Origin of the sequence: Flavobacterium soli DSM 19725, from assembly GCF_000422705.1 — a bacterium.
GTDB classification, from domain to species: domain Bacteria; phylum Bacteroidota; class Bacteroidia; order Flavobacteriales; family Flavobacteriaceae; genus Flavobacterium; species Flavobacterium soli.
The window spans coordinates 403,701-519,043 of record NZ_AUGO01000002.1 but is presented as its reverse complement, the minus strand read 5'-3'; the positions used below and the strand labels follow the sequence as shown (position 1 = coordinate 519,043).

98 protein-coding genes, 5 tRNA genes and 1 riboswitch (1 of these 104 only partly in view) are annotated in these 115,343 nt (G+C 35.3%); of the genes, 51 read left to right on the top strand and 52 right to left on the bottom strand.

Annotated features, from left to right (window positions below):
- Positions 1-2,732 carry part of the coding region annotated (locus G508_RS19465) for an immunoglobulin domain-containing protein (protein ID WP_211223373.1) on the bottom strand (this coding region is incomplete at its 3' end). 2,081 nt of the annotated region lie to the left of the window's left edge, so 2,732 of the 4,813 annotated nt are shown.
- A 158-nt stretch (positions 2,733-2,890) separates the two neighbouring features.
- Here G508_RS19465 and folE point away from each other — a divergent pair.
- From folE to lgt, 4 genes are all read left to right on the top strand, one after another.
- On the top strand, positions 2,891-3,562 hold the full coding sequence (gene folE, locus G508_RS0105440; RefSeq protein ID WP_026704363.1) for a GTP cyclohydrolase I FolE: 672 nt from the start codon (positions 2,891-2,893) through the stop codon (positions 3,560-3,562).
- A gap of 126 nt (positions 3,563-3,688) precedes the next feature.
- Complete coding sequence (gene cysS, locus G508_RS0105435) at positions 3,689-5,179, top strand: cysteine--tRNA ligase (protein ID WP_026704362.1); 1,491 nt, start codon at positions 3,689-3,691, stop codon at positions 5,177-5,179.
- Between the two features lie 145 nt (positions 5,180-5,324).
- A complete protein-coding gene (gene yidD / locus G508_RS0105430) occupies positions 5,325-5,573 on the top strand; it encodes a membrane protein insertion efficiency factor YidD (protein WP_026704361.1) in 249 nt (82 codons plus the stop codon).
- Positions 5,574-5,640: 67 nt separating this feature from the next.
- Positions 5,641-6,579, top strand: a complete 939-nt coding sequence (gene lgt, locus G508_RS0105425) for a prolipoprotein diacylglyceryl transferase (protein WP_026704360.1) — start codon at positions 5,641-5,643, stop codon at positions 6,577-6,579.
- A gap of 15 nt (positions 6,580-6,594) precedes the next feature.
- Here lgt and xrtN read toward each other — a convergent pair whose 3' ends face one another.
- Entirely contained in the window at positions 6,595-7,848 is a 1,254-nt protein-coding gene (gene xrtN, locus G508_RS0105420; RefSeq protein WP_026704359.1) for an exosortase N, read from the bottom strand.
- On the bottom strand, positions 7,848-10,343 hold the full coding sequence (locus G508_RS0105415) for an XrtN system VIT domain-containing protein (RefSeq protein WP_026704358.1): 2,496 nt from the start codon (positions 10,341-10,343) through the stop codon (positions 7,848-7,850). Before G508_RS0105415 ends, xrtN begins: the two co-directional genes overlap by 1 nt.
- Positions 10,344-10,458: 115 nt before the next feature.
- Between G508_RS0105415 and G508_RS0105410 the strand changes: the two genes are divergently transcribed.
- Positions 10,459-10,644, top strand: a complete 186-nt coding sequence (locus G508_RS0105410; protein WP_026704357.1) for a hypothetical protein — start codon at positions 10,459-10,461, stop codon at positions 10,642-10,644.
- Between the two features lie 94 nt (positions 10,645-10,738).
- Here G508_RS0105410 and typA read toward each other — a convergent pair whose 3' ends face one another.
- Positions 10,739-12,535, bottom strand: a complete 1,797-nt coding sequence (typA, locus tag G508_RS0105405; RefSeq protein WP_026704356.1) for a translational GTPase TypA — start codon at positions 12,533-12,535, stop codon at positions 10,739-10,741.
- Between the two features lie 164 nt (positions 12,536-12,699).
- Between typA and G508_RS0105400 the strand changes: the two genes are divergently transcribed.
- A complete protein-coding gene (locus G508_RS0105400) occupies positions 12,700-14,415 on the top strand; it encodes a PAS domain-containing protein (protein WP_026704355.1) in 1,716 nt (571 codons plus the stop codon).
- Positions 14,415-14,825, top strand: a complete 411-nt coding sequence (locus tag G508_RS0105395) for a response regulator (RefSeq protein ID WP_035694116.1) — start codon at positions 14,415-14,417, stop codon at positions 14,823-14,825. Before G508_RS0105400 ends, G508_RS0105395 begins: the two co-directional genes overlap by 1 nt.
- A 49-nt stretch (positions 14,826-14,874) precedes the next feature.
- Here the strand turns inward: G508_RS0105395 and rpsT are convergent, their stop codons facing one another.
- The 4 genes from rpsT to proS all read right to left on the bottom strand — a co-directional run bounded on the left by rpsT (position 14,875) and on the right by proS (position 17,027).
- Positions 14,875-15,126: a 30S ribosomal protein S20 gene (rpsT, locus tag G508_RS0105390; protein ID WP_026704353.1), complete on the bottom strand. Its 252-nt coding sequence runs from the start codon at positions 15,124-15,126 to the stop codon at positions 14,875-14,877.
- 152 nt (positions 15,127-15,278) lie between these two features.
- Positions 15,279-15,350, bottom strand: a tRNA-Glu gene (locus G508_RS0105385).
- Between the two features lie 49 nt (positions 15,351-15,399).
- A tRNA-Glu gene (locus G508_RS0105380) sits at positions 15,400-15,471 on the bottom strand.
- 77 nt (positions 15,472-15,548) lie between these two features.
- Positions 15,549-17,027, bottom strand: coding sequence for a proline--tRNA ligase (proS, locus tag G508_RS0105375; RefSeq protein ID WP_026704352.1), 1,479 nt, complete (start codon positions 17,025-17,027; stop codon positions 15,549-15,551).
- Between the two features lie 101 nt (positions 17,028-17,128).
- On the opposite strand from proS, the gene G508_RS0105370 reads away from it, so the two are divergent.
- The 3 genes from G508_RS0105370 (at position 17,129) to rimO (ending at position 21,325) form a co-directional block, all read left to right on the top strand.
- Positions 17,129-18,121: a hypothetical protein gene (locus tag G508_RS0105370; protein ID WP_026704351.1), complete on the top strand. Its 993-nt coding sequence runs from the start codon at positions 17,129-17,131 to the stop codon at positions 18,119-18,121.
- A gap of 173 nt (positions 18,122-18,294) precedes the next feature.
- The gene (locus G508_RS0105365; RefSeq protein ID WP_245569849.1) at positions 18,295-19,743 is read left to right on the top strand and encodes an OmpP1/FadL family transporter; all 1,449 of its coding nucleotides are present in this window, start codon (positions 18,295-18,297) and stop codon (positions 19,741-19,743) included.
- A 262-nt stretch (positions 19,744-20,005) separates the two neighbouring features.
- Positions 20,006-21,325, top strand: a complete 1,320-nt coding sequence (gene rimO, locus G508_RS0105360; protein ID WP_026704349.1) for a 30S ribosomal protein S12 methylthiotransferase RimO — start codon at positions 20,006-20,008, stop codon at positions 21,323-21,325.
- Between the two features lie 129 nt (positions 21,326-21,454).
- On the opposite strand, the gene G508_RS0105355 is transcribed toward rimO, so the two are convergent.
- Both G508_RS0105355 and G508_RS0105350 read right to left on the bottom strand, forming a co-directional pair.
- Positions 21,455-22,969 (bottom strand): carboxypeptidase-like regulatory domain-containing protein, encoded by a 1,515-nt coding sequence (locus G508_RS0105355; RefSeq protein ID WP_026704348.1) that lies wholly within the window; start codon positions 22,967-22,969, stop codon positions 21,455-21,457.
- 143 nt (positions 22,970-23,112) lie between these two features.
- Positions 23,113-23,604, bottom strand: coding sequence for a hypothetical protein (locus G508_RS0105350; RefSeq protein WP_157485878.1), 492 nt, complete (start codon positions 23,602-23,604; stop codon positions 23,113-23,115).
- Positions 23,605-23,768: 164 nt separating this feature from the next.
- On the opposite strand from G508_RS0105350, the gene G508_RS0105345 reads away from it, so the two are divergent.
- The 3 genes from G508_RS0105345 (at position 23,769) to G508_RS0105335 (ending at position 26,245) form a co-directional block, all read left to right on the top strand.
- A complete protein-coding gene (locus tag G508_RS0105345; RefSeq protein ID WP_026704346.1) occupies positions 23,769-25,028 on the top strand; it encodes a sensor histidine kinase in 1,260 nt (419 codons plus the stop codon).
- Complete coding sequence (locus G508_RS0105340) at positions 25,025-25,714, top strand: response regulator transcription factor (RefSeq protein WP_026704345.1); 690 nt, start codon at positions 25,025-25,027, stop codon at positions 25,712-25,714. Before G508_RS0105345 ends, G508_RS0105340 begins: the two co-directional genes overlap by 4 nt.
- Before the next feature lie 63 nt (positions 25,715-25,777).
- On the top strand, positions 25,778-26,245 hold the full coding sequence (locus G508_RS0105335; protein WP_026704344.1) for a hypothetical protein: 468 nt from the start codon (positions 25,778-25,780) through the stop codon (positions 26,243-26,245).
- A gap of 1 nt (position 26,246) precedes the next feature.
- Here the strand turns inward: G508_RS0105335 and G508_RS0105330 are convergent, their stop codons facing one another.
- Positions 26,247-28,436: a B12-binding domain-containing radical SAM protein gene (locus G508_RS0105330; protein WP_026704343.1), complete on the bottom strand. Its 2,190-nt coding sequence runs from the start codon at positions 28,434-28,436 to the stop codon at positions 26,247-26,249.
- Positions 28,437-28,646: 210 nt separating this feature from the next.
- On the opposite strand from G508_RS0105330, the gene G508_RS19460 reads away from it, so the two are divergent.
- From G508_RS19460 to G508_RS0105310, 4 genes are all read left to right on the top strand, one after another.
- Positions 28,647-33,158: a T9SS type B sorting domain-containing protein gene (locus tag G508_RS19460; protein WP_084625916.1), complete on the top strand. Its 4,512-nt coding sequence runs from the start codon at positions 28,647-28,649 to the stop codon at positions 33,156-33,158.
- A 77-nt stretch (positions 33,159-33,235) separates the two neighbouring features.
- Entirely contained in the window at positions 33,236-34,825 is a 1,590-nt protein-coding gene (gene bshC, locus G508_RS0105320; protein WP_026704342.1) for a bacillithiol biosynthesis cysteine-adding enzyme BshC, read from the top strand.
- A 149-nt stretch (positions 34,826-34,974) separates the two neighbouring features.
- A complete protein-coding gene (locus G508_RS19455) occupies positions 34,975-36,186 on the top strand; it encodes a T9SS type A sorting domain-containing protein (protein WP_026704341.1) in 1,212 nt (403 codons plus the stop codon).
- A gap of 146 nt (positions 36,187-36,332) precedes the next feature.
- Positions 36,333-36,752, top strand: a complete 420-nt coding sequence (locus G508_RS0105310; protein ID WP_026704340.1) for a nucleoside-diphosphate kinase — start codon at positions 36,333-36,335, stop codon at positions 36,750-36,752.
- Between the two features lie 177 nt (positions 36,753-36,929).
- On the opposite strand, the gene G508_RS0105305 is transcribed toward G508_RS0105310, so the two are convergent.
- The 3 genes from G508_RS0105305 to G508_RS19990 all read right to left on the bottom strand — a co-directional run bounded on the left by G508_RS0105305 (position 36,930) and on the right by G508_RS19990 (position 37,899).
- Entirely contained in the window at positions 36,930-37,226 is a 297-nt protein-coding gene (locus G508_RS0105305) for a DUF721 domain-containing protein (RefSeq protein WP_026704339.1), read from the bottom strand.
- A complete protein-coding gene (locus G508_RS0105300; protein ID WP_245569848.1) occupies positions 37,226-37,648 on the bottom strand; it encodes a lipocalin-like domain-containing protein in 423 nt (140 codons plus the stop codon). Before G508_RS0105300 ends, G508_RS0105305 begins: the two co-directional genes overlap by 1 nt.
- A gap of 113 nt (positions 37,649-37,761) precedes the next feature.
- Complete coding sequence (locus G508_RS19990; RefSeq protein WP_157485877.1) at positions 37,762-37,899, bottom strand: hypothetical protein; 138 nt, start codon at positions 37,897-37,899, stop codon at positions 37,762-37,764.
- A gap of 51 nt (positions 37,900-37,950) precedes the next feature.
- Here G508_RS19990 and G508_RS0105290 point away from each other — a divergent pair, with 51 nt between their 5' ends.
- Entirely contained in the window at positions 37,951-39,033 is a 1,083-nt protein-coding gene (locus tag G508_RS0105290) for a serine hydrolase domain-containing protein (RefSeq protein WP_026704337.1), read from the top strand.
- A gap of 179 nt (positions 39,034-39,212) precedes the next feature.
- Here the strand turns inward: G508_RS0105290 and ftsY are convergent, their stop codons facing one another.
- From ftsY to G508_RS0105220, 14 genes are all read right to left on the bottom strand, one after another.
- Positions 39,213-40,166 (bottom strand): signal recognition particle-docking protein FtsY, encoded by a 954-nt coding sequence (ftsY, locus tag G508_RS0105285; protein ID WP_026704336.1) that lies wholly within the window; start codon positions 40,164-40,166, stop codon positions 39,213-39,215.
- A gap of 282 nt (positions 40,167-40,448) precedes the next feature.
- Positions 40,449-40,601, bottom strand: a complete 153-nt coding sequence (locus G508_RS19755; RefSeq protein ID WP_084625915.1) for a DUF4295 domain-containing protein — start codon at positions 40,599-40,601, stop codon at positions 40,449-40,451.
- 74 nt (positions 40,602-40,675) lie between these two features.
- Complete coding sequence (rpmG, locus tag G508_RS0105275) at positions 40,676-40,858, bottom strand: 50S ribosomal protein L33 (protein ID WP_008253902.1); 183 nt, start codon at positions 40,856-40,858, stop codon at positions 40,676-40,678.
- A 25-nt stretch (positions 40,859-40,883) separates the two neighbouring features.
- The gene (gene rpmB / locus G508_RS0105270; protein WP_026704335.1) at positions 40,884-41,120 is read right to left on the bottom strand and encodes a 50S ribosomal protein L28; all 237 of its coding nucleotides are present in this window, start codon (positions 41,118-41,120) and stop codon (positions 40,884-40,886) included.
- 72 nt (positions 41,121-41,192) lie between these two features.
- Entirely contained in the window at positions 41,193-42,446 is a 1,254-nt protein-coding gene (locus G508_RS0105265) for a competence/damage-inducible protein A (RefSeq protein ID WP_026704334.1), read from the bottom strand.
- A gap of 69 nt (positions 42,447-42,515) precedes the next feature.
- Positions 42,516-42,860, bottom strand: a complete 345-nt coding sequence (locus G508_RS0105260) for an Hpt domain-containing protein (protein WP_026704333.1) — start codon at positions 42,858-42,860, stop codon at positions 42,516-42,518.
- Positions 42,861-43,472, bottom strand: a complete 612-nt coding sequence (locus G508_RS0105255; protein WP_026704332.1) for a fumarylacetoacetate hydrolase family protein — start codon at positions 43,470-43,472, stop codon at positions 42,861-42,863.
- Positions 43,473-43,539: 67 nt separating this feature from the next.
- Positions 43,540-44,310, bottom strand: coding sequence for a 3'-5' exonuclease (locus tag G508_RS0105250; RefSeq protein WP_026704331.1), 771 nt, complete (start codon positions 44,308-44,310; stop codon positions 43,540-43,542).
- Between the two features lie 342 nt (positions 44,311-44,652).
- Positions 44,653-45,963, bottom strand: coding sequence for a DUF389 domain-containing protein (locus G508_RS0105245; protein ID WP_035694113.1), 1,311 nt, complete (start codon positions 45,961-45,963; stop codon positions 44,653-44,655).
- Positions 45,964-46,072: 109 nt separating this feature from the next.
- On the bottom strand, positions 46,073-47,374 hold the full coding sequence (locus G508_RS0105240; RefSeq protein ID WP_026704329.1) for a dihydrolipoamide acetyltransferase family protein: 1,302 nt from the start codon (positions 47,372-47,374) through the stop codon (positions 46,073-46,075).
- Positions 47,375-47,570: 196 nt separating this feature from the next.
- On the bottom strand, positions 47,571-48,731 hold the full coding sequence (locus tag G508_RS0105235) for a glycosyltransferase family 2 protein (protein ID WP_026704328.1): 1,161 nt from the start codon (positions 48,729-48,731) through the stop codon (positions 47,571-47,573).
- Positions 48,732-48,740: 9 nt separating this feature from the next.
- Positions 48,741-49,046 (bottom strand): type II toxin-antitoxin system RelE/ParE family toxin, encoded by a 306-nt coding sequence (locus tag G508_RS0105230; protein ID WP_026704327.1) that lies wholly within the window; start codon positions 49,044-49,046, stop codon positions 48,741-48,743.
- Positions 49,043-49,243, bottom strand: coding sequence for a hypothetical protein (locus G508_RS0105225; protein ID WP_026704326.1), 201 nt, complete (start codon positions 49,241-49,243; stop codon positions 49,043-49,045). The genes G508_RS0105230 and G508_RS0105225 overlap by 4 nt, the downstream gene beginning before the upstream one ends.
- A 110-nt stretch (positions 49,244-49,353) precedes the next feature.
- Positions 49,354-49,788, bottom strand: coding sequence for an Hsp20/alpha crystallin family protein (locus G508_RS0105220; RefSeq protein ID WP_026704325.1), 435 nt, complete (start codon positions 49,786-49,788; stop codon positions 49,354-49,356).
- 419 nt (positions 49,789-50,207) lie between these two features.
- Here G508_RS0105220 and G508_RS0105215 point away from each other — a divergent pair, with 419 nt between their 5' ends.
- Entirely contained in the window at positions 50,208-52,070 is a 1,863-nt protein-coding gene (locus G508_RS0105215; protein WP_026704324.1) for an ABC-F family ATP-binding cassette domain-containing protein, read from the top strand.
- Between the two features lie 263 nt (positions 52,071-52,333).
- Here the strand turns inward: G508_RS0105215 and G508_RS0105210 are convergent, their stop codons facing one another.
- Positions 52,334-53,092, bottom strand: a complete 759-nt coding sequence (locus tag G508_RS0105210) for an oxygenase MpaB family protein (RefSeq protein WP_026704323.1) — start codon at positions 53,090-53,092, stop codon at positions 52,334-52,336.
- 101 nt (positions 53,093-53,193) lie between these two features.
- Between G508_RS0105210 and G508_RS0105205 the strand changes: the two genes are divergently transcribed.
- Positions 53,194-53,478: a hypothetical protein gene (locus tag G508_RS0105205; RefSeq protein WP_026704322.1), complete on the top strand. Its 285-nt coding sequence runs from the start codon at positions 53,194-53,196 to the stop codon at positions 53,476-53,478.
- 73 nt (positions 53,479-53,551) lie between these two features.
- Here the strand turns inward: G508_RS0105205 and G508_RS0105200 are convergent, their stop codons facing one another.
- Complete coding sequence (locus G508_RS0105200; protein WP_407918630.1) at positions 53,552-55,105, bottom strand: SDR family NAD(P)-dependent oxidoreductase; 1,554 nt, start codon at positions 55,103-55,105, stop codon at positions 53,552-53,554.
- Between the two features lie 179 nt (positions 55,106-55,284).
- Here G508_RS0105200 and G508_RS18620 point away from each other — a divergent pair, with 179 nt between their 5' ends.
- Positions 55,285-56,124, top strand: coding sequence for an O-methyltransferase (locus G508_RS18620; RefSeq protein ID WP_051197465.1), 840 nt, complete (start codon positions 55,285-55,287; stop codon positions 56,122-56,124).
- Positions 56,125-56,130: 6 nt separating this feature from the next.
- Here the strand turns inward: G508_RS18620 and G508_RS0105190 are convergent, their stop codons facing one another.
- Both G508_RS0105190 and G508_RS0105185 read right to left on the bottom strand, forming a co-directional pair.
- Positions 56,131-58,377: an inorganic phosphate transporter gene (locus G508_RS0105190; protein WP_026704320.1), complete on the bottom strand. Its 2,247-nt coding sequence runs from the start codon at positions 58,375-58,377 to the stop codon at positions 56,131-56,133.
- Between the two features lie 201 nt (positions 58,378-58,578).
- Positions 58,579-59,241 carry a hypothetical protein gene (locus G508_RS0105185; protein WP_026704319.1) on the bottom strand — a complete coding sequence of 221 codons (663 nt, stop codon included), beginning with the start codon at positions 59,239-59,241 and terminating at the stop codon, positions 58,579-58,581.
- Positions 59,242-59,509: 268 nt separating this feature from the next.
- On the opposite strand from G508_RS0105185, the gene G508_RS0105180 reads away from it, so the two are divergent.
- The 7 genes from G508_RS0105180 to G508_RS0105150 all read left to right on the top strand — a co-directional run bounded on the left by G508_RS0105180 (position 59,510) and on the right by G508_RS0105150 (position 67,542).
- Complete coding sequence (locus tag G508_RS0105180) at positions 59,510-60,082, top strand: cob(I)yrinic acid a,c-diamide adenosyltransferase (protein ID WP_026704318.1); 573 nt, start codon at positions 59,510-59,512, stop codon at positions 60,080-60,082.
- Between the two features lie 175 nt (positions 60,083-60,257).
- Positions 60,258-60,479, top strand: a complete 222-nt coding sequence (locus tag G508_RS0105175) for a DUF2795 domain-containing protein (RefSeq protein ID WP_022828503.1) — start codon at positions 60,258-60,260, stop codon at positions 60,477-60,479.
- A gap of 83 nt (positions 60,480-60,562) precedes the next feature.
- Positions 60,563-63,919 (top strand): preprotein translocase subunit SecA, encoded by a 3,357-nt coding sequence (gene secA / locus G508_RS0105170; protein WP_026704317.1) that lies wholly within the window; start codon positions 60,563-60,565, stop codon positions 63,917-63,919.
- A gap of 86 nt (positions 63,920-64,005) precedes the next feature.
- Positions 64,006-64,926, top strand: coding sequence for an oxidoreductase (locus tag G508_RS0105165; RefSeq protein ID WP_157485876.1), 921 nt, complete (start codon positions 64,006-64,008; stop codon positions 64,924-64,926).
- 51 nt (positions 64,927-64,977) lie between these two features.
- Positions 64,978-65,469 (top strand): hypothetical protein, encoded by a 492-nt coding sequence (locus G508_RS0105160; protein WP_026704315.1) that lies wholly within the window; start codon positions 64,978-64,980, stop codon positions 65,467-65,469.
- A 189-nt stretch (positions 65,470-65,658) separates the two neighbouring features.
- Positions 65,659-66,510, top strand: a complete 852-nt coding sequence (locus tag G508_RS0105155; protein ID WP_026704314.1) for a transketolase — start codon at positions 65,659-65,661, stop codon at positions 66,508-66,510.
- Positions 66,511-66,588: 78 nt separating this feature from the next.
- Positions 66,589-67,542, top strand: coding sequence for a transketolase family protein (locus tag G508_RS0105150; protein WP_026704313.1), 954 nt, complete (start codon positions 66,589-66,591; stop codon positions 67,540-67,542).
- Positions 67,543-67,609: 67 nt separating this feature from the next.
- Here G508_RS0105150 and G508_RS18615 read toward each other — a convergent pair whose 3' ends face one another.
- Positions 67,610-68,593, bottom strand: a complete 984-nt coding sequence (locus G508_RS18615; protein WP_051197461.1) for an FKBP-type peptidyl-prolyl cis-trans isomerase — start codon at positions 68,591-68,593, stop codon at positions 67,610-67,612.
- 80 nt (positions 68,594-68,673) lie between these two features.
- Between G508_RS18615 and G508_RS0105140 the strand changes: the two genes are divergently transcribed.
- Together G508_RS0105140 and G508_RS0105135 are read left to right on the top strand one after the other, a co-directional pair.
- Positions 68,674-69,060 (top strand): RNA-binding S4 domain-containing protein, encoded by a 387-nt coding sequence (locus G508_RS0105140; RefSeq protein WP_026704312.1) that lies wholly within the window; start codon positions 68,674-68,676, stop codon positions 69,058-69,060.
- Between the two features lie 46 nt (positions 69,061-69,106).
- Positions 69,107-69,604 (top strand): phosphoribosyltransferase domain-containing protein, encoded by a 498-nt coding sequence (locus G508_RS0105135; protein ID WP_026704311.1) that lies wholly within the window; start codon positions 69,107-69,109, stop codon positions 69,602-69,604.
- On the opposite strand, the gene G508_RS0105130 is transcribed toward G508_RS0105135, so the two are convergent.
- Positions 69,596-70,114, bottom strand: coding sequence for a shikimate kinase (locus G508_RS0105130; RefSeq protein ID WP_026704310.1), 519 nt, complete (start codon positions 70,112-70,114; stop codon positions 69,596-69,598). The two genes, G508_RS0105135 and G508_RS0105130, sit on opposite strands and share 9 nt — an antisense overlap.
- Positions 70,115-70,241: 127 nt before the next feature.
- On the opposite strand from G508_RS0105130, the gene G508_RS0105125 reads away from it, so the two are divergent.
- From G508_RS0105125 to G508_RS0105110, 4 genes are all read left to right on the top strand, one after another.
- Positions 70,242-70,314, top strand: a tRNA-Lys gene (locus tag G508_RS0105125).
- A 40-nt stretch (positions 70,315-70,354) separates the two neighbouring features.
- Positions 70,355-70,427 (top strand) — tRNA-Lys (locus tag G508_RS0105120).
- Between the two features lie 40 nt (positions 70,428-70,467).
- Positions 70,468-70,550: transfer RNA gene (locus tag G508_RS0105115), tRNA-Leu, on the top strand.
- Positions 70,551-70,675: 125 nt separating this feature from the next.
- Entirely contained in the window at positions 70,676-72,583 is a 1,908-nt protein-coding gene (locus G508_RS0105110) for a metallophosphoesterase family protein (protein ID WP_026704309.1), read from the top strand.
- 70 nt (positions 72,584-72,653) lie between these two features.
- Here G508_RS0105110 and G508_RS0105105 read toward each other — a convergent pair whose 3' ends face one another.
- On the bottom strand, positions 72,654-73,724 hold the full coding sequence (locus G508_RS0105105; RefSeq protein WP_026704308.1) for a phosphatidylinositol-specific phospholipase C1-like protein: 1,071 nt from the start codon (positions 73,722-73,724) through the stop codon (positions 72,654-72,656).
- Between the two features lie 243 nt (positions 73,725-73,967).
- Here G508_RS0105105 and G508_RS0105100 point away from each other — a divergent pair, with 243 nt between their 5' ends.
- From G508_RS0105100 to G508_RS0105085, 4 genes are all read left to right on the top strand, one after another.
- Positions 73,968-74,495 carry an RNA polymerase sigma factor gene (locus G508_RS0105100; protein ID WP_026704307.1) on the top strand — a complete coding sequence of 176 codons (528 nt, stop codon included), beginning with the start codon at positions 73,968-73,970 and terminating at the stop codon, positions 74,493-74,495.
- Between the two features lie 79 nt (positions 74,496-74,574).
- Positions 74,575-75,492, top strand: coding sequence for a FecR family protein (locus tag G508_RS0105095; RefSeq protein WP_245569847.1), 918 nt, complete (start codon positions 74,575-74,577; stop codon positions 75,490-75,492).
- A gap of 68 nt (positions 75,493-75,560) precedes the next feature.
- On the top strand, positions 75,561-78,836 hold the full coding sequence (locus G508_RS0105090; protein WP_026704305.1) for a SusC/RagA family TonB-linked outer membrane protein: 3,276 nt from the start codon (positions 75,561-75,563) through the stop codon (positions 78,834-78,836).
- A 93-nt stretch (positions 78,837-78,929) separates the two neighbouring features.
- Positions 78,930-80,699, top strand: coding sequence for a RagB/SusD family nutrient uptake outer membrane protein (locus G508_RS0105085; RefSeq protein ID WP_026704304.1), 1,770 nt, complete (start codon positions 78,930-78,932; stop codon positions 80,697-80,699).
- A 74-nt stretch (positions 80,700-80,773) separates the two neighbouring features.
- Here the strand turns inward: G508_RS0105085 and G508_RS18610 are convergent, their stop codons facing one another.
- The 7 genes from G508_RS18610 to G508_RS0105050 form a co-directional block, all read right to left on the bottom strand.
- The gene (locus tag G508_RS18610; RefSeq protein ID WP_084625914.1) at positions 80,774-82,276 is read right to left on the bottom strand and encodes an alpha-glucosidase; all 1,503 of its coding nucleotides are present in this window, start codon (positions 82,274-82,276) and stop codon (positions 80,774-80,776) included.
- A gap of 134 nt (positions 82,277-82,410) precedes the next feature.
- Complete coding sequence (locus tag G508_RS0105075) at positions 82,411-84,123, bottom strand: hypothetical protein (protein WP_084625913.1); 1,713 nt, start codon at positions 84,121-84,123, stop codon at positions 82,411-82,413.
- 18 nt (positions 84,124-84,141) lie between these two features.
- The gene (locus tag G508_RS0105070; RefSeq protein WP_026704302.1) at positions 84,142-85,434 is read right to left on the bottom strand and encodes an MFS transporter; all 1,293 of its coding nucleotides are present in this window, start codon (positions 85,432-85,434) and stop codon (positions 84,142-84,144) included.
- A gap of 5 nt (positions 85,435-85,439) precedes the next feature.
- Complete coding sequence (locus G508_RS0105065; protein ID WP_026704301.1) at positions 85,440-86,492, bottom strand: glycoside hydrolase family 130 protein; 1,053 nt, start codon at positions 86,490-86,492, stop codon at positions 85,440-85,442.
- 90 nt (positions 86,493-86,582) lie between these two features.
- Positions 86,583-88,055, bottom strand: a complete 1,473-nt coding sequence (locus G508_RS0105060; protein WP_026704300.1) for a RagB/SusD family nutrient uptake outer membrane protein — start codon at positions 88,053-88,055, stop codon at positions 86,583-86,585.
- A 12-nt stretch (positions 88,056-88,067) separates the two neighbouring features.
- Positions 88,068-91,148, bottom strand: coding sequence for a SusC/RagA family TonB-linked outer membrane protein (locus G508_RS0105055; protein WP_026704299.1), 3,081 nt, complete (start codon positions 91,146-91,148; stop codon positions 88,068-88,070).
- A gap of 185 nt (positions 91,149-91,333) precedes the next feature.
- Positions 91,334-95,542: a hybrid sensor histidine kinase/response regulator transcription factor gene (locus G508_RS0105050; RefSeq protein ID WP_026704298.1), complete on the bottom strand. Its 4,209-nt coding sequence runs from the start codon at positions 95,540-95,542 to the stop codon at positions 91,334-91,336.
- 189 nt (positions 95,543-95,731) lie between these two features.
- Here G508_RS0105050 and G508_RS0105045 point away from each other — a divergent pair, with 189 nt between their 5' ends.
- The 4 genes from G508_RS0105045 to G508_RS0105030 all read left to right on the top strand — a co-directional run bounded on the left by G508_RS0105045 (position 95,732) and on the right by G508_RS0105030 (position 99,569).
- Entirely contained in the window at positions 95,732-96,631 is a 900-nt protein-coding gene (locus tag G508_RS0105045) for a MerR family transcriptional regulator (protein ID WP_026704297.1), read from the top strand.
- 57 nt (positions 96,632-96,688) lie between these two features.
- Positions 96,689-98,149, top strand: coding sequence for a phytoene desaturase family protein (locus G508_RS0105040; RefSeq protein ID WP_026704296.1), 1,461 nt, complete (start codon positions 96,689-96,691; stop codon positions 98,147-98,149).
- Between the two features lie 3 nt (positions 98,150-98,152).
- Positions 98,153-98,992: a phytoene/squalene synthase family protein gene (locus G508_RS0105035; RefSeq protein WP_026704295.1), complete on the top strand. Its 840-nt coding sequence runs from the start codon at positions 98,153-98,155 to the stop codon at positions 98,990-98,992.
- Between the two features lie 133 nt (positions 98,993-99,125).
- A complete protein-coding gene (locus G508_RS0105030; RefSeq protein WP_026704294.1) occupies positions 99,126-99,569 on the top strand; it encodes a sterol desaturase family protein in 444 nt (147 codons plus the stop codon).
- A 241-nt stretch (positions 99,570-99,810) separates the two neighbouring features.
- Here G508_RS0105030 and G508_RS0105020 read toward each other — a convergent pair whose 3' ends face one another.
- The 5 genes from G508_RS0105020 to G508_RS0105000 are packed head-to-tail and all read right to left on the bottom strand — an operon-like array spanning position 99,811 to position 102,362.
- Entirely contained in the window at positions 99,811-100,350 is a 540-nt protein-coding gene (locus G508_RS0105020; protein ID WP_026704293.1) for a DUF4252 domain-containing protein, read from the bottom strand.
- A gap of 3 nt (positions 100,351-100,353) precedes the next feature.
- Positions 100,354-100,881: a DUF4252 domain-containing protein gene (locus tag G508_RS0105015; protein WP_026704292.1), complete on the bottom strand. Its 528-nt coding sequence runs from the start codon at positions 100,879-100,881 to the stop codon at positions 100,354-100,356.
- Between the two features lie 18 nt (positions 100,882-100,899).
- Complete coding sequence (locus G508_RS0105010; RefSeq protein WP_026704291.1) at positions 100,900-101,367, bottom strand: DUF4252 domain-containing protein; 468 nt, start codon at positions 101,365-101,367, stop codon at positions 100,900-100,902.
- A 43-nt stretch (positions 101,368-101,410) separates the two neighbouring features.
- Positions 101,411-101,866 carry a hypothetical protein gene (locus tag G508_RS0105005; protein ID WP_026704290.1) on the bottom strand — a complete coding sequence of 152 codons (456 nt, stop codon included), beginning with the start codon at positions 101,864-101,866 and terminating at the stop codon, positions 101,411-101,413.
- Entirely contained in the window at positions 101,853-102,362 is a 510-nt protein-coding gene (locus tag G508_RS0105000; RefSeq protein WP_026704289.1) for an RNA polymerase sigma factor, read from the bottom strand. The genes G508_RS0105005 and G508_RS0105000 overlap by 14 nt, the downstream gene beginning before the upstream one ends.
- A gap of 120 nt (positions 102,363-102,482) precedes the next feature.
- On the opposite strand from G508_RS0105000, the gene G508_RS0104995 reads away from it, so the two are divergent.
- Together G508_RS0104995 and G508_RS18605 are read left to right on the top strand one after the other, a co-directional pair.
- On the top strand, positions 102,483-103,949 hold the full coding sequence (locus G508_RS0104995; RefSeq protein ID WP_035694110.1) for a S41 family peptidase: 1,467 nt from the start codon (positions 102,483-102,485) through the stop codon (positions 103,947-103,949).
- Between the two features lie 58 nt (positions 103,950-104,007).
- Positions 104,008-104,628: an N-acetylmuramoyl-L-alanine amidase family protein gene (locus G508_RS18605; protein WP_051197459.1), complete on the top strand. Its 621-nt coding sequence runs from the start codon at positions 104,008-104,010 to the stop codon at positions 104,626-104,628.
- Positions 104,629-104,714: 86 nt separating this feature from the next.
- Here G508_RS18605 and G508_RS0104985 read toward each other — a convergent pair whose 3' ends face one another.
- Together G508_RS0104985 and G508_RS0104980 are read right to left on the bottom strand one after the other, a co-directional pair.
- Entirely contained in the window at positions 104,715-105,758 is a 1,044-nt protein-coding gene (locus G508_RS0104985; RefSeq protein ID WP_026704287.1) for a YncE family protein, read from the bottom strand.
- Positions 105,759-105,762: 4 nt separating this feature from the next.
- The gene (locus G508_RS0104980) at positions 105,763-107,598 is read right to left on the bottom strand and encodes a TonB-dependent receptor plug domain-containing protein (protein ID WP_026704286.1); all 1,836 of its coding nucleotides are present in this window, start codon (positions 107,596-107,598) and stop codon (positions 105,763-105,765) included.
- A 31-nt stretch (positions 107,599-107,629) separates the two neighbouring features.
- Positions 107,630-107,885: riboswitch (cobalamin riboswitch) on the bottom strand.
- 64 nt (positions 107,886-107,949) lie between these two features.
- Here G508_RS0104980 and G508_RS0104975 point away from each other — a divergent pair.
- From G508_RS0104975 to G508_RS0104950, 6 genes are all read left to right on the top strand, one after another.
- On the top strand, positions 107,950-108,165 hold the full coding sequence (locus G508_RS0104975) for a DUF2683 family protein (protein WP_026704285.1): 216 nt from the start codon (positions 107,950-107,952) through the stop codon (positions 108,163-108,165).
- On the top strand, positions 108,156-108,419 hold the full coding sequence (locus G508_RS0104970) for a Txe/YoeB family addiction module toxin (RefSeq protein ID WP_026704284.1): 264 nt from the start codon (positions 108,156-108,158) through the stop codon (positions 108,417-108,419). Before G508_RS0104975 ends, G508_RS0104970 begins: the two co-directional genes overlap by 10 nt.
- 92 nt (positions 108,420-108,511) lie before the next feature.
- Positions 108,512-109,654: an ABC transporter substrate-binding protein gene (locus G508_RS0104965; RefSeq protein ID WP_026704283.1), complete on the top strand. Its 1,143-nt coding sequence runs from the start codon at positions 108,512-108,514 to the stop codon at positions 109,652-109,654.
- A 4-nt stretch (positions 109,655-109,658) separates the two neighbouring features.
- The gene (locus G508_RS0104960; protein ID WP_026704282.1) at positions 109,659-110,687 is read left to right on the top strand and encodes an iron ABC transporter permease; all 1,029 of its coding nucleotides are present in this window, start codon (positions 109,659-109,661) and stop codon (positions 110,685-110,687) included.
- A complete protein-coding gene (locus G508_RS0104955) occupies positions 110,687-111,475 on the top strand; it encodes an ABC transporter ATP-binding protein (protein WP_026704281.1) in 789 nt (262 codons plus the stop codon). The genes G508_RS0104960 and G508_RS0104955 overlap by 1 nt, the downstream gene beginning before the upstream one ends.
- A 46-nt stretch (positions 111,476-111,521) precedes the next feature.
- Positions 111,522-112,016 (top strand): hypothetical protein, encoded by a 495-nt coding sequence (locus tag G508_RS0104950; RefSeq protein WP_026704280.1) that lies wholly within the window; start codon positions 111,522-111,524, stop codon positions 112,014-112,016.
- Here G508_RS0104950 and G508_RS0104945 read toward each other — a convergent pair whose 3' ends face one another.
- Genes G508_RS0104945 through G508_RS0104935 form a run of 3 tightly spaced genes read right to left on the bottom strand, consistent with a single transcriptional unit; the run spans position 112,017 to position 114,720 of the window.
- Positions 112,017-113,624 (bottom strand): class I SAM-dependent methyltransferase, encoded by a 1,608-nt coding sequence (locus G508_RS0104945; protein WP_026704279.1) that lies wholly within the window; start codon positions 113,622-113,624, stop codon positions 112,017-112,019.
- Between the two features lie 39 nt (positions 113,625-113,663).
- Positions 113,664-114,113 carry a tRNA (cytidine(34)-2'-O)-methyltransferase gene (locus G508_RS0104940; RefSeq protein ID WP_026704278.1) on the bottom strand — a complete coding sequence of 150 codons (450 nt, stop codon included), beginning with the start codon at positions 114,111-114,113 and terminating at the stop codon, positions 113,664-113,666.
- A 40-nt stretch (positions 114,114-114,153) separates the two neighbouring features.
- A complete protein-coding gene (locus G508_RS0104935) occupies positions 114,154-114,720 on the bottom strand; it encodes a pseudouridine synthase (RefSeq protein WP_026704277.1) in 567 nt (188 codons plus the stop codon).
- A 119-nt stretch (positions 114,721-114,839) separates the two neighbouring features.
- On the opposite strand from G508_RS0104935, the gene G508_RS0104930 reads away from it, so the two are divergent.
- A complete protein-coding gene (locus tag G508_RS0104930) occupies positions 114,840-115,181 on the top strand; it encodes a hypothetical protein (protein ID WP_026704276.1) in 342 nt (113 codons plus the stop codon).
- The last annotated feature ends 162 nt before the right edge of the window (positions 115,182-115,343 follow it).

Genomic DNA, 115,343 nt, shown 5'->3' with positions numbered 1-115,343 from the left:
ACAAATACCGGATCGTCATCAACCTCGATAGTCAATGATCCTGTCAGGTCTGCAGAACAGGTAACTCCTGACAAGGTTTGCTCTACCGATACTAACGTAAAAGTATAGGACAGGGTCGGATCTGGAAGGTTTGGCGTTGTCAATTCAAAGTTTCCTAATGCATCAAGTGTAACTGTATCATCAGCACCTCCAAAATTATAGGTAACTATAGCACCTGGTGTTCCAGTAAACTGGATTGTAGCTGGTGTATCCTGACAAACCGTTGGCGTTGTCGTTGCAAACGTAGCTGTCGGAAGGGCATTTACCGTAAGAGTAGCCGTCTCTCCCGTTAGCATGTTCGAACAGCCATCAGGACCAGGGGTTGTGATTTCTGTAAGTTCGTAGGTGAAAACTCCAGCTATATCTTGAATAGGTGTTTCAACTGGCAATTCTCCCGTAGCCGGCAATACAACCGTTTCAGGATCATTTCCATCAACAGTATAGGTTACCGTGGCTCCTGGTGTTCCTTGGATTGTGAAGGTTCCTGTTGTTCCTAAACAGATTACTGGATCGGTGAAACCAACCATGGTGGCTGTTGGAAGGCCTACGGAAACTGTTAAAACAGAACCCGGTGCTCCAGTTGGAACCATAAAGCTACAAACCGGAATTGTATTACTTTCTACTTGCGTGATTGTATAAATTGTTTCAGCAGTTAAAGGATCTGTAGTAAATAGTCCGCTACCTCCTGCATCCAATACAACTGTATTGTTAGTCGATCCATCATTTATGGTTACAGTAGCTCCAGGTGTTCCTGAAAGCGGTAAATAAGTAAATTCATTTGTACAAATTGTTGTAGCAGCAAAGCTAAATTCAGCAGTTGGTAAAGGATAAACCGTTAGGATTACCTCTTCGGTTGGAGAATCAACACCACTAATTGTAGCAAATACACTATAAGTATAGTCGCCAGCTGCTACCGGAACGCTTACTCCTGTAGGGTTTTGGTCATTTGAAAAGACAGTTCCACTGTCATCTGTCCAAGTATAAGTTGCTCCCGGACCAGCATCTGAGGTTGCTAAATCGAATGTTGGTGTTCCTTCACAAACTGGTGCTGGATCTACGGGATTAGTACTAACACAACCCTCTAATATAACGGTTGCTTGTGTAGTATATTCTGGACATGCACCTGGAACTTCTGGAATTGTATAAGTTACAGTATAGGTTGCTGGTGCAGCTCCCGTTAAATCTAAAACTCCAGTATCTGGATCGATTAGCAAACCTGTTGTTGGTTCAACTGTATAAGTACCCCCTGGAGTCAATTCATCTAAAACTGGCACCATTGCAGTAATAGAACTTGGCACACAAAATCCTGGATTTCCACCGTCATCAGGATATGAAAATGTCCCTGAAGGATTACCACCCTGAATAGTGAAAGGTCTAACATTATGACAACTACTTCCCGAAGTTTCTATAATTAAGGCATAAATCGTTACAGGATTTTGGTCAGGCACTGAGAAATTAGCCAATTGGGCTGGTGTTAGAGCCTGAGAAGTTTGTAAGTTATTAGCTGCCGTTTCATTCGTAAAATAGTAAATATCATAATCATAGTCAGGAGCACCATTTAAAATATGGATATTTTGATTAATTTGAAAATTATTAAAAGGATATGGTCCTGGATCAGAAGTACACAGTGTAAGATCAAGGGGGTCTAATACTGGTAAAGGAGGGGCTACACTTAAAATAATTTCATCTGTAGCAGTTGCTGTTACTGTACCGTTTATATAAGTAACCTCTGCTGTAATCGTTTCCGGAACGTTTTCATCTTCCACACAAACATTAAGCGGATTTCCCGTACCAAGAATAGTTCCCGCTTCATCTTTCCAAGTCAAAGTTACTAAATCTGGACCTACCCCACTTGGTACAAAACGCCATCCTTCATTCTGAACAGGCCCCCATGCACCTGTGTTTCTACCCGGAGGTGTATCTCCAGCGGTACCTGCTTGATTTTGAACACCAATTACACCATTTCCACCATTCCAAGTAGCACATGTTGATCTCTTTCTAACAAAAACATCAATAATATTTGTTGTTTCATAGATTACAATTTGACTCGTCTGCAATCCTATATCTTGATCTACTGTAGCACCCAAAGTACCATTACATTGAAACTGTGGCAATCTATTAAAGTTGGCTACAAAATATCGATTTGGAGCCGTTCCTCCAACATAATAATTGACATTCTGAATAAGAGGATCCTGTATTGGCGGAGTTGCCATGTTAGTATCTTGATAAACACCATAAATTGAGTTTGTTACTGGAAAACCTGTATTTGGCACTTGTTGATTATAAGCCCATGCACATCCTCCTCCAGGAACTTCACTTCCTCCAGGAACAACACCTGCAATATCAAAAGTAATTACTCCATTTGAACCAACTAAAAGTTGAGTATAGTTTTGTCCATAAAAATTGAAACTAAATGGTAACTGGAAAATTGGCGACCAAACATCATCAGTAGTTACAACCAAAACTGTTCCTCCAGTATATGAATATAAATTTTGGTAAATTATCTCTTCGACATCATAATCGGTGGTAGGCTTTGTAACAAAATACGTTGCAGTTAAGTCCACACAACCACCCTCAACACAAATTGGTGCAGGTTCATCAATACTTACTTCCACTATAGGTGCTTGCTGGGCAAACATAGTAACACTACCTACTAGGAATAAGCAGATGATTAATAGGTTTTTAATTTTCATTTTTAAAATTTTTTAGGCAGCGAAATTTACAAAAAAATAACATATAATTATGACAAACTTTAAATTATTTGAAAAATTAACACGTTTAGAAGTACTTTGAATTTTATTATTTATCTTTGTAGCTTTAGTGTTTATACGAAATATAATAATAAATTTTAATGATAAATAGCGACGATTTTCAAGACGAAATTGGAAACAATCATATAGCTACAAGTGCCGAAAACCCTATTAGAAAGGATGCATTCGAACTTACTGATGATCAAAAGATTGAATTAATTAAAAAAGATGTTCAAAGTATCCTTTTGACACTCGGAATGGACCTGAACGACGACAGCATGAAAGGCACGCCTAATCGTGTTGCCAAAATGTTTGTAAAAGAAATTTTTGGAGGCTTAAATCCATCAAAAAAACCAGGTGCTTCTACCTTTGATAACAACTATAAGTATGGTGAAATGCTGGTGGAAAAAAACATCACGCTTTATTCTACCTGTGAACATCATTTGCTACCTATTATAGGCAGAGCTCATATTGCCTATATATCTAGCGGAAGAGTTGTTGGATTATCTAAAATGAACCGAATTGTAGATTATTACGCAAAAAGACCTCAAGTGCAAGAACGTTTGACGATGCAGATTGTCCAGGAATTGCAAAAAGTTTTAGGAACTGAAGATGTTGCTTGTGTGATTGATGCAAAGCATTTATGTGTGAATTCAAGAGGTATTCGTGATATTGAAAGTAGCACAGTAACTTCTGAATTTTGTGGTAAATTTAAAGAAGAATCTACCAGAAGAGAATTTCTTGATTATATAAAATTGGAAACGAAATTCTAAAAACAAATTTTCCTTTATTGCAGATACCCCCTAGCCCTGATAGAAGTGGAAATCCTTTTATTTTTTTACTGCCAAAAAAATAAAAGATTGCAACAGATAGCAGGATTAGCTCCTAAAAAAACAAATATGCCAGTATATAAAAATCATCCGTTGAAGATTTATAATTCCCTTTCGGGAGAAAAGGAAACGTTTACACCCATCCATGAAGGAGCGATTGGAATGTATGTTTGTGGTCCTACAGTTTACAGCAATGTGCATTTGGGAAATGTGAGAACCTTCATGTCTTTTGATGTGATCTATAGGTATTTGATGCATATCGGATATAAAGTTCGCTATGTCCGAAATATTACGGATGCTGGGCATTTGACGGATGATGGTGATGTTGAAAACGACCGTTTTGTAAAGCAATCCAAGTTGGAAAAACTAGAACCAATGGAAATCGTTCAGAAATATTCGGTTGATTTTCATAAGGTTTTGGACAATTTTAATTTTCTTCCTCCAACGATTGAACCTACTGCAACGGGACATATTATTGAACAAATCGAGCTTACACAAAAATTAATCGACCTTGGTTTTGCTTATGAAAGTAATGGTTCGGTTTATTTTGATGTGATGGCTTATAACGAAAAAGGCTTGAATTATGGCGAATTGAGCAATAGAAATATTGAGGAACTCATGGCCAACACAAGAGACCTTGATGGACAAAGCGAAAAGAAAAATCCGCAGGATTTTGCATTGTGGAAAAGTGCTTCTCCAGCTCATATCATGCGATGGAATTCTCCTTGGGGTGATGGTTTTCCAGGTTGGCATTTGGAATGTACCGCAATGAGTACTAAATATTTAGGAGAAACATTTGACATTCACGGAGGTGGAATGGATTTGAAATTTCCGCACCACGAATGTGAAATTGCTCAAGGAAAAGCATGTAACGGTACTTCGCCTGTAAATTATTGGATGCACACCAATATGTTGACGATGAATGGCTTGAGAATGAGCAAATCGACTGGAAATTATATCTTGCCGATGGAATTGGTTTCGGGTGAAAATACTTTTTTCGAAAAACCCTTCAGCCCAAATATTGTTCGCTTTTGCTTTTTGCAAGCTCACTACAGAAGTGTTTTGGATATTTCCAATGACGCTATGGTGGCAAGCGAAAAAGGTTGCAACCGATTATTGGAATCCTATAAATTGATTGATTCGTTAAAAGCATCTGCTACTTCTACCTTAGATATTGCATCTTGGAGAAAAAGCTGCTATGATGCCATGGATGATGATTTTAATACTCCTATATTAATTGCACAATTATTCGAAGGTGCCCGTTTCATTAATGTCGTGAATGATGGAAAAGAAACGTTGACTGCAGAAGATATCGAACTTTTGAAAACTACAATTTCGAGTTTCTTGTTTGAAGTTTTAGGAATCAACAACGAAACCTCTTCAAACGGAGTAGCTATTATTTCTGAAAAATTAAAAGGAACTGTCGAAATGCTGATTGAGATGCGAAACATTGCCAGAGCCAATAGAGATTTTGCACTATCTGACCAAATTCGCGATCAGTTGATTTCTCTGGGAATTCAGTTGAAAGACGGAAAAGAGGGAACTAGTTTTAATTTTTAAGGTTTAAGGTTTAAGGTTTAAGGTTTAAGGTTTAAGGTTTAAAATTAATAGTTTTTCAATTGAATATATGTTTTCGCAAACAAAACACATTTTTTTAGACAAAGAGTATAATTCCTAAATCCAAATTCTTAAATCCTTAATCAAGATGTTTAAAAAAATAATTCTTTTTCCTTTTATCTTTTTAATTCGATTTTATCAAACGGTAATTTCGCCTATTTTGCCTTCGGCTTGCAGATTTCAGCCTACTTGTTCTCAATATATGCTGGAAGCTTTACAAATTCACGGATTGTTTAAAGGTGGCTATTTAGGAACAAGACGCATCTTGAGTTGTCATCCTTGGGGAAGAACAGGTTATGATCCCGTTCCTCAAAAAAAATGTTCTCATAAACATTAACGGCAATTTTTGAAAAAAGTTAAACACAAATCTTTATTTTTACACACCATAACTTCATAAAACAACTATGACACATACATTAGGGATTGTTTGGAATCCATCAGAAGGAATCGATTTAGGCTTTTTTGTAGTTCGCTATTATAGCTTGATGTGGGTGGTTGCCTTCGGTTTGGGTTGGTACATCACCAAAAAGATTTTTGACAGAGAAAACGAACCAGTCGAAAAACTGGATTCTTTGTTTATTTGGACGATTATTGCTACTTTAATTGGAGCACGTTTAGGTCATGTTTTCTTTTATCAGTCAGAACTTATTTTCCAAGATCCTTTGAGTGTTTTATTGCCAATTAGAACTGTTCCTGAGTTTAAATTTACGGGTTTCAGCGGATTGGCAAGTCATGGTGCAGCAATTGCTATTATCATTGCAATGTTCTACTTCAGCCGAAAAGTAATGAAACGTTCAATGCTTTGGATTTTAGATCGCATAGTGGTTCCTGTTGCAAGTGGTGCCATTTTCGTTAGACTTGGAAACTTTTTTAATTCAGAAATTTATGGTCACGAAACTTCTGGTGATGCATTTTATGCTGTGAAGTTTATTCGTGAAGAAGAATTTTGGGAAAGAAAAGATGTGCAGGATTTGACACAAGCTGCTACTGAAAATGAAGGATATAAAATGATTCAGAATGATTCGCAATTTTCGGATATCTTGTCGCAAATTCCTTTTAGACACCCTTCACAATTATATGAAGCATTTGGTTATGTTTTTGTTTTCCTTATCTTATTTTATGCCTATTGGAAAACCGATGCCAAAGAGAAACAAGGACTTTTGTTTGGATTGTTCTTGGTAATGCTGTTCACGGTTCGATTTATTGTTGAATTTGTGAAGCAAAGCCAAGGTGGTTTTGAAGAAGAACTTGGCTTGCTTTCCACCGGACAATGGTTGAGTATTCCTTTTGTATTGATTGGATTGTATTTTGTTTTTACCGCTAAAAAGAAAGCGACAGTATAAATTTAAAAACCGAAGTTAACCTTCGGTTTTTTTTATGCTTTTAAATTCCATGGTTTCATTGATTAACCGAATTGGTTTTCCATAAATCAGCTTCATCAACATTACTTCTACGAACGAAGTATATTTTTTTCCGTCGCATTCATACCACCAAAGAGAAACATATTGATTATTATTTTTCTCCATTTTGCTGAACCAAATCTTCTCCTTTTCAACCAGAATCTCTTTTGATTCAGTAATTTTATAGCCATTTCCTGTCCAACAAATCAAGGGTTTGTGTGATGCCGTTTTGATGTAAACTAACTTTTCTGGAGATTGAATTTTGAAAACTTCCTCATCAACCCACTCCCCTTTTTTAATATCATATTTTGGATTCAAATCCGTAAGCAAATCAAGATTCATTTTACTTTTCATTTCTATGCTTGTTACTATTACGATGAAAAATGAAAATGCTACTGGAATAAAATTATTTTGTTTTTCAGTGACTACAATTTCTTCTTTTTTGGGTTTAAAATAACGAATGATAAAAATCATCGGAAGTACTTGATACAACAGAAAACAAATTAATCCGATTGTATGATGTAGTATATTTTCTTCAGTACAATTCAATAAAATCAATGTAATAATTCTAAAATAGTTCGAAACTATATTGAGCAAAATGATTATCAAACAAAAACCAACAATCTGCAAAACTGAAAAATGAAGCTTTTGCTTTCTCTCTTCTAAAGTCAATAAAATGGCTCCCGTCAATAATCCAGTTTTAAACATTGACAATCCCATACAAGCTGTATCGATGGTAACTTTACCTCCGTTGATATAGAAATTTACACCTTCAATTTTATCAATCGAAATAAAATTTTTCAATACGAAATAAACATTTTCGCACAAGGCTTGCTTAATTTCTGTTGTAAGATGTTCGAAAAATTTATTAAAAATGGTAGAAAATAAAAGAATACAGATTACAGCTATGAATGAAAATTTCCTTGTGAAATAATAACATACTGAGCAAACCAACAACATCAAGGAAAGAAAATGCAACGATTTTGTATGCAATCGAAAGCTTACAAACTCAAAAATCAGGATCAATCCAATTAAAAGATAATTGACCTTGAAATTGGTTTTTCTTCCTCCGATAAAAAACAATATAACGGAAAATAATATCCCAAAAAAGTCGCTATTAAGCCCGAATGTGATAGTATCATAATTGAATGCCAAGAGCAATGCCAAGATAAGAATCACGAATAGCTTTTTATTTTGGGATAAGAATTTCATTATACTTTTTGCCTTTTATATTTTTTATAATAGAAAAACAATAATGATAATCCGACGATAATCATCAGCCATTCGTGTGGTTCTGGAACCGCTCCGTCATTATTTATGGAAGCATTTCCTAAGGTATTTACATTTTTTTCTATTCCGTTTTTCTCATAGTCAGCATCGGTTTCCAAGACTATTAAGGATGAAATCGGAGTTACAATGTTGGCGTCTTTGGCTAAAGAAACATATTGGTTTACAGCCAATGAATCTTGTTGAATCTTCACTTGTTCTTCTAAAACTTTTCCAAAAGCATACATTCTGTAAATATGATTTGAACCACTCGAAGATGAAGTCGCACTTGGTTTTTCTTCAATAGAAATATTGGAAGGCTCTATGTTTACCGTATTCTTATCAGTTGGAAATGAAATAAATTGATTTTTATTAATTAACTCAATACAATTTTTCAGATCTGTTTTTAAATATTCTACATATTTCTGCTCTTTAACCGTCTGCCAGAAAGGATTAATTTCTTCTGAAATATTGATGACTTTTATATTTTTATCTTTCGTTCCTTTTTTGAGTTTCGTCAAATAGTTTGAATCCTGAAGTTCTTCGAAATTAGCAGAAAATATTCCTGATTTTGTAACAACCAAACTATTTTCATGCAATTTAAAAAGAGGCAATAATGAATATTGGAGCTTTTCGAATTGCGAAAAAACCTCTTCATAATTTGACGAATTGATTTCCAACTTCTGCTGATTTGCAAATACAAAATACTTTTTGTTTTTTAGATTAACGATTTCTCTCAATTCGTCCAAATTCCAATTATTATCCAAATCCAAAATAATTTCACTTGGTATAAAAGCGGAAGTTTCTTTAGCAATTGGCTTGATTTCATAAATTTTGTCTTTCCAGTAAAAAGAAGTTGCATAGGTTTCATTGCTTAAAGGCATCATCGCTTCCCATCTATCTAAACCTTTAGATTCATTGATGTAAAAATTATTTTTTAATTCAAAATCCTTATTAGCTTTGAACTTTCCATTACCTACGATTTGAATTCTTGATACCGTTTCTGCATTTGAAATATTTGGCCCTTTTATATTTAGACTTTGGTATTTCATTTCTTTTCCTTCCACTTTTAAAGGTGTCGTAAAACCACATTTGAATGTTCTTGGCAAATCGTAAGCGATTGGAAAAACTCTTACAACGACTTTATTTCCTTCTTTCCATTGCATTAAGGATGGGTCACGCGCTTCTACTCCAACAATTTGTTTGTATGCTTTTTCAGCTTTTTCTTTTGTCGTCAAAACACCTTTTCTTTCGATTCCGTTTACCCAAAGGGAAAGTGATGTTGCAACGGAACCTTCTGGCAATTGAAAGGAATAAATGGCTTCTTTTTGTGCCCAAGTTTCTTTTTCGGAAGCAATATCCATTGTAATTTCTGTGTAGGCTAATCTTTCCTTAGTATAGATTTTTATGTCTTCTTTAATATTTTTTGTAACCAGATCTCTTCCGCTCCAAAGTTGCTCTTCAGTTTCCAATCGTTTATCAAAATTTGATTTCAAGATATTGATTCTATCATCGGCACTCAAATCTAAATCTTCAGTAAACAAGTAGGCAATATTGATAAATGGATTATGCGTTTTCCTTTCATTATATTGTTTGTTGCCGAAAGTATTAAAACTTCTGAATTCAAAAAAATTCTCAGTACTGATGTAAACGATGTCTTTTTTAAGTAGAATTTCGTTGAAAAAATTAGGTTTAAGATTTTGAGAAATGGTAATGTACGTTGGTAAATCCTCGTTGCTAACAAATGACTTTGTAACTGAATTGGTTCCAATGCTTTTACTTTCTGTCGTAAGCATTGTTATAAAAAATAACATCCCAATAAAAACAGAAAGCATTCCGCTTCCGAAGAAAACCAGTTTTTTTTTATTATCGTGCAAAACTTTTACCAGAGTTACTGAATGACTTATTAATACAATCATGGGAACCAATCCGTAGAAACCCAGACCAAGAGCCAAGATTCCAAATAGTGAAATTAGTGCAATTGGAATAAGATAAATAGCATAATAGACAATTAACAAGAAAGAAATTCCATTGACAAAATATGAAATTGGCGTGATTACTTTTTGCTTGAAATTGCTGTAGATGAAAAAATTAGAAATACAAAACAGGAAAGTAACCACATACACCCAAACTGGAAGATTTTCGAACACATTGACCAAAACGTTCGTACAAAAACATCCGATAAACCAATTGAGGAAAAGAAAAGGAATGAGATGATTGTATTTTTCGTTATTCCTCAAAATCTTAAACGAAAGCACTACACCATAAATAAATTCAACAATAAGGCTAAAAAAACAAAGTGACTCTAAAGCGTCGTTGTCAAACTCGATCCCTAAAAGTGCTATAATGAGCATTGAGATACTAAAAAGTGTCACACCAAGACTTATTTTTACTCCAATTTGATTTACATAATTTTTAAAGAATGCTGGATTTACTCTCATGTTTTGAATTTATTAATTAAAAGTACTTTGAATAACAAAGTTATTCAAATAATTGAATCACAATCAGTTTCTTGATTTATTTTTTTTGAAATATAATATACTGATAATCTTAAAGATGCTATTTATTAAGAGTGATAATGATAGAATTGGAGACAATCATAATCGGCAAACTGCATCACTAGCCCTGATTGAAGTGGAAATCCTTGCTTTTGAAAATGTATTTTTTCCTGACAGAAAAGAGCGACTGGTGGAAGCTCCTTTTGTGTCTTGGAAAAAAACATTTTCAAGAGCAAGATTGTAACGAAAAGCAGGAATAGCTTCTAATAATAAAAAAAGCCACTCTTTTCAGAATGGCTTTTAGTTCCTTCGCAAAGCTCAGGATGACAATATTTTGATTAAACTTTAAATCTTTTTCTATCAGTTTCTGTCAAATAGATTTTTCTCAAACGAATAGATTTTGGTGTAACCTCTACATATTCATCTTTTTGAATGTACTCTAAAGCTTCTTCAAGAGAGAAAATGATTGGCGGAATGATTCTCGCTTTCTCATCGTTTCCAGAAGAACGAACGTTTGATTGCTTTTTCTCTTTTGTTACGTTTACAGACATATCATCTGCACGAGAGTTTTCTCCAATTACCTGACCTTCATAAATATCGGAATTTGGCTCAATGAAGAATTTACCACGATCTTGCAATTTATCGATAGAATATGGAATTGCTTTTCCTTTTTCCATAGAAATCAACGAACCTTTGTTTCGTCCTGCAATTTCTCCTTTGAAAGGCTCATATCCAATGAAACGGTGTGCCATGATAGCCTCACCAGCTGTAGCAGTAAGCAGTTGGTTACGCAATCCAATAATTCCACGTGATGGAATGTTGAATTTGATAATCATACGTTCCCCTTTAGTTTCCATGCTCAACATTTCACCTTTTCTAACGGTTACAAATTCTACCGCTCTTCCTGAAAGTGTTTCTGGCAAATCGATTGTCAATTCCTCAATTGGCTCACATTTTTTACCATCAATTTCTTTGATGATAACCTGTGGTTGACCAATTTGCAACTCATATCCTTCTCTTCTCATGGTTTCGATAAGAACTGACAAGTGCAATACTCCACGGCCAAATACCATGAATTTATCAGCAGAATCAGTTTCACCTAGCTTCATCGCTAAGTTTTTCTCTAATTCTTTTGTAAGTCTTTCTCTAATGTGACGAGAAGTAACGAATTTACCTTCTTTACCAAAGAAAGGCGAATCGTTGATTGTGAACAACATACTCATTGTTGGCTCATCGATGGCGATTGTTTGCAGACCTTCTGGGTTTTCATGATCAGCAATTGTATCACCAATTTCAAAACCTTCTACACCCACAACAGCACAAATATCTCCAGCAATTACTTCAGATACTTTTTTACGACCAAGACCTTCAAAAGTATGTAATTCTTTGATTCTAGATTTTGTTACAGTGCCATCTCTTTTTACCAAAGAAATCGGCATTCCTTCTTTCAAAACACCTCTCTCTAAACGACCAATTGCAATACGACCTGTAAATGCAGAGAAATCCAAAGAAGTGATTAACATTTGTGGTGTTCCTTCTGAAACTTTAGGAGCTGGTACATTTTCGATAACCATATCCAATAATGCTTCCACATTATCAGTTACATTTTCCCAGTGGTCAGACATCCAGTTGTTTTTTGCAGAACCATAAACCGTTGGAAAATCCAATTGCTCTTCAGTTGCTCCAAGTTCGAACATCAAGTCGAAAACTTTTTCATGCACTTCTTCTGGAGTACAGTTTTCTTTATCTACTTTATTGATTACAACGCAAGGTTTCAAACCTAAGTCGATCGCTTTTTGCAAAACGAAACGCGTTTGTGGCATTGGTCCTTCGAAAGCATCCACCAAAAGGCAAACACCATCGGCCATGTTCAATACACGCTCTACTTCTCCACCGAAATCCGCGTGACCAGGAGTATCGATAATGTTGATTTTTGTTCCTTTATATTGAACTGAAACGTTTTTAGAAGTAATGGTAATACCTCTTTCACGCTCTAGATCGTTATTGTCAAGAATAAGGTCTCCCGTGTTTTCGTTGTCACGAAAAAGTTGACAGTGATACATAATTTTATCAACCAAAGTAGTTTTACCGTGATCGACGTGGGCAATAATTGCAATGTTTCTTATAGATTCCATTCGATTTTTTTAGAATGTGCAAAGGTACACTTTATTTTGATATAAAAAATGAAAATATTAAGCGTTAAACATTTAATAACTACTACAATATAAATGATTTACCTTTTTGGAATAGTTTTCGGGTAAAATATAAAAGATAATTATAATTTATTATATTTGAGGTAATGAAAAATAAAGCAAATAAAATTACCTATATCTTCATTCTTGTTGCTACGGTTTTTGCTATTGCCAGTATTTTGTTGTTTGAAAAAAAAAGCAATTCACATAATATTCTCACGCTTCACATCATTAAAGATTTCATTTTTATTGTTTTTACTGGATTGATTCTCAGATATTTTATCACTAAAAACAATAAAGGAAACTCCAGCCGTATAGAAAAACAGAACATCGACAATGCCGAAATTCACGAAGCCAAGGAACGGTATGATATTGTTGCAAAAGCAACCAGCGACACAGTTTGGGACTGGAAAATCGTAGACAATGAATTTAGTTGGAATAAAGGAATCCAAAATGTTTACGGCTATGATAAAGATGATATTGAAAACACATCAAAATGGTGGTTTGACAGGATTCATCCGGAAGACAGCATCCGAATGTCGGTCAAATTGTATTCATTTTTGGAACAAAAAACTCAAAAATGGCAGGACGAATATCGCTTTAAATGCAAAGACGGAAGCTATAAATATGTTCTTGATAGAGGTTTTTTAGTAATTGACGAAAATGGAACTCCTACCCGAATGATTGGAGCCATGCAAGATATTACCAAGAAAAAAGAAGAAGAAGAACGACTTAAACTTTTGGAAACTGTAATTACCAATACAAAAGATGCTGTAGTGATTACAGATTCTGATATTTCAGAATTCGAAATCCCAAAGATTGTTTTTACCAATCAAGCCTTTACAAGAATGTCGGGATTTGAATATGACGATGTAGTGGGTAAATCTTTGAAATCTTTTATTGGAGTAGAATCCAATGATACCGAATTTCAAAAATTTACTGCCTCTATAAAAGCAAAACAGGAATGCGAGATCGAAACCATCAGTCATAAAAAAAATAATGACGAATACTGGGTCCGTTTTTCAATGGTTCCTGTTTTTAATAGTGAGAATGAACATACCCATTGGATCTCAATTCAACGTGACGTAACCGAACAAAAAAAACAGGAGAAAGAAAAAGAGCAACTCATCAATGAACTTACTCAGAACAACAAGGATTTACGACAATTTTCCTATATTACTTCCCATAACCTAAGAGCCCCTTTATCGAATTTAATGGGTCTTCTAAGTCTTACTGAAGATATTGAAATACCAAATGAAGAATTGAAACTGATTATTGATGGCTTTTCTAAATCTACTTATTTATTAAATGAAACGATATCTGATTTAGGCAGAGTTGTAATCATTCGAGACAACCCTTCTATCGAAAAACAACACATTTTGATAGAGGAATCTTTTAAAAATGTTATTGAACAAATCAACATCCTAGTCGAAAACAACAATCCTAAAATTACCATTAAGAACGACCAAAACCTTTCGATTTATTCCAATAAGGCCTATTTTGAAAGCATCCTATTGAACCTACTAACAAATTCTATAAAATACAAATCAACCGAGAGAGAACCCGCCATTACCATCTCTGTATTTAATCATCCTAATTTCACCGAACTCGTTTTTGAGGACAATGGAATTGGAATTGATGTTGAAAAATACAAGGAAAAGCTTTTTGGATTGTACCAAAGATTCCACAATTATCCCGATAGCAAAGGATTAGGATTGTATTTGGTGAAATCGCAAATTGAAAGCATGGGAGGCGAAATCAAGATTGAAAGTGAAGTAAACAAAGGCACCAAATTTATTATTAACTTTAAGAAAGAAAACTAATGCTCCAAAAAGTAATCTGTGTAGATGATGACCCCATTGCCTTGTTGTTATCCAAATTGGTAATTTCTAAGGCAAGTTTTGCATCTCAAATCGTAACCTGCGTGAATGGCGAAGAAGCCATCAAATACCTAGAAAAACCTGAAACCATTGAAGAAAATTCAAATTCTGAACAACCGTTATTAATCCTTTTGGACCTAAACATGCCAGTAATGGACGGTTGGGAGTTTCTGGAACAGTTTAGCAACAAACTACAAGAAGTGTATGCTAAGACGAAAATCATTTTGCTTTCGTCCTCTATCGACCCCAATGATATTCAGAAATCAAAAAACTTTTCGATGGTGGTGGACTTCCTACCTAAGCCACTTACAAAAGAAATGCTTGCTTTAATTTCTGAAAAAATCAAGACATAAAAAAAGCTCTCAAATTGAGAGCTTTTTTTTATAATAAGTTGTAACTTAATTACAATTTAGCAACGTGTTTTGTTAACTTAGATTTCAAGTTAGAAGCTTTATTATCATGAATGATATTTTTCTTAGCTAACTTATCAACCATAGAAATAACAGCTGATAATTTAGAAGTAGCATCTGCTTTATCTGTAGCTAATCTTAAAGCTTTGATAGCATTACGAGTAGTTTTATGTTGGTATCTGTTTAATACTCTTTTCTTTTCGTTACTTCTGATTCTCTTTAGAGCTGACTTATGATTTGCCATTTTTTTTTAATTTTAGATGTAATAATTTATAAATACTAGTTAAAAAAGAAAAACCTCCCACATTCGCCTCGGCAAACACTTTGGTTTTAACTAATAAAATAAAAACCGAGACACCAATTTTTATTTTATAAAACTAATTTACAACTAATTTGTAGTCCGTAGGGGAATCGAACCCCTGTTACCAGGATGAAAACCTGGCGTCCTAACCCCTAGACGAACGGACCCTTATAATCCTTCTAGTTAGATACTAATTCAGCATAGTACTAGAACTTGTAGCCCGTGGGGGAATCGAACCCCCCTTACCAGGATGAAAACCTGGCGTCCTAACCGATAGACGAACGGGCCTTGCTTCTCTAATGCGGATGCAAAAATACAACTATTTTTTATTCACACAATAGCTATGCAATATTTTTTTTATTTTTTTAATATGCTTTCGCAAAAAGCACTCTTCCTTTCGAAGGATTACCAGTAAGAACACAGCTTCCCGCCTCTTCTACTCGATCTAAGGCGATACAACGAATGGTAGCTTTGGTTAAATCTTTGATTTTTTCTTCGGTAGCTGCTGTTCCATCCCAATGTGCTGAAATAAAGCCTGTTTTATTTTCCAAAACCTCTTTAAATTCTTCAAATGAGTTCACTTCAGTAATATGTTCGTTTCTATAGTTTAACGCTTTATTAAATAAATCAGCTTGAATTTGTTCCAATAAATCGCTCACATAATTCACGATTCCATCTTTCAGCACCACTTCTTTCGTTAAAGTATCTCTTCTCGCAACCTCAAAAGTTCCGTTTTCAATATCTTTTGGTCCAATAGCAATTCGAACCGGAACACCTTTCAATTCCCATTCGGCAAACTTGAATCCCGGCTTTTGAGTTGTTCTATCATCAAATTTTACAGAAATTCTTAGTTTCTTGAATTGGGTTACCAAAGTTTGAGCTGCTTCAGAAACCGCTGCAAATTCTTCATCGGTTTTATAGATTGGAACAATTACAATTTGAATTGGAGCTAAATTTGGAGGCAAAACCAATCCGTTATCATCCGAATGCGTCATGACTAAAGCACCCATCAAACGTGTTGAAACTCCCCATGATGTTCCCCAAACGTATTCCTGCTTTCCTTCGGCTGTTGCAAATTTTACATCAAATGCTTTCGCAAAATTTTGCCCTAAGAAATGAGAAGTTCCCGCCTGTAACGCTTTTCCATCTTGCATCAAAGCTTCGATACAATAGGTTTCATCGGCTCCAGCAAAACGTTCCGTTTCGGTTTTTAATCCTTTTATAACTGGAATTGCCATGAAATCTTGAACGAAATCTGCATACACATTCATCATTTGCTCAGATTCTGCAATTGCTTCTGCTTTTGTAGCATGAGCCGTATGACCTTCTTGCCACAAAAATTCGGCAGTTCTCAAGAATAATCTAGTTCTCATTTCCCAACGAACCACATTTGCCCATTGGTTAATTAGCAATGGCAAATCTCTATAAGACTGAACCCAACCTTTATAAGTTGACCAAATGATCGCTTCACTTGTTGGGCGAACAATTAATTCTTCTTCTAGTTTTGCATTTGGATCCACCATTAATTTCCCAGGTTTATCCGGATCGTTTTTTAGCCTATAATGTGTTACAATAGCACATTCTTTTGCAAATCCTTCAGCATTTTTTTCTTCGGCCTCAAACATACTCTTGGGAACGAACAATGGAAAATAGGCATTTTGATGTCCAGTTTCTTTGAACATTCTATCAAGTTCTGCTTGCATTTTTTCCCAAATTGCATAGCCATATGGCTTGATCACCATACAGCCTCTAACGCCTGAATTTTCGGCTAAATCTGCCTTGACAACCAGCTCGTTATACCACTTTGAATAATCTTCTGATCGTGTTGTTAAGTTCTTACCCATATTGAATAGTTTGGCACAAATATTGTTTAACTTATTTTAACTAAATAGTTCAGCAAAACTAACTATTTTTGTATTGTCCAACAATAAAAATACCCACAGATATGAAAACTAATTATATTTCACGAAAATCATTTTCCGCATTTTCACTAATCGGATTGGTTGGCCTTCTAGTTACGTCTTGCGGTTCTTATCAAAATACTTCTTATTATGACAGGGATGGCATCTACACAAGCTCAAACAGAAACTACGATAATCAAGTTACAAACAATAACAACAATCAACAATATAAAGACTATTTTGATTCTCGAATAGAGATTGAAAATGATTCTACAGAAGTTTTTACTGATGTTGAAAATTATTCCTCCAACTATCAAAATGAAGCAGATTACAACAATGGTTATGCTGCCTGGGGAAGCGATTCTCAAAATGTTGTTGTAAACGTTTATGATAACAATTGGGGATGGAACAACTGGAACAACTGGGGTTGGGCTGGATGGTACGGACCGGGTTGGGGATTAGGCTGGAATAATTGGTATGGTCCTGGCTGGGGAATGGGCTGGGGCGGTTGGTATGGAAACGGCTGGGGTTGGAATGGATGGTATGGTAATGGCTGGTACGGCAACAATTGGGGATGGAACAACCACTACTACTATAACAATTATGCCTACAGCAATGGACGAAGAGGAGATTCTTACTACAACAATGGAGGAAGAAATTATCTAGGTCGTTCAGAAAACGGCACAAGAGGATCAAGGAATTACAATAACGGGACCTCTATAAGAAGAAATGCAAACGGAACCAATTATAGAAATACTTTTACAACAAGAAACAGCAATACTCGTAACAACTATTTCAATTCAACAAGAAATACTACTCGAAATTCTAATGTAGTTCCGTCAAGAAATACAACAAGAAACAACTCTAACTTAGCACCAAGTAGAAGCAACAATACAAACGTTGCTCCAACAAGAAGCTCAGCTCCAACGAGAAGCTACTCTCCTGCTCCATCGAGATCTTCAGGATCTATGGGTGGCGGAAGAAGCGGTGGTTCATCTGGCGGTGGTGGCGGAAGATCTGGTGGTGGAAGAAGATAATCCAAACTAAAAATTTAATTTACCTATGTTTTGACTGAGATGTTATGAGCATAGGTATTTTTTTGAATCCCAAATTATAAAAAACAATGAAAGCAACAATCCTCAAATTTCGTAAAAGAAAATTTTCTATTATAAATAAGAAGTTTTTGTCTTTTTCAATCCTATTACTTTGTTTGAATTCTTTACAGGCACAAGATTTTTCCGATGCTTTACGATTCTCACAAACCGACCTAAATGGTACGGCCCGATTTAGATCTATGGGTGGAGCTTTTGGAGCTCTTGGAGGAGATTTTTCGGCCATTTCTGTAAATCCAGCTGGATCTGCTGTTTTTGCAAATAATGCCGCAGCTATCACGGTAAGTAACTTTAGTTCTAAAAACAACTCGAACTATTTTGGAACTACAACTACTGAGAAAGATAATACTTTCGATTTGAATCAGCTAGGTGCTGTTTGGGTTTTCAAAGATTATGAAAATACAAGCAAATGGAAAAAACTAACATTGGCTCTCACTTATGAAAACACAAACAATCTAAACAACACAATTTATTCGCAAGGTATTAATCCTAACAATTCTGTAGCGGATTATTTTATTAGTTATGCTAACGGAATTTCCGAAGGTACTATAACAAATAATTCTTTTACTCAATTAGATTATGCTGAACAACAAGCCTACTTGGGTTATGAAGGCTTTTTTATTAATCCAACTGTTGCCGGCGGAAACCAATATGTTTCAGCATTGACCGGAACTGGAGATTTTTACCAAGAAAACTATATTTCATCTAACGGCTATAATGGAAAACTATCCTTTAATGCTGCTGCAGAATATGACGAGCGGTTTTATTTTGGTCTGAATCTGAACAGTCATTTCGTGGATTACAACCAAAGAACAAGCTTTTATGAAGATTATTTAGATGCACCTAACCATGATCCAAATACTGGTGTTCAAGCTTCAAGATTCACGAACGAATTATATACTTATGGAACTGGATTTTCCTTCCAATTGGGAACTATTGCAAAAGTAACCAATGAATTTCGTGTTGGTCTTGCATATGAATCACCAACTTGGTACAGTCTCAACGACGAACTTAGACAAACCCTTTTGGTAGATTGTGTAGATTGTTTTGAAGACACTACCAGTTTTTATGCAGACCCAAATTTAGTTGTAGTTTATCCAACATACAGATTGAGAACGCCTGGAAAATGGACCGGAAGTTTAGCATACGTTTTTGGAACACAAGGATTATTAAGCTTCGATTATACCCTAAAAGATTACAGCAATACTGAGTTCAGACATTCTACTGATGTCAACGATCAGCTTTCTAGTCTTTTAGATACTTCAAACGAATTTAGGGTTGGTGGAGAATATAGAATCAAGGCTTGGAGCTTGAGAGCGGGTTACCGTTTTGAGGAAAGTCCATACAAAAATGGCAATACTATGGGAGATTTGACCAGCTATTCTGGAGGATTTGGTTATAATTTTGGAGATGTGAAACTTGACATGTCGTATACATTTGCCCAAAGAGATTTCCAGCAAGCATTTTTTGCTCAGGGATTGGTTGACACTGCCACAATAAACCGAAAAAACAACAATATTTCCTTGACCGTTTTATTTGAATTATAAAAACAGCTCTTCGGAATATCGGAGTATTGAAAATAGCAAATCCATTCGCAAAATCGAATGGATTTTTTTGTGATTATTTAAAGAAATTACGATTGCCTCTAGCCCCGATTGAAAGGGAAATCTTTTTTCTCGCTTCTTTAGCGAGGAAAAAGATTGTACTGGAAAGCGGGACCAAGCGATTATAAAAATTCCCAAATGATTCCGCTCCTAAAAAATAAAAGCGTAATTTTGCACGCTCTAAAAATATTTAGACCTTACTACTATGAGAACCAAATCGTTAAAAAAGAACAAAATCAACGTTATTACTTTAGGCTGCTCGAAAAATGTGTATGACAGCGAAGTGCTGATGGGACAACTTCGTGCTAGCGGAAAAGACGTTGAACATGAAGCTCCTGCGGAAAGAGAAGGCAACATTATCGTAATCAATACTTGCGGTTTTATTGACAACGCTAAGGCAGAATCGGTAAATATGATTTTGGAATATGCCGACAAGAAAGAACGTGGTTTGGTAGATAAGGTTTTTGTAACCGGATGCTTGTCTGAACGTTACCGTCCAGATTTGGAAAAAGAAATCCCGAATGTGGACCAATATTTTGGAACTACAGAGCTTCCTGGCTTATTGAAAGCTTTGGGTGCTGATTATAAGCATGAATTGTTAGGCGAACGTTTGACGACAACTCCAAAAAACTATGCTTACTTGAAAATTGCCGAAGGTTGTGACCGACCATGCAGTTTTTGTGCGATTCCGCTGATGAGAGGAAAACACGTTTCGCAACCTATTGAAAAATTGGTTAAGGAAGCCGAAGGCTTGGCGAGAGATGGCGTGAAGGAATTGATTTTGATTGCCCAAGATTTGACCTATTATGGTTTGGATTTATACAAAAAACGTAATCTTGGCGAATTGCTTGAGGCTTTAGTAAAAGTAGAAGGCATCGAGTGGATCCGTTTGCATTATGCCTTTCCATCTGGTTTCCCGATGGATGTTTTGGAGATCATGAAGCGTGAACCAAAGATTTGCAATTATATCGATATTCCGTTGCAGCATATTTCGGATAACATCTTGAAATCGATGCGTCGTGGAACTACTCAGGAGAAGACTACGAAATTGCTGAAAGAGTTCCGAGAAGCTGTTCCGGGAATTGCCATCAGAACGACTTTGATCGTTGGTTATCCTGGCGAAACTCAGGAAGACTTCAGCATTTTGAAAGATTGGGTTCAGGAAATGAAGTTTGACAGGATGGGTTGTTTTGCCTATTCTCACGAAGAAAACACGCATGCTTATTTGCTAGAAGATGATGTTCCAGCCGAAGTAAAACAGGCTCGTGCCAACGAAATAATGGAATTGCAATCACAGATTTCTTGGGATTTGAATCAGGAAAAAGTGGGTAAAGTTTTTAGATGTATCATTGACAGAAAAGAAGGTGGTCATTTCGTTGGAAGAACCGAATTTGACAGTCCGGATGTAGACAATGAAGTGTTGATTGATGCTTCAAAACAATACCTAAAAACAGGTGAATTTGTTGATATTAAAATTATAGAAGCTACCGAGTTTGACCTTTATGGGGAAGCTGTTGTAGCATAATCATAAATTAAAAAGAGCTTCGTTTGAAGCTCTTTTTTTTTGTAAAACCATTAAGATTAATTAAGTAAGCATAAAACTTAATGACTCTTAATGTCTTAAATCTATTTTAGAATTAAATATTTTAAAATCCTACTCTTCCACCACCTTAAATTGCTTCATCTCCTCCAAAGGCTCAATCGCAGTATAATCCTTCCAGATTTTTGGATCATAACGCTTCAAACGCGTGAAATTAAAATCCTCTTCCTTCATTTTTTCTAGCTCTCCCGAAGCGATTTCCTCCTGTGCAATATTCAAAAATTCAACTTTATTAAAGGAGTTGCCCTCTACTTTCAAGTCCAACGCCACAACATCCTTGTCCTCATCTGTCAATTCTATGAATTTCAAAGGTCGGTTTAGGTAGATGTATTGACCTGTTTCTACCGAGGCATATTGTACAAAATAGATACCGTCCTTATTCTGCTTGTAAGTTACCGTTCCGCGACCCAAATTTTCGGAAGCTTTTACACCTAACAACAATTTTAGATTGATACCTCCCAAGGTTTTCCCTTTTGCCAAATTATATTCGGCACGAACCACGGCAAAATCAGCTTCAGACACATAAAGCTTGCCCGTGTAGTTGGCCTTGCTCTTTCTAGGCTTGAAATTGATCACATATACAAATTCATTCTTGTTAGAATACATAGCTCCTTCATACGAATACTCATAGATTTCAGTATTGTTTATAAACTCCATCTTCTTGCCATTCAAAACATTGATTCCAGCCAAAAAACCGCTGATATCATTCTTGGCAACATCCAATTCGCTTGTTTTTTCCTTTTTCTTTTTCTTCTTATTAAAATCTTTTCTAAAAGAAATTGTATCCCTAGAGCCTATCCATCCACTTTTAAACCTATAATATTTTGTAGTATCTAGGTGTTTCAGGAAAATATTAGCCGCCAGTTTCTCCATATCTTCAATCGCAACCGAGCGGGTTTCATCTTTTAGTTTCGTAGCTTTCACGACATCCAGCTTGGTCATAAAAACCGGCTTTTCCTTTCCATCAATTTTTCCAGTATAGTACTTGCAGAGCATATCCGTGAATTCCAGTGGCGGATTAGACACCAATCTCGACGTAAATTTAGTCACATCGTCATTAGCTTCTTTTAATTTACTCTTGGTAAATCCTGTCGACTTTGTGATCTCGATATCCAATTTCTTTGGTTTAAAAGTACTTAATTCACGCATGAACAATGTCGTCTTTAACGTCTTGTTATCATTGCCATAATTCTTTTTCAGATTCTTTTTCACCTCCGCCATGATGCTATTGGCATCCATCTTCACCTTCGAAACATCCACATCGCTCAATTCAAAAACTCCAGGCTGTAGCTTGATCGTGTTTTGCTGCTTTTTCAATTCGCCAATCGACAATTGCTGGCTCACATAGCCCAAATAGGAAACTGCAAATTGAATGTTATCATTGTGTTTGTCGGATAGGGTGAAAACACCTTCCTCATTGGTAATCAGGTTTTCAGCACCCGAAATAGAAATATTGGCATATGGGATGCTCTCGCCCGTTGTGGCATCAAGAATTTTTCCAGTAGTGTTTTGAGAGAACCCAATAATTTGAAATAGGAGAATGGATACGACTAGTAGTGCTTTGTTCATTGTATTTAGTCTTTTATGTTATTTTGTTAATAGACGAGTTGTAGGATAAAAAGGTTGTATCTGAAAAAAAATATTTTTGTAACTAATGTATTACTCATCCCAAAAAATTCAAGCTTGTCGATATCGCAGGTACATAATACCAATTAAAAGCTAATCTGGATTGGGTTTTCGAATATGAAACTAGCTTTTCCTTCGGTAATAATTATTTCCTGATTATTAAGTGTGAATTTCCCTGAAAAAACTGCATAAAGGCAGGTGTTACTATTGGTAATTACTTCACTTTCAAAATCCTCATTTAGCAAATTTATTTCAATATAAGATCCATTGAGATAGGTCCTAAATACAAATGTTTCGAAGACATTTTTTCCTTTCAATTTATGGGGAACTGAATAGGAAATAGTTGATTCCCCTAACGAACTACTACTATAATAAAAACTTTGATCTAATATATGTTTTTGACGTGACCAGTCCCAATCTATTCCTGTACCAGATACATTATATTCTACTGGTTCTCCGTTGATGATCATTGACATACTAGTGGGTATGCAAATAGCCGATTCATTATCATCATTACCCGAACAAGATGCCAAAATAAACATGAACAATAGCAATAGGATTCTAAACTTTATTTTCATTCAAAAAGTATTTAGGGATAAATATAAGAAAAAACGTATTTGCAAATAGTCCCTTATTTCTTTTTTTTTAGTTGAGACAAACCTCATTAACGTTGTTAACTAGTTGTTAATGCAAAAATCATAGCTTATTTTTGATTAATATTACATTCTAAAAAAATACTATCTTGAAATTCAATCGGCTTAATACTATAATACTCTTGGGGCTTGTGGCGATCATTGGGATCTTGATTGCACAATTGCTTTGGACCAAAAAAGCATTCACACTCGAGGAAAAGAAGTTTAGCCAAAGTGCCCATATCGCCTTGCTAGAAGTGGTGAAGAACCTATATCTAGGAACGAGCCACGAGCTGCCTTCTAAAAACCCAATCGAGAAGATCTCGAACGACTATTATATTGTGAATGTCGAGAATGATTTTGAACCAGAAATCTTGGAATTCTACCTGAAATCGGAGTTTGAAAAGATGGGCATCACGACTGATTTTGAATATGCGATGTATAACTGCCAGAGCGACGAGATGGTGTATGGCAATTTTGTTTCCCTATCGGATAAAACCAAGAGCAAGGCTACGGTCTATTTCCCGAAGCATAAAAACTTGGTCTATTATTTTGCGGTTCGGTTTCCCAAGGAAACGAGCTATATCCTTAGTTCGCTACAGTTTTGGTTTGTGCTTTCGTTTGCCTTGATTATTATTTTATTGATCTATGTGTATTCTATTTTCACCATTTTGCAACAAAAAAAGTACTCAGAACTGCAACGGGATTTCATCAACAACATGACCCATGAGTTCAAAACGCCATTGTCTTCGATATTGATTGCCTCGAACTACCTCATCCGACAGGAAAAGATTAAAACCGATGACAAGTTGGAAAAATATACGGATATCATCATCAACCAAAGTAACAAGCTCAACCATCATATCGAAAAAATATTAAACATAGCCAAATCGGATAATTCGCCTATGGACCTTGACCTGACAGATGTTTCGGTGGAGCAAACAATTGCCAATGTGGTCGAAAATATTCGCTTGAAATATGAAAATGCTGTTGTAGAAATAAATAACTTGAAGGATTATAGCATCAAAGCCGATGAATTTCATTTCACGAACATCATCTATAACTTGATTGACAATTCTATAAAATACTGCGAAAAACAACCCAAAATTGTAATTACGCTTTCGGAAGAAAATAAAAACCTAAAGCTGGAATTCAAGGATAATGGTATCGGGATTTCTAAAAAGAATCTTTCGTTTATTTTTGATAAATTCTACCGGATTCCGAGTGCAAAGAGCAACGAGGTGAATGGTTTTGGACTGGGGTTGTATTATGTAAAGAAAATTTGCACCTTGCATCATTGGAAAATTAACGCAAAGAACAACCTCGAAAACGGAATCACAGTAACACTATTAATACCTCGAAAATCATGAGTTCCTATAAGATTCTCTATGCAGAAGATGATGAAACATTGGCGTTCCTGACCAAAGATAATTTGGAACAGAACGGCTATGATGTCGTGCATTGCCTGGATGGAAACCTGTGTATGGAAGCATTCAAGAAGGAAAAATTCGATATTTGCATCTTGGACATCATGCTGCCCAAAAAGGATGGTTTTGAAATTGCAGCAGACATCAGGAAAATTAATAATAATGTGCCTATTATTTTCCTTTCGGCAAAAACCTTAAAGGAAGACAGGATCAAGGGGTTGAAACTTGGAGCCGATGATTATCTGGTGAAACCCTTTAGCATCGAAGAACTTGCCCTGAAGATCGAGATTTTCCTGAAGCGTTCGCAAAAGAATGCCATTTCGGAAAAAGTGAGTTATAGAGTGGGTAAATATAACTTTGACACCCAAAATTATCTTCTCACATTCGACCAAGAGAAAATCACCCTGACCCAGAGAGAATCTGAACTGTTGAAATTGTTTTTGGACAACAAGAATACTGTCCTGAAAAGGGAACAGATCCTCACCTCACTATGGGGAGACGACGATTACTTCATGGGACGAAGCCTGGATGTATTCATATCAAGATTACGCAAGATTCTATCTACTGAGCAACATATTTCGATTGAAAACCTGCATGGAATTGGATTTAGATTTAACATCCAAGATTGAGGCACTGTTTTTGTTTTAGAATTATAAAGCCTAAATTTGTATCATCTAATTAAATAAAATTATATGAAAACCACGATATTCTCTTTTTTTATTCTTTTTTTATTGCTTCTTTCAAATAGTTCCAATGCCCAATATGGCAACAATAATGGCTTAGACAGAAGAATAATGTCCGGACAAGGTCAAAATCCTCATCCTAAAAAACAAAAACCAATTGATCAAGTTCAAGCATCTATAGACATCTTAACAAAGGAACTTAACCTTGATGGATTTCAAAGTGCCATTTTAAAAAATATAATTGAGGATTATCAAACCGCTTCAATTTCTATTACTTCTCAAGAAATTCCTCAAGAAGCAAAGTATGAGAAATTAAAAATAGCTAATAAAAAAATGGAATCTCAGATTTTAGAAATCCTCAATGAAGAACAAAAGACTAAATTTGAAGAATTAAAAAACAAGACTGAGAAAAAAAAGAAAAAGAAAAAGAAAAAAGGAAAAAAGGACGAAGAAAAAGTCGAAGAAACTCCAGAATAATCTAAAGGACTAGTAATCCAAAATCCCTTAAAACATAAACAGGTTTTGAATACCAAAAGAGTTCAAAATCTTCCAATAGGATTTCAAAGTCGGTTTTTAGCTCATTAAAACTATACGTTTTAGAGTTAGAAACCGATATTTTTTGTAGCATATCTACCAGCCATTCGCCTTCATTTTTATTGGTTTGAATGGTAAAACTTTCCTTTTTATCATGAAAGGTCAAACCCATCATTTCCCACGAATTTCCTTTTTTAGATTTTGTAAAGTATTCGACCAAAGGCTTTCCTCCAAGCCACACTATTTTTGCTGTAGGTTTTATTTTAAAATCCTCTTCTTGATGCAAAGCTTCATATATAAAGTCTTCGGGAATCTTGGTCTTTGGAATTTTAAACTCGAACCAATCCTGAAGCGGATAATCAAAACAGATCCCGTGCATGAAATTGAAAAGCGATTTCTTGAGTCCGAAACTAAATTGATCATGGTTGATCCCTGTAGCATCGGTATAGTTGATGTCATTATTGGCAAAGGTTCCGATGCTTTCAGTTTCCTTTAGCACACCAAATTTCTCTGGATACATTCCTACTGGACTGTGGGCCGTCATGGCAAATTGATGCCAAAAACCCGATTGTAAAACTCCTGCTTCGAACAATTGACGTACCATTTCTAGACTGTCAATCGTTTCCTGAATGGTTTGTGTAGGATAGCCATACATCAAATAGGCATGGACCATAATCCCTGATTCGGTGAAATTGCGAGTTACTTTTGCCACTTGTTCTACAGTAACGCCTTTGTCAATTAGTTGTAGCAAACGATCGGAAGCTACTTCTAATCCACCCGAAACGGCAATGCAACCAGAAGCTTTTAGCAAAACACATAAATCTTTCGAAAAGCTTTTCTCAAAACGGATGTTCGTCCACCACGTTACGACAAGCTTTCTCTTTAGAATCTCTAACGCCAAAGACCTCATCAAAGCGGGTGGAGCGGCTTCGTCAACAAAATGAAACCCATTTTGACCGGTTTGTTGCATAAGTCCTTCCATTCTATCACAAAGCAAACTGGCAGCTACGGGTTCATAAATCTTGATGTAATCGAGTGAGATGTCGCAGAAGGTACATTTTCCCCAATAACAACCATGAGCCATGGTAAGTTTGTTCCATCGTCCGTCACTCCACATTCGATGCATCGGATTTACGATTTCGATAACCGAAATGTAACGATCCAAAGGCAAATCGGAATAATCCGGAGTTCCTACTTGTGATTGTTTGTAATCAGGTTTAGCCGAATTATTTTTATACACCACTACTCCATCTTGCAATACAAAAGTACGCTTGAAAGAATTATAGTTTGGATTTTCTAAGTTTAAAATGAGTTCTTCAATTGGAGTTTCGCCATCGTCGAGCGTTATATAATCGAAGAATTCGAAAACTCTTTTGTCCGATAATGATCGTAATTCCGTATTCGGGAAACCGCCACCCATCGAGATTTTGATGTGGGGAAAATGTTGTTTGACAAATTGAGCCGATCGGAAAGCTGCGTATAAATTACCTGGAAAGGGAACTGAAATTAGGAATAAAGTGGGATTCACTTCGGTGATTCTCTCCTTTAAAATTTCTAAAAGAATCTTGTCTATATAAGTATGTTCTTGCTGAAGGCTTTCGTATAATTCGTCGAAGGAATTGGCAGATCTTCCTAGTCGTTCGGCATATCGGCTGAAACCAAAGTTTTCGTCAACACATTCTACGATTAAATCAGAAATATCTTCGAGATATAAAGTTGCGAGGTGTTTTGCTTTATCCTGAGTTCCCATGCTTCCAAATGCCCAATCGAGTTCTTCGAGTTGAGCAAAACGAGAAGCTTCGGGTAGAAAATCTTCTTGACAAATAGGTAGTGCCAAGGTTGGATTCTTTCCTTGGAGAAACAAAATTACGGCATCGATTGTTGCAATATAGTGGTCTTGAAGGGCAATGATTCGGAGGATATTTTGATTATCAGAAGCGGGTTGCTGGTTGACAATAGTGAAGATATCGGTTAATCCTTGCTTTGAAAAAATCTTGAGGATGACTTCGATTCCCAAATCGGCTTGAGTAGAAGCGATATTCTTTGTGTTCAAAAATCCTTTGATGTAAGCCGTTGCTGGATAGGGCGTGTTTAACTGCGTAAAAGGTGGCGTTATGAGGAACAGTTTTGTCATAGGATTTTCAAGAACGGCAAAATTAGTTGATATTTTTGAGGATGATGTGGATTTGAATGGATTTTTTCTTTGAAAAGATAGCATCCAAGAAGGTTATTTGAAATATTAACACCATAGTTATCAGTATTTAATTAAATTTACTTCAAGTTTTTAACGCTCAAGAGAAGGATATATATCTTGAAGTAGGCCTAATACTTTTAACCTGAACCCATGATTCTAACTTTACGCAATTGCATCGCGTTGTTTCTTTTGCTTTTTTCTGTTGGCCTGAATGCCCAAGAAAATTGCAACAACGGTATTGACGATGATGGCGATGGCTTGATTGATTTGAATGATCCGGAATGTGTTTGTAGTTTTGGCCCAGTTCCTGAGCCTGTTCCTTCTATAATTCCAAATCCCTCATTTGAAGATTATTCTGAGTGTCCTACCGGATCGGCTGACCTTGATTTTGCCATTCCGTGGATACAAGCTACAAAAGGAACATCAGATTATTTTAATTGTGGTTTTATTTATAGTGGTATTGCTGAAGCTAATCTGGATACTTTTCCCGATGGTACCGGAATGGTTGGTGCTGCATTTACTCCCGGACAAAAAGAATATATCGGAACTCCCGTCAATACTTTACTTGCTGGAGAAAATTATCAATTTACTTTTCAAGTTGCAACGGTAAACCTTCAAAATAGTGGGGTGAGTTGTGGCAGTGGTATTAGTTTTCTAGAACCTGTAAACATTACTCTTTTCGGCTGTGGAAATGGTGCAAATATGCCTTTAAACACATTCCTTAGTCCTTCTTTGTTTGACCCGACATGGATTGAAATTGGCCAAGTATCCTATGTTCCGCAATCGGAATGGCAGGAAATCACCATTACTTTTAGTCCTACTATTGACATTAATGCAATCATGATTGGCCCCCCGGCGGTTTTACCAGCATCTTTTTATAATGTTAATCATAATGGTGTGGCCTGTTTCCCCTTTATGCTTTTTGATAGTTTAGTTTTAAATGATGCAGCAGCTTTTGAAGTAAATATTATTCCATCAGGAAATTTTTGTGACGGAACGCTTGTTTTGACAGCAAACCTCACAGATCCCGATATTATAAATCCAACTTATCAATGGTATTTGGATGGAGTTGCATTAGTTGGAGCTACCAATTTAACTTATAATGTTCCTGTTGGCGAAGAACATCTGGGAGCCTATAGCGTAAAAGTCACAAACGATTTGGGCTGTGCCATTAGCAGTGATCACATTGTGTACAATATATTACAACAACCTGTTGCTACCGTTGTTCAACCTGATTGCACCACCTATACCGGCAGCATCACCATCACAACACCTGGAATATCTTATACTGTAAATGGCGGAACAACTTGGCAGGATGAAGCTTTTTTTGATCTTCTCCCAGTTGGAGATTATTATATAGCTGTAAAAAGCAGTGGAGGCTGTATCACGACTGCCAAAAAAATATCAATTGTTTATCCTCCTTCTAGTATTTATCCAGAACTTGATATAACAAATGTAAACTGTGGTACATTGGGAAGTATAATGATTCTTACGTCTGGAAGTTCCTATAGCTTTGATGATGGAGTCACTTGGACGAGTAATCCCTTAGCAACAGGGCTTTCGATGGGGATTTATACTATCAGAATTAAAGATGCTAACGGATGTATTTCCAATGCTTCTGATGCAGAAATTATTGAAGATTATGTAGGCGAAACAACTGCTACATCTACCAATCCGAGTTGTTCTAGTTTGGGGAGTATCACAGTTACATCTCCAACCGTACTTTACAGTTTTGATGGAGGTGAAACTTGGACTAATAACGCTTTTGCGGAAAATTTAGAAGCTGGCGATTATATTGTTTTAACAAGAACTGTGAATGACTGTCTTACGAACCCGTTACTCATAACGTTGACCGAAATATTACTTCCTGAACCCGAGTTTACTTTTGTTTTACCAAGTTGTGGTACTTTGGGAAGTATTACAATCACCACTCCTGCAACCTCCTATAGTTTTGATGGAGGTCTAACATGGACAAGCAACCCAGTGGCTACAAATTTAGAAAGTGGCGATTATTCGGTTGTGATACAAAATGATTTGGGATGCCTCTCCTATCCTGCTTTAGTAAACCTAAACGAAAACTATCTTCCTCCACCAACCTTTACTTTTTTAAATCCACAATGTCCAGCATTTGGTAGTATTACCATCACGACTTCTGCACCTTCTTATAGTTTTGATGATGGAACTACTTGGACCACCGAACCTACAATAACTGGTCTTGGCCCTGGAGTTTATTTCATCCGAATCAAGGACAACCAAGGCTGCGAATCAATTCCTGTTGCCGTCACTTTAAACGAAATATTACTGCCTCAGCCACAATATACCTTGTTCAAACCCGATTGTCCTTCTGAAACCGGAACAGGCATCACCGTTACTATCACAACTCCGGCTGCGGAATATAGTTTTGACAATGGCGTGACTTGGACTACCAATCCCGTAAAAACAAATCTCAACGCCAATACTTATTATTTTATCCGAATAAAAAACAGTCAAGGCTGTATTTCTAAAATTTCATATGTTCAAACCGGATCCCAAACGGCTCCGCCTCCTGCTCCTCAGTATACCGCATTTCAACCTACAGATTGTTCGACCTCTACAGGAACTATCACTATAACAACACCAGCATTGGAGTACAGTTTTGATAATGGAATCACTTGGGTAACTACTAATACCGCTGCCAATTTATCCTCAGGAATCTATCATTTGAAAATAAAAGTTGCGGCAACAGGTTGTCCTTCGTTGCCTTCAACTGTAGAAATTCAAGCTCCACCTCAAGCTCCTGATGCTCCAACGGTTCAACTAACACACCCAGCCAGTTGCACCAATCCTTTTGGATTTATTACCGTTACGAGTTTAGCAGACCAATACAGTTTTGATAATGGAATGACCTATTCTACAAATCCTATTTCCGAAATGCTACCGCCAGGAACCTATTACATACGGGTAAAAAACGCTAGCAATTGTGAGTCGGTGGCAACAGTTACAAGCTTAAATCCCATCACCGATTACCCAGATGCTCCATCTGTATCACTCGCTCAGCCCGACTGTAATCAAGCCTTCGGTAGCATTACAATTGACAGTCCGGCTTCAGAATTCAGCTTTGATGATGGTGCAACATGGACGACAAATGCAGTTCTAAACAATGCGGTTCCTTCGACTTATTTGATAAAAATTAAAAATGCAATTGGGTGTGTTTCCAATGCCACTACAGCGATTATAATTCCTTTTACCGGTGCCACTCCTTTGCCATCGGCTACAGCCCAAACATTTTGCATTCAGGACAATGCAACTTTGGCTGATGTAGTGGTTAATGGACAAAACATACAATGGTATGATACCTTGACAGGCGGAACTCTTTTGGTGACAACCACACCTCTGAATAATGGAATTTATTATGCTTCCCAAACTATTGATAGCTGCGAAAGTGATAGGATTCCCGTTACCATCATCATAGAAAATACGCCAGCTCCAACAGGTTTGTCACCTCAACTATTTTGTGCTAGTGAAAATGCAACCTTGAACGATCTTGTCGTGACAGGCACTTCTATTCAATTTTATGATAGCATGAATAATGGAACCGTTTTGCCAAACTCAACTTTGCTTCAAGATGGCATCACCTATTATGCTTCGCAAACTGTAAATGGTTGCGAAAGTTTCCAACGATTCCCTATAAATGTTTTGATCTTGAATACTTTACCAGCCAATAATTTTCAAGATTCGCTTTGTGATAACTTAAACGACGGTCAAGAAAATGTTGATCTAACTGTGTATCAAGAAGACATAATTACTAATTCAGCCGATTATACTTTTACCTATTATACTAGTTTTTCGGGTGCCGAAAATGAATTGGCGACAGCATTGATTACCAATCAAGATGATTACAACTTGACTTTAGGTGCGAATTTAATTTTTGTTAGAGTTGAATTTAATAACCAATGCCATAAAGTTATAGAGTTGCAACTTACGGTAATTTCTTCACCTTACATTAATATGAAAGACACCTATTATGTATGTGAAAATGGATTTGTCAACATCACAGCCGATGCTGGTTTTGATAGCTACACTTGGTCAACTGGAGCAACAACTCGCTCTATAACGGTCATCCAGCCTGGAAATTATTCGGTTACAGTTACTGAAAATCACGGAAACTTAATTTGTTCTTCTACCAAAACTATTTTTGTAGATGTATCAGATAAAGCGACAATTACTTCGATTGAAACCGTAGATTGGACTTCTTATAACAATATGATTACCATTATCGTTAGTGGTTCCGGTGATTATGAATATTCACTGGACGGGATTCATTTTCAAAGTAGCAATCAGTTTTTTGGTTTGCCAAATGGAGAATATACGGTATATGTGAACGATATTAACGGCTGTGGTGTTGCCGAAGAAGACGTTTATTTGTTAATGTATCCAAAATATTTTACACCGAATGGGGATGGCTATAATGATTTTTGGGGAATCAAGTTTCATGAAAATGAACCCAATTTGGAAGTACATATTTTTGATCGTTATGGAAAATTCATCAAGCAACTCAACGAAATAGAACCTTTTTGGGACGGAACTTACAATGGCGAAACTTTGCCTTCTACCGATTACTGGTTTGTTGTAATCCGTGAAAACGGAAAAGAACATAGAGGCCATTTTACACTCAAACGATAAAATGCCAACCATTTGTTAAACCAAAAATTATCACCTTATTTTTAATTATTTTTACAAAAAATATAGCCCCTCTACTTATGCCAACCGACTGTATCAGCTATCAAAATTCCGGATATTTCACTCCCTTGATGAATGATTATTTAGACCAAAAAGAAAACTTACAGTCACTTTACCATCGGTTTCCAAGCTTAGCAAACTTTAAGGAACAAATTCTTGAAAAACAAAATAATTTTCCATCCGAAAATCGAAATATTATTGTTTCTGTCTTAGAAGAACAGTATCAAAATATAGCGGCTTCTCAGTTGACCCTTCAAAACATCCAAGCGTTAAAAGAGGAAAATACGTTTACAATCACGACAGGACATCAGCTTAATTTATTTACTGGACCGCTCTATTTTCTTTACAAAATTATCTCTGCCGTTAATTTATCAAAAGAATTAAAAGCAAAATATCCCGAATATAATTTTGTTCCTATCTATTGGATGGCTACAGAAGACCATGATTTCGAAGAAATTAATTATTTTAATTTCAAAGGGAAGAAATTTCGCTGGAGCAAAGAAAGTACAGGACCAGTTGGCCGACTTTCTACTGAAGGTTTGCAAGAAGTTTTTGAAGTTTTTAGTACAGAATTAGGCCAAGGCCAAGATGCCGAAACCCTAAAGAAATTGTTTGAAGGAGCCTATTTGCAACACGATAATCTTGCAGATGCAACCCGATTTCTAGCCGATTCATTGTTTAGCGAATATGGTTTGGTGATTTTAGATGCAGACGATAAAAACCTGAAAAAGTTGTTTATTCCTTTTGTAAAAGAAGAATTGCTAGAACAAACTTCCAGCAAAAAAGTACTAGAAGCTACTGAAAAGCTCAAAGATTACAATATTCAGGTGAATCCCAGAGATATCAATTTATTTTATATTGAAGATGAACTGCGGGAACGAATTATTTTGCAAAACGAAACCTATTATATAAACAACACGGATATCAAGTTTTCCGAAAAAGAAATAATCGAGACGTTGGAAAATCATCCTGAAAAATTCAGTCCGAATGTCATCATGAGACCTTTGTATCAGGAAGTAATTTTACCCAATTTGTGTTACATCGGTGGTGGTGGTGAATTGGCATATTGGCTAGAACTAAAATCCTATTTTGATGCCGTAAATATTACTTTTCCAGTTTTGCTCTTGCGAAATTCCGTACTATTGGCAACCGAAAAACAAGCCAAAAAAGCCGACAAGCTAAACCTTTCCTGGCACGATTTGTTTGAAAAACAAACAGATTTGGCAAACAAAAAAATAAAAAGCCTATCAGCATTTACATTAGATTTTTCAGAACAAAAAACATTTCTAAAACAGCAATTCGAAAACCTTCATGCTATTGCTTCCAAAACTGACAAATCATTTTCAGGAGCCGTTAAAGCACAGGAAGCGAAACAATTAAAAGGCTTGGAGAATCTTGAAAAACGTCTATTGAAAGCTGAAAAAAGAAAGCATGCAGAAGAATTGGAACGCATATTTGATTTGCAAAACGAACTATTTCCTAACAAAAGTCTACAAGAAAGGCTGACAAATTTTTCTGAATTTTACATTACTGTAGGTGATGCATTGATTCCGAAATTAATGGAAGAACTAAAACCTCTTGAAAACAAATTCGACGTCATAGTTTTCTAAAATTTTTCAGTATCTCTTATTTTTATAACTCCCCCAACAAAAAGTTATCAATACGAAAACGTTTTCGTTTATGATATTCTTGCCGGTCTATTTTTTATCTTGATTTTTTACATAATTTTATAATAATCAAAACATTAAATAGATTTTATATGAAAAAAACTTTACTTTTTTTAGTAGCATTTTTTGCACTATTGGTTTCTAATTCAACAGCTACCGCCCAAACAGTTTCTATTGTTGGACAAGCCGTTGGAGGTTGGCCTGATAATGATCCGTTAACTCCAGATACCCATATTTTGAGTACAACAGACAACATCACTTACACCATTACTGGTTTAGTAGTTCTTGATGCAGCACAAAATGCCGATGGTGGTGCAAAATTCAGACAAGATGGTGCTTGGACAATTAACTGGGGAAATGCAAATTTTCCAAGTGGAGTTGCAACTCAAAATGGAAGCAATATCCTAACAGTTGCTGGAACTTATGACGTTACGTTTAACCGAATTACGGGTGCATACAGTTTTACAAATGTGGTAAGTTTCCCTTTAATTGGTATTCTTGGTGATGCCGTTTCTGCCAATGGATTTGATGGACCAGATGTTGACATGTTTACAAGCGACGGAATCAACTATACCCTAAACAATTATACTTTTACAACTGGTGATGCAAAATTCAGAGAAAATGACCAATGGACAAACAGTTGGGGAAGTTCAGCATTTCCAAGTGGCACAGCTCTTTTGAACGATCCAAACAGTAATATTCCAGTGGTTGGAGGCACTTATAACGTGACGTTTAACAAAACAACTCTTGCCTATAATTTCGGATACCAAAGTGTAGGTTTTCTAGGAACGGTTCTAGGTCCAACTGGTTTTGAAGGAGGAGATATAGACCTGATTACAACTGATGGAGTTAATTATAGCATTACAAATTATGCCCTTTTAGCAGGAGAAATAAAATTTAGATTAGAAAATTCTTGGGATACAAACTGGGGATCTAGCGATACCCCAGGAGTTTTAGCACTAAACGGTCCGAACATTGTAGTGGAAACCGCTGGAAATTATGACATCAGTTTTAACAGAAACACATTAGCCTATACCATTACCGCTTCAGCCCTAAACACTTCTGAATTTGCAATCAAATCGTTAAAAGTATATCCAAATCCTTCAAATAGTATCTGGAACTTTACAACTGATGGAACCATTTCTGCTATCGAAATTATGGATGTGGTTGGAAAAATAATTCTAACAAAAAATTCTGCTTCAAATAGTATTGCTGTTGACGCATCAGCTTTACCACAAGGAATATACTTTGCAAAAGTAACTTGTGACCAAGCAATCAAAACCATAAAAGTCATTAAGAATTAGTTTTAGGCAATTATATTGAAATTAATCCCTTGTCAAGAAATCGGCAAGGGATTTTTATTTTCTCAAAAATTTAATCTCTTCAATACCAATTAGATTTTAATATATCACTTTAAAAGGCTACTTTTGCCAAAAATTTAAAAATTACAATGGCAACAAATAGAACATTTACAATGATTAAGCCAGATGCTGTCGCTAACGGACACATCGGAAACATTTTAGCAATGATTACAAACGGTGGTTTCAAAATCGTTTCTTTGAAATTAACGCAATTGACTGTAGCTGATGCTCAAGCATTTTATGCAGTTCACAGTGCAAGACCTTTTTACGGAGAATTAGTAGAATTCATGTCAAGAGGACCAATCGTTGCCGCTATCTTGGAAAAAGAAAATGCAGTAGAAGATTTCAGAACTTTAATTGGTGCTACAAACCCAGCTGAAGCTGCTGAAGGAACAATCAGAAAAGCATATGCAACTTCAATCGGAGAAAATGCAGTTCACGGTTCTGATAGCGATGAAAATGCAGCTATCGAAAGTGCTTTCCACTTCGCTGGAAGAGAACAGTTCTAGTATTCAGTGGTCAGCATTCAGTGATCAGTATTCAGTGGTCAGTCGCTGTAAACACTAACTATCTTAAAATATAAAAGTCCAATTTCTAAATTAGAAATTGGACTTTTATATTTTACACTATATTCAACAATGATCTCTGAACACCGAAAACTACAACTGATCACTGAATACTGAACATTACCTCAGAACCACATCCTTCACAAGATCTCTCCTGAATTCCTCATTGATCATCTTGATAATTTTATCCTTACCATAGCTCAATTCCTCCCGCAAAACCGCCGAAGTTAGCTCCACATACAACGTATTACCTTTCAACACCACATTTTTAGTATAACTGTTCACGCCATTCCCCATCAAAGAAACCCAAGCTTCTTTAACCGAAACCTGATCAATTCCCGCTTGTAGCTTATTGTCCTGAATAATTACTTTCAAGACATCACTTATAGAACTTTCGTTATTGAGTCGTTTTGCCATTATTTTACACTAAAAGGAGTTGGCCGTTTATATTCATATTCCATTTCCGCGGCATTTTTCAATACCAATTTTTCATCCGAAACTTCCAGGACTTCCTCTTTCCATTTCGAATATTCAGTGGTATATTCCAATACGACTTTTTCGCCTTCCATCATCACTTTTACCTTTTCATATTCATCATTCACCAAATATTTCCCATCAAATTGTGGCGTCACTTTCTTCCTGAAACCCGAATCATTTTTCACTTCAAAATAATCGATCGTCTCGTTAATCTTGTAGTTTTTTTCATTTCCGTCAGGCAAACTCACCTTTTCGATTTCCCAATATCCATTGATTTTTGCAACATCTTCCCGCTTCACTTTTTCCTGGCAAGACATCAAACCCACCAAAACCAATACAATCAAAACTGCTTTTCTCATCATAATTTAAAAAAGTAAAAATACAGCTAAAAATCCTCACATAAAAACCAACAACGTTAATTGTTTGTAGCCCATCTCGCCATTCTCTTCAAGCTTTTTCAAATCCAGCTTTTTTTCTAATGCCTTTGCAGGAGCTTCCGTTGGTCGCTCTGCAAAGTCAAGAAAAAATAGCTGTCTTTTTCAAAAGGCTTTCCGTTGCTGTCAAGGCTGGCTTCGCCATCCGAAACTTTAGGCCAAGAATAAATTTTGGTCAACCCATTAAACTATTTTCTATCTTTAAAGTCTAACTCTAAAACCGAAAAAACATGAAAAAATTTTACTTCATCTCCCTGATTTTCATCTCGTTTTTAGGATGCAGCTCTTCCGATGAAAGCCCAAACACCAATCCAGATCCAGAACAAACACTATACTTCCCTCCACTTCAAGGCACAACTTGGGAAACCAAAACCGTTTCTGAATTAGGTTGGAACGAAAACGCAGTTGCACCACTGCTCACCTTTTTGGAACAAAAACACACCAAAGGATTCATCATTTTAGTGGATGGAAAAATAGTACTCGAAAACTACTTCAACGGACATACAGCCACCACAAATTGGTATTGGGCAAGTGCCGGAAAAACCCTGACTGCAACCATGACAGGAATTGCCGAACAGGAAAACCTACTCAATATCAACGACAAAGTTTCGGATTATTTGGGAATGGGATGGACAAGTCTGACTCCAGAAAAAGAAAATCTCATTACCAACAAGCACTTACTTACCATGACCTCTGGAATTGACGATCAAGAAAACGAAGATTGCGTCACTCCAGAATGTTTGACTTATAAAGCTGATGCTGGAACGCGTTGGGCTTATCACAATGTCTACGTGAAACTTCAAGATGTCATTGCCGAAGCAAGCGGACAAACCTACAATAGTTATTTCAATTCAAAATTACGCGACAAAATTGGAATGAATGGTAATTGGGTCAACCTCGGAAACAACAGCGTTTACACTAGTACAACAAGAAGTATGGCACGTTTTGGCCTGCTGATACTCAACAAAGGAAAATGGGAAAACGAAGTCATTTTGAATGAAAATTATTTTACGGCTTCCACCACAACTTCTCAAAATATAAATGAAGCTTACGGTTATTTATGGTGGTTGAATGGAAAATCAAGTTATCATTTACCACAAACCCAATTTGAATTTCAAGGAACTCTAATTTCGTCTGGACCAAATGACATGTTTATGGCATTAGGAAAAAACGATCAAAAAATTTATGTAATTCCAAGTAAAAAAATGGTCGTGATCCGAATGGGAGATGTTGCTAATCCAGATAATCCAACCTTTGCACTTTCTGGTTTTGACGAAGAATTATGGCAAAAAATAAATGCGTTATATCAATAACGCATTTATTCTTATTTCTTAAAGTATTTTTTTAAAGCTAAAAAGAAAAACACAAATCCTATAACTACTAAAATATAATAAAGTAAAGGAAGTTTATTTTCAAAACACCTTGCAATAATTATTATGACTATAAAAATCAAGTAAAGATGTAAAGGTTTCAATTGCTTCATTTGTAACTATTATTTGAAAAAAGAATCTACAAATTCAAATTTATTAAATACTTGCAAATCTTCTATTCCTTCACCTACTCCGATGTATTTAACAGGAATCTGGAATTGATCTGAAATTCCAATAACAACTCCACCTTTTGCGGTTCCATCTAGTTTTGTAACCGCTAATGAGGTTACTTCGGTTGCAGCTGTAAATTGTTTTGCTTGTTCAAAAGCATTCTGACCAGTAGAACCATCCAAAACCAACATCACATCGTGTGGAGCGTCTTCTACTACTTTTTGCATCACTCGCTTCACTTTCGTCAGCTCGTTCATCAAGTTAACCTTGTTGTGCAAACGTCCTGCAGTATCAATAATCACCACATCTGCATTTTGGGTTAAAGCAGATTTTAAAGTATCAAAAGCTACAGAAGCTGGATCACTTCCCATTTGCTGTTTCACGATTGGGATTCCAACCCTGTCTGCCCAAATTTGCAATTGGTCGATTGCAGCTGCACGAAAAGTATCGGCTGCACCAAGAACTACTTTATAGCCGGCTTTATTGAATTGATAAGCAAGCTTACCGATAGTCGTGGTTTTTCCAACTCCGTTTACACCAACCACCATAATCACATAAGGCTTTTTATCTTTTGGAATTTCAAATTCTGAATCGTTTCCAGTATTGGTTTCCGATAATAAAGCAGCTATTTCCTCACGAAGAATTTGATTGAGCTCGTCGGTTCCGAGGTATTTATCTTCGGAAACACGTTTTTCAATTCGCTTGATAATTTTTAAAGTGGTATCCACCCCAACATCTGAGGCAACTAGGATTTCCTCCAGATTATCGAGTACTTCGTCGTCAACTTTTGATTTTCCTGCTACAGCTTTGGTTAGCTTAGAAAAGAAAGTTGTTTTTGTCTTTTCAAGTCCTTTGTCGAGACTTTCCTTTTTTTCGGATGAAAATATTCTTTTAAAAAAACTCATTTTTTACTTTAGATTTAGTCCCGATCCCGAAATTTCGGGACGGGATAAGGATTTAGGATTTTTTTCCTAAAGTTAAAAGAATGCCTTTTGTCTTCATTTTAGCCCCGATTGCAATGGAAATCCTTTTTGTTCTGGGGTTCAGAACAATAAGATTGTAATGGAAAGCGGGAACTACGATTAAAAAATGTCTTTTGCCTTGCTCCTTAAAATTTTACGACAAATATAAAAATAAAAAAGCTACTTCCGAGTTGAAAGTAGCTTTTGTATATACTGTATTTTGAATTATTTCTTTTTCAAGAATTCATCAACAAGTTCTGGAGACATGATAGATTCTACGAATGTATATGCACCTGTTTTTGGAGATTTCACCATTTTGATGGCTTTTGATAATCTCTTAGAAGCTGTCTGTAATGTTGCTACGGTTTTCTTTGCCATGGTTACAAATGTTTTTATATTTTAATACAATCCTTAAATGTGAACATTTGAAATTGCATCAAAATCTCTAATTATTATTTAATTTCTTTGTGAACAGTTACACGTTTCAAGATTGGATTAAATTTTTTAATCTCTAATCTATCTGGAGTATTTTTTTTGTTCTTTGTTGTGATGTATCTTGAAGTCCCTGGAACACCAGAAGTCTTGTGCTCAGTACATTCTAAAATTACCTGGATTCTATTACCTTTCTTTGCCATCTTGCTATATATTTATTGGGAAGGATTATTTAATAAATCCGTTAGCTTTAGCTTGTTTCAAAACTGCAGCGATTCCATTTTTGTTGATTGTTTTTACTGTAGATGCAGCTACTCTAAGAGTAATCCATCTATCTTCTTCAGGAAGATAAAAACGTTTTTTAACTAAGTTTACAGAAAATTTTCTCTTAGTCTTGTTCATCGCGTGAGAAACATTATTTCCTACCATCGCTCTTTTACCTGTAAGGTCACAAACTCTTGACATTATGCTTATCTTTTATCGTTATTCAAAATCAGGGTGCAAAGAAAAGAAAAATAAACCTTATATGCAAAATAATTAAAGTACATTTTTTAAAATTTCTTTTTGTAGCATTTCTAAACTTTTATTTACAGCTCTATCTATCACTTTCTCACGTGGTTGGCCGAAATTAAACTTTTCTACGATTACGTTTTCGGGTGTTGCCAAAGCGATAAAAACGGTCCCAATTTCTTCATCGGTATCATCCTTAGCTGGTCCCGCATTTCCTGTTACGGAAATTGCATAATCTGTAGCCATCATATTTTGAATAGAAAGCGCCATCTCTTTTGCAACCTCTTCACTTACAACGGAATGTTTTTTTATGGTTTCTTCGGAAACTTTCAAGACATTGATTTTAGTTTCTTTTGCATAGCTCACGACACTTCCCTTGAAATAGGCCGACGAACCCGGAATGGAAGTTAAAACCTGTGCTATCTTCCCTCCTGTGCAACTTTCGGCGGTTGAAATGGTCTTTTTTTGCTGGGTTAGAATTCTGCCTAAAACTACTTCTATGGTTTCACTATCATCAAAACCAACGATGATGTCACCAATGATTTTGGCGAGTGAAGTTACATTTTCAGCAATTGATTTTTTCAATTTTTCCTCATCAGTTCCTCTTGCTGAAAGTCGGAGGCGAACTCTTCCCGGACTTGGCAAATAGGCTAATTTTATAAATTCTGGAAGGTTGTTTTCCCACTCTTCAATTCGTTCTGCAACAAGACTTTCACCTTGACCATACGTCAAAATCGTTTGATGCAATATATAAGGACGTTTGTATTCCTTGATGATTTTAGGAACAATCTCATTCTCAACTAGACCTTTCATTTCGTAAGGAACGCCAGGTAAGGAAATAAAAACAGTGTCTTCCTTTTTCATCCACATTCCTGGAGCAGTCCCGAATTTGTTGAACAAAACCATGCATTTTGAAGGCACCAAAGCTTGGTCTTTGTTCAGTTGCGAGATGGGCCGTTTGTAAATTCCTTCTATAAGTTGGGTAACGTGAGCTAAAACTTCTGGATTCACCACTAATTCATCTTCAAAATAATCGCAGAAGGTTTTCTTGGTGATATCGTCTTTTGTTGGTCCTAGTCCTCCGGTAATCAAAACCAGATCTACCTTATTTTGCAACTTAGAAAACGTTTCCAAAATATGGTTCTTGTCATCCGAAATAGAAATCATTTCATTGATTTCTATTCCAATTTTATCTAGTGATTTTGCAATGAACCCCGAATTTGTATCGACAATTTGACCTATAAGTATTTCGTCGCCAATGGTAACAATTGTTGCTTTCATGTTTTGATTTTGGGATTTAGCCCCAAACCCCCAAGGAGGCTTTCCAATCTTTGGGCTTACTCTTGCTTTTTATATATTAAAATCTTTTCGAATCTCCTTTACCGCTTTTTCGATACGGTTTTCGATGCTTTTATAGGTTTCAATTATTTCACGCTTTTTGCCTTCTTTTCTCGACCAATCTTCGATAAAAATAATTTCCTCATGGGCTACAGTCATTCCTAACAAGTCCAGAGTTGGCTTTATTTTATGGGCATAGCTATAAGCTTTCTGATGCTCTTTTTCTTTGATGGCATTCTTCATTTCAAGCAAATCTTGTGGAACATCGACCACAAAGAGTGTAACGATATCCATCACAAAATCAGTATCATTTTCTGAAATTGCATAAACCTTTGCTAAATTATAGTGTAAAGCCATCTATTTTACCTGTATTCTAAATAGTTTTTTTCCTTCTATAAAACCCTCCAAAACATCTTCGGTTTTCACTTGAGCAACTCCTTCTGGTGTTCCAGTAAAAATAATATCGCCAATTTTTAATGTAAAATACTGAGAAACGTATGAAATCAGTTCGTCAATTTTCCAGAGCATGTGCGATGTATTTCCTGCCTGAACCGTTTCTCCGTTATTCTTCAACTCAAAGCTAATGTTTTCAAGCGAATTAAAACTTGATTTTGGCAAAAATTCTCCAATCACTGCCGATCCATCAAATGCTTTTGCTTTTTCCCACGGAAGCCCTTTTTCTTTCAATTTCGATTGAACATCTCGAGCCGTAAAATCAATTCCAAGACCAATCTCCTCATAATATTTATGAGCAAATTTTGGATCGATATGCTTTCCAACTCGGTTAATCTTTACCAAAATCTCCACTTCATGATGGATATCACTGCTAAAATCAGGAATGAAAAACGGAAAATTCTTTGGCAAAATTGCCGTATCGGGTTTCAAGAAAATCACAGGTTCCGTTGGTCTTTCGTTCTGCAATTCCTCAATATGCTTAGTATAATTCCTACCGATGCAAATTATCTTCATTTTATAAAGTGTTCAGTTATCAGTGTTCAGTCATCAGTACTGCCTACTGAAAACTGAACACTGAACACTATTTCGTATTTAATTTTCTCAACTTAATTGCCGTCAAAACCTTCTTAGTATACAAAGGGAAATCAGCATTTTGGATCCAGCCAAAATAACCCGGCTCGGTTTCCAAAACCTTATCTACTTTTGCACCTTTGTGTTTCCCAAAAGTAAAAACCTCTTCATTATCTTTATCCAAAGCGATAAAACCTGCAAAATCCACTGATTTTTTTCTAGTAGTATATTCTGAAAGTGATTTCATGTCATGAGGCAAATCGTCATATCGCTCGAGCTGTGCCTTCAAAATTTCATAAGTTGCCATCGTATCAGCTTCTGCGGAATGGGCATTTTCAAGACTTTCATTGCAATAAAATTTATAAGCTGCACTCAAAGTTCGTTCTTCTTTTTTATGAAAAATCGTCTGAATATCAACCGAAACGCTATTTTTCATATCAAAATCAACACCGGCTCTCAATAATTCCTCGGCCAAAAGCGGAATATCAAACCGGTCAGAATTAAACCCTGCAAGGTCAGAATCCTTAATCATATTGTATACCGTCGTAGCTAGTTCTTTAAAAGTGGGTTCATTAGCTACTTTTTCATTCGTAATTCCATGAACTGCAGTCGATTCTGCCGGAATTGGAATTGTTGGGTTTACAAGCCAAGTCCTGCTTTCCTTGTTTCCATTCGGAAAAACTTTAAAAATTGCTATTTCAACAATCCTGTCTTTCGTAATATCTATTCCTGTGGTTTCGAGGTCAAAAAAGCAGATGGGCTTTGTTAATTTTAATTCCATTTCGTGGGTTTTGTTTGGATGGCAAAGATAAAAGTTTTTAAGGTCAATTCGTTTACAAAACAGCACTTTTATACCCAACAAAAACAAAGAATCCTTTTAAGCTATATGTTTTTTTAAGACCAAATCAAAAGACCTTTTTCAATCATGTTCCCGCTGCAGCAACTCTCTTTAAACCTGTTGGTCAAAGGTTTAAGAGCTCAAATCCCGAAACTTCGGGACAGCATCGGGGGTAGATTAAAAACTTTAGGCACTCTTTTAACTTTTCGACCAAGATTGTCGAATTCCAATACAGACAAAGTTTTGATTCCAGCAAGAGCCACACACTCAAGCCACTAAAAAAATTTACTCAAAAAAAGTTTTAACCTTTTCCGTTTCCAACCTCTTTTTCAACCAGCTATTAATTCTATTGCGTGACTCAGTAGTCAAACCTTTCTTGGTAGTTTCCAGCACTACAATTTTTATGGCATCAGTTTTTGTACTATCACCAAAAGAAACTGTTTCAGCATACGAACAGGCTTTTATCTCAGGAAAAAGTGTTTTGATTTCCATCAATAGCTGCTTCCCTATTTTGGGTTTAGATATTATACTGTCCGTGTCTTTTTTATTCTCTTTCAAAGCTAGATTCAATCGGTTAACTTCGGTTTTAAGCTTATCTATTTGGTTCACATTTTCCTTTCCTTCATTAAATGAAAACCCTTGCTTGAAAATTAATGTCGCATCGGTCAACACATAAGCTGTAGCCCTTTTTGTAATTTCCTGTTTATCTGTTTTTGACAGATCATTTCCACCATAAATCAAACTGATTGTCCTGTTCCTCGCATCGATATCATTCTTTAGCAAATAACTGCCTTGATAAACACTAACTTCTGCAATAAATTTATTGGCTCTTTCCGTAAAACGTTCGGCTTGCACCAAAAGATATCCAAAATAAATACTTGGAATTAAGGTAATTGCAATAACGAATGAAGTCCATCGTACCACCTTTGCCTTTTGACCTTCTTTGACCAGACTTGTAATTGGAAATTTCAAAAAGCGTGATATCAAAACGGAAGAAATCCCGATAAAAACGGTGTTGATTGTAAAAAGATAAAAAGCACCAAGAAAAAAGGTCATATCTCCATTCGCCAAACCATATCCAGCCGTACAAAGCGGTGGCATTAAAGCGGTTGCAATAGCTACACCAGGAATAACATTGCCTTTTTGACGACTGCTGATGGCTACAATTCCTGCCAATCCTCCAAAAAGAGCAATCAAAACATCATAGATCGTAGGACTTGTTCGTGCCAATAGTTCAGAATGAGCGGTTGAAACAGGGCTTAGCAGAAAATAAACAGTTGAAGCAAACAAACTGGCAATAACAGCAAAAGCAAAATTCTTGAGTGCCTTCCTAAACAAGGCAAAATTATAGGTTGCAATGCTGTAACCCATTCCGTTTATGGGTCCCATCAAAGGTGAAATTAACATCGCACCAATGATTACGGCAGTCGAATTCATATTCAAGCCAATCGATGCAATAAAAATCGCGAACACCAAAATCCAAAGATTGGTTCCCTTAAAAATAATATCCTTTTGAATAGATTCATGGATCACGTCATAATCATCCATTTCAGAATGAAGATTCGTATAAGTCAAAAATTTCCTAAGCAAACTCATCTTGTTGTTTTTGTTTTAAATATACTCTAAATTTAACAAATGCAAAAGTCTTAAAATAAAAAAAACTCCCAAAATTGCTTTTGGGAGTCTCCTAATCTATGTTTTTTTTTTAATAATCTCTATTAATGTCAAACGCTTCAAGATACTCTGCAACGCGTTTCACAAAGCTTCCACCCAATGCACCATCTACAACCCTGTGGTCATACGAATGCGAAAGGAACATTTTTTGACGGATTCCGATGAAATCGCCTTCTGGAGTTTCGATAACGGCTGGTACTTTTCTGATGGCACCAAGAGCTAGAATTCCTACTTGTGGCTGGTTGATGATTGGCGTCCCGAAAACACTTCCAAAAGTTCCAACGTTTGTCACAGTATAAGTTCCGCCTTGTGTATCGTCTGGTTTTAGTTTTCCTGCTTTTGCACGGTTCCCTAAATCGTTAACTGCTTTTGCCATACCAACAATATTCAACTGATCAGCATTTTTGATAACCGGAACAATAAGGTTTCCGTTTGGCAATGCAGCCGCCATTCCAAGGTTGATGTTTTTTCTTTTGATGATGAAATCTCCATCGACAGAAATGTTCATTCCTGGGAAATCTTTTAATGCTTTTGCAACAGCTTCCATAAAGATTGGTGTGAAAGTCAATTTTTCACCTTCTCTTTTTTCGAATGCTGTTTTTACCTTATCTCTCCATTTCACGATGTTTGTCACATCTACTTCGATAAACGACTGAACGTGAGCCGATGTTTGAACTGAAGCGACCATATAGCCTGAAATCAGTTTTCGCATACGGTCCATTTCTACAATTTCGTCGCCACCGTTTACAGAAACTGGAGCAGATTTTGGTGCTTCAGCAACTTTAGCTGGAGTAACATTTGCAGAAGGTTGTGCAACTGCCGGAGCTGGCTGACTTCCTCTATTTTTAATGTGATTTAATATATCGTCTTTGGTAACTCGCCCATCTTTTCCAGAACCATTGATGGCTTCTAATTCTGCAACTGAAACCCCTTCTTCTTTGGCAATATTTTTTACTAAAGGAGAAAAGAATTTTTCAGAATTAGAGAAATCTTGTGGTGTGGCAACAGCTTCTTTTGCACTTTCAACCGTTTTTTCGATTGTGGCTACAGATGCTGGAGCTTCCTCTTTTGGAGCTTCAACTGCTACTCCTCCAGAAACTTCAATATAGGCGATTGTTTGTCCTACTTTTACAACATCATCAACGTTGAAAAGGATTTCAGACAAGACTCCTGAAACTTCTGACGGCACTTCTGAATCTACTTTATCAGTAGCAATTTCAAGAACCGCTTCATCGGCTTCGATTGGGTCACCTACTTTTTTTAACCAATTGGTAATGGTTGCTTCTGCAACGCTTTCTCCCATTTTTGGAAGTTTCAATTCAAATTTTGCCATATTGCTAACCTAATGGTGAATTTTTAATTTCTTGATGCAAAATTAGTGATAATTTTTAGGTTAAACTACGAATTATATAATTTTACAGGAATGTTATCTTAATTACTGAATGCACAAATTTAATGTAATTTTAAACCATTAAGAAATTAAGAATCATTAAGTTTTTACTAAAATTCTTAAATCCGAAAATTATAGTTTAAAGAACAATTATCTCGCCTCTATCATTACTGCTGTTACTTCCAATGATAAAATTGGAAGTAATTGGCACTATTTTAAAGGTTAGATTCTTTTGTTTTTGTGTATCCAAAATATGAATGCTTTCTTTGAACGTGAGGTAATTTGCATCTAAAATTACCTCTGTTGGTTTTGCTTTCGAAAACGTTTGCGAAAATACTGCTTTTTGGTTTTCTATTGTTGCAATTTGTATATTTTTTTTTAGATTTTGTTGTAATTTTTCCTTTAAGGCAGGATTATCAGATATTAAAATATAGGATCCAGGGGCAGCTGAAGGTCTTGATTTTCCTTGAAACATTTTGATAAAAGAGAAAATTAGCGTTCCGAGTTTCATAAAAGCAGAAAAGAAAATAGATGGTTTTAAATTCTTATCATAAAATAAATCCATACCTTCTTGAAAGCGTTTCATATAAGTATTATCCTTTACTGTACTCTCTCCTTTATAATGTATAACCGTTGTTTCATGGAAATAATGGTTGAGTTTACCTGATTTTAAAGCACTAAAAGATAAATCAATATCTTCACCATACATAAAATATCTTTCATCAAAACCGCCCAATTCTTCGTATAAATCTTTTTCCATGAGCATAAAAGCTCCAACTAGGATATCGACTTTTCCGGTTTGATCTGGGGTCAGATGTGACGCATAATATTTACCAAAGGATTTGATGCCTGGAAAGATTTTGTATAATCCGAAAATTTTAGTGAAAGCCACAAATGGTGTAGGAATGCCACGTTTTGATTCGGGCAAAAAGTTACCGGTTCCGTCTATTAATTTGCATCCGATGATTCCGAGATTTTCTTGTTTTTTGGCGAAAGCCAATGTTTTTTCAAAAGTATCTTCAGCAACAACGGTATCAGGGTTTAGAATGCAGATGTATTTTCCGCTTGCAATTTTTGCTCCAATGTTATTGCCTTTTGGGAAGCCCAAATTTTCTTTATTCTCGATGAGAATAACATCTGGGAAACGCTCTTTTATCATCTGGCAACTGTCGTCGGGAGAATTATTATCGACTACAATTATCTCGGCATTGAAGTTTTGAGTGGCTTTTTGAACACTCAAGACACATTGCTCCAAAAAATAGCGGACGTTATAATTGAGGATGACGACTGATAATTGCATGTTGCGAATTTAAAGCAACTTATTTAATTCTTCAGGATTTTTTTGATTATTGAAAAAAAAGTGAAGTTCTATTGTTTTCATATCTGAATTAAAACTGTAATATAATGTGGTTTGTTTAGAAATAATTAAACTATAGAATTTTAAAGTAGTATTAAAAACGCCTATTTCAGGGTTTATTGATAGTCTTCTCAAATTCTCTTCAACTAAATCATTGAACTTTTTAACCTCCTTGAAATTCCACTTGAACAAAATATAATTGAATTCTTCTTCAAGAGTTATTTGAGCTTTTACATCCCAAATTATATCATACATCATTTTAAAAAAGGATATTTTTCTTTTAAATTTCTCATTACAACTTCATGTGGAATACCTTTTCCTTCTTTCAAATCTTTTTTAGATTTTTCTATTACTTTAGCAAATAGTGGATGGTTTTCAATATTTACATCAATTTTTGAAGAAGTTTCATAGACTTCAGAAGGCTCTTTGGCGATATCTTTTCGTTTTGAATCCATGGCTATTAGTTTTGAATTTCAAATATACGAAATCTTTGTGTGACTATATATTGCCAATTGGACATAAAAAAAGCGTCTTGAAAGACGCTTTCTATCTAAACTATTAAAATTTAAAAAATCTCAATAGTACGTTTTGGTTTTGGCAACGCTTCTTCTTTTTTAGGCAAGGTAATTTTCAAGATTCCATCTTCATAGGTTGCCTTGATATCGTCATCCTTTACCGTTTCTGGCAATGTGAACGAACGTTGGAATGCTGAAAAAGAGAATTCTCTTCTAGTATATTTACCTACTTCTTCGGTCTTGTTTTCTGAAAACTGAGAAGAAATGGTGAGCAAATCATTTTCGACATTGATATTGAAATCTTCCTTTTTGTTTCCAGGTGCTGAAAGTTCTACTTCATAAGCGTTGTCGGTTTCTCTAATGTTTACTGGCGGAACGCTTCTGTTTGTGGTTAAGTTTTGGCCTCCTGCCCAATCTGGTCTGAATAATTCTTCCATCAACGATGGAAATAAGCCATTGCTGCTGTTTCTTTTTACTAGTTCCATTTGATATAGATTTTAGGTTAAACTTTATTTCTGTTTTTAGAATTAACAAGTTATGTGCCAGTGGATTTGGGATGAAAAATTGTCGTTTTCAGAAAGACATTTTGACATTTTTTTGTTAAGGATTTTTTAATTTTAGGAAATTTTGACGTTAGAATCCTAACAGTCCCGAAGCTTCGGGACTATTAGGATGTCGACAAAGATGAGTCGGGAAGATTCCAAAAATTCAAATAGATTTTTAACTAACCCCGACTGGAGGGAAAATCCTTTTTATTTTTTTTCTTTAAAAAAATAAAAAGATTTGGAAGGAAGGCGGGAACATGGATAGCAAATAGAGACCAAACCTTTCGTTTCTAAATAAACTTGAAACTTTGAACATTAAACTTGAAACAAAAGGCTATTTTTGCAAAAAAATTACCATAGTGAATTATTTATCAGTAGAAAATATATCGAAATCGTTTGGCGAAAGAACGCTTTTCAAGGACATTTCGTTTGGAATCAATAAGGACCAGAAGATTGCTTTTATCGCCAAGAATGGCTCGGGAAAGACGTCGATCATGAAAATTATTAATGGCGAGGACGAGAGTGATACGGGACAAGTTGTGGTGCGAAAAGATATCAAAATGTCGTTTTTGTCGCAGGATAATAATTTGCAAGAGGAACTGACGATTGAGGAAAGTATTTTTGCGAGTGATAATGAGACGCTGAGGGTGATTCAGGAATATGAAAAGGCATTGGAAAACCCTGAGGATGAGGAAGCTTACCAAAGGGCTTTTGACCGAATGGACCAACATAATGCGTGGGATTTTGAAACGCAGTTTAAGCAGATTTTGTTTAAATTGAAGCTGGAGGATTTTAAATTGAAGGTAAAAAATCTTTCGGGTGGACAGAAAAAAAGGCTTTCATTGGCGATTATTTTGATTAACCGACCAGACTTACTGATTTTGGATGAGCCTACGAATCACTTGGATTTGGAGATGATTGAGTGGCTGGAAAGTTATTTTGCGAAGGAGAATATTACGTTGTTTATGGTGACGCACGACCGTTTCTTCTTGGAGCGTGTTTGTAACGAAATCATAGAGTTGGACAACGGAAAATTATACCAATATAAAGGAAACTATTCTTATTACTTGGAGAAAAAGGAAGAGCGAATTGCTTCGAAAAATTCGAGTATTGACAAGGCTCAGAACCTTTTCAAGAAGGAATTGGAATGGATGCGAAGACAACCTAAGGCGAGAACGACCAAATCGAAATCACGTCAGGATGATTTTTACGTCATCAAGGAAAAAGCGGAAAGCCGACGAAAAGAAAATAAAGTCGAACTGGAAATCAATATGGAGCGAATGGGTAGCAAAATCATTGAGCTTCATAAGATTTCGAAGAAGTTTGATGATAAAGTTATCTTGGATAATTTCAGTTTTGATTTTCAACGTGGCGAAAGAATCGGAATTATCGGGAAGAATGGAACGGGAAAATCTTCATTTTTGAATTTATTGACAGGAACGATTCCGTTGGATTCTGGAAAAGTGGTTGTTGGTGAGACGATCAAAATTGGATATTATACACAAAGCGGGATTAATCCGAAACCTGGACAGCGTGTTATTGATATTATTAAGGAGTACGGCGAATATATTCCACTAACGAAAGGGAAGATTATTTCGGCTTCGCAATTGCTGGAGCGTTTTCTTTTTGATAGCAAGAAGCAATACGATTACGTAGAGAAATTAAGCGGAGGCGAATTAAAAAGGTTGTATTTGTGTACGGTTTTGATTCAGAATCCAAACTTTTTGATTTTGGATGAGCCCACGAATGATTTGGATATCGTGACATTGAATGTCTTGGAGAGTTTTTTATTGGATTATCCGGGATGTTTGTTGGTGGTTTCGCACGACCGTTATTTTATGGACAAGATTGTCGATTTGCTTTTTGTGTTTAGAGGCGATGGCGTGATTGAGAATTTCCCTGGGAATTATTCGGATTTCAGAGCGTATGAAGACAGTGCCGATGTACAACAAAAAGAAGACAATAAAACGGAGAAAAAGGCTTGGAAGCAAAATAATCCTACTGGGAATTTGACTTTTAATGAACAAAAGGAATTTCAGAAAATTGAGCGTGAGATTAAGGACTTAGAATTTGAAAAATCTAAAATTGAATTGTTGTTTTCTGAAGGAAAAGTTGCTGATTCGGAAATTGAGAAAAGAGCGAATGAGTTACAGGTGATTATTAAAAAGATGGAGGATAAAGAGGAAAGATGGTTTGAGTTATCTGCTAAAATGGAGGGATAAACACAGATTTTCACAGATTTTTGAAACATTAAGAAATTAAGGCTTATTGAGATATGGGAAACCGTGACAATTATTTTGTTGCGGTTTTTTGTTTGGATTAAGAAAATCTTTTATAATCTTTTAATCTGTGGCATAAAGTTTTTTTTTAGCCACAGATTTCTCGGATTAGCACAGATTTTTGAAACATTAAGAAATTAAGGCTCATTGAGATATGGGAAACCGTGACAATTATTTTGTTGCGGTTTTTTGTTTGGATTGTGTTTCTATTGGATGTCGATTTCCTTGATTTGACTTTTATATTCTGACGGAAGTAAGAGTTCTTTTATGACTGAATCCATTTTTAGTACTTTACTTATTTTGTAAATTTTGACGATTGGTTTTAAGAGTGAGAAATTGTTTTTGAAAAGCTTGTCTTTGGCAATTTTTGGTACAATTAATTTCTGAACCCCTACTAATAAATTGAACCGAATTGTTCCAAGATGCTTTTTATATTGCTTGAATAAATCGATGGTGAAATTGCTTTTTTCTAAATTTTCTTTTAAATGTGCATCCCGAACAGGCAACCAATCCATGTAATTTATAGGTAATTCTTTCAAACCCATTCGTAATCCAACTCTATAAAAAACATTATATACTTCTTCTTTTTCTAAATCGGTCAGTTTTCTTTCAAGCAATTCATACGAAGCAATTGAAAAATAAATGAGCATAAAAAGTACATCGCGATAAGCCCAATCAGGAATTGCTATTCCCCTACTCTTTTCTACCGAATTATGAATATGGGCTATGAAATCTATGGATTCATTAGCTTGTTCCGCTGAGGAGAAAACAATTTTTCTTGCATAACTTACTGTTGAAAATAATCTTCCCAACGGGTCTGAAGGTAGTTTTCCTGTGTAGTACAACCAATCGACAGCTTTGTTTAATGCAAATTCTGCTGAAGCTCCAGCAAAAATAAAAAGCACCGTGTCGCTCTTTCCCCATATCTTCCGAACAATTGAATCTTGTGCTACAAATAATTCCATACCAATTTATTTTTTTTCAAAAGTATAAAATATTTTTAATTTAAAAGTACTTTGTATTTCAAAGTTTATTATATTTGTTAAGAATTTAAACTTGAAACGTTATGGAAAATAAAAGATTAATGGATATTTTTATAGCTGTAGCAGTACTTTTATGCATTCCTCTAGTGGCAATGCAATTCACAAATGAGGTCGTTTGGACCGTATCCGACTTTATAATTGCCGGAATCCTTTTGTTAGGAACCGGAATCGTGATTGAGGTTATAGCTAGAAATGTAAAAGAAAAAAGAGCCAGAATCGGAATGGTATTAGGAACTTTAGTTGTTCTGTTCCTAGTTTGGGCTGAACTTGCAGTAGGTGTTTTTGGAACCTCTTTTGCAGGTTCTTAAATTTATTCTTAGAAATGAAAAAGCCACAACATTATACATTCTGTTGTGGCTTTTTCATTTGTATAAATCTAGCTTACCAAGCTATCGGATTATAATCTTTCAAAAATTTACCGCACCAATGTTTTCCTGTATTGATGCCGTCGAATAAAGGATCCATCACTCTTGCCGCACCATCTACAATATCCAATGGTGGTTGAAAATCTTTTTCTTCTTGTTTCTTTTTGGCCAATTCGGCTGGATCTTCATCCGTTACCCAACCGGTGTCAACGGCGTTCATAAAAATACCGTCTTTTGCCAAAGTTCCTGCTGCTGTATGTGTCAACATATTCAAAGCGGCTTTCGCCATATTGGTATGTGGATGGCGGTCCTCCTTGAAATCTCGGTAAAACTTGCCTTCCATCGCCGAAACGTTTATAATGTGTTTTTTTCCCGTTTTGTCTTTCTTCATCACTTCCGAAAGTCGGTTGCACAAAACGAATGGTGCTACAGAATTAACCAATTGCACTTCGATCATTTCAGTGGTTTCAATTTGACCCAACTTTAAACGCCAGCTGTTGGTTTTTCTTAAATCAACTTGTTGCAAGTCGGCATCCAATTCTCCTTCAGGGAAAACTTCTTGTGCCACCAACGTATTGTCAAACGAATAAGGAATCTGCGATAATTTGGCGGAAGCCCTCAAACCAATTCCAGGTTCAGGTCCGTGCCAAGTTACCGGCATATTTTGGTTGGAAGAAGCACCGATTGTCAGTATTTTTAATTCTTCTAGACAGTTCAAATGGTCGTTCAACAAGCTTTGAACATCTGGATGAAAAGACGAAATGGGTTTTTCTTCATTTTCCATCATATGTGCATAAAAACCAGAAGGTCTTCTCACGGTTTGTGCCGCATTATTAATCAAAATATCCAATCGTCCGTATTTTTGCTCGATGAAATTGCAGAAAATCTCCACGCTTGGAATATGTCGCAAATCCAATCCGTGAATTTTTAAACGATGTCCCCAATCTTTGAAATCTTCTTCTTTCGCAAAGCGAATGGCAGAATCTACTGGAAAACGAGTTGTAGCAATTACTGTCGCTCCACCTCTCAACAACATCAAAGTTATATGATAGCCAATTTTTAAACGAGAACCTGTGATAACGGCAATTTGTCCGTTTACATCGGCGGTTTGAAAACGTTTTGCATAATTGAAATCGCCACAATCTGTACACATCGTATCATAAAAATGGTGCATCTTCGTGAATTTTGTTTTGCAGATGTAGCAGGTTTTTGGGATTTTAAGTTCTGGTATTTCTTTATTCAGAAGTTCATTTGAAGCCAATAATTTTGGGGCAACAAAAACGCTTGCCTCACGAGCCGAACGAATCCCGGTTTCTTTTCTCGCAGTTCTATCCCTGGTTTCTTCTCTTTTTTTGGCTAAAGCCTTTGCATCTTTTTTTCTTTTTGAAAACTCTTCCCGATCGGGTCTTGAGAACTTTCCGGCCGCTTTGATTAAAGCGGTTCTTTGCTCTTTTGGAATTTCAAAAATTTGGGAAGTTTCTGCATTTAATTGTTCTAAAACTGCGATACAGCGGTCGATATCTTCTGCAGAAAGTATATTTTGTGTTTCTATTTCTTCGTTCATTATCATTCAGTAGAATTGCTTTTGCGAATTCATCGGATGCAAAGATAGGTTTTATTTTTTGCCACAGATTATACAGATTAGCACGGATTTTTTCTGTAAAATTTTAAAATCATTTAAATTCTCCAAATCTGTGGCAAATTTTCTGATTGCAATTCTATTTGTATCTTCGCTCCACTTTATAAATTATGCAACATATTTTCAAATCATATTTAAAATTCCTGTGGAAATCGACTAATGCTCACGGAGTGCATTCGCCGTTTGTTTTTGATTTGGTTTGGAAATGTTTTTATGACAAGAAAAATTATGAAGCCTATAAAATTTTGGATGACTATCGAAATTCGCTTTTGCAAAACAAAAACACAATCGAAGTCACTGATTTTGGAGCGGGTTCGAGGGTTTTTAAATCAAACACAAGGTCAATAAACCAAATTGCAAAAAATGCCGGTATTTCTTCAAAAGATGCACAGCTTTTGTTTCGATTGGTAAATTATTTTCAACCCGAAAAAATTTTAGAAATCGGAACTTCTCTGGGTTTAGCAACTTCTGCTTTAGCTCAAAATAATTTTGCTGAAATTACCACTTTAGAAGGTTGTCTAAATACAATCACAATTGCTAAAAATCAATTACAATTATTACCAATTAAAAATAAAATCAATTTTGTTGTAACTGAATTTGAAAGCTACCTGCAAACCTTAAACCTTAAACCTCAAACCTTAAACCTTATCTACTTCGACGGAAATCATTCTAAACAAGCAACCTTAAATTATTTCGAACTTTTATTGCCAACTATTTCCAACGAAACCGTTTGGATTTTCGACGACATCCATTGGTCTGTAGGAATGGAAGAAGCTTGGGAAATTATAAAAAAACACCCCAAAGTAACGGTCACAATCGACACATTTCAATGGGGTTTTGTCTTTTTTAGGAAAGAACAGGTGAAGGAAGATTTTATCATCCGAACTTCAAAATCACTTTTTTTTGATACTATTCTAGGAATAAAAAACCTTTGGGGATTACTCCATTAATTCTTTTTATTTCTTATTGAGTTCATTGAACTCCTTAAACAATTCCAATAAATTCATAATTGACTTCACTAAATCATTAGTTTCCAGCAACAAAGAAAAATATAATTTGCTGTTTTTCGGGCTGGTTTCAGTAGTCCTGATCCTTCTAATTTGCTTTGAAATTAATTCAGAAACTGTATCCAAAACAACTTGTTTGTCCTTTAAAATGAGGTCGATTTTTGAGAAATCTTCTGTTTTAAAACTATCTTCTAAAACTTGTAATAAGTTTTGCAATTGACCATCTATGGTTTTCAAATCACGAATTTGATTGAATTTTAATTGCTTGTGATTATTATTTACATGCGAATAACTGTTTGAAGTAATAAAATCGATAGATTGAACCATATCTTGCAAATAACCCAGGATAAGAATATAAAATTTACTAGCTTCAACTGAGTTATCATCCAGATTTTTGATGAAATAAAACACATTGCTCTTTAATTCGTCTATTTCCTTTTCTAGCTTCTTTTGATCTTTTTTATTTTCTTTTAATTTGGCTAAATCTTGTAAACTCAGGTTATCGATCAAATTAGAATATAAAGCACTTGTTTTTCTAAACACTTTTGAAATTTGGGCCGAACTTTCTGTGATCATTTCAGTAACGTTACCTATGTCTTCCTTTCGCAAACTCTTTATTTCGTCCTCATTTTTAACTTTTTGTTTGTGTTTTCTAGCACTTCTATACAACAAAATCCCAAGCAAAAGCAATAAAGCTACAAAGGCAAAAACTTCACCTACTTTTAGAATATAAGCCAATATAAAAGCCAGTAAAAAAGCAACGATTGCGGTAAAGAACCAACCTCCAATTACTTTAAAAACTCCAGCAATCCTATAAACTGCACTTTCTCTGTCCCAAGCTCGATCAGCAAATGAGGTTCCCATTGCCACCATAAAGGTCACATAAGTAGTAGAAAGTGGTAATTTTAAAGAAGTTCCAATAGAAATCAAAATACTAGCAACCATAAGGTTTACAGAAGCTCTAACCATATCGAAAGCTGGTTCGTCATCGGTCATTTTAGTAGTTCTTTCTACATTTTTAAATCTGTTATCGATTTTTATTTGTAGTTTTTTTGGCAAAAAATAATTAATACCCTCGCCAATAGCGACACCAAATCTAACAATCCCTCTCGAAGCCGTATTGGGTGTGAATTTTTCAATCCCCTCACCTTGACGTGAAAGGTTTACTCCAGTTTCGATGACACTCTTTGCCTTTTTTGAGGTCCAAAGTGTAACAACCATCACAATACCTGCAAATAATAAAAAATAAAATGGGGCTACAATGTTATCATCAGCCAAAGCTCCCATCATGAAAGTATCACCTGATATACCACTACCATTAAAAATTTCATAGGAATTGAATGCAGCGATTGGCACCCCAATAAAGTTTACCAAATCATTTCCAGCAAATGCCAATGCTAATGCAAAGGTTCCAATAATAATAATAACTTTTAAGATATTGGTTTTAAAATAACTAATAAGTATTTGGGAAAGTACAAAAAAGAAAACAAAATTTATCCCTAAAATAAGCAATTGGTTATCTTTAATCCACCCAAATTGTTCTTTGGATATGAATGAAACACCTTTTAAACCTTTGATTAAAATAAAGAAAGTAATGGCTGTTATAGCAACTCCACCAAAGATAGCTCCAAAATATTTTAATTTTTTTTCATAGTGGAAAGTAAAAATTAATCGGGAAGCATATTGCACAAAACTACCTATAGAAAAAGATAAAACTACCGAAAGTAATATACTATAAACAATCTCGGAAGCTTTTTTGGTGTTAATATACATTCCTAAATTATCAAAAGTATCATCAGTAGTATATATTTTATAAAGTGCTAAACAAACCGCAGCTCCCAATAACTCAAAAATAATAGAAACTGTTGTTGAAGTTGGTAATCCTAAAGAATTAAAGACATCCAGTAAAAAAATATCGGCTATCATCACAGCCAAGAAAATAAACATCACATCATTAAAACTAAACATGCTTGGCACAAAAATACCACTTCGGGCAATTTCCATCATTCCGCTTGAAAACAAAGCTCCAACTAAAACTCCAGCACTTGCCACGATCATAGTCGTTTTGAATGATACTGCTTTTGAGCCAATTGCAGAATTTAAGAAGTTCACAGCATCATTACTAACACCAACAACTAAGTCTATAATTGCCAAAACACCTAAAGCAATTAACATGATCACATAAACTTGTTCCATCTTGTTCTATAAATTTTCCGCAAAAATCCTTTAAGTATTTGGCACTAATGTTAACTTAATGTTATTAAAATAAAGAAGCGGCTACTATTTTATAAAGATAATTAAAATGCATGAGTAACGGATAGCTTTTTATTTACAAAAAAAAAGCTGTACAAAATTGTACAGCTTTTATCCTTTTTTTATTTTTATATAAATAAGAGATTAATCTTTAGCATCAGCATTTTCATTTGCTTTAGCCCCCATTCTTTCCCATTTGAATTTTGGAGCAAATTTAAGTTTTAATTCTGCAATCTTAGCATTATCGCTAGAAGACAAACCTTCTTTTTCTACTGTGTTTTTATGAGCATCCAAAGCTTCATACATCGCTTTTATTTCATCAAAATCTTCTCTTGAATAAGAATCCTTGTTTTCCTCGAATTCATTGTAAAAATCATTATAAACTTTCAAGATGTTATCTTTATTTACCCAAGCAAAGCTCATGTCTTCACCAATTGTTCCAGCTCCAAAATAAGCATCTCTTAAAGCTTGTTTTCTATCGGCTGGAGCATTTGCAGCAGCTTCGGCTTCCATTTTTGCTTTCAGCTCAGCATATTTTGCTTTTGCTTTCTCAACTCTGTTTTCTGCATTTGTTTTGTCTGCTGCATCTACAAGTGCCGCTTCTGCATTAGAAGTTTGCTCATTGTAAGTTGCGTCAATCGATTCCCAATTTGCTTGTGCATCTGCAACAGCAATGTTGTTAACTGAATCTACATATTTTTCATATCTGTCAAAAGTTACTTCAGCATTTTTTTCTGCCTCGCTTTTGCAAGATGTAAAACTTACGGCAACAACTGCCGCTCCTAATAATAAATTGATCTTTTTCATAATAATTTAGTTTTTGATTTTATTTCAAACAAATGTAGGCTAAAATCAAATACAACCTTAATTTAAGTTAATATTTTATGAATAATTTAATATTTTATCTGTTTTTCAGTAAAAATATATAAATTATATAACTTTTAAATAAAATCATATAAAGCTATATGTTTTAAATAGTAGTATTGTTTTGGATAAAAACCTTGCAAATTAAATTTGTCAATTAAGAAGTAAATTTCAAAAAACTTTTAACCTTTGCAAAACAAGCATAAAAATTATGAAAGTATATACAAAAACCGGAGATAAGGGAACAACAGCACTTTTTGGAGGCGACAGGGTTCCGAAACACCATATTCGAATTGAAAGTTACGGAACTGTCGATGAATTAAATTCACATATCGGATTGATACGCGACCAAGAAATGAACACTCATTATAAAGAAATTTTGATTGAAATTCAAGATAGGCTCTTTACCGTTGGTGCCATATTGGCTACTCCGCCCGCAAAAGAACTTTTAAAAAATGGAAAAGAGCGATTGAATATTCCAAAAATCATTGAAGGAGACATTCAATTACTTGAAAATGAAATTGATGAAATGGAAAATAGTCTTCCTCAGATGACACATTTTGTTTTACCAGGTGGCCACACAACCGTGTCATATTGTCACATTGCACGTTGTGTTTGCCGTCGAGCGGAAAGATTAGCGGTGCATTTAAACGAACTAGAACCTACCGATGACTACGTTATCAAGTACCTAAACCGACTTTCTGACTACCTTTTTGTATTGGCACGGAAGTTGTCCTCAGACCTTCAAGCAGAAGAAGTAAAATGGATTCCGACTAAATTATAGTTTCAATATATTTTGTGTTAATCTTTTGTAAATATTTAGATCTAAAATGCAGTGTTTACAGCCATTGGACCCTAATTATTGCAAACACGTTCTTAACTTTCTGAAAATAAACTAAATTTTACTTGACTATTTCAGTAAAAAATTTATTTTTGCATAAACTAAAAATCGATAGCAGATGTATTGGACATTAGAATTAGCATCCTATTTAAGCGATGCACCGTGGCCAGCAACCAAAGACGAACTAATCGACTACGCTATTAGAGCGGGAGCTCCACTTGAAGTGGTTGAAAACCTACAATCTATAGAAGACGAAGGCGAGATTTACGAATCAATGGAAGAAATTTGGCCTGATTATCCAACCGACGAAGATTATCTTTGGAACGAGGATGAATATTAAAAAATAAACCAATGAAAAAGTCTCGATTGAGGCTTTTTTTTTGGTTAAATTTGCACACCTTTATTTAATAGAAATATATTATTATGAGTTTCATAAACAGCATACTTAAAGCTTTTGTAGGCGACAAATCAGAAAAAGATGTAAAATCTTTACAACCTTACTTAACAAAAATCAAGGCACTCGAAAGTGGGCTTGCTTCTTTATCACATGATGAATTAAGAGCCAAAACAGTTGAGTTCAAAGAAAAGATTAAACAAGCTCGATTGGAAAAAGACAACAAAATCGAGTCTTTGAAAGCAGAAGTTGAAAAAACGCAAGATATTGACGCAAGGGAAGATATCTATGCATCAATTGATGCCTTAGATAAAGAAGCCTACGATATCTCCGAAAAAACGTTGATGGATTTACTTCCTGAAGCTTTTGCTGTTGTAAAAGAAACTGCTAGAAGATTTAAAGAAAATACTCAAATCAGAGTTAAAGCTACTCCAAAAGACCTAGAACTTTCTGCTACAAAAGGGTACATCACGATTGAAGGTGACGATGCAGTTTGGGCAAATTCTTGGAACGCTGCTGGAAAAGAAATCACTTGGGACATGATCCATTATGATGTTCAGTTGATTGGTGGTATGGTGTTGCATCAAGGAAAAGTAGCTGAGATGCAAACTGGTGAAGGAAAAACACTTGTGGCAACTTTGCCTCTTTACCTGAATGCCTTGACTGGAAATGGAGTACACTTGGTAACAGTGAATGATTATCTTGCAAAACGTGATAGCACTTGGAAAGCACCTCTTTTTGAATTCCACGGAATCACAGTTGATTGTATCGACAACCACCAGCCAAACTCTGATGCAAGAAGAAAAGCTTATGAAGCTGATATTACTTATGGAACAAATAACGAATTCGGTTTTGATTATTTGAGAGACAATATGGCACATTCGCCAGCGGATTTGGTGCAAAGAAAACACAACTATGCAATTGTCGATGAGGTCGATTCTGTATTGATTGATGATGCTAGAACACCTTTGATTATTTCAGGACCAGTACCACAAGGAGATCGTCACGAGTTTAACGAATTGAAACCAAAAGTTGAAAATCTAGTGAGCCTTCAAAGACAGTTGGCCAATGGATTTTTGGCAGAAGCCAAAAAATTAATCAAAGAAGGAAACACCAAAGATGGTGGTTTCGTTTTGCTGAGAGCTTACAGAGCTTTACCAAAAAACAAAGCATTGATTAAATTTTTGAGTGAAGAAGGAATCAAACAATTGCTTCAAAAAACCGAAAATCAATACATGCAGGACAACAACCGTGAAATGCACAAGGTTGATGAAGCGTTGTATTTTGTAATTGAAGAAAAAAATAACCAGGTAGAATTGACGGATAACGGAATCAAATTCCTTTCGGGAGATACCGATAGCGATTTCTTCCTTCTTCCAGATATCGGAACGGAAATTGCAAGAATCGAAAAGCTAAAATTAGAAAAAGATGCTGAAGCGGAAGAAAAAGAAAAACTTTTCCAAGATTTCAGTATCAAAAGCGAAAGAATCCACACACTAACGCAATTGCTTAAAGCATATTCATTATTTGAAAAAGATGTTGAATATGTGATCATGGACAACAAGATCATGATTGTTGATGAGCAAACAGGTCGTATCATGGACGGTCGTCGTTATTCTGACGGATTACACCAAGCAATTGAAGCGAAGGAAAATGTAAAAATCGAAGCTGCAACACAAACTTTTGCAACGGTTACTTTACAGAATTACTTTAGAATGTACAAAAAACTGGGCGGTATGACAGGAACAGCAGTTACTGAAGCCGGCGAGTTATGGGAAATATACAAATTAGACGTTGTTGAAATTCCAACCAACCGTCCGATGGCAAGAAAAGACAAGGAAGATTTGATCTACAAAACTACCCGTGAAAAATTCAATGCGGTAATTGAGGATGTAACCCAACTTTCGGCAGCAGGAAGACCAGTATTGATTGGTACAACTTCTGTTGAAATCTCAGAATTATTAAGCCGTATGCTTAAGATGAGAGGTGTTACCCACAACGTCTTGAATGCAAAAATGCACAAGCAGGAAGCACAAATCGTTGAAGAAGCAGGAAAACCAGGTGTTGTAACCATTGCAACAAACATGGCCGGTCGTGGTACCGATATTAAATTGACTGCCGAAGTGAAAGCGGCAGGTGGTTTGGCCATTATAGGTACAGAGCGTCACGATTCGCGTCGTGTTGACCGTCAGTTGAGAGGTCGTGCAGGACGTCAAGGAGACGTTGGTAGTTCTCAATTCTATGTTTCGTTGGAAGACAACCTAATGCGTCTTTTTGGCTCTGAAAGAGTAGCAAAAGTGATGGACAGAATGGGATTGAAAGAAGGAGAAGTAATCCAGCATTCAATGATGACCAAGTCGATCGAAAGAGCTCAGAAAAAAGTAGAAGAAAACAACTTTGGAGTTCGTAAACGTCTTTTGGAATATGATGACGTTATGAATGCTCAACGTGAAGTGGTTTACAAACGTCGTCGTCACGCTTTGCACGGTGAACGTTTGAAAGTGGATATTGCCAATATGATTTACGATACTTGCGAACTTATCGCTTCTTCAAACAAAGAAGTAAATGATTTCAAGAATTTCGAATTTGAATTGATTCGTTATTTCTCCATCACATCTCCAGTTTCTGAAAGCGATTTCAATAAATTATCAGCTAATGAATTGGCTGGAAAAGTATACAAAACTACTTTAGAATACTATACTGAAAAAACAGAAAGAAGTGCGAGAGAAGCTCTGCCTATCATCAAAAATGTATTTGAAAACGAAGGCAACCAATTTGAAAGAATCGTAGTTCCTTTTACCGACGGAATCAAGACTTTGAATGTGGTTACCGATTTGAAAAAAGCATACGAAACCGAAGGAAGACAATTGCTTGCTGATTTCGAAAAGAACATCACGCTTGCCATTGTAGATGAAGCCTGGAAGAAACACTTGCGTAAAATGGATGAATTGAAACAATCGGTTCAATTGGCAGTTCACGAACAAAAAGATCCATTGCTAATTTATAAATTCGAAGCGTTCAAATTATTCAGTAATATGTTGAATGGGGTGAATAAAGAAGTGGTTTCATTCTTGTTTAAAGGGGATTTGCCACAACAAAACGCTCCAGCAATTCAAGAAGCAAAAGAAGTGGTTCGTCCAAAAGAAAACTTGACGATTTCTAAAGATGAAATTAAAAATATCGATGAAGCTGCTGCAGTAAACCGCGAAGCTAGTCAAACCCAAAGACCTCAAGTTACTGAAACTATCACGCGTGAAATGCCAAAAATCAACCGTAACGACAATGTTACCGTGAAGCACATTATGAGTGGTAAAACGGAAACAATGAAATATAAGAAAGCCGAAACGCTTCTTGCAAATGGAGAATGGGTTATCGTTAACGAATAATCTAGTCTAAAGCAAATACCAAATCCTCAATTGCAATTTGTAATTGGGGATTTTTTATATTTGAGAGAAATTCAAACCTTGCACCAATGAAAATATTTCCCCAGATATTATTCTGCTTGATGTTATTCGGTTCTACAATTTATGCACAAGAAATTATATTGTTCAACATTTCAGATTCTAATGATAAAACAATTTTCATATCACTTTCTGACATTTACCCTTTGAGCGAACACCCTGATTCACTTGCTCTTCCTGAAGAAAGTATTGATGAACATTTTATACTGAATCCAAAATATAGAAAAAGGTTTTTATCAAACACAAAAATTGCCGAATCCGACAAAGTTTTTCTATATGATTATGTCCAAAACAAACTACTATCATTTACAGTAAAAAATCTGGATGTCGTTGCAAATATTAGCCCTTATGAAAGTGGTGGTGAAACACCCCATTCCCAATACGACTATATGATTGGTTTTGAAATAGATAAAAAATTGACACAGGTTTTTGGCGATTATGCCAATGAAATTTTGGTGGCGGTTGGTAAAAAAAATCCATTTGCCGAAAAACAACTGACGGCGATTGCTTGGAAGAAAATCAATTCAAAAGAATTCCCTCCAAAAAAAATAGTAGATGAATTTGGAGTGCTTGAGCAAAAATACACTATTGGTGAATCTTACCTTTTTAAATATGAAAATTTAGACTACTTCATTCAAGATTTTATACGTGACGAATCTATTTTTGCAAGAAGATTGTTAGTTGTCGATTCAAAAACCAAAGCTGTACTTTATGAAGAATTATTCAGCGAAGGCGAAAGTGATTCTCTAGCTCCATTAAATTTTATAGGTGAAACGGAAACAAATGTAATAAATCAGTGGACAGGCAAACTCTTCAGGAATAATGAAAATGTAATTTTTGGATTTGAATACCATTCATTTGGTTGTCCTTACATAACGGTTTTAAGTAAAAAACCAGCTCAAATTGAAATCAATTGTGATAATAGGCACTAAATTATTGGTGCTTCGAGTTAAAGGAAAAATAAATTTTAAGATAAAAATAAAATGGACAAAATAAAAGAACTTATACATCTTCTTCTTGCTGATTTCGAATTGGAAAATGAAGAAGAAATTTTTACAAACTTGACATTAGCACAGGAAAATCCGAAAGAATACCTGAAAGAAAATGATGCAGAATGGCTGGAAGAATTCGCCCCAGAAGATGCCTTGCAATTTGCCATTACCAATGAAATTTATGATTTTATAATTGTTGGCGATAAGATTGACGAAATCCACGAATTGATTGTGGATGAATTTGAAGGTGATTTTCCTGAATATCCTTATGAATTGAAACTGAATACACAAGAGTACTTAGAATGGGTTTCGAAGGAAATTGACGAAAGCTATCCTGATTTAGAACTCATTGAATTTGGAGATAGCTTTGGCGATTCGATCCAATTAATGCTGGTTTTGAAAAAGGATGTTGCCCGAATTAAAGAGTTGGCTTCAGAGTTTAACATTCGTTGCAACAGGACAGATGAAATTTTAAAACTATAAATTGTAAGTGAAATAAATTTCATCAATTTAATATAATCATCTAATTAAAATCCTCAAATTAAGATTATTGTTTGAGGATTTTTCATTTACTAACAAAGCCTAACAACTTCTTGAAAATCTAAAAACTACGTTGGTTAAAAACCGAAATATCTGATTATCTTTGCGACAGTTTAAACTTTAATTCATAAAATGAAGCCTAACACACAACAACTAAACAATTTAAGCATTCAAGTAAGAAGAGACATTCTTAGAATGGTTCATGCCGTAAATTCAGGTCACCCAGGAGGTTCTTTGGGTTGTACGGAATTTTTGGTAGCTCTTTATCAAAATCTAATGGACCGAAAGGAAGGTTTTGATATGGACGGTATTGGGGAAGATTTATTTTTCCTTTCAAACGGACATATTTCACCAGTATTCTATAGCGTTTTAGCTAGAAGCGGTTATTTTCCAGTTTCAGAATTGGCAACTTTTCGTCACATCAATTCGCGTCTTCAAGGACATCCAACAACGCACGAAGGTTTGCCTGGAATTAGAGTTGCCTCTGGTTCATTAGGACAAGGAATGTCAGTTGCTATTGGTGCTGCTCAAGCTAAAAAATTGAATAACGACAATCATTTGATTTATGCACTTCTTGGTGATGGAGAGTTGCAAGAAGGGCAAAACTGGGAAGCGATCATGTATGCTTCTGCAAAAAAAGTAGACAACCTTATTGCTACAATCGACCTTAACGGAAAACAAATTGATGGAACTACAGATGACGTTTTAAATATGGGCAGTGTTCGTGCCAAATTTGAAGCTTTTGATTGGGATGTTATTGACATCAAAGAAGGAAACAACATCGAGGCTATCATCGCTGGAATGACAGAAGCAAAATCTAAAACTGGAAAAGGAAAACCAGTTTGTGTGTTGCTTCACACTGAAATGGGTAATGGTGTAGATTATATGATGTACAGCCACGCTTGGCACGGAAAAGCTCCAAACGATGAGCAATTGGCCAATGCCTTATCTCAAAACTATTGTGAAGGCGAAAGCGACTATTAATAATGAGTTATGAATTGTAAGTTATGAGTAAATTTCATAATCTTTTAATTCTTAAATCCTTCAATTTTTAAATTCAACATGAAAAAATATACAAATACAGGAAGTAAAGATACCCGTTCAGGTTTTGGTGCGGGAATGACCGAATTAGGTCAAAAAAATGAAAATGTTGTGGCACTTTGTGCAGATTTAATTGGATCATTAAAATTTGATGAGTTCAAAAAAAATCATCCAGAGCGTTTTTTCCAAATCGGAATTGCAGAAGCAAACATGATTGGTATTGCTGCAGGTTTGACAATTGGTGGGAAAATTCCGTTTACAGGAACTTTTGCTAACTTTTCTACAGGAAGAGTTTACGATCAAATCCGTCAATCAGTAGCTTATTCTGACAAAAACGTAAAAATTTGTGCTTCGCATGCAGGTCTTACTTTGGGTGAAGATGGAGCAACTCACCAAATTCTTGAAGATATTGGCTTGATGAAAATGTTGCCAGGAATGACTGTAATCAACACTTGCGATTATAACCAAACTAAAGCAGCTACACTTGCATTAGCAGATCATCATGGTCCAGCTTATTTGCGTTTTGGACGTCCTGTAGTTCCTAATTTTATGCCAGCTGACGAACCATTTGTTATTGGTAAAGCAATTTTATTAAACGAAGGTTCGGATGTAACTATCGTTGCAACTGGACATTTGGTTTGGGAAGCATTGGTTGCTGCTGAAGCTTTGGAAGAAAAAGGAATTTCTGCAGAGGTAATCAACATCCACACTATCAAACCATTGGACGAAGAAGCAATTTTGAAATCATTAGCTAAAACAAAATGTATCGTTACTGCTGAAGAACACAATATCTTGGGAGGTTTAGGCGAAAGTGTTGCTAGAGTTTTATCGGCAAACAGCCCTGCTCCACAAGAGTTTGTAGCAGTAAATGACAGCTTTGGAGAATCTGGAACACCTGAGCAATTAATGGAGAAATACAAGCTGAACAACCAAGCTATTGTTGAAGCGGTTGAAAGAGTGATGAAGAGAAAATAATCTTATTCATCAAAACAACTATAAACAAAAACGTCCTGAAAATTCAGGACGTTTTTTTATGCTTTAATTATTCTTCCTCTTCTATAATAACATGACAATTTGGATCTAAATATAATTTAAGACTACCGCCCGGACAAGTTGGAATTTCTTCATAAGGAAGTCTGTTTCCATCAGCATCTCTAATCTCAATTCTAGTTAGATAATCATCATCATCATCATCTACATCAAGAAAATCTGGAAGTCCGTCTCCATCTGTGTCATCGTTAAAAGGATCTCCATCTCCATTTAAATCTTCATACTTGGTCATGACTCCATCACGATCGTGATCACGTTCTCGAATTGTATGTAATCTTATTGTAAATCCTAAAGGAGCATATGAGGGAATGGTTCCCGAAGGCCTATTAAAGTACGCTATACCTGAAGGAATAAACACTACACCAGCTCCATAACCTGTATAAGTTATTTCCCCTGTTTCCTGATTCAAATCGGCAGTACCTGCTTTTAGCAGTGAAGTAAATAATCGAACACCAGATATAAATTGATTCTCACCTTCCGTTATACTAGGAAAGGTGAACCAGGCAGGTACATTACTAATATCAAACTGACTATTATCTGCAAGAGTCCATCCCCTATAGCTTACAAAAGTAGAATCAGTTGTTGTAGCCTGCTGTCCAATACCCTCTTGCAACATCAAATAATATACTTTATAATCTACAGGATCTTCTATTCTACCATCTACAAGGCTAGAATTTCTTAAATCACTTTTAAAGATTTTTGATTGCAAAGGAAATTCTGTGTTGTCCCAAATGGAAACAAAACCTTCTGGATTTGGGCTTGGAATTGGTTTAATTATAACATCAAGCCTATTATCCACCTCAACAGGTTCTAAATAATGTGTCTTTAAATATTTCTCAATCGAATCGATATCGGCTGTATATTGTTCTGTATAATCTCTTGGAGGAACACTCGAAGATTTGTCATCGTCTTTATTACAAGAAAATAAAACGACAGACGTTAAAAGTAAAATAAAATATAACCTAAATTTGTTCATTATTATTGGAATTTTTGTGCCGCAAGATACAATATTGATTTATTTTTGAACAAATAATTAACTACGATTTTAGAAAAGATATGCGAATCGATAAATATTTATGGTGCGTTAGATATTACAAGACCAGAAACATGGTTACGGAAGCTTGCAAGAAGAATCATGTAACGGTTAACGGTCAAGTTGCCAAACCCTCAAAAGAAGTTTTTCCTACTGATAAAATCACGTTCAGGAAAGATCAGATTACCCAAATCATAACGGTTTTGGACATACCACCAAATCGCGTTGGAGCAAAATTAGTTGATATCTATCGGAAAGATGAAACTCCACCAGAAGTTTTTGCTCATTTAGAATTACTAAAGCTATCAAAAGAACATTATCGAAAAACAGGCGAAGGAAGACCTACCAAAAAAGACCGACGTGATCTTGAAGATTACAGCACCGATTTTTTGGACGATGATGAGGAATAAAACAATTTAAAAAGCTAATTTTACAACACTTTCAAAAAACAATATAATGAGCCAAAACATCATACTGAATAACCTAGAAATAGAACACAAAATCACACGAATCGCCTACCAGATTTATGAAACTTTTGTGGATGAAGAAGTGATTGTGATTGCAGGAATTGCCAATAACGGTTTTGTTTTTGCAAAAAAAATAGCAACTGCCTTAGAAAAAATTTCGACCCTAAAAGTATCGCTTTGCGAAGTTTTTATTGATAAGCAAAATCCAACTTCTCCCATTACCACTTCGCTAAAAAAGGAAGAATATCAAAATAAAGGTTTAGTTTTGGTTGATGATGTTTTGAATTCAGGAACAACATTGGTGTATGGTGTCAGACATTTTCTAGACGTTCCGCTAACGAAATTTAAAACGGCAGTTTTAGTCGATCGAAATCATAAGAAATACCCAGTAAAAGCTGATTTTAAAGGAATTTCTCTTTCAACTTCATTATTGGAGCATGTTCAAGTAAATTTTGAAGATGGTAAAAATGTAGCTTTTTTAAGCTAGTACATCTTCAATCTCACGAACTATAGTTGCAGTATCTTTTCCATCAACAGCTAATTTAAATGTAGCTTGATTGTAGTAAAAGCTCCTGTCGAAAAGGTGTTTTGCTATAAACTCTTGCATTTCCTCTTGTTCCATGGCTGCTAGAAGAGGCCTTTCTGACGTTGCCTTTGACAAACGCTCACAAAGTGTTGCAATGGAAGCCTTAAGGTAAATGGAGGTCACTCCTTCTCCATTTAACAATAAATGATTTCCAGCATAACAGGGTGTTCCTCCACCAAGACTCAAAATCATACTTTCATCTCCCGACATCAATTCTGAAAAAATTTGGTGTTCTATCTTTCTAAAATAAATTTCTCCCTTGGTTTCAAAAATAGTTTTCACCGATAAATTCAATCGTTCCTCGATGATTTTATCCAAATCTAAAACCTTTAATTTTATTTTTTCGGACAATAATTTTGCAATTGTAGTCTTGCCCGAACCCATATAGCCCAATATTATTATTTTTTGCATCTGAATAAAACCTTATAAATTAAGGCATTAAGAGTAAATATTAAAAAAAGACAAATTTAAAGGAAAATTGCTTTGAAAAATAAATAATAACGCCTTATATTTGCACCCGCATTCAAGAAAAGAAAATGACTCGATAGCTCAGTCGGTAGAGCACATCACTTTTAATGATGGGGTCCTGGGTTCGAGCCCCAGTCGGGTCACAAAAATGACCAGTCATTTACAAAATTTCTTGAAAGCATTGACTCGATAGCTCAGTCGGTAGAGCACATCACTTTTAATGATGGGGTCCTGGGTTCGAGCCCCAGTCGGGTCACAAAAGTTATTCGCCTCGGTGAGTAACTTTTTTTGTTTTAGGCCAAGTGGAGAAACGGTAGACTCGCCATCTTGAGGGGGTGGTGCTCGTAAGGGCGTGAGGGTTCAAATCCCTCCTTGGTCACAGAAATCCTAAATTACTTCTTTTAGTAGTTTAGGATTTTTTATTTTCATTGCATTCTACTTTCAACGATCACTTTCATTTAACCTTAACTTAAATTTGGTTCCTCATTTTTGTAAAAAAATAAAATGAACCGATTTTTCCCACTACTTCTTCTACTATTCACCTATTTTTCATATTCTCAAAAAAAACAAAATCCAATTGACGGTGTTCAAATCGCTTTTCTGGCCGATGTTCATCTGCAAGATTTGTATGGAAGTTTTGAAGACAATAATTACAACGGAATTCCAAATCCAAAAAATGGAAAGTTCACGCTTGCTCGAACAATGGAATCCCAATTGCATTCGACCAGAATCTTCAACGAAAACTATTTTGCCTTTCTTGCAGCTTTGGACGACATTGCAAATAGAGGCATCAAATATGTGGCTTTACCAGGCGATTATAGTGATGACGGCCAACCTATACACATTCGGGGTTTGCAGAAAATATTGAATCAATACACCGAAAAACACAACATTTCTTTTTTTATAACTACAGGAAACCATGATCCTGTAGGTCCATTTGCTCAAGAGGCTGGGAAAAATGATTTCTTGGGAGAAGGTGGAAAACCTCAACCCATATTTAGTGCCGAAAATTTATATAAAACTGATCCAGAAAAAGAACTTCCAGTGGTTGTAACAAAAGATATTGCCAAAATGGGCTATTTGGAAATTACACATCACTTGAAAGATTTTGGTTTTTTCCCAAAAGAAAACTACTTGTTTTGGACTTCTCCATTTGCAACTTATTCATCTGAAAATTATAAGTATCCAAAAGCTGTACAGGAAGCCAAATTAGAAAACAGGAACTACGAAGTAGCAAAAGGGTTTTCTGTTCCAGATGCAAGCTATTTGGTAGAACCTGTTGAAGGTTTATGGCTTTTGGCAATCGACGGAAATGTCTATATACCGAAAGAAATAAATGACGGAAATCCTCAAAATTCTAAGAATTACAAAGGAGCTGACATTGGTTACAACAATGTGTTTTCTCATAAAAAACATCTTATAGATTGGATCAAAAAAATTACACTTGAAGCGAAAGCCAAAAACAAGACACTTATTGCCTTCAGCCATTACCCGATGGTTGAGTTTAACGATGATGCTTCCACAGAAATCAAAGCGTTGATGGGCAATGGAAAATGGCAACTGAATCGTGTTCCCGAAGAAGAAGTAGCCCAAACTCTTGCCAATGCGGGATTGAAAATTCATTTTGGAGGCCACATGCACATTAACGATACCGGATTACGAACAACAGCTAATGGAAATTTCTTGGTCAACATTCAAACGCCTTCTTTGGCAGCTTACATTCCAGCTTATAAATTGCTAACAATTCAATCTCCAGAAAAAGTAACTGTAGAAACCATTACAATCAATGAAGTTCCTCGATTTGACGAACTTTTTGAACTTTATAAAATGGAATATGCTTTTTTGAAGCAACAAAATCCTGAAAATATTTGGGATTCTGAAATTCTGAAAACAAAAAACTACCACGACTTTACCGATTTCCATCTAAAGGAATTAGTTCGACTGCGATTCTTGCCCGAAGATTGGCCGGAATCATTTAAAAATTTCATGCTGAATGTTTCAGGAGAAGATTTGCTTCTTTTGAGCAATATGGAAACAAATGCATCATTTGGGACTATTCTAAAAAATAAAAAAGATTTCCAAAGCGAATTCAAAAAAGCAAAACAGAAAATCAAGAACCAAAATTTAAACCTAAACGAATTTAAAAGTTGGTCGGGATTTGATATCATTTTAGATTTTTATAGAATCAGAAGTGCCGATGAGGTTGCCATTCCAGACATTGGAAAAGAAAGAATCCAGCAATATCAACAGCTTTATGAATCTTTTACAAACAATACTAAAAATAATAAAGATCAAAATCGAGTACATCTCGGTTTGTTTCTATCCATCCTAAATAAGTTTTTAAATGGAGTTCCAGCCGATTATTTCAGTATCGATTTGAAAACTGGTGCTATTGAAAATTTAAAAAAATAAATCGATTCAAAAACAAAGACCTAACTGGTTTTCAAAACCAGTTAGGTCTACTAAAAGAATAACAACATTCTTATTTCTTTTTTCCGTTAATCGGATTTATTTTTTCGTATTTCCCACCCTCAAATTGCACCTTATAAGTCGATTCAAAAAGGGAACTTGCTTGATAATAATCTGTTGAAATGATTTGAGCTCCTGATTTTTGTGCCAATTCAAAATGCTTGTAATCGTTATTTCGAGCTTGTTCCGTACTATTGTCGGCTCTTGTTCGGATGATGTAACCTTTCTTAACTAAATCTAAAATGGTTGCATCTTCAGGATCGTTTCTAAATAGTACAGCTGCTTCTGGCGTTCCTGGGTCAGCATTTACAAAAACGATTCTGTCTTTCAATGACGGATGATTTTTCATGTACATCTCTTTCTTTTTCTTACTGTCGTCCAAGACAAATAAAAATCTTCCTTTAGCTTTTTCCAAAGTCGGCCAATTGTTTTTCAAAACAGCTTCTTCCAGCGTTTTGTAGTTCCCCCTAACCATATCTGGAGTGATTAATTTATCAGAACCCAAACCTTTCTTAATTTCTTCATCTAATGCATCAAATAATTTTGGTGTAAATGCCTCTGGTGTAGTTCCAAATCTATTGGTTTCACCATCTTTTGGTTCCAATGTAATAAAAATTGGCGTGTGATTTGGATGAGCATCCGACCAGTTTTTTATTTCCTTCAAGCAATCCTGAAACGTCAAAGTCGAACTTCTAAAATCAATATCCAAAACATGAAAGACCTTAAAACCTGGCTGCTTCATCTTTCCTTCTGGATCATAAGGAATATTTGATGGAACCAAATCCAAACCTTTCGGATGGGCATATTGTCCTCCTTTTGTATCGGCATAAACATCAATTTCAAGATTTCGAAGACCCAGATTCAATTGATCGGTAATTGAAATATGTTCGTATTGAAGGCTTTTCATGCCATTTGATGAATCTTTGCTTTGCAAAAAATCGAACAATTGAGGTTCAATCGCCATTTTATAACTGTTGTGGGAACCAATTACTTGAAGCTGATTAAGACGTAAATTATCTTGGGCATTTGCCTGAAAAAATAATGCGGTTGATAGCAAAAATGCCATCTTTAGATTTGATTTCATATTAAAAATTTTATTTGACAAGATTTTGGGGATTTTTAGAATCGTGAAATCAAGAAATCTCACAAATGCAAAATTAGATTCCCAAGGTTAAGGACAGGTTAGCACAAAACGAATAAATAGAATACTTTCTATTATTTTTTTGATCCATCTGATATCATAAATTAATTAAAAAATAACCTTCAGGAAAAATACAATAAGGATACATTTCATTATTTCGCACCTTACCCTACCCCGATTTCTGAAATGGAAAACACTGAAAATTTCGAAAAGATATATGCTGAATATTGGGAAAAACTAAATGCCTTTTCATTTAAAATAACCCAAGACCAACATCTTGCACAAAATGTAGTGCAGGACGTGTTTATCGACCTTTGGGAACGACGAAAAAAAATTGACATTTCATCGGTAGAAAATTATCTTTTTAGAGCTGTAAAAAATCAAATCTTCAAAAATTACCGGGACGAGAAATTTGACAAGACCGTTTTGGAAGATCATTTTGAGCATTATCTGATTGACAACTTTTCGGGTTTTGATACTGAGATATCCGACAAGCTTCACATCCTTTTGAATTCACTTCCAGAAAAAAGAAGAGAAATTATCCTGATGCACAAAATTCAGGAAATGAATATTGACGAGATTGCATTAGAACTTTCTATCTCAAAACAAACCGTAAAAAACCAAATCTCTATGGGTTTGAAGCAGTTACGAATCGGACTCAAAACCCTAGACTGGATGCTGATTTTATTGCTGTTCTTGAGTATTTTTTTATAATAACTTTCGGTTAACAATCTCATAATAATTCCAGATAGTACGATTTTGAAATCTTGGTACTTATAGTTGAACAATAAGTATGATGGTAAAAAAATTGAAATACAATCTGGAAAGTCTCCTTGAAAAAAGTGAGCAAAAGAAAACCTCGAATTCCGAAGAGCAACTGCTCAATGATTTTATGCAATCGACCTACGAGAAATCGGAATGGGTTGAAGCAATGGGAGAAAAAAATCTGGCTTCGGAGAAAATATACAATGTGGTGCAAAATCACATCAACAAGAAAAAAGTATTGCCGCTTTACATTAGATATGCTGTTGCAGCAAGTATTGCAGTACTTTTTGGTTTAGGCTATTTTTTTAACAATGAAACTCCCGAGATGGTTACTTTTAAAACAGCCCAATTATCTGATGCAATCCAACTCGAAGATGGGTCGGTAATTTACCTGGCTGCCAATTCGGTTTTTGAATATCCGGAAACTTTTAGCGGAAGCGAAAGAACGGTAAAACTCTTGAAAGGAAATGCCTTTTTTGAAGTTGCAAAAGATCCCGAACATCCTTTTATGATTACATCTGGTGCGATAAAAACAAAAGTCTTGGGAACTTCTTTTCATATCCAGTTATCTAAAAATAAATGTAATGTGATGGTAGTAAGTGGAAAAGTAAATGTGTCTTCCAAAAACCAAAGCATCGATTTGCTTCCCAATGAAGAAGTGTCTTTAATAGCTGGAAGCTTATTCAAGGAAAAACATGAAAACACAGCAATTTCGAACTTTTACAAAGAAAATACCGAACTGAATAATGTTTCCCTAAAAGAAGTCTTTACGCTTTTAGAATACAAATATGGCATCTCAGTGAAAGTAAAAAACAAGCTTGTTCTTGACACCCGACTTACGCTTTTTATTGAAAAGAAAGCTTCATTGGAAAGTATTTTAAACCAAATAAATTATATCACCAACTTAAAATTCAAACTATATGAGGATACCGTAACCGTGAATTAAAAAAGCCGCAGTTGCTACGAACAACTACGGCCGAAAATTAAGCATCGTATAAATCAATAACTTAAATTATGAATTTAAAATTTACATCGTTCCAACTAAAAAATGCCTTGTTTTTAGTTGCAACATTAATGTCCATCAACACCGCTTTTTCAAAAGAAATTGCAAATGATTCTCCAAAAGTAAAAATTATTTCAGAAAAAGCAACTTTAGTGCATATTTTTTCAGAATTAAGCAAACAAACACATTACAAATTCAGTTATGGAGAAGCTGTAATAAAGGATCAAACCAATTATTCGATCAACTACAACAACAGCCAATTAGATCAGGTGTTGCACGATTTGTCTCAAATAGCACATTTTAGCTACAGCATCAACAATAGACTGGTCTTGATCAAGAAAATGGAGACTGTAAAAACTACAACTCTACTTCAACAAACCATCAAAGGAAAAGTGGTTGATGAAAATGGAGTTCCGCTTCCTGGAGCTTCTATTGTGGAAAAGGGAACTACCAATGCAGTAATTTCTAACATTGATGGAGAATTTACGATTACTGTAGCCCAAGGAAAAACTTTGGAAATTTCCTATATGGGATATAAAACCAAAACGCTCGTTGTGGAAGGCAACAATTTCAACATTCAGTTAGAATCTGATGCATCTGAGTTGAGCGAAGTTATGGTGGTGGGATATGGAAAACAATCCAAGTCGGATGTTACAGGTGCCGTAACTCAAATTGGAGAAGCAAATTTCAGACAAGGAGTTAACATTTCTGCCGATAATTTACTGCAAGGAAAAGTTGCCGGTGTTCGTGTTGTTAGTGCAAGCGGAGAACCTGGAGCTGGAGTGAATGTAACAATTCGTGGAGTTGGGTCTATCCGAAGCGGAAGTACACCATTGTTTGTTGTAGATGGTGTTCCGTTGTCGAATGATGGTGTAAGTCCTGGAGGTACAAATGTTGGATTTGGTTCTTCGACTGCAAAAAACCCATTGAACTTTCTAAACACAAGCGATATCGAATCGATTACGGTTTTAAAAGATGCATCTGCTTCAGCGATTTATGGAGCCAGAGGTTCGAATGGAGTTGTAATCATTACCACTAAAAAAGGATCTAAAGGTGATGCAACTTTTACAATTGATAGTTATTTGGGATTCTCAAACGTTACCAAAAAATTAGACATTCTTTCGGCAAGCCAATACAGGAATGCTATTTCGGATCCTGCTTTCGACCACGGTGGAAATACGGATTGGCAAGATGTGATTTTTAGAACAGCCGTAACCAAAAATAATTCGATATCATTTGCCAAGCAAACCGACTCTGGAAATTATTATGTTTCCTTGGCCAATATGGAACAAGAAGGTATCGTGAACCAAAGTAATTTTTCGCGTACTTCAGGTAGAATTAATGCTGCCGAATCGTTCCTCGACAACAAACGCTTGAAAGTGAAAGTGAATTTAACAGCAAGTGAAACCATCGATAACGGAGTTCCTACAAGTGATGACGGAGGTTCAAACGGACAATTGATCATCCATACTTTGATGGCAAATCCAACGCGTTCGGTTTTTGATGAAAATGGTGATTATACCAACTTCAACATGAATGCCCATTACAATCCAGCTTATCTGTTGAGCATTTTTGAAGATGAAACGAGAACTATCAGGGTTTTAGGAAATCTGGAAACTTCGTTCAGGATTGTGGATGGATTGGAATATAAGTTAAACTTTGGATATGACCGATCGATGGCCGAAAGAAACACGACTATTTATCCAAACCTTACCGATTTGAATCCGCTTGGAAAGTATGTTCAGAACAATATGGAATCTAAAAATTCACTTATCGAACATTATCTGACTTATAATTTATTTGCCGAAAGGCACAAACTGGAAGTGCTTGGTGGTTTCTCTTATCAAAAATTTGAAAGATCGGGGACCAACTTCAGCATTGATGGAATTGATGACCAAGAAACTGGAATCTCCCCTGGAAACAATCCTGGATTTTCAGGACGTCAATCGGGCGTTTTTGGCTTTGCCCAAGAAAATGAGTTGCAGTCTTATTTTGGAAGAGTAAATTATACTTTCGACGGAAAATATCTTTTAACCGCTTCGATGAGAGCCGATGGTTCGACACGTTTTGGAGAAAACAACAAATATGGTTATTTCCCATCATTTGCTTTAGGCTGGAACCTATCTGAAGAAGGATTTTTAAAAGAATCTAAAGCGGTTCAGAGTTTAAAGCTAAGAACAAGCTGGGGACAGACGGGTAATCAGGAAGTCGAAAACAAGATCACAAAAGCGAGTTATGCTCTTGCTGGTGCAGATGGTTATTATTTGTATGATGATTTGGAATTGGTAAACGGAATTTCGGTAGCGAGAACGCCAAATCCTGATTTGAAATGGGAGGTGGTGACGCAATACAACATCGGTTTGGATTTCAGTTTATGGAACGATAAATTCTTTGGAACACTAGATTACTTCAACAAAACCACAACGGATGCCATCTTGAACATTCCGTCTCAGGTTTTGAGTCCGACCAACACGGTTTGGGTAAACATTGATGGCGAAATCGTAAACAAAGGTTTCGAATTTATGTTGGGATCAAAAATCATCAACGCACAGGATTTTTCTTGGACAGTTGATGTGAATGGAGCAACTTTAGACAATGAAATCAAGAATCTTCCCGTATCCGAAATTTTATCGGGAACTATTTCTGGACCTGGACAATCTGGCGTTTTGGCTAACATCTACAAAAGTGGATATGCCGCAGGATCTTTTTATTTGCTGGAACACATCGGATTTGACGAAGAAGGTGCCAATATTTTTAAGGACAACAACGGAGATGGCGTGATTAGCAGTAGCGACCGTAAAATTATCGAAGGTGCTTTGCCAAAATTCACGTATGGTATCAACAGCCAGATGAACTATAAAAACTTTGATTTCTCGTTCTCAATCATTGGGCAGTCTGGAGGTTATTTGGTAAACAATACCGGACTTAATGCCTTAAACATCAACAACCTTGCTTCGGACAGAAACGTAGCATCAGATTATTACAACTCAGGAGCTAATCCTGCAAATGCACCTCAATTGTCAACACTTTTCTTGGAAAAATCAGATTTTATTAGATTGAACAGTGTTCGTTTAGGGTATAATTTCAAAACCGATAAGTTGAAATGGGTGAAAGGATTGACGCTTTTTGTAACAGGTCAGAACCTTCTAACAATTACTGATTATTCAGGTTTCGATCCTTTAATCAACAGTCCTAAATCGAGCGGTGGAAATCAATCATTAGGAATTGATTATTCGAGTTATCCAACATCAAAAACCTTTCTTTTTGGTGCAACTTTAAAATTGTAAAATAGGTAAATCGCTTGGAAAAATTTGGCTTTAAGCCAATAAAAACAAGGAAGATGTCATTCTAAAAATAAAAAATAAATAAATTTCTTTATTATGAAACTAACAAAATTATTCAATACTAAAAATGTAGCCGTTGCATTTCTAGCTCTTTTTTCGATCAGTTGCACTGATTTGGATGAAGTTGTTCTGGATGAAGTACTTGGAGATGATGCTTCAAATCCTGCTGGAGCTCTAGCTGCCGCTTATGATCGATTGGGCGACAGAACTTTTGTAGATCACGGAGCTGTTTTTGCCTTGCAAGAATATACAACCGATGTTGCCTTGTTGCCAACAAGAGGAAGTGACTGGGGAGATGGCGGTAAATGGCGTTCCATGCACGAATTTTCTTGGAGTCCGAACAATGCTATTGTAACCGACAACTGGAACTTGCTAACGAACGGAATCACGAGATCACTTACTGCAATTAAATCGATTAATGATAGCGATATTCCAGAAAAAGATCTTTTTTTGGCTGAAGCCAAAGGACTCTTAGCCTTTTACACCTATACAACTTTGGATTTGTATGGACAAGCTCCTTATCGTGATCCATTGAACTTGAGTGCTCCACTGGAAATTCTTCAAGCAGATACAGCAATTGACAATTTGATTTTGGATGTAGAAGCATTATTGCCTCAACTAGCAGAATTGGGTCAACAATCTACTCATACGGGTCGTTTTACAAGAGAAGCTGCTTATGGATTGTTGAGTACTATGTATTTGAATCGAGCGGTTTTCAAAGACCGTTACAATCCAACTTCAAACTTTAATTTTACAGAAGCTGCCGTTAGTGGTTCGGGTAGCGACATGGATCGCGTTATTTATTATACTTCTCTTTTGATCAACTCTGGGAAGTTTAGCTTGGAAAGCAATTATTTCAAAAATTTCTCTCTTGATAATTCTGGAAGTTCAGAAATGATTTTTGCCGTAGTTCAAAAAATCGATTACATCCGAAATGGAGATAATGATTTTGCCTATGTATCGATGGAACGTAACCAGAGGGTTTCGCCAGCCAATAGAGGAACGAATGCATCTTGTATCTCACCAGAATTTTACGCAAGTTGGGACGGAAATCATGACGATCCAAGATTTCACAGATATGTGCAATACAGCGATGGAACTTGGTTCATGAACGATGCAACTACAACAAGCGTTCCTGCAACTGATATTGTTCCAGGAAGTTCAGGATTGCCTTGGTTTCATTTCAATTACGGTATCATGGCTGGGCCACAATACGGTCCAAGACTCACATCTTCGGGAGCTTTTGAAATGACTGAAGATAATAGAATTAAGGTTTTCCCTTTGGTTATGGAGAAAAGCACGACAACTCCAATGGATTTCACACCAGAATTAAACTTTGACAATCCAACAGTTGCCGTATTTGCCCAAAATCAAATCAACAGAGGTGCTCGTGTTTTCAAATATGAATTTGATCCAGAAGAAGGAAATGGTTCTAGTAATGTAGATATTCCGTTATTCAGATTAGGTGGAATTTACACCATGAGAGCCGAAGCCTATTTCCGTAAAGGCGATATTGGTCTTGCTCTTGCAGATGTAAACGCCTTGAGAACCAACCGAACCAGAGAGGCATTATTTAACAATGTTCCTGGAACACCAATCGCCTCTTTGGATGCCGAAACATTATACAAAGAATTAGGTTTTGAGATGTATTGGGAAATGTACCGTCGTCCTCAAATGATTCGTTTTGGGAAATTTGATTTGCCTTTTTCTGCAAAACCAGTTTCACAACCTTACAGAAGAATATTTCCTATTCCGCAGGAAACAATGGATGTGACTAAATCGTTTACTCAGAATGAAGGTTACTAAAAACAGTAAATGTTCTAAAACTAAAATCCTAACGAGAGTTAGGATTTTTTTTTAATTTATAGGATTCTAAAAATTTATCTTTTATAAATAATAAAGCCGTTGGTTGTGAGTTCTGCATTGCCTAAAAGTACCTTAGCATTTTTTGGAAGCTTGATTCTTACGGCACTTCCAAAATTAATAATTACTGTGATACTTTCATTTCCAAAACTTCTAGTATAAAGAATTTGATCGTCTTCGTATTCCAATCTATCGTAAGTTCCATACTGCAACACTTTTTCCTTATTTCGTAATGCAATTAATTCTTTATACTTATAAAAGATTGAATTTTTATCTTTTTTGAGATGTTCTACATTGTTAACCGTGTAATCTGGATTGATTTTTATCCACGTTTTTTCAGTGGAAAACCCAGCAAAATTACTGTCATCCCATTGCATCGGACTACGGGATTTGTCGCGGTTGTTTTTATTGCCTTCCAAAAGTGCTTCATGAGGAGTTTTTCCTTTGGCTAAAGCCAATTGATAATGGGTTTTCCCTTGGATATCTTTCATCTCTTCAAGATTTTCTGCTAAGATGTTGTGCATTCCAATTTCTTCTCCATAATAGACAAACGGAACTCCTTTTGCAGTAAAAATAAGAGCTGCCAAAGCTGAAGCTTTTTCAGGATTACCATCTGCTAATCTGTCTATCATTCTCGGCATGTCATGACTTCCAAAAAATAATGTGGGATAACTGCTCATCTCTTTTTCCATGCTTTGCAATTCATTAAAGATTCTTTCGGCAGAAAATGTTGGTATGCTTCCGAAATTAAAATTAAAAACCACATCCAGTAATTCTTCTGATTGGTATTGCTTTAAAACTTCAATCTTGTCACTACCAATTTCGCCTACGATAAAACGATTTTCAAAAGCATTGACCGTCGTTTTTATCATTTTCATTGCTTCTTTCACGCCTTCTTGGTCGATGTCGTATAAGTGCTGTTGACTTCCGTCCTTTATCGGATTATCAGCAAGAATTCCATCTGTAGTAAGAAAATTGATGACATCGAGTCGGAAACCGTCAATTCCAGCATCCAACCAAAATTTTAATATTTTTTGAACCTCATCAACGACTTTTGGATTCGACCAATTGAGGTCGGCCATTCTGATATCAAATTTGTGATAATAATATTGATTTGTTGTAGTATCCATTTCCCAGGCTGTTCCGCCAAAAAAAGATTCCCAATTATTGGGCTTGTCTTTCCAAATGTAATAATCGCGATACGGATTATCTTTTGATTTTTTTGCCTCTTGGAACCATTTGCAATCGGTGGAAGTATGGTTTAAAACCAAATCCATAATCACTTTTATATTTCGTTTATGTGCTTCCTTTAGGAAATTGTCGAAATCCGTTTTGGTTCCATAAGTTGGATCAATTTGGTAGTAATCGGCGACATCATATCCATTATCAACTTTCGGAGATTTCAAAAAAGGCGTGAGCCAAATTCCCTTGATTCCTAAATCCTGCAAATAATCTAATTTGCTTGTGATGCCTTTAAAATCGCCATAACCATCGCCATTGCTATCTGCATAACTTGGCATATATATTTGATAAAAAACGGTTTCCTTCCACCACTTTTTTGAGTTTTCGGCATTTTGTGCAGTTGCGAAAAAACAAAAAGTTAAGCAGAAATAAACCGTTATAATTTTAAACAATCTAGTCAGAAGATTTATTTTTAAGGTTGAAGGTTATAATCCACCACGATATTATCTACAAGCATTTTATGGCCTGAATGCGTCACTTTTCCTTTGGAAGGTACCATCACGATTACAGCTGAAGTTTTTCCATCCAATTTTATTTTTGATGAAGAAGAAACATTTTTCGCCAAGAATTTTCCCGAAACCGTGTCGTATAAATCAACTTTTTTCCCGCTTTCAACATTTACTGTAATCGTCTTGTTTTCGTTATATGGATTATAGTATAAATAAGAAGGATACGCTTTGTCGTTGAAGAAATCGGTTGCCAATAAATCCAATTGCAGAATTCCCTCAACATTTGTTTTTTTAATGATGCTTCCAAAAATCCCCACGTGACCACTTCCGTAAACACTTAATTGGGATTCCTTTGGATTTTGTCCGGGAACCCAAAGTGGCCCATCGCCTTGGGCAACTGGAGCTGAAATAGATTCATTTTCAGGATAAAGTGATTTTTTGATAATACCTTCATAACCAATAACTCCTTTTCCAACGTGTGCCAATTCTGGAATCGTTTCGTGTTCGTCTGGCATGTGTTCTGGATAGAAAAATTTAGAAGCATTTGCGGCATTCAACATCCATTTTCCGATGGCATCTGCATACGATTGATCATAACGAACCATTGGAACTAAAGGCCAAGCGGCATCATAGGTATTCATCAAAAAACCATAACCTCCGTTATGAACCGTACTCCCAACCGTTCCCGAAATGTCAAATCCGTTCCAATTTCCAACTAAAAACCCCCAACCTTCACGGCAAATAGCCGTTCCGTCGAAGGTCCAATCTAACATTTTGGCGGTGTCGTATTTTTTTCCTTCTTCGGCATTGATTCTGGCAGATAAGTAAGCTCCAAAAGGCATCAATAATTCATAAGTTGGATTTATAGGTTGGCTTTCTAAAGCTGAAAGTGCAGAAAGAGCTCCGTCCAAATATTTTTGATCTCCGAATTTTTTATAAGCCGAATACAAAATCCAAGCGTGGCCCGCTGCAGCATCGGGTTGAGCACAAATGTTGTTTTTCATCGGTGTCATTTTTCCATAATCAAAATAGGAATAATCATAATTTCCGTTCAAGATAACATCCGCTTCATAGAATTTATCGGCAATTTTTCGAGCTATTTCCTCAAATCCTGGTTCATTTGGATACAAATCATAAACAGCATAAAATAACAAATTTGGATACACATCATACCACCAATCACGTCCATAACCTCCACCAAGCAAGGCCACTTCGGGACACGTGTTATTCATCATAATGTCCCAACCTGTTTCGCTGTTGAAATAATTTTTCAGCATTGCCACATAATTCAGCTTGTCCTGATTGGTTTTGTCAATTCCTACCAAACTCGCACCTAAAGTAGCTCCCATTGTTGCCAAAGCTTCATGAAACATTCCTTTATTGGCTTTGCCTTGACGGACATCTCCCATTGCTGTATATAACCCGACAACATCCTGTGGAAAATTCTTCTGACTCTTATCAATCCAAACCAATGGCCAGAGTTTTCCTTTTGCATCAAAATCAAAAACGGTTGCATCAAAATCTTTAGCAAGTTGGTTGTAATCGATAATTCCGAAAGGTTGTGGCACATCGGCCATCTTATCAACTCGCGGAATCGATTGCTGTTTTACTTGTGCAAAAAGGGACAAGTTCGCCAATAAAAAATATATTGTTGGGGCTTTAAAAAAAGTATTCATTCGTATTGATTTTAATTTTTAGACGATGTTTGTGGCTGTTTCTTCGAGTGCTTTTGGATCAATATTTTCCTCTTCCTCAGGAGCTAATTTATTTCCTTGAGCAATAATTTTTTTGCTGATGAAAATCGAACACAATTGAAGTAAAGCAATTATTCCAATAGCATATCGCAAAGCAAAATCCTCTGAAACAGCATAATACAACACTAAAAATGTTCCAGCTCCAAGAAGTCGTCCAAGATACAAACCTGCTTCGTGATTTAAAATATAAGTGAATTCGCCTCTTTTTTCAATTCTGGAAACAATGTCGATTACTTTCAATTGAATCGGAAAATAGGCTAGATCCATCAACGGTTTTGCAATTAAAAGTAATAATAAAAAGATGATTACTCCGGTTTGGCTGTATAAAAATCCATTCAAGCAAGCTCCAACTGCAAAAAGAATTAATCCTACGGAAAAGGTTTTGATTCGATCTTCAGGTTTAGAAAAACGGCCAATAAAATAGATGATGATTGCTGCTAGAATTGCTCCAATAGATTGTGCTTTTCCGAGAGCTCCTTCTTCTCCTAAAAGTTTAAAAATTAACATGGCTGGAGCGGTTACTAAAAATCCTTGTGCCAAACCTTTGAACATGGCCAATGATAATAACTTGTTCCAGAGGGGATGGAATTTAAAGAAGATGTACTTTTTTTGTACCGGATTTTCAAAATTTCCTCTGAAACAAACGATCGAAGCGACAATTGTGATTAGAAAAACGATTCCTGTAATAATTAAATAGGCCGTATGCTTTTCTGTTTCACCTACTTTTGATTGAATAAACCAACCAATCGTGGCGGGAACAGCAATGGCAATTATGGTATAGATAAAAGTTTCCAAACCATAATAATAATTTCGGTTTTCGTCGTTGGTTATGGATAAAGCCAAATAATCTCGGTTGGACCAATACAATCCGAAAGAAAGCCCCATCGTGATTCCTGCAATTGCAATTCCGGTTAAATCGAGTGTTTTGAGCGACATCATAATAATCATCGAAACACCACTCAACATCATTCCAGTAGAATATAATTTTCGGATATTAAAATGCTTGAGCAAAAATCCATTCAATAAAAAAGTAAGCGGAATTCCAGTATAAATCGCCAACTGATAAATTACAACTTTCGAAGTGTCATTTGAATTTCTCATGATATAAGCCGCGACAAAAATATCAATCACAGGCAAAACTAGAGCATACACCAAATTGGTAAACACCAAGATGCGAAAATTATGGGTTTGACTTTTAAAATGATCCACTTCGGAGGCAAGTTTCTTTAGCATTGCATTTATTTTAAAAGTGAAAGGATTTCTTTGATTGAAAATGTAGCTCCACAAACAAATTCATCTGAAGCTCCATAATAAACCGTTACCGTGTCGCCATCAGGTTCAACGATGTGACCGTTTGTAAACACTACATTTCCAAAGAAACCGCTTAATTCATATTCGGTTGTTGGAACCATAATCGGCTCTTCGGTTCTAGATAAAACTTTTGTTGGATCATTTAAATCCAATAAAAAAGCACCCAAACAATATTGATGATTTTCGTTGGCTCCGTGGTAAATTTCCAACCATCCTTTTTCAGTTTTGATTGGAGCGGCTCCAGCACCAACGCGTTTTGAATCCCACATCGCCTTTCTAGTTCGGACGATGCAATGGTGATTTCCCCAATGGATTCCATCTGGAGATGAAGCAATCCAAATGTAATTTCCACCAATATCTACACTACTTGGTCGATGCAAGGCATAGAAAAGTCCGTTTATTTTTTCTTCAAAAATGGCACAGTCTTTATTATGAGCTGGAAAAATCATTCCATGTTTTTCGAAATTTTTCCAATCGGTTGTAGTTCGTAATCCCACTCCTACTCCATTATCGGATACCGAAGTGAAGGTCAAATAATATTTTCCTTCAATTGTAGCCACTCTGCAATCTTCAATTCCAAAAGTTTCCAAAATTCCTTCACCAACCAAAGATGGATAATCTTCAGGTTCATAAAATTCAACGCCATCGTCACTGCATAACAATCGAAGATGAGATAACGTAGTTAAATAATCGGTGCCTTTATAATTGATAACCCTAGCATCTGTGGCAACCAATTCTGGATCGTCTTTTTTGATTTCTATGATGGTTATGCTTCCTGTTTCGGTTAAAATAGGAAACGAGATTATATTTTCTTTTTGTTTTGGACGTTCGGCAACCCTCACGATTAACCATGTTTTCCCTTGAAACAGGAAAGCTCCCGGGTTGAGAAGACAGGTAATTTCCAAACCTTCTGTACTGGCAGGAATATCGTTGGGAGATAATAATGGATTCTCTACAAAGCGTTTTGCAATGTCTTTCATATGCTGTAGGTTATTGTCTATAAAAATAAAGGTTGACCCGGAACTAACTAACTCAAAACTAACTCTGAGCCAACCTTTTTCTCTAAAATTTTAGTAATCATTTTGGGTCAAAGTTCCAGCGGATGCATCAATTTCCGATTGTGGAATAGGATACAACATGTGTTTGTCTAGGAAATTTTTTCCATGAGCGGTCATAACTTGTTTAGCAATTCCCCATCTTTTCAAGTCAAGCAATCTTTGGTTTTCAAAACCGAGTTCGACTCTTCTTTCTGAAATCAACCATCCTTTAACTGTTGCAGGATCGGTTGAAGCAGGACGGTCTGGCAATGTTCCTGCTGGTGGAAGATTTCCATCGGCATCTGTTGATGTTCTTGCTCGAGTTCTAATTTGATTGATAATACTAATGGCACCAGCATAATCACCGGTTTCAAGAAGTGCTTCGGCTTTCCAAAGAAGAACATCTGCAAAACGGATGTATACTTTATTATTTGGTGCGTCATCATTACCCTTGTTAGCTCCGTTTAGACTTCCTAACATTTTGTTTACGTTTTGATCTTCAACATTAACAGTAAGTGATTTTCTTGGATCATTTGGTTCAAAAGCATTCAAGAAATCTTCGCTTGGAGCGAAAAATCCCCAACCCAGTGGTGCACAAATACCATTTCCTCTTCTTGGAGTGGCATTGGTTTGATGATCGAACGAAAAAATAACTTCGTTATCATTATACTCGGCAGTAAAGTTTTGAAAATAATGGGCATTCAAGCTAAATCCTAATACTGCAATTTGATCTACCAACGGTGGAACTGCACTCCAATTTTCATTATACAAATGTGATTTTGCCAGAAGAGCAAGAGCGGCTCCTTTTGAAGCTCTCCATTTTTCTGTTTCAGAAGAATATTTAGCATTTGGTAATAAATCAATTGCTAAAAGTAAATCGGCTTGAATTTGTTCCCATACTAGATTTTTATCAACTCTTACAGCCACTTCAAAAGCTTCTTCGAATGATTTTACAGGTCGAAGAATCAATGGAACATCACCAAAATTGGTTACTAATGAAAAATAGTAATAGCTTCTGATAAAATAATTTTCAGCAAGCAATTGATTTTTTCTTGCTTCAGAAATACCTGTAATGGTTTCTATTTCTGGATTTGTGAGATGTTCAATTGCAGTGTTGGCTCTTTTTATTCCTTCATAATTGTATTTCCATAATCCATTTGGACCACCATTTTCAGAAGTAAAGGTGAAATTATTGATTTCATCAATCCACGGCTGATCTCCGTCTGGAGACCATTTTTTCTCCATATCATCCGAAGCAATATCTTGCATGATGTAATCATTTTGGAAAACTAAACCGCCATTCCAATTCCATTCGCCTAGAATATTCAGTCGACTAGACAATAATTCATACGAAGAACGAGTAATGTTCTCCATTATCGTAATTGTTGGAGTGTTGTCTGCTTGATCTTGAGGAACTGCACCAACCGGTGTTAAGTCAAGTTCATCTTCACAGGCTACGAAGGAAAGTACTCCAAACAAAAGCGCTATTTTAAAATATTTTTTCATAATTATTTTTTTTTAAAGTTTTATTCTTGCTCCAAACATTACTGCTGCAGCTTGTGGATAAGTTCCTTGATCTTTCAGGTTAGTCGATTCAGGATCTAAACCACTATAATCGGTCCATGTCAATAAATTTTGTCCTGAAACATATACACGAAGATTTGAAATTCCAGCAACCATATTATTGTCAAACGTGTATCCAATTTCGATGTTTTTCAATCTCAAATAGGATGCATCTTCCACAAATATGCTTGAAATTCTACTTCCCCCATTGTCGTTTTGTGTTACTCTTGGAATCGTGTTGCTTGTTCCTTCTCCGTTCCAGCTGTTTAAAACTGCTGTTGTAGAATTAAAGGGACGTCCGTCATAATCTAGAATTTGTTTTAAATCGTTGTAACGATCTACATCTTCCACACCTTGGAACAAAAATGACAAATCGAAACGTTTGTAGGAAGCATTAAATGCCAAACCATATGTCATTTTTGGAATAGGATTACCAATAAAGGTTCTGTCATCAGCATTTATTTCTCCATCTCCGTTAAGATCTTTAAATCTGATGTCTCCTGGTTGAGTAGTTCCTGGAGCTGAGTATAAATGAGAATTGATTTCGGCTGTATTTTGATAAATTCCGTCAAATTGGAATCCATAATAAGAATTAATTGGCTGACCTGCTACAGTTCTAGTATTTGCAAATGTATTCTCCAAAAGTCTTACATTAGAATGAAGACCAGTTACTTCATTAGTTAATGTTGCCAAATTAGCATTAAAACCATATTTGAATTCGTTGTCATTGTTTTGAAAGTTTAATGCAAATTCAAAACCTTCATTTGTAACCGAGCCAGCATTTATGTAAGTCGCTTGTATGTTTCCTACCGAAACTCCTGGCAAACCTAAAGTCAACAATATATCTTCGGTTTCTTTTTTGAAATAATCTACAGAGAATGAAAGTTTGTTACTCAAAATTCCCATATCAATACCAAAATTGGTTTGAGCTGTTGATTCCCATTTCAAATCAGGATTTCCGTATCGAATCACTTCTGTTCCGTTTGCATTTGTGGTAACAAAAGTCTGATAGGCATTATTAGGAATTTCTTGATTTCCGTTTACACCCCAACTTGCACGAAATTTTAAGTTTGAAAGCCAATTTACATTTGACATAAACTCTTCATTGGTAATGATCCAGTTTCCAGAAATTGAAGGAAAATACCCCCATTTATTATTAGGTCCAAATCTTGAAGAAGCATCAGCTCGAAGTGTAGCCGTTGCAAAGTAGCGATCTTTATAACCATAGGTTCCTGAACCGAAGAAAGAAAACAAACTCCATCTATCTTCTCTACCTGAACTATAGGGATAAGGTAAACTCGCACTTCCTAATCCACCAAAATCAAGGTAACGATATGGATCTGATGTAATATCAAAATTTGACCTAGCACCACCAATAGCAGATTCTTTATTTTTGATCAACTCTGTCCCGACTAGGAAATTTAGATTGTGATCATCATTAATTGTTTTTACATAATTCAATGTGTTCGACCATGTAAAGGTTATGTTTTCGCCTCTACTTTCATTCAAACTATTTGGGCGATTGTTTCTACCTAAACCATAATATACATCACTTGTATTACCAATGTTAGGATCTCCATAGTTTTCTGAAAAAACTTTTCCATGCAAAAACTTGATATCAGCTCCTAAATTACTTCTAAATTTTAAGGATTTGTCGCTTAGTACGGCATATTCCGCAAACACATTTCCAAAAGCTTGAAATGTATTCCTTTTATCATCTGTAAAGTGAACAATTGCTAAAGGGTTTGAGCTAAATTCATAGTCTTGACTCCATCCATTGTCTGGTCCAGTGTAGAAAGGTAAATCGGTATAAGGATCATTTGCTGAATAAGTTGGATCATTCACATCTTTATAAATTCCTAAAACTGGCGGACGAATTAAAGCATGACGAATAACCCCTGGAGCATCTCCGCTTGACGACAAACGATCCTGAGTGATGTAGTTCAATTGCAAATTTGTTCCTACAGAAAATCGTTCCGTAACGTTCGAGTTGATATTGGTTCTAAAATTCACACGTTTGTAACGGTCATTTTTTTCAGTCACAATTCCATCAATTCCGTAATAACCTCCAGAGATCATGTACTGAGTTTTATCGGTTCCGCCACTTGCTGAAATCTGAATATTATTTGATAAACCTGTGGTAAACAATTCGTCTAACCAGTTTGTATCAGCAAAGATTCTTTCGCCTCGATCACGTGTATAAGGATTTGTGGCTCCTGGAATATTTTTTGTACTATTGTTCCAAGCTCTTTCCTCCATGTCCAAATATTGAGCTGCATTAAGCATTTTTGGAAGGTTTACAGCAAAATGAACGCCTGTAAAAACATCAACATCCAAGCTAGATTTACCTTCAGCACCTTTATTTGTAGTAATCAAAACAACACCTCCTGCTGCACGAGAACCATAAATTGAAGCAGATGCTGCATCTTTTAAAACGGTCATTGTTTTGATATCCGATGGGCTAAGGAACGTGATGTCACGTGTTGGAACTCCATCAACTACATATAAAGCATTGTTATTTCCTAAAGTTCCTTCTCCTCGAATTCTCAATTGGATTCCATCTCCTGGAGCTCCCGTACTTGCAGCAACGAAAACACCGGCAACTTGTCCTTGAAGAGCTTGCGACACATCGGCAACTCTAGTTTTGGAAAAATTTTCCATATTTACTTCTGAAACGGCTCCCGAAATCGAGTTTCTTCGTTGTCCAACATATCCCGTGATTACTACTTCTTCCAATTGTTGAGAATCTTCCGTCAAAACAACTGTTATAGTCGTATCGGCAGCGGCTATAACTTCTTTGGTTACATATCCTATATAACTGAATACTAAAACTGGATTTGCTCCCGTATTGTTAAGGGTAAAATTTCCATCAAAATCAGTTGCAGTTCCGTTTGTGGTTCCTTTTACACTGACGTTTACCATCGGTAATGGTCCGTTTGCATCAGAAACCGTTCCTGATACAGTTTGTGCATACATAACGCTTCCAGTCAATATTGTCCATATCAGAACAAGATTGTAAATAATTTTGTTTTTCATATCAATAATGCTGATTTGTTAATAATGTGTACTTTTTTTTTCATGTTAATAAAAATTAGTTTGAGTTTAGTGTGATATTCATTTTTTTGGTGCCTTTTTATGATGTCATAAATTTAGGTTAACCCCACAACAAAGCCTGTACACTATTTCTTCAAAAGTGTACACTATAACGATGTAGTTGATTTTCAGTTATTTGAAAAGGAAGAGTTTTTGGTTTTGTATTGTAACTGATAATTTTTTGGAGTCGTATTGTATACCTTTTTAAACTCTCTATAAAAGTAGGATCGGTTGTTAAATCCCGATGCATAGCATACTTCTGAAACCGTCAATTGGTTTTTACGTAAGAGTTCAGCTGAATGTTTCAAGCGAATCGTTCGAATCAGATCTCCTGGAGAAAGTCCGAAAATTTCTTTTGTTTTGCGATACAATTGCGAAGTACTGATGCCTAAAGTTTTCTCAATAAATGCCCCTTGAAGGTTTTCGTTGTCGATATTCTTTCGAATCAGGTCAATAACTTGCTTGATGAAAGCCTTCTCTTCATTGTTAATTGGAATATCCGACAACGTTCCAACAACGACATCTTGAGTAAAATGTTGCAAAATCAGTTCCTTTTCTTCCAAAAGTTTTTGAATTCTAACCAATAAATGATCTGGATAAAACGGTTTTGGAATATAGGAATTTGCTCCACTCTCCAAACCTTCAATCCTATGAATAACCGAATCTTTGGCAGTTAACATAATAAACGGAATATGGCAGGTTCTCAAATCGGTTTTTACTTTCTTACAAAGTTCAACACCATCCATTAGTGGCATCATAACGTCACTAATGATGATATCCGGAAGTTCGTTTTCGATACTTTCCAAAGCTTCAATACCATTATAAGCTGTGATGATCTTGTATTTATCGGCCAATAAATCGTTTAGAAACAAATGTATTTCTTTCTCATCTTCAACAATCAATATCTTTTTATGGTTGTTTTCTACTACATCCAAAGCCGATATTTTATCGGGGATATCATCTGATTTTTCATTAATTTCTTCCAAAATATTTCGAAGATGATGCGAAATCAATACGGGCGATTTTTCCATGTCGATTTCCTTTTCTGTAAAAGCTTCTTTTTGACAAGGAATCAAAATGGTAAACGTAGTTTGTTCATTTGCAATACTCGAAACTTCAATTTCCCCTCTTAAAACCGTTACCAATTTTTTGATGTAGGCCAATCCAATTCCGGTTCTAAACATTTCAGTATCCGAAGTATGATTGGTATCTGACAGGAAAAAACGGTCAAACAAAGATTCTAGTTTTTCCTTCGGAATGCCCTTTCCTGAATTGGTAATCGTGATGTTTAATGTTTTGAAATTCTTATCCTCTATTTTAAATTTTAGATGAATAGTTCCATTTGAAGGAGTATATTTAAAAGCATTTGACATTAAATTGAATATAATTTTTTCCAATTTATCCTTATCAAACCAACCTAGTAAAGTATAAGGTACTTCAACATCATACTGGATATTTTTTTCCAAAGCCCAATCATCAAATAATTCTGCTATTTGCTCTACAAGGTGTACTAAATCGAATTTTTTTACCGTATTTTCCAAATAATCATACTCGGCTTTTCTAAATTCAAGTAATTGCTGGGTTAGAAATAATAATCGAGAAGTATTTCGCTGAATCATGTGAATGAATTTCTGATTCTTCTCGTTTAGATTTGTGGTTTCTGATAATTTTTGAATCGGCCCGACGATTAAAGTCAACGGCGTCAAAAATTCGTGTGCAATATTGGTAAAGAAAGTCAATCTGTTTTCATGCAAGACTTCTTCATTTTGACGGATCAGAATATTTTGCTTGAGCGATTGACGTTTTAAATAATAACTTCTGACAAACAGCAAAAACGAAATAAGCAGAATCGCATACACCAAAAGTGCCACATTAGACTGCCAAAAAACAGGCTTTACTCGAATATCAATTGCTTGAACGGGTTCGCTCCAAACACCATCACTATTGCTCCATTTGAGCCATAACGAATAATTTCCTCGAGGAACGTTTGTAAAAGATATGATTTTCCTGTTGTCAATATTATTCCAATCCTGATCAAAACCTTTTAACTGATAGGCATATCTGCATTTTTCACTATTAATATAGGTCAAAGCTGCCAGTTGAATATCAAAAAAATTCTGGTTATGCTTTAAAACAATCGATGGATAAGTTTTAGAATTTGGCGAGATAACCAAACTTTGATAATAAGGAATAGCCTGATTTTGACCGCTAATTTTATCAATCAAAAGATCAGGAATTATGTTGGATTCCTTTATTTTTTGAGGCAAAAAATAATTAAATCCTTTGATTCCTCCCATAAAAATAAAGTCAGACTCGGGATCGTTATAAAAAGCTCCGTCTGCAAACTCATTATTTTGCAACCCCTCATTTCGAGTATAATTGATAAACTTTTCGGGATTAATGCTGAAATTTGACAAACCAAAATTCGTACTAATCCAGAGGTTAGAATTTTTATCCGAAACAATTCCGTGGATAGTATTATTTGGCAAACCTTCCTTGGTTGTATAGGTTTTAAAAACAGCTTTTCCGTCGTTCTTCAATTCTTCCAAAACATTCAAACCAAAACTTGTTCCGATCCAAAGCTTGTTATGAGCATCTATAACTAAACACAAAATATCATTATTGGAAAGGCTTTCGGGGTTATTTGCATCACTTTTAAAGGTTTGAAACGTTGCCGATTGCTTGTCAAAAAGGTTCAAACCTCCCAAACGTGTCCCGATCCAAAGTTGATTATCGTTTCTCGGAACAATCGAAAAGATAATGTTGCTACTTAATGCATTTTCGTCATTATTTCCTGCTATATATTTTTTAAAATCGGTTACTTTTAATTTTGAACCCGAACGATAAATTTTACAGCGAATCATCCCATAACCATTGGTTCCCAGCCAAATAAATCCATCTTTATCTTGATGAATGGCATAAATAGATTTAAAATAATCAACCTCTTCACTTCCTTCAACATCCTTCCAACTTATTAATTTTGAATATTTTATATCATAAATCGAAATTCCATCGCCATCAGTTCCAATAAAAACAAGGTTGTCTTTTCCTTCGCTTAAAGCAAAAACCGCATTGTTGATGATACTATTGGTTTCATTAAAATTTTGATATTCCAAAGGTTTTTCTGGATGCAGATAAAAATCAGAAGGAAAACGAAAGAGACCTTTGCCTTTTGTTCCAACCCAAAATGAATTTCCTTTAACGTCCAAAAAAGCTCTCACAATCCCGCCATCGAGTTCTGGCACTTGAGCTTGAGAAATCAGGCTGAACGATTTTTTAAGGGGATACATTTTGAAAACGCCATCACCATCGGTACCTGTCCAGATAATATTTTCGCTTCCTTGAATTAATGTAGTTATTTTTTGGTTTTTCAGGTATTTTGACCAAGGTCTTACGATTTCATTTCCATCAAAATCAACAATTGAATATCTTGATTTTTGAGAAAGAACCAATCCTTCAGAGATATTTCCGACAATATTTTCGATGTTTTTCTGAGGAAAAACAGTTTTGCTTTTATAGTTTTGAAAGTATACTTCAACTGTACCAGTAATCAAAACTGTACAAATATTTTGATTGGGAAGTATAGTAAACGTTTTTACCTTATTTGAAACTAAATACGTTTTTGAAATACTTTTTTCATCACCTTTTGAAATAAAATCAATAGAATATAGCTCATTACTATCAAACAAAACCAAGAGTTTTCCTGTTTTCGAAAACTCCATTTTTCTAACTGTTTTTGCTGCAAAAATTTTACTTTTCAAAGGCTGAAATTCGGTTCCATCAAAATAACCAATTCCCCACTCTTTTACTGCACAAAAAACTTGTTTTGAAGGATCCAAGGCCATATTAAATTCGGACTCCGACAAAGGTGGATTGTTTTTTCGTGAAAAATAATAATGCTTGAACGTATCGGTTTTTTTATTGTATCGATTGATGCCATGCATCGTTAGAACCCAAATTTGCCCTTCATGATCTTCACCTATTTTAAGGATTACTTGGTTACTCAAAGCCTTTTTATTGTCCTGTTCCGATCTGAAAATCTTAAAACTATTGCCATCATACCGGTTCAATCCGTCCCAAGTTCCAATCCAAAGCAAGTTTTGTGAATCCTGAAAAATACAATTAACCGAACTGTTAGACAAACCTTTAGTATTATCCAATTGCTCCAATGAATATTTTAAATCTTGAACTTTTGATAGACTATCAGTAGTAAACAAGTTAGCATCTTCTTGTTCATTTTGAGAAAACTGAGTTTCAGCCACAACCGAAAGTTCTGCATTATTACAGGCAATCAATCCTATAAAAAAGAGACTGAGGATTAAATTTTTAAATTTCATGAAGACTGTTATGTCTATTATAAGCGTTTTTTTGAAGTGCAATGACAATTTATTTAATCTAATTGCATCACGTTTATCAAATGTACAAACAATAGTGAATAGTAAATCCTAAAGTTTTGAGATATTTTTTTATGCAATTCAGAATTTTGTTTAATTAAATAATTACTTTTGTTAAACAAAATGAAATTTATGGAAAGCGTTAAGAGTGTATTCAGCATCAAGGATCTTGAAAATCTTTCAGGGATTAAAGCACACACCATCAGAATTTGGGAGAAAAGATACAGCATTCTGGAGCCTATGAGGACAGAAACCAACATCCGTTTTTATGATATTGCAAACCTTCAGAAGCTATTGAACATCACTTTGCTACATAATTATGGCTATAAGATTTCTAAAATTTCTAAATATCCACCAGAAAAAATTCCGGTATTGGTTCGTGAAATAATTTCTGAAAAAAGCATCAAGCATCACGCTATCAATGCTTTCAAAATGGCGATGATTAATTTTGATCAGAGTCTTTTTTTGAATACCTATAACAACTTGCTTTCGGAAAAATCGTTTAGAGAAATTTTTCATGAGATTTTTATTCCGCTGTTAAACGAAATTGGTCTTCTTTGGCAAACCGATACTATCAAACCCGCTCATGAACATTTTATTAGCAACCTGATTGCTCAAAAGTTAATCATCAGCACGGAAAAAGTACAAATGCAAGAACCCGAAAAAAAAGACAAAATTTTTGTGCTTTTTCTTCCAATGAATGAAATTCATGAACTTGGGTTACTATATCTAAATTATGAAATCAGTTTAAATGGTTATAAAAGTATTTATCTTGGAGCCAATACTCCTTTGGATAATTTAAAAGATGTTGCACAAATTTTCAATAAGATTGTGTTTGTAACTTACATGACCACTTCTCCCGAAAAAGAGGAAGTTGAAAGTTATATGATGAGACTAAAAAAAGAAATATTGGATTCAAATGATGCACAATTATGGCTTTTAGGTAGAAATACAGAACATCTTCAGCATAAAATCGACTTACCAAATATCCTAATGTTCAATTCATTAGATACTTTCGTCAAAAGCCTTTAAAAATATGTTAAACCATAAAGTATTTTGTTTAACATATTACTATATTTGTTAAACAATATGAAAAAAAATATAAACATTATAGGTTCTGGTTTTTCTTCTTTGGCTGCAGCGTGTTATCTGGCGAAAGCTGGACACTCTGTTACCATTTTTGAAAAAAATTCTACTATTGGGGGAAGAGCCCGACAATTAAAAAAAGAAGGATTTACTTTTGATATTGGTCCAACTTGGTATTGGATGCCGGATGTGTTCGAAAGATTCTTCGCTGATTTCAATAAGAAACCTTCGGATTATTATGATTTGATAAAGCTTTCTCCTGCGTATCAGGTATATTTTGGAATCAATGATTTTGTTTTGATTGCTGATAATTTGGAAGAAATAAAAAACACTTTTGAAGGGATTGAAAAAGGTAGTGGAAAAATACTAGGAGATTTTATGGCTGCAGCCAAAAGCAATTATGACATTGCCATAAAAGATTTGGTTTACCGTCCTGGGGTCTCGCCTTTGGAGCTGATAACCTTTGAAACTGCAACGAAAGTTGGTCAGTTTTTGAGTAACATTTCTAGAGATGTTCGAAAGAAATTCAAAAATCAAAAGCTGGTTCAAATATTAGAATTTCCGGTTTTATTTTTAGGAGCAAAACCATCTGATACACCATCGTTTTATAGTTTTATGAATTATGCAGATTTTGGTTTAGGAACATGGCACCCTAAAAACGGTATGTACTCTGTAATTCTTGCAATGGAAAAATTAGCGAAAGAATTAGGTGTGACCATCAAAACGGATTGCAATATTTCTAAAATCTTGGTGAAAGATAAAAAAGCATATGGTCTAATTGTAAATGGTGAACACATTGAAAGTGATATTGTAGTGAGTGGTGCCGATTATCACCACACGGAAACCTTATTGGACGAAAAACATAGGGCCTATTCTGAAAAATATTGGGAAAGTCGCGTTTTTGCACCTTCATCCCTATTGTTTTATGTAGGTTTTGATAAGAAGGTTGAAAACGTTGAACATCATTCCTTATTTTTTGATGTTGACTTTGATGTTCACGCTTCTGCAATTTATGATGATCCAAAATGGCCTGAAAATCCGCTTTTCTATGCGAGTTTTCCATCAAAAACCGATGAAAATTCAGCTCCTTCAGGAAAAGAAGCAGCTATATTTTTGATACCATTGGCTCCAGGAATAGAAGATAATGAAGAATTGAGGAACCGCTACTTTGAAAAAATCGTAACTAGATTAGAACAATTGACACAGCAAAGCTTGAGTGAAAACATTATATTTAAGGAATCTTTTTGCAAAAATGATTTTGTTGAACAATATAATTCCTATAAAGGAAATGCATACGGAATGGCAAACACGCTGTTGCAAACTGCATTTTTAAGACCAAAATTAAAAAGTAAAAAAGTGGACAATTTATATTTTACTGGACAATTGACGGTTCCTGGACCAGGAGTTCCACCCGCTTTGATTTCGGGAAAATTAACAGCTGAATTAATCGAGAAACATTTATAAGCTATGAAATCTATTTTTGACAAAGTTTCTTTTGATTGCAGTAGGAATGTTACAAAATCCTACAGTACTTCTTTTTCTTCTGCGGTAAAAATGCTGGCACCAAGTATACGACAGGATATTTATAATATTTATGGGTTTGTACGTTTTGCAGACGAAATTGTGGACAGTTTTCACGATTATAATAAGGCCGATCTTTTGCAATTATTTGAAAACAATTTGCATCAAGCCTTGAAAGACAAGATCAGTTTGAATCCAATTTTGAATTCGTTTCAACACACGGTTACCAAATATAATATTCCGGTAGAAATGATTGATGCTTTTATGCAAAGCATGAAACTTGATTTGGTGAAAAATGAATATACTACAAAGCAAGAATATCAAGAATATATATATGGTTCGGCTGATGTTGTGGGACTGATGTGCTTGAAGGTTTTTGTAAAAGGTGATAAGCAAAAATTTGAAGAATTGAAAGAAGCTGCCATGCGATTGGGTTCGGCTTTCCAGAAGGTGAATTTTTTGAGGGATTTGAAAGCTGATTTTGAAGAATTAAATCGCACTTATTTTCCTGATACGGATTTAAATAAGCTTGACGAAATTTCGAAACAAAAAATTATTGACGAAATTGAAGCCGATTTTAAAGCGGCTTATGAAGGTATTTTGCATTTGCCGCTTGAAGCAAAATTTGGCGTTTACACGGCTTATGTTTATTATAAAAAATTGCTTTCGAAGCTGAAGAAAACGCCTTCTGCGGAAATAAAAAATACGCGAATTAGGGTTTCTGATTATCAAAAATTTGGATTATTTGCAAAATGTTATTTGACTTATAGATTGAATATTTTGTAGACAAAAAAGTACAGGTTAATAGTTTGTAATTTATTAGTTTCTCCAGGTTTTGAATTTCTAAAATTTGGAATTTATTTGTTTTTTTGGAGATTGGAATTTGGATTTTTTTTTTTTGAATTTAATATAAAATAGTATGTGGATTCATATTCTGGTTTTTTTCATGACGTTCTTTTTTATGGAGTTTATGGCTTGGTTCAGTCATAAATATATCATGCATGGTTTTTTATGGTCGTTACATGCAGACCATCATAAAAAAGACCACAACTCATGGTTTGAGCGAAATGATGCTTTCTTTATCATTTATGCCGTTATTAGCATTGGGTTTTTCTTGCTTTGGCAAAATGGTGTCCTAGAAATTGGATTAGCAATTGGACTTGGAATTTTTGCTTATGGCTTGGCTTATTTTTTAGTACACGATATTTTTATACACCAACGTTTCAAGCTGTTTAGAAATGCCAATAATCGTTATGCAAAAGCGGTTCGAAGAGCTCATAAAATGCATCATAAACACATTGGTAAGGAACATGGCGAATGTTTCGGGATGCTTTTAGTACCGTTTAAATATTTCAAAAAATAGGTTTATTCTTGCTTTCTGATTCCACTTGCGAAGCTAACCCCGACATGAGCGAAAACCCCGGACTTTTTAAAGCTATTTTTTCTTGGCTTTGCAGAGCGACCAACGGAAGCTCCTGCAAAACCTTAGAAAAAAGCTTTAAAAAGGAGGAGTTGTAGCGGTTGGCGGGATTAGTTTCAAAAAAAAACGTCCAGATACAACTACCTGAACGTTTTTCTCAAATTAATAACATTAACCTTAAAATCTATTTTTGCTGCAACATGTCCTGTAATGGCTTGAGTTGCTTTAAATCCATTTCAGATTTTTGCAACACCGATAACATGTTCATGATGTGTGTAGGGTTCATTTTATCGCCCAAAATTCGGACTACGGCAAAACCAGCTTCGTTACTTTTGGCATAGACCACAAACTCTTCAATGTTTTCTTCCTCTCCAACAAAACTAATGCTGACACCTTGTTTCCCTGATCCAAAAGACATTAGTTTTTGGTATTTCTCGGATTTCAGTATATCACTTACTTTGGTCTTTTCGATTGCATACTGACTCGCGTTGGTAGAATCAAGTTTGAAAGCTAGAATATTCATCTTTTCAAATGATTGAATCGCATCCGATTGTTCCTTAGAAAGCTCGGCTTCTTTAATATTCAAAATATCTGATGAAATGTCTACCGAGATGAATTCCTTGTTTTCTGAGTTTTCTACAAAATATTTTTGAAGTGAAGGCTCAGAATTGCAGCTTGCTAGAAACAAGCTGCAAATTAGCGCTAAGAAATATATCTTTTTCATGATTTACTTTTTTGATCCTTTTTTCAAGGCATTGCCTCCAGGAAGGTTCATCTTGTCGGTCAGGACGGAAAGATCTTCTAGATCAAAATCGCCAGTTAGCAACAATACAATTGTTTCATTTGCTTTTCCTCCACCATCAATAAGCATTAAAAGTTCTTTTACCTGTGATGATTTTGCTCCAGTTTTAATGAGTATTCTGATATTTTGACCTCCGTCTTTTATTCGCATCAACTCTTCGAGACCTGCACTTTTCAGGTATTTCTCAGCCGTAGCCTTCATATCTGCTGCATATTTTGAATTAGAAGTTGTAAAAACTCTAAGGTTATTCAACTTTTTGGTCAAACTCATAAATTGTTGGGCTTCCTTGTCTTTAGGATCCATTTTCACGTTACCCATCATCTGAAACATTTTTTTGTTTACGATAACAGTTGTGACTTCTTCTGGACCATCAAACTTATCAAAAACCGATTGCTGTGCGAAAAACATCGTTGGCAAAAGGGCAAATACGGTTGCAATTATAAACTTTTTCATTTTTATTTTTATTATTTGTTATTGATTTAAAGCAGCCAAGTCGAAATTTCCTGTTACAGATAATATCATGGTTTGGTCGCCTTTTTTGTCTCCACCTTCAATAAACATCAAGAGCTCGGACACTTTTGAAGATTCATCATTTGATTTCACATAGATGCTAATGTCGTTTCCATCTTCTTTGATGCTCATTAGTTGTTCTAGATTTTGTTTTTTGGCATAAGCCTTAAAGGTTTGTTTCATATCTTCAGATATTTTGGTACTTGAAGTGGAGAACATTTTGAAATTGTCGATATTTTTTACTTGGCTGATATATTTTTCTGTTTTATCATCCATTTTTAGCTTCACTTGCTCCAGCAAATCAAACGACTTTTTATTGATGATTACTGTTGTAACATCATCCAAATCATTGAATTTATCGAATGCTGATTGTGCAAAAAATAACGATGGCAATAAAACTAATACGGTGGTAATTATAAATTTTCTCATGATTTCTAAATTTTTTAATTAATTGATTTTTTTGATTGATTTTTTAATTGAATACTTTGTTTTTGGCGGTTTCATATTCTTGAATGTATTGAATACTTTCCATTCCTACATTTACATTCTGGGATAATAATGACAATGCTTTTTGGGTTTCTCTGAAAGCAACTTCTGGATCTTCAAAAGTTCCTAAATCTTCTTTTTGAGTAGTGTCATAATTAAAAAAGGTAAATGTTCCGGCACCTAACAAAACCACAACAGATGCTGCAATTGACAACCAAGTTGTTGTTCTTTTTTTAGCTCGATTATTCGAGTTTAATGGAAGCTCTTGCGTGAACTCTTGTTGTTTTGAGGCAGAAAAGTAACCAAATAAAGGCTTGTATTGTTGCAAATGCTGCGCGACATTTGAAGAAGAAAAATAATCTTTCAACTGGTTTTCTTCGGCAATACTTGTCTCTCCTTCGAAGTATTTTTCTAATAGTATTTCTAGTTTATCCAATTCCATAGCTGTGTGTTTTTAACATAAATTCTCTTATCGTTTTCCTGGCTCTTGAGAGTGCTACTCTGATGGCCGTTTCATTCATTTCTAAAATTTTTGCAATATCTTCAAATTCATATTGCTCGATGTCCCGCATCTGGATAATCAGTTTTTGCTGTTCTGGCAATTGGTCAATTATTTTTTCGACCCAATTTAAACTGTCAGTATCCTCAACTTTTTGCTGTAATCCAGCTTCCCTATCGGTGAAATTATTATGAACAATTTTTAAATTACTTGCTCTTTTTGATTTCAGCTGATCCAGACAATAATTTTTTGTCATTGTCATGGCGAGGGCTTCGACACTATTGTAATTTTTTAAAATGTCTTTTTTATTCCACAATTTCACCAAAACTTCCTGAGTAGCATCTTCTGCTTCTTCAGTACTCACAAGCAATCTTCGGGCAACACGGAAAATCTTGTCCTTGAAAGGAGTGATTAGATTTACAAATTCATTTTGGTGCATCTGATTGTTTGTTGATTGATGATTATATAAGCTAGACGAGGCTCAATCTTTTTTGTTACAAAAGAATTGAAAATAAAACTAAAGTAGCTAAATTTACGTTTCTAAAATAAAAATTACTCTATGAAAAATTCCTATAGATACTTGATTTTATTCGTTGTAGCCGCTTTTTCTTTTCAAAGTTGTGAAGATAAGGATGACACTTTGGGTGTTCCTTCCTATCTTCAAATCGAAAATTTTATCTGGAAAGGTCTTAATCTTTATTATTTATGGCAAGCTGATGTGCCAGATTTGGCTGACGATCGTTTTGCAAATCAAGCGGAACTAAATGACTTTCTAGCTTTGAAACCTAGCCCAGAAGATTTATTTATTGACTTGCTTTACAAGCCTGAAGCAAACTTTCCTGCCTCAGAAGCTGTAGATCGTTTTAGTGTTATCGTCAGCGATTATTCTGTTTTGGAAAATCTTTTTCAAGGTGTTTCTAAAAATAATGGAATGGAATTCGGCTTGCGTTATAAAGAAGGAAGTACAACTGATATTTATGGATGGGTCAAATATGTAATTCCGGGATCTGATGCCGAAAATAAAGGAGTTGAACGTGGTATGATCTTTTATTCCGTAAATGGTTCTTCACTTACGGCTGATAATTACCAACAATTGTTATCGGCAGAAACGTATACTTTAAGTCTTGCAAATTATGACGGTGGTGCTATTACCCCAAATGGCGAAACTATTTCGCTAACCAAAACCGAACTTACAGAAAATCCGGTTTTAGAAGCAGATGTTTTAGAAATTGGCGGAAAAAAAGTGGCTTATTTGGCTTATACTGGATTTACAGCCAACTTCGATCAGCAGCTGAATCAAGCTTTTGGAAGTTTTGTAAATGAAGGTGCTACTGAACTGGTTTTAGATTTAAGATATAACGGTGGTGGTTCGGTTCAAACGGCAACTTATTTGGCCAGCATGATTACAGGACAATATACTGGTCAACTTTTTGCAAAACAACAATGGAATGCTAAAATTGAAGCCGTTTTAGATCAAAATGATCTTATCAATAACTTTACTTCTTCCATCGGAAATACTCCAATTAACAGCTTGAATCTTTCGCGAGTATATATTTTGACAGCATCAGGAACGGCTTCTGCAAGCGAATTGGTAATCAATGGATTAAAACCTTATATCAATGTAATTCAGATTGGCGATACCACAACTGGAAAAAATGTGGGTTCTATTACCTTATATGATTCACCAAATTTTACAAGAAGCGGAAGAAGTTTAACCCACAAATATGCCATGCAACCTCTTGTGCTGAAAATTGTAAACAAGGATGGTTTTGGCGAATATCAAAGCGGAATCGAACCTGATGTAGAGCTGATAGAAAATCCTGGTAATGTGTCACAACTTGGAAATCCAGCAGAACCTCTTTTGAGTACTGCTCTCGGATTGATTACAAATAATGCAAGAATGCTAAAATTCAATCCTGAAAAAGTAACCAAGGAATTTAGAGATTCAAAATCCATGAAGCGTTTTACAACTGAAATGTATGTTGATATTCCAGAAGGTCTTTCGGATGTTTTGAAAAACTTTTAATTTCCTGATACTTTTTTGAGCTTAAAAGAAGTTATTACTAGTAACAAAAATCAAAATTATGAAAAACGCATTCAAGATTATCGTAGCCCTATTAGTTGTTGGTTCTTTTGCTTTTGTAGCTCCAAAAGATTCGAAATCGAAACAAATTACTGTTGTTATTGATGCCGGACATGGAGGAAAAGACGATGGAATGAAGATTGACGATGTTTCGGAAAAAGAAATTATTCTGAACATTACGAAGAAAATCAAGTTTCAAAATAAAGACAAAGATATCGTGATTCACCTGACAAGAAACGATGATGAATTTGTTTCTCTACAAGATAGAACGAATTTGATTAACAAAATCAAACCTGATTTAGTGCTGTCTTTGCACGTTAATGGAATTAAAAATGAAACTGCTTCGGGAATCGAATTTTTCATCAACAACGAAAACCCAAATTATGAAGAATCGAAAGCAATTGCAGAAAAATTAAATGCTAAAATGGTTAAAAATCATAGCTTAAAATCTAGAGGTTTAAAAGAGGCTAGAATATTTTTACTAAGAAAATCCGAAGCACCTGCTGTTAACGTTGAACTTGGCTTTTTATCCAATCCTAACGACCGTAAATTTCTTACTGATGAAAAACAACAAAGTAGAATTGCTTCCACAATTTTAGAAGTAATTACCGAAATGAAATAATTCAAAAAAAGTTAATCATACAAAAAAGGCTTCTTGTTTTTCAACTGGAAGCCTTTTTTTCTTGGAGCAAAAAAGTGTTTTTTTTATTAGTCGTTGAAATAGAATCCATTCGGAATTAGTCCCACAGGAAATTCTTTTTGCAAGGCTCCCGTTGTAGAATATATGAAAACTCTTCCGTTTGAAGCATAGTCTTTTGCATCCGAAACATAAATCTTATCGTCTTCAACTGTAAAACCATAAAGTGTTGTTGCACCACTTGTAAACAAAGGAGTTTCGCTGATTGTTGTTGCATTTAAAGCGGCAGAAAAAACGTCTGAATTAACCGTGAAATACAATTTCCCATCTTCGATACTCAAGTTTTGAGCATTTCCTAAAGCGGCAGGAAAAGTTACTTCACTTAAAATTTCGTTGTTCGATAACTGAACTCTAACCAATTTGCTAGCGTCGTCATAGTTTCCACAAAGCACATACAAAATACCATTTTCTTCTTCAAAAGAAGTAGGAGAAATTCCTGTATTGATTGTAGAAATAATTGCATTCGAAGCTGGATTGATTACCGTTACCGAATTTCCTTCCCCATAAGTCCCATTGGTTACATATAATTTTCCGTTTTCTTCAAGAATTCTTTCGCCAATCGCATTCAAAGCAATCGTACTTTCAACTTCATAAGTCGATAAATTGATTACAGCAACAAAATCGTCAGTTGTACTGTCAAAAGCGGCTTGATTGGTTACATAAGCTTTTCCGTTTTCTACCACACCATATCTTGGAATGTTCAAACCTGAGTCAATTTTATCAATCAATTCAAAAGTATAACGGTTTACAACCGTGATCTTGTTAGAAGCATTCGAGATGATAAACGCCTTATCGCCATCAAAAAACATCGATTGAACGTATCCTCCAATTCCGTCTCCTTCATTAACAACACTATAAACATCTTGCTGAATAGTGGTCATGTCGTTCCCGATATACGTGATTGAACCAGCAGTTCCATTTCCTTCATTTACTACTAAAACTCCGTTATCATAGGCTCCAAGCGGAGTATTGTCAACTTTATCGTCATCATCACTACAAGAAACAAACACAGTTGATCCTAAAAAGGCTACTAAAAGTAATTTACTAAATTTCATTCTATTAAAAATTAAGGGTTAAATTCAAATTATAATTTCGTCCAGGCAACGGACGGTTTTCTACACTTTCATATTCCTCGTTCCAAAGATTTAAAACCTTGAAGCCAATTGTAAAGCTATTTTTTTTGCCAAAACCATACCCAACGCCAATGTTCGAAACATTATACATCTCGATAGTTGCATCTGGATTATTGTCGGTTTGGGTAAAGACTTCTCCGGTAAACAAATGTTGATAGAAGGCATTTATTTTTTTATAAGAATAGCCAAAACTTGCCGTCATTTTATGATAGGGAACAAACGTTAGTTGATAACCTGTTTCATCGTTTTTAGAATTCGTATAAGCATAAGTTCCGTTGAAATCGAAAACACTATTGGCTGTTTTTTTGTTCCAATTTAAAATAGCTTCTGCACCATAAATACTGACTTTATTGGTGTTTTGAGGTTTAAACATGCCTCCATTTCCTGGAAGCCATCGAATCATATCTTCTATCTTGATATGATAAAAATTGGCGGTAAAAGTGAAATTTTTATACCTGAACTCATTTCCAATTTCTCCCTGAAAAGAACTTTCTGGTTTTAAATCGGGATTTCCGGCACCTTGCCAATACAAATCATTGAAAGTTGGAATCCTGAAGTTTCTGGATCCATTTACTTTCAGCGCATAAAAATTTGTAAAGCGATAATTGGCTCCAGCCGAAAACAAAACAGGACTTTCATAAGTAGAAGTTACTTCTTTCCTGACACTCAACTCATATTGTAATTTGGTTGTAACCAAATGCTTAAAAAATAAACTTGCCGATCCAATTTGCCTTTTATCCGACTGAATATCAGAACCATTTCCTTTATTTTGCGTAAAATCTAAAATGGTGTTGATTTTAATTTTTTCGTTGACATCATACGTCAAATCATATTTGGCAATAAAGGTTTCTACTTTTCCGAAGAAAAAATCATCGCTTGTAATATTTTCGAAATATCGATATTCTTCAGAAAGGAAAGCTACTTTAAGCCGCGAAGTAAATTGATTCAAAAAGGAACTCCATTCTAACAAATTTCTAGTGTTGAAATCAGTATATTTTGTTTTAGAATCTGATGGTGTAACCAATGAAAAATGGCGTTCTCCATCATAAAATTGACTGTAAAATTTCAGAAAATTGGTTGCATTAATTTTATATCCGAAACTAGAATTGAAACTGTTATTATAAAATTGTCCGTTCAAATTCTTTCGATCCGTATTCAAATATTTATAATCGTTATCCGAACTATTTCTGGAAATACTTCCCTGAAAGCTAAACTTTTCATCCGAAACATTCAATTTATAATTGAGCCCAAATGTGTTGAAACTACCGTAATTCAATTCCAAATCATTCGAAAAATTATCTTTAAAACTTAAATCATTGTTCAAATGTATGCTTCCGCCAATGGCACTACTTCCATAAATCGAACTTCCTCCACCAGCACGAACATTGACAGTATTGAAATCTTTTGTTGTAATCGTATTAAAATCCGTCTGACCGTTAAGTTGCGAATTGATATTGATTCCGTTCCAAATTACTGCTGTTTGCTGAGCCGTAGTACCTCTAAAAGAAGGCGAAGAAACCATTCCGAGTCCGTTTTCCTTGAAATAAATTACGGTATTATAATTAAGCAAAGAAGTTAGCGAAGCCTGACTATTGTTGATAATCGAATCCGATAATTGTTGAACAGATTGTGAATTGGAGAAATTTTTGAGTTGGGAATCGGAGACTTTTACCTCCTCCAAATACTGGATGCTGTCGTTTTGTGCCAAAGCAAATTGGCATACGAAGAAAATAAAAAATAAAAACTGCTTTCTAAAAGTCATAATTCCAGAATCTTTTTTCCCGAAGATTCGATATTTGTTAAGAAAAAAGGCAGGTCTCCTGGCTTGCGTCTTGTTGTTTACCTTCCCATTCCATTTTAGAGTTTTGATTTTAGATCTTAGATTGAATCTGAAATCTGAAATCTACAATCTAAAATTAGAACAGTGGTTTTGTAGATAACAACAAGCTTTGTAGCTTACAGTTGCGGGAACAGCTTTGGTTTTGAACCAAATTCCCTTTTAATGTGATTTATAAAAATTAAATCACAACCTTAATTCGAGTGCAAATATAGATTTTTTGAAAACAAGTTTCATTTAAATTAATTTTTATCTTTGTAATAAATAATTTTAGCTATGGAAACATTTATCGTTCATCCTAAAAATCAAGAAGAAAGAAATGTAGTGAAGGCATTTTTGGAAGCTTTGAAAATTAAGTTTGAAAAAACTACAGACAAGAATTCTGACCAAAGCCCTTATAATGCTGAATTTGTTGCAACGATGGAAAAAAGCATTTCAGATGAAAAAAAAGGCAAAATCACTAAAGTCAATCTTGATGACATATGGAAATAGATTTCACTGACGAAGCCTTACTCCATCTTAAGTATTTTCAAAAATTAAATGACCGACGTATTTTAAAAAAGATTAGAGAACTCTTAGATTCAATTTTGGAGAATCCTACCATCGGAATTGGAAAACCTGAACCTCTAAAACACAATTATAGTGGATTTTGGAGTAGAAGAATCAATCAAGAACATAGATTAATTTACAAAGTTCTTGAGAATGAAAATATAATTCGAATATATTCCCTCAAAGGACATTATTAGAAAAATCGCCAAGAAAAATCTCGGCGATTTTTTTATTTCTGAAAAAAACCATAATTCCTTTTACCTTTGTCAACCTCAACAAAAAGATTTTTATGCAATCATTCTCTTCTAAAATAGTTGTCTTGGTGTTCCTGATTTTTGCTATTGGATGCAAGGAAAATAGCGAATCTACGGGCAAAACTTCATCTGAAATTAAAAATGAAATCAAGTATGCTTCGGGTTTGGCTATTTTTAAACATGAAAATTATACGGTTGTAAAAGTTTCTAATCCTTGGCCAAATGCGACCAAAAATTATACTTACATCTTAAAAGAAAAAAACGTTAAAGTTCCGGATAGTTTGAGTCAGTTTACGACAATTCAAGTTCCGATCAAAAGTATAATTGTGACTTCTACAACCCATATTCCATCTTTGGAGATGCTTGGCGTTGAGAATTCTTTGCTAGGTTTTCCAAATCTGGATTATGTTTCTTCAGAGAAAGTGAGAGCTAGAATTGATGCTGGAAAAGTTAAAGAATTGGGGTCAAACCAAACCCTGAATACTGAAGTAATTATTGATGTTGCTCCAGATGTTTTCATCGGTTATGGCATTGACAACAAAAATCCAACGTTGGATAATCTTGAAAAAAGCGGACTCAAAATTATGCTCAATGGCGACTGGAACGAGCAAACACCACTTGGAAAAGCCGAATGGATCAAGTTTTTTGGTGCCTTGTATGGTTTAGATGAAAAGGCCTATACTATCTTTTCTGACATTGAAAAAGAATACAATACGACTTTGAAACTTGCTAAAAAAGCTACTTCAAAACCCACAATTCTAGCTGGAGATATGTTTGAAGGAATATGGTATTTGCCGAAAGGCACAAGCTGGGGAAGTTTGTTACTCGATCAAGCCGGAGGAAATTATTTATGGAAAGAAACCGAAGGTACGGGAAGTTTGTCTCTATCTTTTGAAATCGTTTTGGAAAAGGCCAAAGATGCCGATTTCTGGATTACTTCGGGACAATTTTCTTCTTTAAAAGAAATGACAAATGCTAATCCTCATTACAGCCAATTCAAGGCTTTTCAAAATAAAAATGTATATTCTTTCAGCAGTAAAAAAGGAAAAAAGGGAGGTATTTTATATTATGAATTAGCACCCAACCGACCTGATATTGTTTTGAAAGATATTGTAAAAACGCTGCATCCGGAATTGTTGCCCAATTATACTCCTTTTTTCTTTGAAAAGTTAAAATAGTTTTATGCTAAAATCCAAACATATCGCTTTATTCATTTCACTGACATTCATCATGTTTGTGCTGTTTTTATTAGATATTGGCTTGGGACAAGTTTCAATTCCGTTGAAGGAAGTTTTCAAAAGCTTGACGGGACAAGAAGCTTCAAAAGAAACATGGCAGTATATTATCTTGAATTTTCGATTACCGAAAGCAATTACAGCTATTTTAGTGGGAATGGGATTGTCGATTAGTGGATTATTGATGCAAACTATGTTTAGAAATCCATTGGCAGGACCTTACGTTTTAGGATTAAGTTCAGGTTCAAGTCTTGGTGTGGCTTTTGTGATTTTGGGTGCTTCTCTCCTACCTTCCATTCTTGGTTCACTCATTGCCTCTTCCTACGGAATTATAATCGCTTCCTGCTTAGGAAGTTTTATGGTTTTATCAGCCGTTTTGATCGTGTCGCAACGTTTGAGAAACACAATGTCAATCTTAATTGTCGGGATGATGTTTGGTAGTTTCACTAGTGCTTTTGTTGGCGTTCTAACCTATTTCAGTACAGCCGAACAATTGCAGAAATTTACTTTTTGGTCACTCGGGAATCTTGGAAATCTTTCGTGGAGTTCAATCCTTATACTTGCTATTTCGGTTTTCATAGGATTATTTTTGAGCTTGATGAGTATCAAATCACTAGATGCCTTGCTTCTAGGTGAAAATTATGCAAAAAGCTTGGGATTAAATTTCAAGAAAGCCCGATTAACTATCATATTTGCAACAAGCATTTTAGCAGGAAGCATCACTGCTTTTGCAGGTCCGATTGCTTTTATCGGTTTAGCTGTACCACATATTTCTAAATTGGTTTTTCAAACCAGCAGTCATCGTGTTTTATTTTGGGGAACGTTGCTTTTTGGAGCAATCATTATGCTAATTTGTGACATCGTTTCGCAAGTTCCCGGAACAAGTATCATATTACCAATCAATGCAATAACTTCAATTATTGGAGCTCCGGTTGTGATTTGGTTGTTGGTTGGTAAACGTAAAATGATGACATAATGGAAAATAAAATCATCTTAAAGGCAGAAAATATTTCGATTGGTTACAGTCATAAAAAGAAGCAAAAAGTTGTGGCTGAAAATATTTCTATTTCTTTAGAAAAAGGAAAATTAATTTCGCTAATTGGTGCCAACGGAATCGGGAAATCTACACTTTTAAAAACCATCACAGGCATACAAAAATCTATTTCTGGAGATGTTATTTTAAATGATAAAAAAACAACAGATTACACCTCCCTACAATTGGCTCAACAGTTGAGTTTGGTTTTAACCGAAAGTCTTCCGCCAAGTAATTTAACGGTTTTTGAATTGGTGGCATTGGGAAGACAGCCTTATACCAACTGGATTGGGACATTAACGGATGAAGATATACTCAAAATAAACGAAGCAATCGAACTAACCCAAATTACACATTTATCCAATAAAAAGCATTTCGAAATTAGTGACGGACAATTGCAAAAAGTGTTAATTGCAAGAGCCTTAGCACAAGATACACCTTTGATCATTCTGGACGAACCTACCACCCATCTTGACTTGCTGCATAAAGTTTCACTTTTTAAATTACTAAAAAAACTAACGCACGAAACACAAAAATGTATTCTTTTTTCAACTCATGATATTGACTTGGCAATTCAATTGAGTGATGAAATGATTGTCATGACACCCGAAAATACCGTTCAAGATACTCCTTGCAATCTAATTGAAAAGGGCACTTTTGGAGCTCTTTTTAATGATGAAAATATACAATTTGATATAGAAAAAGCTAAATTTCTATTTAAAAATCTTTAATTTCTATTCTGTATCGTCTATCTTTATAAGAAAAAAATTAAATAAAATGAAAAAGTTCCTTTTAACAGCTTTCTTTTTTTATACCTGTTTCGCCTTTTCACAAGATAAAATTGAGCTTTCGCCAAATGGTTTTCCAACCGTAACCATCGTTAAACCAAATATTCCGCTTGAAAATCTAATTGAAGCTTCAAAAAGTTGGGCTTTGTTTTACAATAAAAAAGGGGCTGATGTTTATGAAGTTACTTCCAATTCACTAAAAATTGATGCCTTGAAACCAAGTGCTTTCCATTATTACAGTCTTGGTGATCCCTATTTTTTTACTGTAAAATATACACTTGCGGTTGAATTTGGCGAAAAAAATTATACGCTAAAATTTACCGTCAAGGAAATTTACATGAAAGATAAGCTCATAGAATCTACAATTGCAGATTATTTTACCCCAGAAGGAAAATTAAAGGAAGGCTTCGAAGAAATAAAGCCTTCGTTTGAAAGTACCGTCAATAAAATGATCAGTTCTTTTGCGACTTATATCCAGAAATAATTATTTTCCTTTCAATAAATTAATACTTACTGTAGCAGTATCGGCATCTGGAAATCTTCTAAAAATAGTGGGATCCGGAAACAATCCTGCTTCAGATGCAACACTATTAAAAACATCAATTTCCACAATATATTGGTCAGAAAAACCGTGAGTGGCATCATAGGCTGTTGCTGCAGTTCGACCTAAATTGGCAGTGGTAAGTTTCGGATGTATGGTATGCAACTCAATCAAAAGCAAGCCAAATTTCCGAACATAAGGCGACCATTTCTGCAAATGTTCAAGCAAATTATCTTCCACTAAATTATTACTGATTCTTTTTCCTCTGAATGCAAATGCTCCAGAAGAATTGCTAATTCTGTCTTTGTGGATGTGGTTCGGTTCTTCCCAAATTCGGTTGTGATCCAGAAAGGTTCTCACATTGAGCAAATCTTTCAAGTCGATATTGTAGTTTTCCTTCAAGTCATCCGAAAGCACATCTGGTCTTCCAATATCACCCCAAATTACTTTTGCCCAAATATCAGCCTTGATCAAATTGGCTCGGGTAACTTTCAAAGCAGCTTGGTTATAATCGGCTCCAACTAAAAATAATGGATATTCATCGAGCATTTTTCCACGTAAAGTTTGCCTGTTAATGACTTCAAAAATATGTTGCAAAAAAGCGCCATTACCACAACCCATATCCAATATTCCTTTGGGTTGTTCTTCAATTGGCAAATTAAAAAGCTTGACAATAATTTCATCCACCACTTTAAAATAAGTATCGTGAGCTCCGCCGCTTCCCCAAACGTTCATTTCTCGGTCAACGTGGATTTCATTTTCGCCATCGGCAACCATTCTCAAGACAGATGGATCGCCAAAAATCAGTTCTTCAATTCGTGCAAATGTTGGCAAATAGGAAACCGTAACACCATAGGCACTTGCTCTTTTGGCATAAAAAAGTCCCATTTCTGTAAATTGATAGTTACTATTTTTCTCCAAAAACCATCCAAGATGAACGAAGAAATCCAATATCTTTTTAAAATTTTCGGGCGATTTATGAAACTCTTCCGGCTTGAAAGAAGTCTCCATAAAATATTTATGAAACATTCCGTTCATGGCCAAACGAACGATTGTTGGTCCGATTAGATAACCCTCGATATGCTTTAAAATTTGATTTTGAATAGTATTTGTAAGTTCATCCTCGGAGAAAACGATACCGTAGTTTTTCTTGTATTTTTCAAAGATAACATTGAGTTTTTCAAACGGGGCATCTTCAAAAAGACGCGGATGAAATTGGGTAGAAAACTGCAATAAATCGACCACATCTTCATACAAATGGAAAAAAGAAAAAGCAATTCCTGTTTTTTCGTTTACCGAAATTGTAATCTCTTGGCTTGCATTATCGACTTCATACTCTAAAAAACCCTGTGAAGCCAGGATTCTCAAACCAACATTCAGATAACCTTCATTTGCCTTGAAAGCAGCAGTAATTTCAGCTAATTGAACCTGCTTTTTATCTAAAATAAAATCTAAAACACCTTTATTTTTTAATGCAATTGCAACTGGAGCAACCGCCAAGCCGTCGAGATGTTTGAAAATTGAACTTCTTAATTGAGATTTATCGGTCATATTTAAAAGAATGAAGGTTCTTTCAAATATAGTATTTTTTTAAATTGAAAGTTGTCTTTTGGCTTCGCCAATTGCAAAAGCTACAGAATTTGCAAGGTTGTAACTTCTAACCAATGGTGAAATGGGAATCATCAGATGATTTTGAAACATTACAAGAACTTCCTGGCTCAAGCCAACGCTTTCCTTACCGAAAACAAGCCAATCGCCATCTTGAAATGTTTCTTTTAAATAGGATTTTTCAGCATGGGAACTGAACAAGAAAACGCGTGAAGTATCTGGAATAGCCGAAACCCATTCTCCAACATTTTGGTATTCCTTCCAATCGAGATGCACCCAATAATCAAGTCCAGAACGTTTGAGATTTTTATCCGTAATTTGAAATCCGAAAGGATGAATAAGGTGTAATCTATTTCCGGTTCCAACACATAAACGGCCTATGTTTCCTGTGTTATTTGGTATTTCGGGTTCTACTAGGACGATGTTTAACATTTTTAGAGGTTTAGGGTTATGGGTATTGGGTTTTGGAAATCTATATTGAAAAATCGGTTACTTCTACTACTTCGCCTGATTTTAAATCGCTTAGATGAACGTTTCCGATTCTTACTCTGACCAATCTTAAGGTTGGAAATCCGACAGCGGCAGTCATTTTCCTCACTTGACGAAATTTTCCTTCATTGACAGTTATGGAAGCCCAACTTGTTGGTCCGTGGCGTTCGTCACGTATTTTTTTGGAACGTGGAGCGAAATTAGGTACTTCTATTTTTGACGCTTCACAAGGCAAAGTCATGTATTTTTGACCTTCAAAACCAATTTCAACTCCTTTTTTTATTTGCTGGATGGCTTCATTGGTAATGATGCCATCGACTTGCACATAATATTCCTTATCCACTTTTTTGCTTCTCACTTTCTCACTCACTTTTCCATCGGTTGTTAGAAGCAACAGTCCTTCTGAATCTTCATCCAAACGGCCAATTGCCATCGTTCCCTCTGCGAAAGCATACAATTCACCTAGCAGTTTTTTATTCCTTTTCTGTTCATAAATAAACTGACTCAGATAACCATAAGGCTTGTGGATGATGTAATGCTGGTGTTTCATTTTTGAGAATATCGGCAAAGATAAGTTTGTTTGTCAATTAAAGCAATGTTAATTGAATGGCTTCTTTGGGTTATAAATCGTAATATTATAAGATAATCAACCTCAAAAAAACCAATGCTATGGAAAATAAAGATCTAGGTGCTAAGAAAACCAATAACGAGCAACAATTGAATGAAGGATTTAGTGGCAAAAATATGCCAAAAGACACTCCTGATTTGAAAAACGAAGTAGAAAAAGATACAGATGGAAACGCTGACGTAGTGAAAAGAGCCCGAAATGTCGATAGAAATTTAGAAAATTCCAAGGATGCAACTTCTGAAACTAAAACTACGAACAATGACAATCAGAATCAGAAAACCGTTGAGAATAAAGATAGAAATTCGGATGTAACACCTAATCGCTATCCCAATTCACATCCTGAAAACCATGAGAATCGAGGAAATATGAAACTTGATGAATAGCTAAACACAGATTTTCACAGAAACATACTTAGTCATTATAAGTCAACAGCAAATAAAATTGTTGTTGGCTTTTTTATTTGAAAAAAATAATATATTTGTCTTTCTAATCTTCAGAAAATATGATTGTTGTAGCCGTCCTCACTTTCTAAAAAAGGACAAATT

Coding starts and splice junctions, on each gene's coding strand:
- folE (WP_026704363.1), top strand. CDS start 2,891: ATGATAAATAGCGACGATTTTCAAGACGAAATTGGAAACAATCATATA.
- cysS (WP_026704362.1), top strand. CDS start 3,689: ATGCCAGTATATAAAAATCATCCGTTGAAGATTTATAATTCCCTTTCG.
- yidD (WP_026704361.1), top strand. CDS start 5,325: ATGTTTAAAAAAATAATTCTTTTTCCTTTTATCTTTTTAATTCGATTT.
- lgt (WP_026704360.1), top strand. CDS start 5,641: ATGACACATACATTAGGGATTGTTTGGAATCCATCAGAAGGAATCGAT.
- xrtN (WP_026704359.1), bottom strand. CDS start 7,848: ATGAAATTCTTATCCCAAAATAAAAAGCTATTCGTGATTCTTATCTTG.
- G508_RS0105415 (WP_026704358.1), bottom strand. CDS start 10,343: ATGAGAGTAAATCCAGCATTCTTTAAAAATTATGTAAATCAAATTGGA.
- G508_RS0105410 (WP_026704357.1), top strand. CDS start 10,459: ATGCTATTTATTAAGAGTGATAATGATAGAATTGGAGACAATCATAAT.
- typA (WP_026704356.1), bottom strand. CDS start 12,535: ATGGAATCTATAAGAAACATTGCAATTATTGCCCACGTCGATCACGGT.
- G508_RS0105400 (WP_026704355.1), top strand. CDS start 12,700: ATGAAAAATAAAGCAAATAAAATTACCTATATCTTCATTCTTGTTGCT.
- G508_RS0105395 (WP_035694116.1), top strand. CDS start 14,415: ATGCTCCAAAAAGTAATCTGTGTAGATGATGACCCCATTGCCTTGTTG.
- rpsT (WP_026704353.1), bottom strand. CDS start 15,126: ATGGCAAATCATAAGTCAGCTCTAAAGAGAATCAGAAGTAACGAAAAG.
- proS (WP_026704352.1), bottom strand. CDS start 17,027: ATGGGTAAGAACTTAACAACACGATCAGAAGATTATTCAAAGTGGTAT.
- G508_RS0105370 (WP_026704351.1), top strand. CDS start 17,129: ATGAAAACTAATTATATTTCACGAAAATCATTTTCCGCATTTTCACTA.
- rimO (WP_026704349.1), top strand. CDS start 20,006: ATGAGAACCAAATCGTTAAAAAAGAACAAAATCAACGTTATTACTTTA.
- G508_RS0105355 (WP_026704348.1), bottom strand. CDS start 22,969: ATGAACAAAGCACTACTAGTCGTATCCATTCTCCTATTTCAAATTATT.
- G508_RS0105350 (WP_157485878.1), bottom strand. CDS start 23,604: ATGAAAATAAAGTTTAGAATCCTATTGCTATTGTTCATGTTTATTTTG.
- G508_RS0105340 (WP_026704345.1), top strand. CDS start 25,025: ATGAGTTCCTATAAGATTCTCTATGCAGAAGATGATGAAACATTGGCG.
- G508_RS0105335 (WP_026704344.1), top strand. CDS start 25,778: ATGAAAACCACGATATTCTCTTTTTTTATTCTTTTTTTATTGCTTCTT.
- G508_RS0105330 (WP_026704343.1), bottom strand. CDS start 28,436: ATGACAAAACTGTTCCTCATAACGCCACCTTTTACGCAGTTAAACACG.
- G508_RS19460 (WP_084625916.1), top strand. CDS start 28,647: ATGATTCTAACTTTACGCAATTGCATCGCGTTGTTTCTTTTGCTTTTT.
- bshC (WP_026704342.1), top strand. CDS start 33,236: ATGCCAACCGACTGTATCAGCTATCAAAATTCCGGATATTTCACTCCC.
- G508_RS19455 (WP_026704341.1), top strand. CDS start 34,975: ATGAAAAAAACTTTACTTTTTTTAGTAGCATTTTTTGCACTATTGGTT.
- G508_RS0105310 (WP_026704340.1), top strand. CDS start 36,333: ATGGCAACAAATAGAACATTTACAATGATTAAGCCAGATGCTGTCGCT.
- G508_RS0105305 (WP_026704339.1), bottom strand. CDS start 37,226: ATGGCAAAACGACTCAATAACGAAAGTTCTATAAGTGATGTCTTGAAA.
- G508_RS0105300 (WP_245569848.1), bottom strand. CDS start 37,648: ATGATGAGAAAAGCAGTTTTGATTGTATTGGTTTTGGTGGGTTTGATG.
- G508_RS0105290 (WP_026704337.1), top strand. CDS start 37,951: ATGAAAAAATTTTACTTCATCTCCCTGATTTTCATCTCGTTTTTAGGA.
- ftsY (WP_026704336.1), bottom strand. CDS start 40,166: ATGAGTTTTTTTAAAAGAATATTTTCATCCGAAAAAAAGGAAAGTCTC.
- G508_RS19755 (WP_084625915.1), bottom strand. CDS start 40,601: ATGGCAAAGAAAACCGTAGCAACATTACAGACAGCTTCTAAGAGATTA.
- rpmG (WP_008253902.1), bottom strand. CDS start 40,858: ATGGCAAAGAAAGGTAATAGAATCCAGGTAATTTTAGAATGTACTGAG.
- rpmB (WP_026704335.1), bottom strand. CDS start 41,120: ATGTCAAGAGTTTGTGACCTTACAGGTAAAAGAGCGATGGTAGGAAAT.
- G508_RS0105265 (WP_026704334.1), bottom strand. CDS start 42,446: ATGAAAGCAACAATTGTTACCATTGGCGACGAAATACTTATAGGTCAA.
- G508_RS0105260 (WP_026704333.1), bottom strand. CDS start 42,860: ATGGCTTTACACTATAATTTAGCAAAGGTTTATGCAATTTCAGAAAAT.
- G508_RS0105255 (WP_026704332.1), bottom strand. CDS start 43,472: ATGAAGATAATTTGCATCGGTAGGAATTATACTAAGCATATTGAGGAA.
- G508_RS0105250 (WP_026704331.1), bottom strand. CDS start 44,310: ATGGAATTAAAATTAACAAAGCCCATCTGCTTTTTTGACCTCGAAACC.
- G508_RS0105245 (WP_035694113.1), bottom strand. CDS start 45,963: ATGAGTTTGCTTAGGAAATTTTTGACTTATACGAATCTTCATTCTGAA.
- G508_RS0105240 (WP_026704329.1), bottom strand. CDS start 47,374: ATGGCAAAATTTGAATTGAAACTTCCAAAAATGGGAGAAAGCGTTGCA.
- G508_RS0105235 (WP_026704328.1), bottom strand. CDS start 48,731: ATGCAATTATCAGTCGTCATCCTCAATTATAACGTCCGCTATTTTTTG.
- G508_RS0105230 (WP_026704327.1), bottom strand. CDS start 49,046: ATGATGTATGATATAATTTGGGATGTAAAAGCTCAAATAACTCTTGAA.
- G508_RS0105225 (WP_026704326.1), bottom strand. CDS start 49,243: ATGGATTCAAAACGAAAAGATATCGCCAAAGAGCCTTCTGAAGTCTAT.
- G508_RS0105220 (WP_026704325.1), bottom strand. CDS start 49,788: ATGGAACTAGTAAAAAGAAACAGCAGCAATGGCTTATTTCCATCGTTG.
- G508_RS0105210 (WP_026704323.1), bottom strand. CDS start 53,092: ATGGAATTATTTGTAGCACAAGATTCAATTGTTCGGAAGATATGGGGA.
- G508_RS0105205 (WP_026704322.1), top strand. CDS start 53,194: ATGGAAAATAAAAGATTAATGGATATTTTTATAGCTGTAGCAGTACTT.
- G508_RS0105200 (WP_407918630.1), bottom strand. CDS start 55,105: ATGATAATGAACGAAGAAATAGAAACACAAAATATACTTTCTGCAGAA.
- G508_RS18620 (WP_051197465.1), top strand. CDS start 55,285: ATGCAACATATTTTCAAATCATATTTAAAATTCCTGTGGAAATCGACT.
- G508_RS0105190 (WP_026704320.1), bottom strand. CDS start 58,377: ATGGAACAAGTTTATGTGATCATGTTAATTGCTTTAGGTGTTTTGGCA.
- G508_RS0105185 (WP_026704319.1), bottom strand. CDS start 59,241: ATGAAAAAGATCAATTTATTATTAGGAGCGGCAGTTGTTGCCGTAAGT.
- G508_RS0105180 (WP_026704318.1), top strand. CDS start 59,510: ATGAAAGTATATACAAAAACCGGAGATAAGGGAACAACAGCACTTTTT.
- G508_RS0105175 (WP_022828503.1), top strand. CDS start 60,258: ATGTATTGGACATTAGAATTAGCATCCTATTTAAGCGATGCACCGTGG.
- secA (WP_026704317.1), top strand. CDS start 60,563: ATGAGTTTCATAAACAGCATACTTAAAGCTTTTGTAGGCGACAAATCA.
- G508_RS0105165 (WP_157485876.1), top strand. CDS start 64,006: ATGAAAATATTTCCCCAGATATTATTCTGCTTGATGTTATTCGGTTCT.
- G508_RS0105160 (WP_026704315.1), top strand. CDS start 64,978: ATGGACAAAATAAAAGAACTTATACATCTTCTTCTTGCTGATTTCGAA.
- G508_RS0105155 (WP_026704314.1), top strand. CDS start 65,659: ATGAAGCCTAACACACAACAACTAAACAATTTAAGCATTCAAGTAAGA.
- G508_RS0105150 (WP_026704313.1), top strand. CDS start 66,589: ATGAAAAAATATACAAATACAGGAAGTAAAGATACCCGTTCAGGTTTT.
- G508_RS18615 (WP_051197461.1), bottom strand. CDS start 68,593: ATGAACAAATTTAGGTTATATTTTATTTTACTTTTAACGTCTGTCGTT.
- G508_RS0105140 (WP_026704312.1), top strand. CDS start 68,674: ATGCGAATCGATAAATATTTATGGTGCGTTAGATATTACAAGACCAGA.
- G508_RS0105135 (WP_026704311.1), top strand. CDS start 69,107: ATGAGCCAAAACATCATACTGAATAACCTAGAAATAGAACACAAAATC.
- G508_RS0105130 (WP_026704310.1), bottom strand. CDS start 70,114: ATGCAAAAAATAATAATATTGGGCTATATGGGTTCGGGCAAGACTACA.
- G508_RS0105110 (WP_026704309.1), top strand. CDS start 70,676: ATGAACCGATTTTTCCCACTACTTCTTCTACTATTCACCTATTTTTCA.
- G508_RS0105105 (WP_026704308.1), bottom strand. CDS start 73,724: ATGAAATCAAATCTAAAGATGGCATTTTTGCTATCAACCGCATTATTT.
- G508_RS0105100 (WP_026704307.1), top strand. CDS start 73,968: ATGGAAAACACTGAAAATTTCGAAAAGATATATGCTGAATATTGGGAA.
- G508_RS0105095 (WP_245569847.1), top strand. CDS start 74,575: ATGATGGTAAAAAAATTGAAATACAATCTGGAAAGTCTCCTTGAAAAA.
- G508_RS0105090 (WP_026704305.1), top strand. CDS start 75,561: ATGAATTTAAAATTTACATCGTTCCAACTAAAAAATGCCTTGTTTTTA.
- G508_RS0105085 (WP_026704304.1), top strand. CDS start 78,930: ATGAAACTAACAAAATTATTCAATACTAAAAATGTAGCCGTTGCATTT.
- G508_RS18610 (WP_084625914.1), bottom strand. CDS start 82,276: ATGCCAAGTTATGCAGATAGCAATGGCGATGGTTATGGCGATTTTAAA.
- G508_RS0105075 (WP_084625913.1), bottom strand. CDS start 84,123: ATGAATACTTTTTTTAAAGCCCCAACAATATATTTTTTATTGGCGAAC.
- G508_RS0105070 (WP_026704302.1), bottom strand. CDS start 85,434: ATGCTAAAGAAACTTGCCTCCGAAGTGGATCATTTTAAAAGTCAAACC.
- G508_RS0105065 (WP_026704301.1), bottom strand. CDS start 86,492: ATGAAAGACATTGCAAAACGCTTTGTAGAGAATCCATTATTATCTCCC.
- G508_RS0105060 (WP_026704300.1), bottom strand. CDS start 88,055: ATGAAAAAATATTTTAAAATAGCGCTTTTGTTTGGAGTACTTTCCTTC.
- G508_RS0105055 (WP_026704299.1), bottom strand. CDS start 91,148: ATGAAAAACAAAATTATTTACAATCTTGTTCTGATATGGACAATATTG.
- G508_RS0105050 (WP_026704298.1), bottom strand. CDS start 95,542: ATGAAATTTAAAAATTTAATCCTCAGTCTCTTTTTTATAGGATTGATT.
- G508_RS0105045 (WP_026704297.1), top strand. CDS start 95,732: ATGGAAAGCGTTAAGAGTGTATTCAGCATCAAGGATCTTGAAAATCTT.
- G508_RS0105040 (WP_026704296.1), top strand. CDS start 96,689: ATGAAAAAAAATATAAACATTATAGGTTCTGGTTTTTCTTCTTTGGCT.
- G508_RS0105035 (WP_026704295.1), top strand. CDS start 98,153: ATGAAATCTATTTTTGACAAAGTTTCTTTTGATTGCAGTAGGAATGTT.
- G508_RS0105030 (WP_026704294.1), top strand. CDS start 99,126: ATGTGGATTCATATTCTGGTTTTTTTCATGACGTTCTTTTTTATGGAG.
- G508_RS0105020 (WP_026704293.1), bottom strand. CDS start 100,350: ATGAAAAAGATATATTTCTTAGCGCTAATTTGCAGCTTGTTTCTAGCA.
- G508_RS0105015 (WP_026704292.1), bottom strand. CDS start 100,881: ATGAAAAAGTTTATAATTGCAACCGTATTTGCCCTTTTGCCAACGATG.
- G508_RS0105010 (WP_026704291.1), bottom strand. CDS start 101,367: ATGAGAAAATTTATAATTACCACCGTATTAGTTTTATTGCCATCGTTA.
- G508_RS0105005 (WP_026704290.1), bottom strand. CDS start 101,866: ATGGAATTGGATAAACTAGAAATACTATTAGAAAAATACTTCGAAGGA.
- G508_RS0105000 (WP_026704289.1), bottom strand. CDS start 102,362: ATGCACCAAAATGAATTTGTAAATCTAATCACTCCTTTCAAGGACAAG.
- G508_RS0104995 (WP_035694110.1), top strand. CDS start 102,483: ATGAAAAATTCCTATAGATACTTGATTTTATTCGTTGTAGCCGCTTTT.
- G508_RS18605 (WP_051197459.1), top strand. CDS start 104,008: ATGAAAAACGCATTCAAGATTATCGTAGCCCTATTAGTTGTTGGTTCT.
- G508_RS0104985 (WP_026704287.1), bottom strand. CDS start 105,758: ATGAAATTTAGTAAATTACTTTTAGTAGCCTTTTTAGGATCAACTGTG.
- G508_RS0104980 (WP_026704286.1), bottom strand. CDS start 107,598: ATGACTTTTAGAAAGCAGTTTTTATTTTTTATTTTCTTCGTATGCCAA.
- G508_RS0104975 (WP_026704285.1), top strand. CDS start 107,950: ATGGAAACATTTATCGTTCATCCTAAAAATCAAGAAGAAAGAAATGTA.
- G508_RS0104970 (WP_026704284.1), top strand. CDS start 108,156: ATGGAAATAGATTTCACTGACGAAGCCTTACTCCATCTTAAGTATTTT.
- G508_RS0104965 (WP_026704283.1), top strand. CDS start 108,512: ATGCAATCATTCTCTTCTAAAATAGTTGTCTTGGTGTTCCTGATTTTT.
- G508_RS0104960 (WP_026704282.1), top strand. CDS start 109,659: ATGCTAAAATCCAAACATATCGCTTTATTCATTTCACTGACATTCATC.
- G508_RS0104955 (WP_026704281.1), top strand. CDS start 110,687: ATGGAAAATAAAATCATCTTAAAGGCAGAAAATATTTCGATTGGTTAC.
- G508_RS0104950 (WP_026704280.1), top strand. CDS start 111,522: ATGAAAAAGTTCCTTTTAACAGCTTTCTTTTTTTATACCTGTTTCGCC.
- G508_RS0104945 (WP_026704279.1), bottom strand. CDS start 113,624: ATGACCGATAAATCTCAATTAAGAAGTTCAATTTTCAAACATCTCGAC.
- G508_RS0104940 (WP_026704278.1), bottom strand. CDS start 114,113: ATGTTAAACATCGTCCTAGTAGAACCCGAAATACCAAATAACACAGGA.
- G508_RS0104935 (WP_026704277.1), bottom strand. CDS start 114,720: ATGAAACACCAGCATTACATCATCCACAAGCCTTATGGTTATCTGAGT.
- G508_RS0104930 (WP_026704276.1), top strand. CDS start 114,840: ATGGAAAATAAAGATCTAGGTGCTAAGAAAACCAATAACGAGCAACAA.